Genomic DNA, 113,266 nt, shown 5'->3' on the forward strand with positions numbered 1-113,266 from the left:
CGCTGACCCAGCAGGCCCTGGACCGTACCCTGTGGCCGGTACTGAACGGCGGCTGTCACCTGTCCCGGGAGCCGGTCGCCGCGCTGCGCGAGGCCGGCTTCCGGCTCGGCCCGCTCCGGCGGGTGTCGCTGCCGGAGAAGGGCCCGGCGCTGCCGACCTCGTACTGCGCGCTGGGTGTCGCCTGGCGGCCGGACGAGCCGGACGCGCGCTGATCGGTTGCTCCGGAGGCGCGGCTCCCGCGCGATGCCGTCGAGGCTCGCCGCGCCGTCCCCGACCGGCCGGGCGAGGTCGCGGCCCTCCTCGGGTGCGGTGACGACTTTCCCGGTGTCCAGGTGGAGGAGCAGCCGGGGCGGGGACGCCGCGCGGGCGTGCGGGCTGTCGCAGGCGGGCATGCCGGACCTCTCCGCCGGGTGCCGGGCGACGGCGGCGAACGGCGCGCCCGGTCGGTGACCCGGGGGTCCCGGGCGTCCCGTCGACCTCGCCTGGCTGCTCAGCTCGCCGAACAGCGAAGTCCGCGGCCGCCTCGACGGACGTCCGCCCGGCCCCCGGTGTCCTGTCTGACCAGCTCTTCGACGGAGCGGTCGACGCAAATCCCGCGGCCGGGGCGCGTTCGCGGGCGCGCCGGCACCGGCGAGGGCGCGGGGCGGGTTCCCTCGCACTCCGGCCGTGTCCTCGGCCCCTTCGGGGATTCTGGCTGTGGGACGGGTCACACTAGGCTCAGCCCGTACCAAGGAGTCGGGGACATCGAGGCGACCGGGAGGCGGTCTTGTCCACACCTGCTACGGAGCACGCCCCGGGTCGCGCGCCGGACGGCGGGGTCGCCGCCCGCGCCCGCGCGCTGACCAAGGCGTACGGCTCCGGCGAGACGGCCGTGATCGCCCTGGACTCGGTGGACGTGGACATCGCGCGCGGCCGCTTCACCGCCGTGATGGGCCCCTCGGGGTCCGGGAAGTCCACGCTCATGCACTGCCTGGCGGGTCTCGACACCGTGTCGGCCGGTCAGGTGTGGCTGGGAGACACCGAGATCACGGGGCTGAAGGAACGGGAGCTGACCCGGCTCAGGCGGGACCGGATCGGGTTCATGTTCCAGTCGTTCAACCTCATCCCCACCCTGACCGCCGCCGAGAACATCACCCTGCCGATGGACATCGCGGGCCGGGAACCCGACGAGAAGTGGCTGGACCAGGTCATCGACGCCCTCGGCCTGCGCGGGCGCCTGACGCACCGGCCGGCGCAGCTCTCCGGCGGTCAGCAGCAGCGCGTCGCGTGCGCGCGGGCGCTGGCCTCCCGGCCCGAGCTGATCTTCGCCGACGAGCCGACCGGCAATCTGGACTCGAGGGCGGGACTCGAGGTGCTGGGCTTTCTGCGCAGCGCCGTTGACGATCTCGGCCAGACCGTCGTCATGGTCACCCACGACCCGGGTGCCGCCGCCCACTCCGACCTGGTGCTGTTCCTCGCCGACGGGCAGATCGTGGACGACATGGAGCGGCCTACGGCGGAGGCCGTCCTGGAGCGCATGCGGATTTTCCCTGGGGGAAACCCCCAGTCCCCCGGTTTCGACGGGGTCCGCGACCGGCTCGGCGACGACGTCACCGTCCGGGAGGAGTGACCGGTGCTCAAGGCGACCCTGCGGAGTTTCCTCGCCCACAAGGGGCGGCTGGCCCTGTCCGGGCTGGCCGTACTGCTGTCCGTGGCGTTCGTCTCGGGCAGTCTGATCTTCTCCGACACCGTCACCCGTACCTTCGACCGGCTCTTCGCCTCGACCGCCGCCGACGTGACCGTGGGGCCGAAGGAGGACCTGCGGTCGGCCCGGCCGACCGGTGCGGTGCAGACCGTGCCCGCCGCGCTGCGGGACCGCGTGGCGAAGGTCGCCGGTGTCGCGGCGGCCCACGCCGACGTGTCGGTGCAGAACGTCGTGGTGGTCGACGGCCGCGACAGGTCCGTCGGCCCGACCACCGGCGCCCCCACCATCGCCGGTTCCTGGTACGTCACCCGCCACAGTCCGGTGAAGCTGACCTCCGGTCACGCGCCGCACGGGGCGGGCGAAGCGCTGCTGGACGCCGACACGGCCGACAGGAAGGACGTACGGATCGGCGACACGCTGACCGTGCAGGCGCAGCCGGGCACCTTCAAGGTCCGGGTCGTCGGCATCGCCGCCTTCACCACGACCAATCCGGGCGCGGCCCGGGTGTTCCTGGACCCGGCGGTCGCCGGCCGGGCACTGCTCGGTTCCGCCGCGAAGGCGACCAGCGTCTCCGTGGACGCGGCGAAGGGCGTGACCGACGCGGAACTCAAGCGGCGCGTCGGTGCGGCGATCGGCAGCGGCACCTATGACCTGAAGACCGCGGACGAGCAGGCCAAGTCGGCTGCGGCCAACCTCGGCACCTTCCTCGACGTGGTCAAGTACGTGATGCTGGGCTTCGCCGGTGTCGCGTTGCTCGTCGGCGTGTTCCTCATCGTCAACACCTTCTCCATGCTCATCGCCCAGCGCACCCGGGAACTCGGCCTGCTGCGGGCGCTCGGCGCCGACCGGCGGCAGGTGCGGCGGTCGGTGCTCACGGAAGCGCTGCTGCTGGGTCTTGTCGGCTCCACGCTCGGACTCGGGTCCGGGATCGGGCTGGCCCTCGGGCTGATCCGGCTGATGAGCGCGTTCGGGATGAATCTGAGGACCACGGAGATGGTCATCGGCTGGGGGACGCCCGCCGCGGCGTACGTCGTCGGTCTCGGCGTCACCTTCGTGGCCGCCTATCTGCCCGCGCGGCGCGCGGCGGCCGTCTCCCCGATGGCCGCGCTCGCGGACGCCGAAGTGGCCGGGGTGGGCAGGCCGTTGACGGTGCGGGCGATCGCGGGAGCGGTGGTCGGGGTGGCCGGTGCTGCCGCGCTGGCCGGGTGTGCGGTGGCCACGAGGACCGCTCAGGCGGCCTCACTGCTGGGGCTCGGCGTGGTCCTGACGCTCATCGCGACCGTGGTCGCCGGACCCTTGCTGGTGCGGCCGGTGATCCGGGTGCTGGGCGCGGCCTTTCCCGCGCTGTTCGGCCCGGTGGGACGGATGAGTCAGCGCAACGCCCTGCGCAATCCGCGCCGTACCGGCGCCACGGCCGCCGCGCTGATGGTCGGCCTCGCCCTCGTCGGCGGGATGTCGGTGGCGAGCGCCTCCCTTTCCGCATCGTTCGACCGGCAGATCGACAAGACGCTGGGCGCCGACTTCATCGTCCAGAACGCCAACTTCATGCCCTACACCAAGGAGGTCACGGAGATCGTGGGCGCGACGCGCGGCGTCGGGCTCGTCGTACGGCAGCGGCTCAGCCCCGTCGCCGTGCGGCTGCCGGACGGCGACCGGGTGAAGACGAACGCCGCCGGATACGGCCCCCGGCTCGACGACGTCGTGCACATCGCCTACGCGCGTGGCGGTTCGGCGGCCGCGCTGGCGGACGGGCACCTCGCCATGGACATCGGCTTCGCGAAGGACCACGGCGTGCGGGTCGGCAGCGTGCTCCCGGTCGAGTTCCCGGGCGGACGCCGGGCGCAGCTGACGGTCGGGGCGCTCACCGACCAGGGCTCGGCCGAGGGCTTCGGCACCCAGGGCGGCGTCTTCTTCGGTCTCGGGACGCTCGAGACGTACGTGCCTCGCGGGCAGGACTCCGTGCTGTACGTCAACGCGGCCCCCGGGACCAAGGCGGAGGACCTGCGGCCCCGTCTGGAGCGGGCGCTGAAGCCGTTCCCGCAGGTCCAGGTGCGCAACCAGACCGACTACAAGAAGCTGGTCCACGACCAGATCGCCGTGCTGCTCTACCTGGTGTACGCGCTGCTCGGGCTGGCGATCGTCATCGCCGTGCTCGGCGTGGTCAACACCCTCGCGCTGTCGGTGGTGGAGCGCACCCGGGAGATCGGGCTGCTGCGCGCGATCGGCCTGGGGCGGCGGCAGTTGCGCCGGATGATCCGGCTGGAGTCGGTGGTGATCGCGGTGTTCGGCGCGGTCCTGGGGCTGGCGCTGGGGCTCGTGTGGGGTGTCTGTATGCAGCGGGTGCTGGCGCTGCGCGGACTGACGGCGCTCGCGATCCCCTGGGGCACGATCGTCGCGGTCGTGATCGGCTCGGCGCTGGTTGGCGTCGTGGCGGCCCTGCTGCCGGCGCTGCGGGCGTCGCGGATGAACGTGCTGGCGGCGATCGCGCACGAGTGACCGGAAACCCTTTCCTGAGCGTGCCGCGGGCGTGATGGAATCGGGGCGCCAGAGCCAAGTCACACTCTCACGGGGAGAGTTCATGCCGCGTCCGTTCCGCTTCGGGGTCAACCTGCTCACGCCCGCGCCCGCCGCCGAGTGGCGCGCCAAGTGCCGTAGGGCCGAGGAGCTGGGGTATGACGTGATCCTCGTTCCCGACCACCTGGGAATGGTCGCGCCGTTCCCGGCGCTGGTCGCCGCGGCCGGGGCGACCGAACGGCCCCGGCTCGGCACGTTCGTGCTCAACGCGGGCTTCTGGAATCCGGCGCTGCTGGCGCGCGAGGTGGCGACCACGGACGCGCTGACCGGCGGTCGCCTCGAACTCGGTCTTGGCACCGGGTACGTGCAGGCGGAGCATGAGGCGGCCGGGCTGCCCTACGGTTCGCCGCGCGAGCGGGTGGACCATCTCCGGCGCACGGTCGAGGAGCTGGACCGGCTGCTCGGCTCGGACGAGCACCAGCCGCGGCCCGCCCAGTCCCGGGTACCGCTGCTGATCGGGGCCAACGGCGACCGGATGCTGCGCCTGACCGCCGAGCACGCGGACATCGCGGCGTTCACCGGGGCCCGGCCGGGGAGCACTCCGGGTTCGCTGGAGCCCCTCACCGCCGAGGAACTGGACGAGCGGGTGGCCCGTTACCGCCGGCTGGCGGTGGACCGTGTGGCACCCGCCGAGCTGAACCTGCTGCTCCAGCTGGTGGACGTCACCGACGACCCCGAGCCCGTCGTGAAGCCGCTGCTGGAACGCCAGTCGCAGCTGACCGTGGACCAGGCGCTGGCGCTGCCCATCGTGCTGGCGGGTCCCCTCGAGGACGTCGTCGCGAAGGTGCGGGCGCAGCGCGAGCGGTTCGGTTTCTCGTACCTGACCGTCCTGGAACCGTCCATGGAGGCGTTCGCGCCGGTGATGGAACGGCTGCGGGAGGAGTCCGCATGATGGAATTCCCGACGTCGGGCAGCCGGTCGGTGATCCGGTGATGACATGACCGCCCTGCATATACGCCCTGCCGTCCCCGACGACCTCGACCCCGTCCTCGCCTTCTGGAGGACGGCCGCCGAGGGTACGAGCATCAGCGACGACCGCGCCGGGGTGGAGCGGCTGGTCGCCCGCGACCCGGAGGCGCTGATCCTCGCCGAGTCGGCGGGCGAGCTGGTCGGCACGGTGATCGCCGGCTTCGACGGCTGGCGGTGCCATCTGTACCGGCTCGCGGTGCATCCGCAGCGGCGGCGGCAGGGCGTCGGTTCGGCGCTGCTGGCCGCCGCCGAGGAGCGCTTCGCACGGCTCGGCGGCCGGCGCGCGGACGCGATGGTGCTGGTCCGCAACGAGACCGCGCACCGCGCCTGGCGGGCCGCCGGTTACGGGCCGGAGGAGCGGTGGCGGCGCTGGGTGAAGCCGCTCGCCGACTGAGTCAAGGGACTTCTTTGCTCATCCTTTACCCTAGAGGGAGCACTCGGCCCTCTATGAAAGGTTGTGAGCGTCCGCCCATGGGCGAGCCTCCCAGGCCGCGACACCGCGCGTTCTCCCCTGCCCCGTCCGACCATGGGACAGGGGTGACCCGATGACCGAAGTGCTGCTCCTTCTGGTGGCGATCCTGCTGTCGCTCGCCTGCGGCGCCTTCGTGGCGGCGGAGTTCTCGCTGACCACGGTCGAGCGCGGCGAGCTGGAACGGGCCGCCGAACGCGGCGAGCGCGGCGCGGCGGGTGCCCTGAAGGCCGTACGGAACCTGACCTTCCAGCTCTCCGGCGCCCAGCTCGGCATCACCGTCACCAACCTGGTGGTCGGCATGCTCGCCGAGCCGTCGATCGCCAAGCTGCTCGCCGGGCCGTTCAAGGCGATGGGCCTGTCGCAGACGACGGCGGCGTCGGTCGCGCTGGTGCTGGGCACGGCCCTGTCAACGGTCTTCCTGATGGTCGTCGGCGAGCTGGTGCCCAAGAACTGGGCGATCTCCTCGCCCCTGGCCGTGGCGAAGCGGGTGGGCAGCGCACAGCGCTGGTTCAGTGCGGCCTTCCGGCCCTTCATCACGCACCTGAACCACACGGCCAACCGTTTCGTGCGCCGGCTCGGCATCGAACCGGCCGAGGAGCTGGCCTCCGCGCGCGGTCCGCAGGAGCTGGCCGCCCTCGCCCGGCACTCCGCGAAGGCGGGCTCCCTGGAGCCGGACACCGCCGAGCTGTTCGTCCGGACGCTGAACCTGGCCGATCTGACGGCGGAGAACGTCATGACTCCGCGCGTCCAGGTCATCGCCCTCGACACCCAGGCCACCTGCGCGGACGTGGCCAACGCGACCCGGGCCACCGGCCTGTCCCGGTTCCCCGTCTACCGGGGCGTCCTGGACTCGGTGGTCGGCATCGCCCACATCAAGGACGTACTGGCCGTGCCCGCCGAGCAGCGGCGCCACCGCCGCGTCTCCCAGGTGATGCGCGAGCCGCTGCTGGTGCCCGAGTCCCTGACCGTGGACCGGCTGCTGGACCGGCTCGCCGGCAGACGCACCATGGCCGTCGTCATCGACGAATACGGCGGCACGGCCGGCGTGGCGACGCTGGAGGACATCGTCGAGGAGGTCGTCGGCGAGGTGCGGGACGAGCACGATCCGCACGAGACGCCCGACCTCGCCCCCGCCGGCGCGGACGCCGAGGGCCGGGCCCTGTACTCGGCCGACGGCGCCGCCCGCACCGACCAGCTCGCGCGCGTGGGCCTGCGCGTACCCGAGGGGCCGTACGAGACCCTCGCCGGCCTGGTCGCCAGGGAGCTGGGCCGGATACCCGAGAACGGTGACAGCGTCGAGGTCGCCGGCTGGCGGCTGGACGTGGTGGACGACTCGGGCCGCCGGGCGGCCCGAGTGCTGCTGCACGCACCGCTGGACGACGAGGCCGACGAGACGCCGGAGGGGGCGCGGTGACCGCCGTACAGCTGCTGATCGGTCTGGCGACCCTCGTCGTCAACGCCTTCTTCGTGGGCGCCGAGTTCGCGTTGATCTCCGTACGCCGCTCGCAGGTCGAGCCGCTCGCCCAGGAGGGTGACCGGCGTGCGAAGAGCGTGCTGTGGGGCCTGGAACACGTGTCGGCGCTGCTGGCCGCCGCCCAGCTCGGCATCACGCTGTGCACCCTGGTCCTCGGTGTGGTCGCCGAACCGGCGATCGCGCACCTGCTGGAGCCGGTGTTCCACGCGGTGGGCGTGCCCGTCAGCGCGGGCCACGCCGTGTCCTTCGTGATCGCGCTGACCCTGGCGACGTACCTGCACATGCTGCTGGGCGAGATGGTCCCCAAGAACATCGCCCTCGCGGAACCGGTGCGCAGCGCGCTGCTGCTCGGTCCGCCGCTGGTCGCGCTGTCCCGGGCGCTGCGCCCGGTGATCTTCACGATCAACGCCTTCGCGAACGGGCTGCTGAAGCTGTTGCGCGTCGAGGCGAAGGGCGAGGTGGCGGCGACCTTCACGGACACCGAACTCGCCGAGATCGTCAAGGACGCCAGCGAGGCGGGCCTGATCGACGACCGGGCGCAGGAACGGCTGCACGACGCCCTGGAGCTGGGCAGCCGGCCCGTGCGGGACGTGGTGGTACCGCTGCAACGCGTGGTGTACGCGCGCGTGGGCGTCACCCCGGAGCAGCTGGAGCGGCTGTCGGCCGAGTCGGGTTTCTCCCGCTTCCCTGTGGTCGACGCGGGACGGCGGATCGTGGGCTACCTGCACGTCAAGGACGCGCTGGACGCCTCGCCGCGGGACGTGCCGTTCCGGCTGCGGGACATGCGGGCCATCCCGCGGGTGCGCGAGCGGACCCCGCTGGACGACGTGCTCACCGCGATGCGGCGCAGTCGGACGCATCTGGCGGCCGTGCTCGGCGAGGACGGCCGGCTGGCGGGACTGGTGACCATGGAGGACGTGCTGCGGGAGCTGTTCGGGCAGCCTGCGTAAGGCCCCGTGGTCCTGGCGCGGGCGGGTCTGCCGAGGAGTCGAGGGCGACCGACCGGTGGGTATGGAGCCGGGATACCATCGCTGTCGCCATGCAGACGAATCCCACAGCTCCCACGCACACCAGCCTGGTCGCGGTCGGCGACTCCTTCACCGAGGGCATGTCGGACCTGCTGCCCGACGGCACCTACCGGGGCTGGGCCGACCTGCTCGCCGCGCGGATGGCGGCTCGTGCGCCCGGCTTCCGGTACGCCAACCTCGCCGTGCGCGGGAAGCTGATCGGGCAGATCGTCGACGAGCAGGTGGAGGTGGCGGCGGCCATGAACGCCGACGTCATCACCCTGGTCGGCGGTCTCAACGACACCCTGCGGCCCAAGTGCGACATGGGCCGTGTGAAGGGTCTGCTGACCGAGGCCGTGGAGCGGCTGGCCCCGTCCTGCGGGCAGCTGGTGCTGATGCGCAGCCCCGGCCGTCAGGGCCCGGTGCTGGAGCGGTTCCGGCCGCGCATGGAGGAGCTGTTCGTCTGCGTGGACGAACTGGCCGAGAAACATGGCGCCGTGGTGGCCGACCTGTACGGGGCGCCCTCGCTGGCCGATCCGCGGCTGTGGGACGTGGACCGGCTGCATCTGACGGCCGAGGGTCATCGCCGGGTCGCCGAGGCGGTGTGGCAGACGCTCGGGTACGAGCCGGAGGACACCGAGTGGCACGTGCCGATCGCGGCCACGCTCCCGCCGGGCTGGATGGCCCGGCGGGTGGCTGACGTGCGCTTCGCCCGGCAGCACCTGCTGCCGTGGATAGGCCGACGGCTGACCGGCCGTTCCTCGGGCGACGGCCGCCCGGCGAAGCGGCCGGAGCTGCTGCCGTACGAGGGCCCGGCGTAGCCTCTCGGTCATGACCACCCGCGTGATCAGTGTCCGGGGCCGGATGCACGAGTTCGGTCCCCGGCCGGAGCACGCGCCCGCCGAGGTGGTCCACGTCGGCCGCCGCTGGCCCCTGAGCGGCTGGGATCTGCCCCGGCACCCCCTGTACAAGCCGTTCGCCTACGACACCCCGAAGAAGAGGCGGGACGGCACCCGGGCCGAGGTGCCGGCCATGTACCGGGCGCACCTGCTGGAACGGCCCGGAGCTGCCGGACCTGGTCGCGGAGCTGCGCGGGAAGACGCTGGCCTGCCGGTGCGCGCCGGAGCCCTGTCACGCGGATGTCCTGGCCCAGTCGGCCGACACGGACGAGGTGACCGGCGTCTCGTAGTATCCGCCGAACAACCCCATGGCGCTGGCCTGCACAAACCGCCAGTAGAATCTGGACACGTGACTTCTGCGCCCGCCAAGCCCCGCATCCCCAACGTCCTCGCCGGACGTTACGCCTCCGCCGAGCTCGCCACGCTCTGGTCCCCCGAGCAGAAGGTGAAGCTGGAGCGGCAGCTCTGGCTCGCCGTGCTGCGGGCCCAGAAGGACCTCGGCATCGAGGTGCCGGACGAGGCGATCGCCGACTACGAGCGTGTCCTCGACACCGTCGACCTGGCCTCGATCGCCGAGCGCGAGAAGGTCACCCGGCACGATGTGAAGGCGCGGATCGAGGAGTTCAACGACCTCGCCGGGCACGAGCACGTGCACAAGGGCATGACCTCCCGCGACCTCACCGAGAACGTCGAGCAGCTGCAGATCCGGCTCTCGCTGGAGCTGATGCGCGACCGGACCGTGGCCGTGCTGGCGCGCCTCGGCAAGCTCGCCGGCGAGTACGCCGAACTGGTCATGGCCGGCCGCTCCCACAATGTCGCCGCGCAGGCCACCACCCTCGGCAAGCGTTTCGCGACCGCCGCCGACGAGCTGCTCGTCGCCCACGGCCGCGTCGAGGAGCTGCTGAACCGCTACCCGCTGCGCGGCATCAAGGGCCCGGTCGGCACCGCGCAGGACATGCTCGACCTGCTCGGCGGCGACGCCTCGAAGCTCGCCGAGCTGGAGAACCGGATCGCGCGGCACCTCGGCTTCTCGCAGGCGTTCACCTCGGTCGGCCAGGTCTACCCGCGCTCGCTGGACTACGAGGTCGTCACCGCGCTGGTGCAGCTGGCGGCAGCCCCGTCCTCGCTGGCCAAGACGATCCGGCTGATGGCCGGGCACGAGCTGGTCACCGAGGGCTTCAAGCCGGGTCAGGTCGGTTCCTCGGCGATGCCGCACAAGATGAACACCCGCTCCTGCGAGCGCGTCAACGGTCTCATGGTCATCCTGCGCGGCTATGCCTCGATGACCGGTGAGCTGGCCGGGGACCAGTGGAACGAGGGCGACGTGTCCTGCTCGGTGGTGCGCCGGGTCGCGCTGCCGGACGCGTTCTTCGCGCTGGACGGTCTGCTGGAGACGTTCCTGACGGTTCTGGACGAGTTCGGTGCGTTCCCGGCCGTCGTCGCCCGGGAGCTGGACCGCTACCTGCCGTTCCTGGCCACCACCAAGGTGCTGATGGGCGCCGTGCGGGCCGGGGTCGGCCGCGAGGTCGCGCACGAGGCGATCAAGGAGAACGCCGTGGCCACCGCGCTCGCCATGCGTGAGCAGGGCGCCGAGCGCAACGACCTGCTCGACAAGCTCGCCGCCGACGAGCGGCTGCCGCTCGGCCGTGAGCAGCTGGCGGCGCTGATGGCCGACAAGCTGTCCTTCACCGGTGCCGCGGCCGACCAGGTCGGCGTGGTCGTCGGCCGGATCGAGGAGATCGTCAAGCAGCACCCGGCGGCCGCCGGATACACCCCTGGAGCGATCCTCTGACCCGTTCTCCCCGCTTCACGAAGGCGGACCTGGAGGCCGCCCGCGACCGTCTCGTCCCGGACGTCGTCGCGGACGGCCTCCGTGTGCTGTTCTGCGGCATCAACCCCGGGCTGATGACGGCGGCGACGGGCCACCACTTCGCCCGTCCCGGCAACCGGTTCTGGCCGGTGCTGCACCTGTCCGGCTTCACGCCGAGGCTGCTGAAGCCGGCCGAGCAACGGGAGCTGCTGTCGTACGGGCTGGGCATCACGAACGTGGTGGCGCGGGCGACCGCGCGTGCGGACGAGCTGACCGCCGAGGAGTACCTGGAGGGCGGGCGGCTGCTGACCGCCAAGGTGACGCGGCTCGGGCCGAGGTGGCTGGCCGTGGTCGGGGTGACCGCGTACCGAGCCGCCTTCGGCGACCGCAACGCCCGGGTCGGACCTCAGGAGCGGACCATCGGGGACACCCGGGTGTGGGTGCTGCCCAATCCCAGCGGTCTGAACGCGCACTGGACGGCGGCGACGATGGCGGAGGAGTTCGCCCGGCTGCGCACGGCGGCGGAGGGCTGAACACCGTTCCGGCCGCTCGAGTGGCACTCCGGCCGGTGCGGGAGTCCGAGGCGGCCCCGCCTGTGCCGGGCCTGCCGTTCCGGCCCGCCGTTCCCGACCTGCCGTTCCGATCCGCCTGGCCCCCGACATGGCGGTCCCCGCTCGGAACCGTGTCCCGGGCCTCGTGACCGTCGCGTCCGACAGGCCCGGTCTCCCGGTGCGGTCGACCGGCGGCCCGTGAGCCCGCGAGGCTGCGGTCCGGTCACTCAGGGAGGGTCCGTGTCCGTGATCACCGCCAGCAGCTGGAACGGCAGTTCGTCCCCCCACCGCGACACCCCGAGGGCGACCCAGCGGCCCGCCTCCGGCACCCGCCACAGGTGGACGTCGGGAACATGACCGCTCAGCCCGGCCCACGGCTCCGTCCCGTCCTCGCCCTCGATCGTCCGCTCCAGGACGCTGTACAGGCTGAAGTGCTGCGGCGGCCCCCAGCGTTCGGTGAGCCGCTCCGCCAGCGCGTCCCGGTCGGCCTCGTACTGCGCCTCGGTCTCCTCCCGTTCGGTGCCGTCGTCCTCCGAGAAGTCGCCGCTGCTCCGTAACTCGGCTATCAGGTACCCCGGTCCGCCCGTGCCGACGTCCGTCCCACCGCGCTCTGCCGGGAAGTCCCGGGCACACAGCCGGTCGATCACAGCAAGGTGGTTCGCGATGTCCATGCGATCCAGTAAAGCGGGCACCACTGACAATTGGCGGGCTGTCAGGCGTCCCTCCCGACGAGGGCCCGTGCACCGGCGAGCAGGGCCGCCGCCGTCCACAGCGCGGTGACCGCGAGCCCGCTCCACGGGCCGAGGGAACCCTCCCGGGGCCTGTGCAGGGCCACTTGGCCGGGCAGGTCGCCGACGACGAAGGACACGATCAGCAGGAACGGGATCAGGAGGGAGAGGGTGGCCACTCCGCTGCACGGGACGGCCGCGATTCCGGCGGCGAACAGGGCCGTCGGCGTCAGGCACAGCCCGCAGCCGACGGCACCGCGCGGCCCCTCGGCCCAGGCCGGCCCGGAGTCCGCGAGGACCGTCCTGCCGACCAGCAGCGTCACCAGACCGGTGAGCGGACCGACCGCCGGCACGGGCAGGGCGATCGCCGCCGCCTTCGCGGCGAGGCAGCGCCGGCGGTCGGGCACCGCCGCCGGCGTCAGCCCCAGCGCGCCGCCCCAAAACTCGGACGCAACGGCCGTCGTCCCGATGGCGATCGCGGCGACCCGCCCCAAGGCGATACCCGCGTCCGGCTGGTGTCGTAGCGCTGCTCCATGGCGGCCCACGCGCCGGGTTTGTCGTACCGCGCTGCTCCACGGCCCGCGACCGCGTCTGTCGCACTGCCGCTGATCCGACGGCGGCCCCTCGCGGACTGGCGGAACCCGGCGCTCGCCGGGGTGCGCCGGGTTGAGTACGATCCGGCCAACACGGCCGCGAGCTGGAAGGACGGACGGTGGGGCAGCTGACCGGCGGCGATCCCTCGCTGCTGCGAAGGATCAATTCCGCGGTGGTGCTGCACGCGCTGCGTGCCACGGACTGCGCGACGCTCACCGAGGTCACCCGGGTCACCGGACTGTCCCGGCCGACCGTCGAGGGCGTCGTCGAAGGGCTCATCGAGGCCGGACTCGTCGTGGAGACGGCGGCGGACGAGAACACCACGCGCCGTCAGGGGCGGCCCGCCCGCCGGTTCCGGTTCCGGGCCGAGGCGGGGCATCTGCTGGGCCTGGAGATCGGGCCGCACCGGGTCGCCGCGCTCCTGTCCGACCTGGACGGGCGGGTGCTGGGCGCGCAGGCCAAGGAGGTGGACGTAGCCGCCCCGGCGGACGAGCGGCTCGACCGGCTGCGCGGCGCGGTCGCTGAGTTGCTGCGCCGGGCCGGGGTCGCACGCGGCTCGCTGAGGGCGGTAGGTGTGGGCACCCCGGGCATCGTGGAGGCCGACGGCACGGTACGGCTGAGCACGGCCCTGCCGCAGTGGACGGGTCTGAAGCTCGGTGACCGGCTCAGCCGCTCCTTCAAGTGCCCGGTGCTGGTGGAGAACGACGCCAACGCGGCGGCCGTCGCCGAGCACTGGAAGGGCGCGGCGACCGAGACCGACGACGTGGTGTTCGTGCTGGCCGGGTTGAGCCCCGGGGCGGGTTCGCTGATCGGCGGGCGGCTGCACCGCGGTTACGGCGGGGCCGCCGGGGAGATCGGGGCGCTGCATCTACTGGGCCGGGAGGCGACGCCGGAGACGCTGCTGTCCACCACCGACGAGCCGCTGCACCCGCTGGACGAGCAGGCGGTCGCCGAGGTGTTCGCGCTGGCACGCGCGGGCGACCAGCGGGCGCGTGCGGCCGTGGACCGGTTCATCCAGAGGCTCGTGCACGACGTGGCCGCGCTGGTGCTGGCGCTCGATCCGGAACTGGTCGTGATCGGCGGCTGGGCGGCCGGTCTCGACGGCGTCCTGGAACCGCTGCGCCGCGAACTGGCCCGCTACTGCCTGCGGCCGCCCCAGGTGACGCCGTCCCTGCTGGGCGAGGCGGCCGTGGCCACGGGCGCGCTGCGGCTCGCCTTGGACCACGTCGAGGAGCAGTTGTTCGCGGTCGAGGGCACGGTGACGGCACGGCGCTGACCCGGCCGGGGGCACGGGTGAGACCGGGCTACGGCATCGGTGCCAGCCGGCTCCGGGGCACCGGTGAGACCGGGCTGCGGGCATCGGTGCCAGCCGGCTCCGGGCCCAGGCGGCAGTCGGGGGGACACCCGGCGGACGGGCTGCTGAGGCCGTGCGCCGGATGCCGGACGACGGCCGGGCGCGCCCCGCGCCGTCGCGCTCCCAGCAGGCTCAAGGTGGCCGGCAACGATCGGGCGCTGCAACACAGCCGAGGCGAGCGGACAGGCTCAGCACGCCCACCGCACACCCGCCGAAGCGCTCGGCTCACGCCGGGCGGCGGTCCGCACACGGCTCAGGATGCCTGCCGCTCGGGGTCGTGGTGTATCTCCACGCCGGCCGAGTCGCCGAAGGTCAGCCGGCAGGTGTCGGCGCGGTAGGTCGCCACGGACAGGGCCGCGGTACGGCCCTGGGCGAAGAAGCGGGTGGTGACGACGAGGACGGGCGCGCCGGGAAGCCGGTCGAGTTCCTTGGCGTCCTCCGCGCGCACCGAGCCAAGCTCGACGGCACGGTCCTGCCCCTCCAGTTCAAGGTGCTGCAACTCGCGCAGTACCGCACGCGCGCGTGCCGCGCCGGACGGGGCGTCGATGGCGGTGAGGTCGGGCACCGAGGCCGCGGGGACGTAGAGCATTTCGGTGGCGACGCGCTGGCCGTGGGACATGCGGGAGCGGCGGACGGTGTGGACGGGTTCGTCCGAGCCGGCCTCCAGAGCCGCGGCGACGGCCGCCGGCGGGGTCGCCAGGGCACTGTCGACGGGCTGCCAGGCATCTGACGGGGCCCCCGGCCAGGCGTGCTGCTCGGTGGCGACGGCCACGCCCACGCGCGGGGGCGCGACCGTGGTGCCGACGCCGCGCCGGCGCTGCAGCCGGCCCTCCAGCTCCAGCTGTTCGAGGGCCTGGCGGAGCGTGGCACGGGCCACGCCGAAGCGGGCGGCGAGATCGCGCTCGTTGGGCAGGATCTCACCGACCGAGAACTCGGAGTCGAGTGCCTCAGTGAGCACGGTCTTGAGATGCCAGTACTTCGGTTCCGGTACCGATTCCAGCTGCGTGGTCCCCACCCTGTCCTCCGCAAGAGCCGTGGTCCGGCGGTTTTTAGCGCCCTTGTTTATTAAAGGTTGTTTCACTTGTCTGCGACCATAGGGCTGCCGTCACCCTTGGTCAAGACCAATCCTCGGCCCCTTGGGCAACGCACAGCAGGCCTGCCGCGGAGCGTTCACGAGGCGTTCGTACGGGACCGGGATGTGTGACATTGCGGCAAAGCCCCCGTACGACGGGGACTCGCGGGGCACGGCCTCAGCGGTCGGCGAGGTGCCGAAGCTTGTCGGGGTTGCGCACGATGTACACGGTCGTGACGCGGCCGTCGGCGACGTCCACCTGGAACAGGCTGTCGGGCTTGTCGCCGGACAGCGCCAGCACGGCGGGGCCGCCGTTGACCTCGAGGAAGCGGAGGGACAGCGCCTGGGCGGTGCGCGCGACGCCGACGAGGAAGCGGCCGACCTTGTCGGCGGTGTGCAGGGTCCGCACCGGCGCCTTTGCCTTGCCGCCGCTGTCGCCGACCAGGCGGACGTCCGGAGCGAGCAGGGACATGAGCCCCTCCAGGTCGCCGTCGCCCGCGGCGGCGAGGAAACGTTCGGTCAGGTCCCGGCGCTGGGCCGGGTCGACCTCGTAGCGAGGGCGCCGCTCGGCCACGTGCCGGCGGGCCCGCCCGGCGAGTTGCCGTACCGCCGCCTCGCCGCGGTCGAGCAGGGTGGCGATCTCGGCGTAGGGATAGCCGAAGGCCTCCCGGAGCACGAAAACGGCCCGCTCCAGCGGCGACAGGGATTCGAGGACGACCAGGACGGCGAGGGAGACCGTGTCGGCGAGCACGGCGCGGTCCGCGGTGTCGGGGGCGGTGTCGCCGAACTCGGTGAGGTACGGCTCGGGCAGCCAGGGCCCGGGGTACGCCTCGCCGCGCGCCTGCGCCTGGCGGAGCCGGTCGATGGCCAGGCGGGTGATGATCCGCACGAGGTAGGCGCGCGGTTCGCGGACCCCCGCGCGGTCGGCGCCGGACCAGCGCAGCCAGGCGTCCTGGACCGCGTCCTCGGCGTCGGCGACCCGGCCCAGCATGCGGTAGGCGACCCCCATGAGCAGGGGCCGGTGCTCTTCGAAGACGTCGGTCGTGAGGTCGGCGGTCACTCCCTCATCCCATCCGACACGCCCGGCGGGTGTCCACCCGGAATGGGCCTCTCCGGGGGCGGCCCGGATCACAATGAGCGCGGACCGCCGGTGGCCGGCGGCCGGCGACCTGGAGGACCGATGCGCTACGCGGTGCTGGGCACGGGCGAGGTGGGCCGCACTCTGGGCGGCAGGCTGGTGGAGCTGGGGCACGAGGTGACCCTCGGTTCGCGCTCCAAGGACAACCCGCTGGCGCAGGAGTGGGCCACGGCCGCGGCGGCCCGGGCCCGCGCGGGGACCTTCGCGGAGGCCGCCGCGGCGGCGGAGGTGGTCATCAACGCGGTGGGCGGCCGGGTGGCGCTCGACGCCCTCGGGGCCGCGGGCGCGGAGCACCTCGGCGGCAAGATCCTGGTGGACGTCTCCAACCCTCTGGCGTTCGAGGACGGGGAGCTGCGACTGGATCCGGTGGAGTCGGACAGCGTGGGCGAGCGGATCCAGCGGGCCTTCCCGCACGCGCGCGTGGTGAAGACGCTGAACACCGTCAACGTCCAGGTGATGGTGGATCCGGCGCGGGTGCCGGGCGAGCACCACGTCTTCGTGTGCGGCGAGGACGCCGGAGCCAAGGAGCAGGTGACGGCGCTGCTCGCGGAGTTCGGGTGGCCGGCGAAGCGCGTGCTGGATCTGGGCGGTATCCGATCGGCGCGCGCGGTGGAGATGTATCTGCCGCTGTGGCTCACCCTGTTCCGCGGGTTCGGGAAGGCCGACTTCAACATCGAGGTGCGGCGAGCGGGTTGAGGGTGCGGTGCCGGTGCGGCGCCCTCCGGGGGCTACCCGTCGGTAGCAATTGCTGACAAGCTGTCTACGGCGTCCGTCAGCACCCAGACGAGGAGCACCCCATGTCCGCCACCGTCTCCTTCAAGGTCCCCACCCCGCACGGCCCGAGGGACGTGACCGTGTCCTACGCGCGCGTGGGACAGGGCGAACCGCTGGTCCTGCTGCACGGCATCGGCCATCACCGGCAGGCCTGGGACCCGGTCGTGGACATCCTCGCCACCGAGCGCGAGGTGATCGCCGTAGATCTCCCGGGCTTCGGTGCCTCCCCCGCCCTGCCGGGCGACCTCGCCTACGACCTGCCCACGACCAACTCCGTGCTCGGTGGCCTGTTCGAGGCACTGGACCTGGACCGCCCGCACATCGCCGGCAACTCGCTGGGCGGCCTGCTCGCCCTGGAACTGGGCCGGGAGAAGCTCGTACGGTCCGTCACGGCCCTTTCCCCGGCCGGGTTCTGGACGGAGGCCGAGCGCCGGTACGCCTTCGGGGTGCTGCTCGCGATGCGGGGTATCGCCCAGCGGCTGCCGCTGCCACTGGTGGAACAGCTGAGCCGCACCGCGGCCGGCCGTACCGCCCTGACGAGCACCATCTACGGCCGCCCGGCGCGCCGTGCGCCGGAGGCCGTGGTCGCCGAGACGCTCGCCCTCGCGGGAGCCACCGGCTTCGACGCGACCCTGCGGGCGGGCGCCACCGTCCGGTTCACCGATGGGCTGCCGGGCCTGCCGGTCACGGTGGCCTGGGGCACCCGGGACCGGCTCCTCGTCCGCCGTCAGGGCGTCCGCGCCAAGCGGCTCATCCCGCACGCCCGGCTGGTGCGGCTGCCCGGCTGCGGTCACTGCCCGATGAACGACGATCCGGCGCTGGTCGCCCGGGTCGTCCTGGACGGCAGCCGCTGAGCGGCCGTCGGACACGCCGGGGCCGCGCGCCCGGCCGCCGGTTTCCACGGCGGCCGGCCCTGCCTGTGTCGCCGTGGTGACACGCGTGCGTACCGGCGGTTTCGCCGAGCGTCCGCCCGTGTCGGCGGAGCGGTGACCGGCGTTCGACGCGCGGTGGGACTTTCGCCGCCACGACGAGTCCGAATGCCGCGAGGGGGGGGACCACCGCTCCCCGGAGGCACCCTGAGGCGTCCGTCCGACGAACCCCCGGCCACCTCCCTGCCCGGAACCCCGGCCCACGGCAGCGGGACGGCACGGTGCTGTTCACACGGACGCTGCAGCCGGGCCGGGTAGGCCTGGACACCGCGAGGCGCCCGGTCCCGTACCCTTCGCACCGTGCCGCGCACCGGCGTCATCCCCCGGAGCGCGGCACGCCAACTCCCGCGCAGCGCGGAGGTTTTCGCAGGCCAGGACGATTGTCAGTGGTCGCCTCTACGGTCTTTCCATGACGCGATCACTGCAGGCCGTGGCCTATCGCCGACCCTCCGCGCTGGAGTCCGCCGCGGACGGGCGCAGGCTCGGGCTGGAAACGTCCCGGGGAGCGACACCCACGGGTGTCGAGGACCATCCGCGTTTCTTCGCGGGCTTCCTGACCTCGCCTCAGGTGGCCGCCGCCGGCCTGCTGGCGGTGGCCGACGTGGCGGCCGCGCGACACTACCAGCCGCAGTTGCGCGCCTCGCTCGACCCGGTGGTGACGGGCAACGGCGACCGGCTGCGCTTCGAGTCCTTCTCCGGCTGCGGCGGGGTGTACGCGCGCCTTGACGTGCTCGCCCCGGGGCTGGACGGCGGCGAGGTGGGACACGGCACCACCAACGTCGACGTGAACAACCCGCTGCGTGAGGCGCTGTCCCGCCTCGGCGGCGACGATCCGCTGCATCTGCGCGTCGGTCCGGAGGAGCTGGCGGTCACCACACCGGACGGCCCGGTGGTGGAGAAGAAGGTCCCGCTGCCCGACCGCTGGCTGCGCGGCTTCGCCGAGGCCCAGGTGAGCGCGGCCGGCTTCGACCTGCGGGCCGAACTGCCGGCGGACGAGGCAGTGCGGTTCCTGCGCGGGCTGCCCGGGCCGGGCGGAGCGCGGCGCGCCCCGGGCGGTCCACGCTGGATGGTGCCGGTGGGCCGCGGACTGCGTCCGACCACGCGTGCGGTGCCGGGCGCGGTCTGCCTGCCGGGCCCGGAGCGGCTGGCCGCGCTCCAGCGGGTGCTGCGGCACGCGACGGCCCTGCGCGTGTACGGTCCCGCGGTCACCGGTGCGGCCCCGGCGGCCGCCGCCTGGGAGGCCGTCCTGCCCGGCATGCGGCTCACCCTGACCCTGTCGCCGGACGCCTCGCGCGGCTTCTCCGGCGAGGGCGGCGTCCTGGACGCACTGTCCACCGAAGAGGCCCTTGAGGACACCGAGTCGGTTTCCGTGCTGCTGGCCTGGGAACCCCGCATCGACGTGGCGGACCTAGCAGCCGCCTCCGGTCTCACCGCTGAGCGGGTGCGTGCCGCCCTGGTCCGCCTCGGCACGTCGGGCCAGGTCGGGTACGACACGGCGGAGACGGCCTACTTCCACCGCGAGCTGCCGTACGACGCCGGGCGTGCCGAGCGCCACAATCCGCGGCTCCGCTCGGCGCGGGTGCTGGTGGCGACGGGGGCGGTGGCCCTGGACGGCACCCTCACCACGGTGACGGCGGAGGACGGCCATGTGCACCGGGTGCGGGACGAGGCGGGGGTGCTCACCTGCAGCTGCCTGTGGTGGGCGAGGTACCGGGGCGGGCGCGGGCCGTGCAAGCACGCGCTGGCGGTGCGGATGGTGCGACGGGGCGCCGTGACCGGTATGGCGGGCGCGGCTGGACGGAATCTGGCGGGAATCGACGGGGGTGTGCGATGAGTGAACTGATGGAAGCGGTACGGGCGGGACGCACGGCGGAGACGCTGCGGGTGCTGACAGGCCTGCCGGACGCCGAACGGCGGGCGCTGCTGCCGGAGTTGAAGAAGCTGCGCAAGGAGCTGCGGGGCGTCCCGCCGTGGAAGCCCCGGTCCGTGCGGATCCTGCCGGCGCTGCACCTGGCCGGGGCCGCCTGCCACACGGGCGCGGCGGCGGCCGCCGACTGGCTCGCCGCGACCGACCTGCGCTGGAGTCAGGCACCCACCGAGTGTCTCCTGCGGGTGCTGGAGCACCGGGACACCGGCTGGTTGGCGGATGTCGCGCACCGGTTGGCACGGCGGCCGGTGTCCGCGCGCGTGCCATACCCGCTCATGGCCGGGCTGGTGCACCGCGCGGGCTGTGACGTGCCGGTGACGGACGCCTACGTCGTCGGCTGGATCCGGCACATCTGCGGCGGCCGGGACGCGTCCGGTGTGCTCGACGGGCTGCGCAGCGAGCCGCATCTGGTCCCGCTGCTCTCCGGGGTGTTCACCCTCACGGACCTTCGCGAGGTCCGGTGGCTGCTCGCCGACGGACCCCGTTCCTGGCAGAGCGCCCTGGCGGGTCTGGCCCGGGAGGGCTCCCTGGACCGCGCGTTCCTCATCGACGCGTGCGTGGCCCGGCTGCTGCGCGGCGGCGGCCCCACGGACCACCGGGTCTTCCTGCCGCTGCTGACCGGGCTCGGTCTGACCCGGGAGGAGGAGCGGTCGCGGATCACCGACTGGACCGCACTGGCCCGGGACGCGGTCTGCCCCGTCGCCGCTCACGCCCAGGCGGTGCTCACGGCCCTGGCCCTGGACGGCGCCCTGACCTCGCGGCAGCTGGCCGAGGCCTCCGAGGGGCTGCTGTTCCGCGCCGAGAAGAAACTGGTCAGGGCGCAGCTCGTGCTGCTCGGCAAGGTGCTCGTCCGTGATCCGGGCGCCGCGGCGGAGCTGCTGCCGGTGGTGGTCAAGGCGTTCGGGCATGAGGACACCCAGGTGCAGGAGCGCGCGCTCAAGCTGGTCGAACGACATGCCGCACACCTGGACTCCGTAACGGATCTCGACGGTGCGGCGGAGCAGTTGACGCCGGCGCTGCGCACCCGCGCATCCGCGCTGCCGGGCGTCACCGTGGCCTCCCTGGAGGTGTACGAGGAGGTACTGCCGCCCGCCCCCGAGCCGGAGCGGCTCCCGCCGGCGCCAGAGACAGCGGTGGAACTCGCCGAGGAGGTGGGGGCGTTGCTGGCGTCCGCCGCTGACGACGTCGCCGCGTTCGAGCGGGCGCTGGACGGCCTGGTGCGCCACGCCTACCGGGACCCGGACGCGCTGCGTGAGGCGCTCGCACCGGTCGTCGCCAACCGCTGGTGGGCAGCCGCGGAGGACTCCCGCTGGCCACACCTCGACGACCTCTTCGGCAGTACCCGCCACGGCACGCTCGGCGCCCGCGAGGGCCTCGACGTGCTCCTCGCGACCCTGCACGACAAGGTGCGCACGGCCACACTCCTCCACGCCGTGCGGCACGGGCCCAGCGAGCACGAGTGCACGCACGCTGGTCTGAGCCGCGTGTTCGACGCCCGGCTCCGCGAGGTGGCGTACCGCATCCGCACGGAACCACTGCCGCTGCTGCTCGCCACGCCCACCTGGAGCACCGGCCTGCTGGAGCCGGAGGACCTGGTGGCCCGCCTCGCGGAGTACCGGCGCCTGGACGCCCGGATCTGCGCGACCGACTTCGCCCAGGCCCTGCTGCGGGTGCGCACGGAAGACCGTACGGCGGCCGAGGAGGCGGCACGGCGGGCCCGTGCGCTCGGCACCCGGGAGGGCACCCGGCTCGCCCGCCGGCTGACCGCGGCGACCCCGGGCCGGCCGCCGACGCGGCGCCGCACCAAGGGCGTGCGCATTCTCCTCGAGCAGGGTGAACTGCCCGAGCTGCTGGAGGGTTTCCCGCAGGAGTTCCACCGGCTCGGCATGCCGGTGTCCGCCTTCACCGACCGCTGGCGCTGCGACCACTGGGACGACGCGATACGCCCGCACTGGCTCGCCGTCCTCCCGGAGCGGCGGGAACCGGTCGCGGTCCGGATGCTGCCCGATCTCGCCGCCACGGCCGTGGACGACGACCGCGGCGCCGGCGTCCTGCCCCTGCTCGCCGAGTCCGGCGGGGAGGCGGGTGAGGCCGTGCACCTGTGCGTGGCGTACGGGCTCGGCGCACGGCACGCGGAGGACCGGATGGCCGCCGTCGACGCCCTGCTGGTCCTCGCAGCACGGGGTCAGCTGGATACGGCCCGGCTGGGCGCGGACCTGGGCCGGTTGGTGCGGCGCGGGGCCGTGAAACCGCAGCGGCTGGCCGACTCCGCGCGGACGGCGGCGGCCACCGGTGCCGCCGCGACGATCTGGAGCACACTCCGGCACACCCTTCCCGTGGTGCTCGCAGGCCTCTCGACCGCCCGGCCGGACGCGAGCCCCGTACCGGCCCGGGGACTCGGGGATCTGCTGGCCGTCGCGGCGGACTGCGCCGAGCGGTGCGGTGCGCAGGGGGAACTGCCACACCTCGCACACATCGCCGCACGCAAGGGCGGCTCCCGCCTGGCCACCGAGGCCCGGCGGCTGCGGGCCGCGCTGGTCTCCGAGGCGATGGCCGCCTGAGCCGCTCCCCCACCGCGTTCCCCCCGGCCCCACGGGCTCCCGCCCCACCAGCAGTGGAAAATAAAACAAATAGGGCGGAGCATGCTTTACCCATCAGTCACAAACAGTTCGTGATCACGCAACACCCTTCCTCCACAGTGGCTGCATGACTCCAGAGATGGCTGACGTGACCCGGACGAAGCACGGACGGCCCGTGCACCACTGGCGGCGAGACGTCGTCGAGCTCGCCGCGCTCTTCACGGCCGTGGCCGTGGCGGACGGCGTGGCGAACCTGATCGGCCACGGACCCGACGGCCCGGCACTGCTGGTGATCTCGGCGATCGTGCTGGCGGCGACGGCGGGCTTCCACGTGTGGTGGGCAAGGCGCCACGGACACGCACCGCCGGTCAGCGATACCGGTGCCCGGCCGGCCGCCGAGACGCGGCCGGCCGGGCCCGCCGCGCAACCCACCGACGAACGGCCCACCACCGAGCGGCCCGGCGCCACCGCGGACGGCGTCACCGGCACAGACACGCTGTGGCGGATGCGGACGACGGTGAAGGACGAGCCGGGTTCGCTGGCCGCGCTGTGCACGGCGCTGGCCGAGCGACGGGTCGACATCCTCAGCCTGCAGACGCACCCGCTCGCCGACGGCACGGTGGACGAGTTCCTGCTGCGAGGGCCGGGCGCGCTGCCGTCGGCGGAGATCACCCGGGCGGTCGCGCTGGCCGGGGGCACGTCCACCTGGATGGAGCGGGCCGACGCCCACGACCTGGTCGACGCCCCTACCCGGGTGCTCGGACTGGCGGCCCGCACCGCGCTGGACGCCGCCGAACTTCCGTTGGCCCTGCGCCAGTTGCTGGGCCGGTGCACGATCCGTTCGCTGCCGGGGCGGCCGGTCGGCGGGGGACGCGGTCCCGAGCCGGTGCCGGTCGAGGGCGTGCTCGAGGACACGGTCATGCGGCTGCGGGCACCGGAGGGCGGGGTGCTCACCGTGGAGCGGCCGTACCTGCCGTTCACGCCGACCGAGTTCGCGCGGGCCAGGGCGCTGGTGGAGCTGGACAGCCGGCTCGGACCGCGGATTCCGCGCGGTCACGACGTGCTGACGCTGCCCGAGGGCGACGACATCACCGTCCGCCGGGTCGACACCGGGGATCAGGCGGCGGCGAAGGCGATGCACGAGCGGTGCTCGACGCGCACCCTCGGCATGCGCTACCACGGCCCGGTCGGCGACACGGACCGCTATCTGAACCACCTGCTCAGCCCCCGCTTCGGGCGGACGCTGGCCGCGCAGACCACCTCGGGCCGCATCGTCGGCCTCGGGCATCTGCTGTGGGACGGTGACGAGACGGAGGTCGCGCTGCTGGTCGAGGACGACTGGCAGCGGCGCGGCATCGGGACCGAACTGCTCGGCCGGCTGGTGGCGATGGCGGTGGAGGCCGGCTGCGAGAGCGTGTACGCCGTGACGCAGGCCTCCAACACGGGCATGGTCGCCGCTATGCGCGGCCTGGGGCTGCCCCTGGACTACCAGGTCGAGGAGGGCACCCTGGTCATCACGGCCCGGCTGGACGCCGCGCCGGTCGCGTCGCGCTCGCCGTACGGCCCGAGCCGGGAACGGCTCGGCGCCCCGGGCCGACGCGACTGACCGACCTCACCACGGACGCACAGCGGCCCGGCGCCTCTTCGCCGGGCCCTCTGTATCGTGCGTCCGCCTCGGTGTCGTTCCGCCGCGATGGCGCTCAGCCACCCCGGTGGTGTTCGGCGGCGCCCGACCCCGCGCAAGCCACTGCCGGCCGCTCCGGCGGCACGCCCAGCGCATTGTCCAGGTCCGCCCACAGATCCTCGACGTCCTCCAGGCCCACGGAGAGCCGCAGCAGGCGATCGCTCACGCCGGCACCGCGCCGGTCGTCGGCGTCGACGATGCGGTGGCTGATGGACGCGGGGTGCTGGATGAGGGTGTCGACGCTGCCCAGGCTCACCGCCGGGGTGACGAGCCGGACCCGGGAGATGACCTCATGCGGGTCGCCGTACACCTCGAAGGCGATCATCGCGCCGCCGAGCCGCGGATAGCGGACGCGGGCCACGCGCGGGTCGGCGCCGAGCCGACGGGCCAGTTCGGCGGCGTTCGCCGAGGCGGCCCGGACCCGTACCGGCAGGGTGGACAGCCCGCGCAACAGCAGATAGCCCGCCAGCGGATGCAGGACCCCACCGGTGGCGAACCGTATCTGCCGCAGCCGGCCCGCGAACTCCTCGTCACACGCGACGACTCCGGCCAGCACGTCACCATGACCGCCGAGGTACTTGGTGGCGCTGTGCAGCACCAGCCGGGCACCCTGCTCGGCCGGGCGTTGCAGCACGGGCGTGGCGAAGGTGTTGTCGGCGAGCAGCGGAACGGAGCCGCAGGCGTGCGCGACGGCCCGCAGGTCGAGTTCGGAGAGGGTCGGGTTGGCCGGGGATTCGACCATCACCAGCCCGGTGTCCGGACGCAGCGCGTCGGTGATGCCGGCCGGATCGGTCCAGGTGACCTCCGTGCCGAGGAGCCCGGCGGTCAGCAGGTGGTCGCTGCAGCCGTACAGGGGCCGTACGGCGACGACATGACGCAGGCCCATGGCGGTGGGGAGGGCGAGGAGGACCGCGCTGAGCGCGGCCATGCCGCTGGCGAAGGCGACTGCGGACTCGGTGCCCTCCAGGCGGGCCAGCGCGGTCTCGAAGCGGGCGACGGTCGGGTTGCCGAGCCGGCCGTAGACGGGCGGTCCGACCGGGTCGGCGCCGTCGGTGGCGAAGGCGTCGATGCGGGCGGCCTCGGCGCGGCTGTCGTAGGAGGGGTAGGTGGTGGACAGGTCGATCGGCGGGGCGTGCAGCCCCTGGCGGGCGAGATCGTCGCGGCCGGCATGCACGGCCTCGGTGGCCAGCGCTCTCGATGCGGTGCGTACGTCGTCGTAGGCACGGGTGCTCACTGCGTCCATGAGCGGAAGGGTGAACATCGAACGGTTCACTGGCGTCGAACACCGTGCTACGTTCGGGCCATGGCCGAATCTGTCGTACTGGATCCGGTGGACCTTCATCTGCTGCGGCTGCTGCAGAACGACGCCCGGACCACCTACCGCGACCTCGCCGCTCAGGTGGGCGTGGCGCCGTCGACCTGTCTGGACCGGGTGACCCGGCTGCGCCGCTCGGGCGTGATCCTCGGACACCGCCTGCGGCTCGATCCGGCCAAACTCGGGCGCGGGCTCCAGGCGCTGCTGTCGGTGCAGGTACGGCCGCACCGGCGGGAGCTGGTGGGGCCGTTCGTGGAACGGATCCGGGTGATGCCGGAGGCACGGACGGTGTTCCATCTGACCGGACCGGACGACTACCTGGTGCATGTGGCCGTCGCGGACATGGCCGATCTGCAGCGGCTGGTACTCGACGAGTTCACGGCGCGGCGGGAGGTGGCCCGGGTGGAGACCCGGTTGATCTTCCAGCAGTGGGAGTGCGGACCACTGCTGCCTCCCGGCCACGCCGAGAGCTGAATCCCCCATCCGTGGGTGACGCGATGATCCTCCTCGTACCAGGATGGACCGCATGTCTGAGACCAAGAGCCCGCTGCCCCGTCAGGTCGCCGACGCGTACGTGGACGACCTCATCGCCCTCGACCCGGTCACCGGCACCTATCTCGGCGTGAAGGAGAGTTCGAGCAGGCTGCCCGACTACTCGCCCGCCGGGCAGGAGGCCCTCGCGGAGCTGGCCCGGGCCACCCTCGTGAAGCTGGACGAGGCGGAGCGGCAGCCCGGTGCGGACAGGGATGTGGAGCGGCGCTGCGCACGGCTGCTGCGGGAGCGGCTGACCGCCGAACTCGCCGTCCACGAGGCGGACGAGCACCTGCGCGCGGTCGGCAACATGCACACGCCCGGTCATTCGGTGCGCGACATCTTCACGGTCACCCCCTCGCAGACGGACGAGGACTGGGCGGCGATCGCCGAGCGGCTGCGGGCGGTCCCGGGTGCGCTCGCGGGGTACCGCGCGTCACTGCAACTCGGCCTCGACCGCGCGCTGTTCGCGGCCCCCCGGCCGACCGCGACCTTCATCGGACAGCTCACCGAGTGGGCGGACACGGACGGCTCGGGCCGCGGCTGGTTCGAGGACTTCGCCGCCGCCGGGCCGGAGGCGCTGCGTACCGAGCTGGACGAGGCGGCCCGTGCGGCGACCGGCGCCCTGGTGGAGTTGCGGGACTGGCTGCGGGACGTGTACGCGCCGGCCATCGAGGGCGCCCCGAACACGGTGGGCCGCGAGCGGTACGCGCGCTGGTCCCGTTATTTCAACGGCACCGACCTGGACCTGGACGAGGCGTACGCGTACGGCTGGTCGGAGTTCCACCGGATCCTCGGCGAGATGAGGCAGGAGGCGGAGAGGATCCTGCCCGGCGCCGAGACTCCGTGGGCGGCCCTCGCGCACCTGGACGAGCACGGCCGGCACATCGAGGGCGTGGAAGAGGTCCGCGAGTGGCTGCAGGGCCTGATGGACAAGGCCATCGAGGACCTGGACGGGACGCACTTCGAACTCGCCGAGCGGGTGCGGAAGGTGGAGTCGCGCATCGCCCCGCCCGGTGGTGCGGCCGCCCCCTACTACACGGCGCCGTCGGAGGACTTCTCCCGGCCCGGCCGCACCTGGCTGCCGACGATGGGGCAGACCCGGTTCCCGGTCTACGACCTGGTGTCGACCTGGTACCACGAGGGCGTGCCCGGCCATCATCTGCAGCTCGCCCAGTGGGCGCACGTGGCCGAGGACCTCTCCCGCTACCAGGCGACGGTCGGCGGGGTCAGCGCCAACGCGGAGGGGTGGGCACTGTACGCGGAGCGGTTGATGGACGAGCTGGGCTACCTGGCGGACCCGGAGGAGCGGCTCGGTTACCTGGACGCGCAGATGATGCGGGCGGCCCGGGTGATCGTGGACATCGGCATGCACCTGGAGCTGGAGATCCCGGCGGACTCGCCGTTCCACCCCGGGGAGCGCTGGACGCCGGAGCTGGCGCAGGAGTTCTTCGGCGCACACAGCAGCCGGTCGGCGGACTTCGTGGAGAGCGAGCTGACCCGGTATCTGACGATTCCGGGCCAGGCGATCGGCTACAAGCTCGGTGAGCGGGCGTGGCTGCTGGGCCGGGAGAAGGCCCGCGAGCGGCACGGCGCCGCGTTCGACCTGAAGGCCTGGCACATGGCGGCGCTGTCGCAGGGCTCGCTGGGCCTGGACGACCTGGTGGACGAACTGTCCCGGCTCTGAGGGGCTCGACGTCCCGGGGCTCTCCGGGAGTCGATGCGCCGGCCCAACGCCTGAAACCTCCCTCGGAGTCGATGACCTCCCCGGTGACCCGGCCCGCCTCGTCGGTGGCCGGCCAAGCGATGAGGCGGGCCGGGTCGTCGGGAACACCCCACGTCCGGCGGGAAACCGCGCGGCGGCGGCCGCGTGGTCGTCACGTTGAGACGTACGCCGAAGCGGGGCGGACACGAACCGGTGCCCGGCGGGACGGGCCGCGCACCCCTGACTCGGAGGCGGGCACGAGGCTGGGGGACGAACCCCAGCACCGGCCGTACACGGAAACCGAGCACCGGGAGCCGGCGGACCGGCGAACACCGGCCCCAGAGCCACCGGCCGCGCACGGAGACCAGGCTCTGGGGCCGTATGCCGTTCCACTGTGCCCCGTCGGTCCCCCGCAATCCGCACTCCCCGCTCGGCCGTACGGACGCTCCCGGTGGCGTGTGCGGTGGGGAGGCCGCTAGCTGGTGCGGAAGGCCGATGTGGTGGAGAGGCGGGCCGGGTATGCAGGAGAAGGGGCAGGGGCGGCAGGCGCTGGAGACGCCGCGGGCCGCCGGGCTGGCCGGCGTGGTCTTCGCGCTGCTGCTGGCGGCGGCGATCGTCCTGGTCCGTCTGGGGATCCCCGAGGGGGCCGACGCGGTCTCCGCTCGGGGGTTCACGGACTCCGGACGGCGCGCCGCGCTGCGGACGGCCCTCGCGCTGGTGCCGTTCGCCGGCATCTTCTTCCTCTGGTTCGTCGGCGCGGTACGCGCGCACGTCGGCGACGCCGAGGACAGGTTCCTCGCCACCGTCTTCCTCGGCAGCGGGCTGGTCTTCACCGCCACGATGTTCGGCGCCGCGGCGGCGGCGGGTGCCGTGCTCGTGGTCGGGCACCCCGCCGGCGCGGTGCCCGGGCTCTCCGCCTGGGACTTCGGCCGCCATTTCGCGTACACGCTGATGACGGAATACGCCATGCGGATGGCGGCCGTCTTCGTGTGCTCCATGTCGGTGATCGGCCACCGCGTCGGCGTCCTGCCGCGCTGGCTCTCGGTCCTGGGGTTCCTCACCGCCTTGACGCTGCTCTTCGTCTCCCCGGGCGTTTCCTGGGCGGAGTTGGTCTTCCCCGCCTGGTCGATGGTGCTCAGCGTCCACATCCTCGCGGCGAGCCGCCGCGCAAGGGCCCGTACCGCCCCGTCCGCGTGATGTGACAGGGCGGTGCCGCCGCTCACCCGAACGGCTCGCCCGGCGCGCGGGTTCCCGGCCCGGCTCGCATGCTGGCGTGCGGGACATGACCGCCGTCCGGAGATGACCGCACGCCACCGGTGGTGTGCCCCGGACCTGGCCACCGGAAGGGCGGAGCGTCGATGCGACTCGTCGTCGATCTCAACAAGTGTCAGGGTTACGCCCAGTGCGCGTTCCTCGCGCCCGACGTCTTCGCCATGCACGGCGAGGAGTCGCTGGTGTACAACCCGCGCGCGGAGGAGGAGCAGCGGGAGCGGGTGGCGCGCGCCGTCGCCGCCTGCCCGGTGCAGGCGATCGCAGCCGACGGTCTGGACGGTGCGGACGGGTCTGCGGCCGGATCCGCGCGGGAGGCGTCCCGTGGCCGCTGACTACGTGGACTGGCTCAGGCGCGAGGGCCGGATCGTGATCGTCGGCGCCTCACTGGCCGGGCTGCGGGCCGCCGAGACGCTGCGCGCCGAGGGCTTCACCGGTTCGCTCACCATGATCGGTGACGAGCCGTACGAGCCGTACGACCGGCCACCGCTGTCGAAGGCGGTCCTGCTGGGCAAGGCGTCCCCGCTCCACACCGAGCTGCCGCACCGCAGGGAGATCGACGCCAAGTGGCGGCTGGGTGTCGCGGCGACCGGTCTCGACCTGGCGGCCAAGCGGGTGCTGCTGGCCGACGGCGACGAGGTGGAGTACGACCGGCTGCTCATCGCGACCGGTGTCCGCGCCCGGCCCTGGCCGAAGGAGGAGGAGGCCCGGCTGGACGGCGTCTGCCTGCTGCGCACCCGTGACGACGCGGCCGGGCTCTACCAGCGGCTGAAGGCGGGGCCGCGCAGGGTGTTCGTCATCGGCGCCGGGTTCGCCGGCTCGGAGGTCGCCTCGGCCTGCCGGGTGATGGACATCCCCGTCACCGTGGCGGAGCGCGCCGGCGCACCGCTGGTGGGCGCGCTGGGTGGGGTGGTCGGCGCGGTCGCCGCCGACCTGCAGATCGAGAACGGCGTGGATCTGCGCACCCGGGTCACGGTGACCTCGCTGGAGGGCGACTCGGCGGGCAGGGTGCGGGCCGTCCATCTGTCCGACGAGAGCACCGTCGAGGCGGACGTCGTGGTCGTCTCGCTGGGGTCGGTGCGCAACACCGAGTGGCTGACCGGGTCCGGGCTCGGCTCGGGGCCCCGGGGCATCGCCTGCGACGCGGGCTGCCGGGCCTTCGACTTCCGGGGCATCGTCACCGACGACGTCTTCGTCGCGGGTGACGTCGCACGGTCCCCGCACGCCCTGTTCGGTTACCAGTTCCTCTCGCTGGAGCACTGGGGCAACGCCGTCGCGCAGGCGGAGACCGCCGCGCACAACATGATCTGCTCGGGTGCCGACCGGCGCCCGCACCTGTGGATGCCCGCCTTCTGGTCCTCGCAGTTCGGGGTGAACATCAAGTCGGTCGGCGTGCCGCCCATGGGCGAGCAGCTCATGATCACGCAGGGCTCGCCGGCCGAGCGCCGGTTCGTCGGCGTCTACGGCTACCAGGGCCGCATGGTGGCCGCCGTGACCTTTGACAACACCCGGTGGCTGGAGTTCTACCAGCGGCAGATCGAGCGGGGCGCGCGGTTCCCGGTGGAGTTCCCGACGGTGGACCGGCGCCCCGAGGGCCGGCAGCCGGTGGACGCCGACTTCCCGGACCCGTCCCTGCCGACCCACGGTCCCATGGTGACCCTCAGCGGTTACTCACCGGCCGACCAGCAACTGGTCTTCCATCCCGCCCGCCACTGACCGCCGCCCGGCCCGACGCTCAAGGACCTGCCATGCCGCAAGCCTCGCTTCTGCGTCAGATCACCGACTTCGCCAACCGTGCCAACCCGTATCCGGTGTACGAGGAACTCCGCAGGACACCGGTTCTGCACGAGGAGGAGGGCGGCCCCTACATCATCAGCTCGTACTACGACATCGAGGCCCTGCTCCATGACCCGCGGATCAGCTCCGACGCGGCGAACCTGGCCGCCGCGGGAGACGACGAGTTGTCCCAGGCGGAGAACACGGGGCTGCCACCGTCCTTCCTCCGGCTCGACCCGCCGGAGCACGACCGGCTGCGGCGCATCGCCAACAGCGCCTTCGGGCCGCCGCACCGGCCGCGCCGGATCGAGAACATGCGGGGAGAGCTGGGCGGCATCGTCACCGAACTGATCGACGGTTTCGGGGACGCGCGGCAGATCGACCTGGTCGACCAGTTCGCCTACCCCTTCCCGGTGACGGTGATCTGCCGGCTGCTCGGCGTGCCCCGTGAGGACGAACCGCGCTTCCGGGCCTGGGTCGACCCGCTGGTTGCCAGTCTCGACCCCGGGACGCGCCAGAACGCGGACGCCGACTTCCAGAAGAGCGCACGGGAGGCGCGGATGCAGCTCGGCATGTACCTGGCCGGGCTGGTCGAGCAGCGCACCAAGGAACCGCGGGACGACCTGCTGTCCGACCTGGCCAGCAGCCGGGGCCCGGACGGTGCCATGACCATGATGGAGGTGCTGAGCACGGCGGTGCTGCTGCTGATCGCCGGTCACGAGACGACGGTCAACCTGATCACCAACGGCATGCTGACCCTGCTGCGCCACCCGGACATCCTGCGGCGCCTGCGGGAGGACCCGGGCCTGTCGGTCAAGATCGTGGAGGAGTTGCTGCGGTACGAACCGCCGGTGCAGCTCGTGCCGCAGCGCACCTGCATCGCCGACATCGAGGTGCGCGGCGTCACCATCCCCAAGGGCGCGCGCATCTGGCTCGTCCTGGCGGCCGGCAACCGTGATCCCGAGCGGTTCAAGGACCCCGAACGCTTCGACCCCGAGCGGGGGGACATCCAGCACCTCGGCTTCGGCAGCGGCATCCACAGCTGCTTCGGGGCTCCGCTGGCCCGGCTGGAGACCCAGGTCGCGCTGTCCGAACTGGCCCGGCGGCTGGAGAATCCCCGCCTGGTCGAGGACCCGCCGCCCTACCGGCAGAACGCCGTGTTGCGCGGCCCGCGGCACCTGAACATCTCGTTCGACGGAGTGCGCTGAGCGCTTGACGGGGGCGCGCGTTTCATTGCGCGAGCCGCCTGAGCCGTACCAGGCCGGTGCAGGTCCCGGGTCGTGGCGCGGCCCAGGCGGTGCGCACCGCGTAGGGACCCGGGCGCGAGCGCACCCGGAGGTGTCGACGAGGGTGGTGTCGCCACCCTGCCGGGCGGAGGCGAACAGGACGACCGGGCCGGGGACGGTCCGGCGGATCTCGTCCTGCCATGCGGCCTCGCCGAGCGCGGCGGGGACGGCGGCGAGCAGTTCGTCCTCGCGGTCCGCGGCGGACCAGCGTACGGAGGTGCCGTGTTCGGGCAGGCAGGGCATGGGGGCCGGTTCGTCACCGGACGAGGGCCGCCCTGTCGCCGAACGGCAGCAGACCCCGTAGCCGGCGACCTCGCACGCCCGGTCGTGGTGCGTGTCGAGTTCCGAGGTGCCGGCGCCCGCCCGGAACGGCAGGACCTCCTCCGGAACGGCCGTCCGCGGGCCGCCGCCCGACTCCACCCACTCCAGCACGCCTGGGTCCGCGTATCGAGCCATGGGCAGGGAACCTGCGCGGGCGGGTGTCAGCAGCCGCACTCGCCTTCCATGGGTGCCGTCAGCGGGTCGGCGTCCCGGCGTGCCGCGCCCTGCCACGTCTCGTAGGCGAAACCCTCCCGGGCCCAGTACTCGAACCCGCCGAGCATCTCCTTGACCTGGTAACCGAGTTCGGCGAGGGCGAGGGCGGCGCGGGTGGCGCCGTTGCAGCCGGGCCCCCAGCAGTAGGTCACCACGGGTACGGACTTGTCGAGGAGCTGTTCGGCCTGCTCGGGGATGAGCGCGGTCGGCAGGTGGAGCGCGCCGGGGATGTGGCCCTGGTCCCAGGACTCGGTGGAACGGGTGTCGATGACGGCGAAGCCAGGGTCACCGCCGGCCGCGAGGGCGGCGGCCACGTCGGAGACGTCGGCGTGGAAGGTCAGGCTCGCCCGGAAGTAGGCGGCGGCCTCGGCGGGAGCGGCGGGGGCGACCCGCAGCACGGGGTTCTCGGAAGTCGTGGTGATCATGACTGGAAATCTATGGTCCGCGGTCTGCTCGCAGAAGTGCGGATCCACGGGCTTGCCCTTGCCCGGCCGGGGATTTCCCTGCTATCCATCCGAGATGACCGTGTATTCCCCGGACGCCACCGACTGGCGCATCCTCGAGGTCCTCCAGCGCGCGGGACGGGCGAGCTACGCCGAGCTGGCCCGCGAGGTATCCATGTCGCCGAGCGCCGTCACCGAACGGGTCCGCCGGCTGGAGGAGGCGGGCGTGATCCGGGGGTACACGGCGGTCGTCGACCCGGAGCGGCTCGGCCTGCCGATCCTGGCGTTCGTACGCCTCAGGTATCCGAACGGAAACTACAAACCGTTCCACGACCTGGTCGCGGCGACCCCCGAGATCCTGGAGGCGCACCATGTCACGGGCGATGACTGCTTCGTCATCAAGGTCGCCGCGCGTTCCATGTCCCATCTGGAGGAGGTCTCGGGGAAGATCGGCGCGCTGGGCTCGGTGACCACCAGCGTGGTCTACTCGTCGCCCCTGCCCCGGCGGCCGCTGGGCCGCTAGGCGGTTCTCCTCGGTTCAGGCGGGCGGAACGGAGGGCCTGGCTCAGCCGGTGGGTCGGCGGCAGGCCGCCGACCCACCGGGTCGTCACTTGTGCCGGTCCGGCTTCGTGAGCCTGTAGCGGGCCGCGTCTTCCTCTGTGGCCCATCGGTGGAAGCCGGCCTTCTCCAGCACGCGGGCGGAGGCCGGGTTCGTCGATTCCACGTCGGCGACCACGGTATGGACACCGGGCGCGGTGAGGGCGAACGCGGCGAGCGCCCGGGTGGCCTCGGTGGCGTAGCCGCGGCCGCGCCGGGAGGCCACGATGCCGTATCCGATTTCGAGGACTTCCTCGCTGGGTGGCCAGAACAGGCCGATCGAGCCCACCACGAGGCCGCTGTCACGCTCGATGATCAGACGGTGGCCGTGTTCGCCGAGCCAGGCGGGGTGCTGCTCGAAGAGGCCCGCGACGACGCGGTCGCCTTCGGCGGGGAAGTCGTCGGCCCAGTGGGCCGACCGGGTGTCGTCGAGGACCGCCGTGGCCTCGGCCATGGTCCAGGGCCGGAGGACGAGACGGTCGGTGGTCAGCTCAGCGTGGGCTGCTGAGGTGGAGGCTTTCACGTGTGACTCCTGGTCGTTGCAACGACCCGGACCGCGCTCTACGACGCGCGGACCGGACAAGGGCATGCCGAAGAGGGCTGCTGGCAGCCATATTCATCAACCTCCCTGCCTCGTGATCACACGCTTCCTGCGCCGCATGACGGTACCAACCCATCTCCCCCCGGAGCAAAGGGTTTTCCACGGGGGCGACACGCTGCCGGGTGCCGGCCGGCCGGCACCCTGGGGTGTCCCGTCGGCGGGCCGGATCAGAGCCCCGGTGTACTCGCCCGTGCACGGCATCCGTGAACGGACGGGCCGGGATCGCTCTGCCACCCCCTCGCCTTCGGTCCTATGCCACTCCCCGCTGCCGCAGTGACGAGCCCGATCTGCCCTTGGTGACCTCCAGTTGGGCATGGATGCGGCGGCGCAGGTCGGCGACGTGGCTGACGATGCCGACGCTGCGGTCCCGTTCGCGCAGCGAGTCGAGGACGTCCAGGACCTCGTCCAGGGTCTGGTCGTCGAGGCTGCCGAAGCCCTCGTCGATGAAGAGGGTGTCCAGACGGACGCCGCCCGCCTCGTCGGTGACGACGTCGGCGAGGCCGAGGGCGAGGGCGAGGGAGGCGAAGAAGGTCTCGCCGCCGGACAGGGTGGCGGTGTCCCGTTCCCGGCCCGTCCAGGCGTCGACCACGTGCAGGCCGAGCCCGCTGCGGCCGCGTCCGCTGCGGTCGTCTGAGTGGACGAGGGTGTAGCGGCCGGAGGACATGCGCTGCAGGCGGACGGTCGCCGCGGCGGCCACCTGCTCCAGGCGGGCCGCGAGCACGTACGACTCCAGGCGCATCTTGCGTGCGTTGTCGGCGGAGGTGCCGGCGGCGAGGGCGGCGAGCCGGGCGGCCCGTTCGTACTCGTCGCGGAGCGGCGCGAGGCGTCGTACGGCCTCGGCGGCCAGCGCGGAGAGGCGGTCCAGCTCGGCGCAGCAGCGGGCGGCTGCGTCCCGCGCGGAGGCGGCCTCCCGCAGCCGGCGTTCCGCCGTGGCCGCCGTCCGCTCGGCCGTGGCCGGGTCGGCGGGCGGCTGCTGGGCGGCCGCGGCGGTGCCGACCTCGGCCAGCAGGGCGCGTACGGCGGCCTCTTCCGCCTGCCAGGCGTCCAGGCGGTGCTGCAGCTCGCGGTGGGCGGCGGCGTCCAGGAGGGCGTCGGCCGCGGCCTGGGGGGTGTCGAAGCCGGACCGATAGGCGGCGTCGGCGAGGCGGGCGTCGGCGTCCTTCAGGCGCTGGGCGGTGTCCTCGGCGGCGCGCACGGCGTCGGCGGCCCGGGTGAGCAGCGTCGCCTGCCGCTCCAGTTGCGCGGCCCGCGCGGCCACACTGTCGGCCGTGCCGCGTGCCTGTGTCAACTCCTCTTGCAGCAAGGCCTGTTCGTGCTCCAGGCTCTCGCGCCGGGTGAGCCGGGAGGCGGCGCGCACGGCGGCCTGCTGGCGGTCGGCGAGGCGCTGCTCGCGCTCGTGCTCGGCGCGCCGCAGCTCCTCGTGGGCGGCGTGCAGGGCGGAGGCGTCGCGGCGGGCGCGGGCGTACTGCTGCTCGAGTTCATCGGCCTCGGTGGCGAGCCGGGAGGTGGGCGTGTCGCCGGCCTCGGCGGTGGCGGCGGCCAGGGCCTCGCGGACGGCGCCGAGGCGCCGCTCGTCCTCGGTGTGCCGCTCCTCGGCGCGCTGGTAGGCGGTGAGGGCGCGGTCCTCGGTCTCGCGGTCGACGTGTCCGGCGACCTTGCGGGCCGGTGCGGGGTGTTGGGTGGCTCCGCAGACTGCGCAGGGTTCGCCGTCGGTGAGGTGGGCTGCCAGTTCGGCGGCGATGCCGTTCAGGCGCTGCTCCTTGAGGTCGAGCCAGTGGGCGCGCGCGTCGAGGGCGCGCTGCTCGGAGGCGAGGGCCCGGCGCTGGGCCTCCTCGAGGTCCGCGGCGAGTCCGTCCCGGGTGCGGGCCGCGGTGAGACGCCTCCGCATCGGTTCCCGCTGGACGGCGAGCTGTTCGGCGCGGGTGGCGGCCTCCTGGGCGGAGTCGATGCGGGCCTGCAGCGCCGCGCGCGTGGTGTCCCAGTCGGCGAGCCAGGCGTCGGCCTCGCGCAGGACGTCCTCGTCGGCGCGCTCCTGCCGGTCGAGTCCGGCCCGCTCCTCGGCCAGGTCGGCGAGCCGCTGCTCGGCACGCCGGGCGGCGTCCAGCCCGCCCAGCTCCTCGGCGGCGCGGCGGGCGGCGGCGGCGAGCCCATCCGCACCGGCGTCGGCGAAGGAGCCGGGCAGCATCACACGCGCGTGGGACTCCGTCTGGACGGCCCTGCGGTGCTCCGCCTCGGCCGCCTCCCGCAGCTCCAGCGCGGGCGCGACAGCCTCCGCCTTCCGGCCCCGCTCCATGCGTTCCTGCGCCTCGCGGTGGGCACCGGCCCGCTCCTGGAGGCGCTCGGCGCGCTGCCGCGCCTCGGCGAACCGGCTCTGCAGCCGGGCGACTTCCCGTACCTCCGCCAGGGCGTTCCGCGCTGCGGCTTGGGCGGATTCGGCGGCTTCGAGGCGGCAGCGGGCGACGGTGAGGCGTTCCCGGGCGGTGCAGCGGGCGACGGCGGCGGCGCCGAGGACGGCCTCGGCCAGACCTGGGTCGCCGGGGGCCAGCTCGGGCAGTTCCATGGCGTCCCCTGCCTCCTGCTGCATGCGGTGGGCACCGGCGAGCAGGGCCGCGTCCCCTTCCCGCACGCGTGCCTCGGTGGCGCGCCGGCGTTCGGCGAGGCGCTTCTCGACGTCGGCGAACCGCTGGGTGTCGAAGAGGCGGCCGAGCAGGCGGCCGCGGGCCTCGGCGTCGGCGCGCAGGAAGCGGGCGAAGTCGCCCTGGGGCAACAGGACGACCTGGCAGAACTGCTCGCGGCTCATGCCGAGCAGCTGGGTGATCTCCTCGCCGATCTCCTGATGCGAGCGACTGCGGTCCTTCCAGACGCCGGCCGCGCTGTCGTACTCCCGCAGCCAGGTCTGGGCCTTGTCGACGGTCGTGCCCTTGCCGCGCAGCTTGGGCCGCTCCCAGGGCGGCTGCCGGGTGAGTTCCAGCCGGCGTCCGGCGACGGTCAGTTCGAGGCGGACCTCGGTGCGGGTGCGCGTCTCGGCGTGGTCGCTGCGCAGGTTCATGCCCTGGCCGCTCTGCCGGGCACCGGGGACGGCGCCGTAGAGGGCGTAGCAGACGGCGTCCAGGACGGAGGTCTTGCCCGCGCCGGTCGGGCCGTGCAGCAGGAAGAGTCCGGCGGCGGACAGCGCGTCGAAGTCGACGCTCTGGGAGCCGCCGAAGGGCCCGAAGGCGGTGACGTCCAGCCGGTGCAGCCTCACCGGGCGACCTCCCGTACGGCGTCGTCGGCGCGCACCGCGTCGAAGGCGTCCCGCAGCACGGCCGCCTCCCGCTCGTCCGGTGCGGCACCGCGTACGTGGGCCACGAAGTCCTGGGCGATCTGCTGGTCGCTGCGGCCCGCGAGCCGGCGGGCGTACGACACCTGGGGGTCGTCCGGGGCCCGCTCGGGGGCGAAGACCAGGCTGAGGGTGTGCGGGAAGCGCTCGGTGAGCCGGGCCATCGGGTCGGCCGGGCGGACCGGGTCGGTGAGGGTGGCCTCGACCCAGGCGTCCTCGTGCCGGACCAGCTCCGGGTCGGCGAGGAGGTCGTCCAGCGTGCCGCGGATGCGGGCGAGCGGGCGCGGCACCGGGCAGTCGACGCGCTCGCCGGTGACCGAGCCGTCGGCGGCCAGGTCGATCAGCCACATGCTCTTGCGGTGGTCGGCCTCGGAGAAGGAGTAGGCGAGCGGGGAGCCGGAGTAGCGCACCCGCTCGGATATCGTCTGGCAGCCGTGCAGATGCCCGAGCGCCGCGTAGTCGACGCCGTCGAAGACACCGGCCGGAACGGCGGCCACTCCCCCGACGGTGATGTCCCGCTCGCTGTCACTGACCTGCCCGCCGGTGACGAAGGCGTGGGCGAGGACGACGGAACGAGTGCCCGGCGCGCGCGTGGCGAGGTCGGCGCGGACGCGGTCCATGGCGGCGCCGAGCACCGCCTCGTGATTTGCCCGGTCCACCGCGAACTCGTCCTTCACCAGGGCTGGTTCGAGATACGGCAGGCCGTAGAAGACGACGTCGCCGTGGGCGTCCGTCAGGACGACGGGCGTGCCGACGGCGGAGGGCTCGGTGCGCAGGTGGATGCCCGCGCGGTCGATGAGTCCGGCGCCGACGCCGAGGCGGCGGGCCGAGTCGTGGTTGCCGGAGATCATCACCGTGGGCACGCCGAGGTCCGCGAGGCGGTGCAGGGCGTCGTCGAACAGCTCGACCGCGGCGAGCGGCGGCACCGCGCGGTCGTACACGTCCCCGGACACGACCACCGCGTCGACCTCGCGCTCGCGCACGGTGGTGACGAGGTGACCGATGAACCCGGCCTGGGCCCCGAGCAGGTTCACCCGGTGGAAGGCCCGCCCGAGATGCCAGTCGGACGTGTGCAGGAGTCTCATGACCCCCGAGACTAACGGCCGGGTCTGACATCACGGGCGGTTACTCCCTTATCAGCCCGTCATGATCCGCCCCTCTTAGGACTGTTATGCCCGATTCGCCGCAATCGTTAGGCGTCTCCGTAGGCTTCGCCACCCAGTTCGAACCCCGCCGTGCCCGCCGTCACATCGGCGAGCCATGCGCGGAAGGCGTCCACGTCGGCGTCCGGGAGGCCGATCTCGATGGTGACGGCCTCACCGTAGTGGACGTTCCGCACCTCGCGTCCGGTCGACCGCAGGTCGTTCTCGACCTTGCCCGCGCGCTGGTGGTCGACGGTCACCGTGGCCAGCCGGAAACGGCGCCGGGTGATCGTGCCGAGCGCGTCCAGGGCCTCGCCGACGGCTCCGCCGTAGGCGCGGATGAGGCCACCGGCGCCGAGCTTGACGCCGCCGTAGTAGCGGGTGACGACGGCGACCACGTACCGCATGTCGCGACGCAGCAGCATCTGCAGCATGGGGACGCCGGCGGTGCCGCCCGGTTCGCCGTCGTCGCCGGCCTTCTGCACGGAGGCGTCGGCGCCGATGACGTACGCCCAGCAGTTGTGGGTGGCGTCGGCGTGCTCCTTGCGGACGGAGGCGAGGAAGTCCTGCGCCTCCTGCTCGGTGGCGGCCGGGGCGAGGGCGCACAGGAAGCGCGAGCGGTTGATCTCGGTCTCGTGCACGCCCGCGTGGGCGACTGTGCGGTACTCGTCCTGCATCCGGTCAGCCTATGCCGAGGGTGCACACCGGGTGAGCCGGGCTACTCCTTGCCCTTCTTGCCGTCGCCCTTCTTGCCGTCGCCCTTCTTGCCGTCGCCCTTCTTGCCGCGCGGCACCGTGAACGACGTCAGCAGGGCCGTGCCCGGGGCGAGGGCCGGCCAGCCCGTGCCGCGCCAGGCCAGGACGGCGATCGCGGACGTCGGGAACTTCACCCGCACCCGCTCCAGCGTGTCGTCCAGACCGTCCCCGGCCAGCTCAAGGACCAGGTCCTCGAGCCCCGGGTTGTGCCCGACCAGCAGCAGCGTCTCCACCTCGCGCGGCACCTCCGCCACGACCTCCAGCAGGTCCGGTACGCCGGCCGCGTACAGCCGCCGGTCGTAGCGGACCGGAGGCGGGGTGCCCCACTGGGCGGAGGCCAGCTCCCAGGTGCGGCGGGCGCGCAGGGCGGTGGAGCACAGGGCGAGGTCGGGCAGGCCACCGGCCCCGGCGAGGAAGCGGCCGGCGGCCGGGGCGTCCCTGAGGCCGCGCGGGGCGAGCGGCCTGCGGTGGTCCTCGACGCCCTCCGGCCACCCGGACTTGGCATGCCGCAGCACCACCAGGCGGCGCAGCGGGCCGGCACCCGCCCGCTCGATCACGCGAGGGTCCCGACGTCGCGGGGCAGGTCCAGGGCGAGCAGCCGGTCGGCGTAGACGTACGTCTCGAAGCGGGCGCCGTCGGGCAGGTCCGGGGCGTTCTCCACGTCCCGCAGCACCTCCAGGACCCGGGGCAGGTCGAGATCGTCCTCCCAGGCGGCCCGCAGCCGCGCCCGCACCTCGTCGGGCACCGGCCGCGAGGGCTGCCGCGCCCATCCGGCCACGGCCCGGCGCCAGTGGGCGAGCCCTTGTGCGGCATGGTCCAGCAGTGCGGTGTCCAGCCGGGCGGGTTCGGTGCGGGGGACGGAGACCAGGGCGAGGCGCAGCGCCGTGGGGTTGGCGAGGAGGGTCGGGAGCGAGGGGTCAGCACCCACCCACCTCACCGGCGCCACGGCCGCCACCGGTCCCTCGCCGGGCACGGTGTCCGGCCCCGCTTCCCGCACATGGATCACCTGCTCCTCCCCCAGCCCCGACGCGAGGTCGCGGCCGTCCTCGAAGGGGCGGATGGCCAGGGCGGTGGCTGCGGTGCGCAGCTCGGCCTGCCGGTGGGGCGCGGTGAGGATCGTCCAGACAGGGGTACCGCCCAGTTCCAGGGCGCGGACGAGCAGGTCGGCGGTGAGCAGCACCCGCAGGGCCGTCGGATCGAGGCCGGAGGCGTGGGCCTCGATGCGGGTCAGGCCGCGGCGGGCGGGCGCGGCGGCGACGGGCTCACCGGTTCGGTCGTCGAGGATGCGCAGCACGGGGCCGAGCGTAGGCGGGCGGGCGGCGGTACGCAGGCACCTTGCGCCGATTCCGGACACCGTGGCGGGGTACGGGGCGGGAATCAGCGTTCCGGGGGCGCTGTTGCCCGAACCGACGACCATCCGACATCCCCCGCAGCCCGAGGAGACGGCCGTGTACGGCGACGAAGCGACGATCCGCAGGATTCTGACCGAGCTGGGTGACACCTGGGCCGTGGTCGGCCTGTCCACCAACCGCAACCGGGCCGCCTACGGGGTGGCACAGGTGCTGCAGCGTTTCGGCAAGCGGGTCGTGCCGGTGCATCCCAAGGCCGAGACGGTGCACGGCGAGCCGGGCTACGCCTCCCTCGCGGACATCCCCTTCGACGTGGACGTGGTGGACGTCTTCGTCAACAGCGAGCTGGCCGGCGCGGTGGCCGACGAGGCCGCGGCGAAGGGCGCGCGGGCCGTGTGGTTCCAGCTGGGTGTCGTCGACGAGGCCGCCTACGAGCGGAGCCGGGCGGCCGGTCTGGAGATGGTCATGGACCGCTGCCCGGCGATCGAAATTCCCCGCCTCCGCTAGCCTGTCTCACTTTCTTCTCACAATTCTGCGCTGAATATTGACATTCCGAGTTGGTGTCTGACCTGCGCGAAGGCTGCACCCAAGACAGGCAAGATCTTGGGTCAAGATTTGGAAAACAGTCTTTTGTCGGCACGGAAAGCCTTCCTAGCCTGTGGCGTCCCTTGCTCGTTGATTCTGCGTTCATGAACTGAGAGGCCACTTGACATGGCGAAACTCGACGCCTTGCCACAGGCCAAGACGGAGTCCGGCGGTCTGCGCCGAGATGTCGGACTGATCGGTCTGATGTGGGCCTCCGTGGGCTCCATCATCGGCTCCGGCTGGCTGTACGGCGCCGAGAAGGCGGTCGTCGTGGCCGGCCCCGCGGCGATCATCTCGTGGGTGATCGGCGCGGTCGCGATCGTGCTGCTGGCGCTCGTGCACGCCGAGCTCGGCGGCATGTTCCCGGTGGCGGGCGGCACCGCCCGCTACCCGCACTACGCGTTCGGCGGCCTGGCCGGCATGTCCTTCGGCTGGTTCGCCTGGCTGCAGGCGGCCACCGTGGCCCCCATCGAGGTCGAGGCCATGATCGGCTACGCCGGTCACTGGCAGTGGGCCCAGGGTCTGCAACACGCGGACGGAACGCTGACGACCAGCGGTTTCGTCACCGCCGTCTTCCTGATGGCGGTCTTCGTCGGCGTCAACTTCTTCGGCGTCCGGGCCCTGGCGCACACCAACAGTGCCGCCACCTGGTGGAAGATCGCCGTGCCGCTCGGGGCGATCTTCATCATCGCGGCGACCAACTTCCACGCGAGCAACTTCACCTCGGAGGGCTTCGCGCCGTTCGGCGCCAAGGGCATCCTCGGCGCCATCAGCTCCAGCGGCATCATCTTCGCGCTGCTCGGCTTCGAGCAGGCGATCCAGCTGGCGGGCGAGAGCCGCAACCCGAAGCGTGACCTGCCGCGGGCGACCCTCGGCTCGGTGGCGATCGGCGCCGTGATCTACATCCTCCTGCAGGTCGTGTTCATCGCCGCGCTGCCGCACACCTCGTTCGCGCACGGCTGGGCCAAGCTGGACTTCCCCGGCATCAGCGGCCCGTGGGCGGGTCTGGCGACCCTGGTGGGCCTGGGCTGGCTGGGCTGGGTGCTCTACGTCGACGCGATCATCTCCCCCGGCGGCACCGGCCTGATCTACACCACCGCCACCTCGCGCGTCTCCTTCGGCCTGGCCAAGAACGGCTACGCGCCGAAGGCGTTCGCCAAGACCGACAAGCGCGGCGTGCCGTGGTTCGGCCTGCTCATGTCGTTCGTCACCGGTGTGATCTGCTTCCTGCCGTTCCCGAGCTGGCAGGAGCTGGTCGGCTTCATCACCTCGGCGAGCGTGCTGATGTACGCGGGCGCGCCGCTGGCCTACGGCGTCTTCGCCGACCGCCTGCCGCACCACGAGCGCCCCTACCGGCTGCCCGGCGGCAAGATCATCTCGCCGCTGTCGTTCGTGGTCGCCAACCTCATCATCTACTGGGCCGGCTGGGACACCCTGTGGAGGCTGGGCTTCGCGATCCTGCTCGGCTATGTGCTGCTGGGCTCCTACGCCTGGTACGCCACCAGCAAGCGGCGGTCCGACGCGCCCCGGCTGGACTTCAAGGCCGCGCAGTGGCTGCCCGGCTACCTGATCGGCCTGGGCCTGATCTCCTGGCTGAGCGGCTTCGGCGGCCGCGGCATCATCCCGCTGTGGTGGGACATCCTGGTCGTGGCGGCCTTCTCCCTGGCCATCTACTACTGGGCCAAGGCCACCGCCTCCGAACCCGAGGCGATCGAGCGCAGCATCGAGGAGGTCACGGTCACGGACGCGCCCGCGCACTGACCCCCTCCCGCGTCACGTACGGCGTCCCGTCGGCTCGGCTGACGGGACACCGCCATAATGCTCGCGTGACGTCTCCTTCCCCCCACTCCGACTCCCCTGCCCCACGCCGCTTTCCGGTCGTCGTCGTGGGCGCCGGACCGGCCGGACTGACCGTCGGCAACATCCTGCGGGCCGCCGGCGTCGACTGCCTGGTCCTGGAGGCCGGAAGCAGAGAGTTCATCGAACGGCGGCCGCGCGCCGGGGTGATCGAGGAGTGGGCCGTACGCGGCCTCGAACAGCGTGGCCTGGCCGGCCCCCTGCTGGAGCGTGCGGAGCGGCACTCCGAGTGCGAGTTCCGCTTCGACGGCCGGGGATACCGCTTCCCCTATCGGGAATTGACGGGACGTCACCACTGGGTCTACCCGCAGCCCCTGCTCGTGACCGATCTCGTCCGCGAGTACGCCGACGTGCGCGGAGGCGAGATCCGCTTCGGCGTGCGGGACGTGCGCCTGCACGACCTGGACTCGGACCGGCCCGCCGTCTCGTACACCGACCCGGACAGCGGCGAACGGCTGCTGGTGCGCTGCGACTTCGTCGCGGGCTGCGACGGGGCCCGCGGGGCGAGCCGGGCCTCGCTGCCCGAGCGGGCGCGGATATCCCGGCACGACTACGGCATCGGCTGGCTGGCACTGCTCGCCGAGGCACCGCCGTCCTCCGACCGCGTGCTGTTCGGCATGCACCCCAACGGGTTCGCCGGACACATGCCCCGCAGCGCCGAGATGACCCGCTACTACCTCCAGTGCCCGCCCGGCGACGACCCGGACAACTGGTCGCACGAGCGCGTCTGGGACGAGCTCCAGCAGCGCCTGCGGGCGGCGGACCGCCCGCCGCTGACGGAGGGACGGCTGCTCGAGAAGCGTGTGCTGGACATGCACAACTACGTCGTCGAACCGATGGTGTTCGGCCGTCTCCTCCTGGCCGGCGACGCCGCACACCTCGTCGCGCCGATCGCCGCCAAGGGCATGAACCTGGCCCTGAACGACGCGTTCCTGCTCGGCGACGCCCTCGTCGCGTATCTGGCCAAGGGCGACCACACGGGCCTGGACGGCTACTCGGGGGCCTGCCTGCGGCGCGTATGGGACTACGAGGAGTTCTCCGAGTGGCTCTCCGAGATCTACCACGGCACCTCCCACGGTGACCCCTACCGGGCCGGGACCGCACTGGCCCGGCTCCGCCGGCTGTTCACCTCACCGGTCGCTGCGGCGGCCTTCGCCGAGCAGTACCTCGGAACGGCCACCGCGTTCTGAACCCACGGCGGCCGTCGCGGACGGCGGCCGCCACCGCGACCTGTGACGAGCGGCTCAGCGCGTCGCCTCGGCGACCCGCTCTCCGGCTCCTTCGGCGAGGCGGTGGTCCGCCGTCCTCAGCGCCTCCTCGACCAGGCGGCGCAGGTGTCCGTGCCGGAGTGAGTAGATCACCCGGCGCCCCTCCTTGCGGGTGTCCACCAGGCCGGCGAGCCGTAGCCGGGCCAGGTGCTGGCTGACGGCCGGCCGGGCGGCGCCGCACGCCTCGGTGAGCGTGGTGACGTCGGCCTCCCCTGCCGTCAGGGCGTGCAGCAGAGCCAGGCGGGTGCGGTCACCCAGCAGGGACAGGAGTTCGGCGGCGAGCGCGAACTGCTCCTCGCCCGGGCGACGCGGATGCGCATGATGTGCAGGTGATAGGTGCATGCGTGCGCTCATACGCACATAATGGCTCTCTGGACGCCGAGCGTCCACTCCCGCACACCGGAAGGGGTTCGACGTGAGCGACCGGCACCCTCAACAGCACGGGACAGGCGGACGTCCGCACGGCGAGGGCGGGCATCGGCACCCGCACGGTGACAGCGGGCACGAGCACGGCGGCCACCGGCACCCGTGCGATCACCGTGCGCACGGGACGAACCACGGACACCCGCACGCTCCCTCCCCAGGCCTGCGTCGTCGTCTCGCCCACCTGCTCAGCCCCCACTCCCATGAGACCGCCGACAAGCTGGACCCGGCGCTGGAGTCGTCGGCGCGCGGGACGCGGGCGCTGTGGGTGTCGCTGGCGGTGCTCGGCGTGACCGCGCTGGCGCAGGCGGTCGTGGTGGCCGTGTCCGGGTCGGTGGCGCTGCTCGGGGACACGGTGCACAACGGGGCCGACGCGCTGACCGCCGTCCCCCTCGGCATCGCCTTCGTGCTGGGGCGGCGGGCCGCGACCCGCCGGTTCACCTACGGCTATGGGCGTGCCGAGGATCTCGCGGGGCTCGTCATCGTGCTGACCATCGCCGCCTCGGCGGCCTTCGCCGCGTGGGCGGCCGTGGGACGGCTGCTCGACCCGCGTCCGGTCGGGCACGTGCCGGCGGTCGCGGTGGCCGCGGTGGTGGGCTTCGCCGGGAACGAGTGGGTGGCCAGGTACCGGATCCGGGTGGGCCGGGAGATCGGTTCGGCCGCGCTGGTCGCCGACGGGTTGCACGCCCGTACCGACGGATTCACCTCGCTGGCCGTGCTGGTGGGCGCCGCGGGCTCGGCCCTCGGCTGGCAGGCGGCGGATCCGGTCGTGGGGCTGGTGATCACGGCCGCGATCATGCTGGTGCTGCGGGACGCGGCGCGGGAGGTGTTCCGGCGGGTACTGGACGCCGTCGACCCGGCGCTGGTGGACCGGGCCGAGCGGACGGTGCGGGACGTGCCGGGCGTTCGGGAGGTGGGCGAGTTGCGACTGCGCTGGATCGGGCACCGGCTGCGGGCCGAACTCGCGGTGGTGGTGGACGGCGAGGCGACGGTACGGCAGGCGCACGCGATCGCCGTCGAGGCCGAACACGCCCTCCTGCATGCCGTACCGGGGCTGACCGCCGCTCTGGTGCACGCCGACCCGGCGCCGGCTCCGGGCGAGACGGACCCGCATCTGGCGCTGGCCCACCATGTGACGGCCTGACGCCTGAGAATGGCCGGTTGCCGGTGTGCAGGGCGGAGAACACGGCGGTGTACGGGCCGACGAGCCGGCCCGCAGACCGGCCGGCGGAGCGTCGGACCGATGGACGAGCCGGCCGGCCGCAGGGTCAGGCGACGCCGAGACCCTCCAGCACCACCGCGCCCGGCAGTTCCGCGAGTGCCTTGCCCGGTACCAGCAGCTTGCCGCGTCGGCGGCCGCTGCCGACCAGGACATAGGGCAGGTCGACGACGGCCGGGTCCACCAACACCGGCCAGCCGGTGGGCAGTCCGAGGGGGGTGATGCCGCCGTACTCCATGGCGGTCTCCCCGGTCGCCGTCTCCATCGAGGCGAACGAGGCCTTGCGGGCACCGAGTTGGCGGCGGACGACACCGTTGACGTCGACCCGGGTGGTGGAGAGCACCACACACGCGGCAAGGGTGGTCTCGCCACCCCGCCTGCCCGCGACCACCACGCAGTTCGCCGACTGCTCCAGCAGCTCGCGGCCGTAGTGCTCGACGAAGACGGCGGTGTCGGCCCAGGACGGGTCGGTGTCGACGTAGACGATCCGGTCGGCGGGGACGCCGCCCTGCCAGTGGCGTACGGCGTCGGCGACCGGGGCGGTCAGCTCGTCCAGGCAGTCCGGGGCGGGGGCGGCGGTGTCGAAGTCTCCGATGGGTGCGCGCATGGCCGCACGCTAACAGTCCGCTCCGGCGCGGCTCAGTGCACGGGTGGCACCGAGACGGCCATCACCATCTCCATCGGTTCGTGGCCGTCGTTGCCGTAGGTGTGCGACGTACTGGCCTCGAACGTGGCGCTCGCGCCGGCCGGGACGAGGTGCTGGACGCCGTCCACGGTGAGCGTCAGTTCACCGGCGGTGACATGGACCAGCTCGACCGTACCCGCCGGGTGCGGGTCGGAGGGGCTCCGCTCGCCCGGCATCAGCCGCCAGTCCCACATCTCCAGCGGGCCGGGAGCCTCCGTGCCGGCGAGGAGCCGGTTGTAGCTGCCCGCCTCGGTGTGCCACAGCCGTACGGCCTGTTCGGCGGGGACGACACGGACCTGGGGGCCCCGCTCGTAGTCGAGGAGCGTGGTGACGCTGACGCCGAGCGCGTCGCCGATCTTGACGACCGTTCCGATGCTCGGGTTGGTGCGCGCCTGCTCGATCTGGATGAGCATTCCGCGACTGACGCCGGCCCGGGCGGCGAGCACGTCGAGGGTGAAACCCCGCACCGAGCGCCAGTGCTTCACGTTGCGCGCCAGGGACTGGGTCAGGAGTTCGAGTTCCGACACATTCCGTCCAAACATCCAAGATGGTTCATTGTTGTGAATAACGTAGTCCAACTGACTGAACTACGGTGAGGCGCACCCGCTCGTGCAACGAACTGTACTGCGAGGCATCGTGACAGCATTCTTCGCCCTGACCACCAGTCTCCTGTGGGGGCTGGCCGACGCCGGCGGCGGGCCGCTGACACGGCGTACCCCCGCGCTGACGGTCGTGGTCGTCTCGCTCCAGTTCGCGGGCATCGCCGTCCCCGTCACCGGCGTCGTCCTCGCGGGCGGTCCGCAAGGCGGGGCGCGGCCGTCCAGCGGCAGGCGATTCCGCTCACGCTGGTCGCGGCGCTGGGCTTCGGCACGCGATCGCCGCCCAGCACGGCCCGGTCACCGTGGCGGCCGTCCTCGCCTCGCTGTACCCGGTGGTGACCGCGCTGGCCACGCGGGGCTTCCTCAGCGAGCGGTCGCGTGCGGTGCAGGCGGCGGGTGCGGGCCTGGGGCTGCTGGGCACGGTGCTGCCGGCGACCGGCTGAGCCCGGGTTTCGGTCCGGTCGCGTCAGCTCTCGGGTTCCAGTTCGGCAAGCCGCGCCACCCCGTCCTCGTCCAGTTCCGCCAGCGCCCGCAACTGGTCCGGCGTCATCCCTTCCGGGATCGGCACCGGGGCCGGGGTCCTGAGCGGCGGCTGCCAGCCGTCGTCGGGCGTCCAGCGGCGTACCACGCGGGCCGGTGCCCCGGCCACGACGGCATGGTCGGGCACCGTGCCGCGTACGACCGCACCGGCCGCCACGACCACGTTCCGGCCGATCCGCGCGCCCGGCAGGATCACCGCGCCGGTGCCGATCCAGCAGCCCGGGCCGATCTCGACCGGCTCCATCCGCGGCCACTGCTTGCCGATGGGCTCGTGCGGGTCGTCGTAGGAGTGGTTGGTGGAGGTGACGTAGACGTAGGGACCGAAGTAGCAGTCGCTGCCGATGGTGACCGCCGTGTCGGCGATGACGTGGCTGCCGCGGCCGAGGACCACTCCGTCGCCGATGCGCAGGATCGGGTCCGGGCCGAGATCGAGGTCCGGCATCAGGCCGGCGGTGAGGGTGACCTGTTCGCCGACGATGCAGTGGGAGCCGAGGTGGATCCAGGGTTCGCCGAAGACCGTGCCGAGCGGGAAGGCCAGCCTGGTACCTGTTCCCATCGCGCCGAAGCGGAAGCCTGCCGGGTGCTCGGATGTGATGGAGCCCGCCCGCTGCGCCCAGGCCCAGGTCGCGTGGACGGCACGCTGGGTGAGGCGGCGGCGCCAGGATGAGAACGTGTTCTTGCGCTTCGGCACGCGCCTTACGGTACTCAGAGGGGGGCGCCGACGGAGTCCGGTCCGCTGTGATCTTCGCCCTACGGGGTGGCGTACGGTGCGGGTGCAGGCCGGACGTGAGGAGAACGGTGATGACGCACAAGGCACTGGTCGTGGGCATCGGCGGCAAGGAGCCCCAGGTCGACCCGGAGGCGTTCGTCGCGCCTACGGCCTCGGTGATCGGTGACGTGACCCTGCGTGCGGGGGCGAGTGTCTGGTACGGGGCTGTCGTGCGCGGCGATGTCGAGAGGATCACCGTGGGGGCCAGCGCGAATGTACAGGACAACGTCACCCTGCATGCCGATCCGGGGTTTCCGGTCAGTGTCGGGGAGCGGGTGTCCATCGGGCACAACGCCGTGGTGCACGGCGCGACCGTCGAGGACGACTGTCTGATCGGGATGGGGGCGACCGTGCTCAACGGGGCCGTGATCGGCGCCGGATCTCTCGTTGCCGCTCAGGCGCTGGTGCCCCAGGGGATGGTCGTGCCACCGGGGTCGCTGGTGGCAGGGGTACCGGCGAAGGTGAAGAGGGCGTTGACCGCGGAGGAACGGGAGGGGATCACCCTCAACGGCACGATGTACCAGGAGCTGGCGAAGGCGCATCGCGGGGTGCACGAGTAGCCGCGACGGCGGGTGCGATGCCTGGGGAACGTCTCCTGCGAGGCGGATTGGCGTACCCCAGGCCTCAGGTCAGCGGCGGTGCCTGGAGCGGCCGGTCCCCGGCATCCACCAAGCAATGCACCATGGTCCCGGTCGAGCGCGGTGGTCCCGAAGGCGAGTACCAGCAGACAGAGCCCTGCCAGTCGCCGGACGGGCGTGGATGGCTGGCGCCCCACACCACGCGGGATCCAGAAGACGCGCGTGATGCGCTGGACGACCGCGTACTTCTGCATGACTCGCGTCCAGCTCGCCCGGGCTCGTCGCGCCCACGCGACGAAGCCGCACGTCGATACAGCCCCGCGCCCCCGGGAGGGGGACTCACTCCCCGGCGCTCACCGGCTCCGCCTCCGGCTGTGTCGCCTGGGCCTTCTTCGCCTTGCGCTTCACGATGAGCATGGACGCGAGGCCGATCACCAGAGCCGCCACGAGGCCCAGGTAGGAGAACCTCTTCAGCCAGTCCTCGGCGACGATGCCGACGTAGTAGATGACGGCCGTCGTGCCACCCGCCCAGCAGATACCGCCGAGGACGTTGGCGATCAGGAACTTCCAGTACGGCATGTGCAGGACGCCCGCGAGCGGGCCGGCGAAGATGCGCAGGAGGGCGACGAAGCGGCCGAAGAAGACGGCCCACATGCCCCACTTCTCGAAGGACCGCTCGGCGGTGGCCACATGGCCCTCGCTGAAGTGCCTCGGGAACTTCCTGCCGAGCCAGGCCAGCAGCGGGCGGCCGCCCTTGCGGCCGATCGCGTAGCCGATGGAGTCACCGATCACGGCACCGGCGGTGGCGCACACGCCGAGCACGACCGGATTGACGCCCGAATGCTGCGAGGACATCAGCGCCGCCGAGATCAGGATGATCTCCCCCGGCAGCGGGATGCCCAGACTCTCCAGGCCGATCACCAGAGCCACCAAGGCATAGACGGCGGCCGCGGGCACCGAGTCGAGCCATTCCTGGACGTGCACCGCCGGTTCCTCCCCTGTCACTGTCCTTCGCTTCGGGGCCGCGCATGCGAAGCGTGCCCCACGGGAAGGCTACCTGGTCGGTTGTGAACGGCGGCTCGCGCGCACCCGCCCGGCCGCACCGCACCGCCGCGCCCTCGCTCCTTCGGTCTTCGGACAGGCCGTTGTCACGCGGGAGGGGAAGGCTCCCCGCGATTTCGCCCGGCCCGCCTCCCCAGGGCCCCGCCGCGGGGCCCGTTGCGGAAGGACGACATCCCCGTGTCCTCACTGTCCCCGCTTCCCCCGCTTCCCCCGCTTCCCCCGCCTCCCCCGTTTCCTCCGCCCTCCCCACTTCTCCCGTCTCCCCCGCTCACCCCCGTCTCCTCCGCTGCGTTGACCGGGCAGGAACCCGCTCCCGGGCCCGGGGTCGCCTGCGCCGGTCCCGGCACCCCGGCCCGGTCGGTCTCCCTCCTGTCGGCCCGGCCCGTGCGGCTGGTTCTGTGCCTGGCCCCGGTGCTGCTCGCCGGGGGCTGGGCCGTCACCAACCGGCCCGTCCTGGACGAGGGGATCCGGCGGCTGGTCTCCGCCGACCCGCGGTGGCTGTCGGCCGGGGTCGGCTTCACCTGCCTCAGCTGGGTGGCGGCCTCGTGTGTCCGGCAGGGCGCCCTGCCCGGCCGGCTGCCACCGGGCCTGCTGCTGGCCTCGCAGTTCGCCGCCGGTGCCGCCAATCACGTGCTGCCCGGCGGGCTCGGCGCCCATGCCGTCACCCTGCGCTTTCTGCGGGCGCGGGGGGTGCCGCTGGACCGGGCCACCGCGTCGATCGGCCTGTACTCGCTGGCGAAGTCCTCCGCGAGGACACTGGTGCTGCTCGTGTTCCTGGCCGTCTCGCCGGCCTGGCGGCGCCTGGGTGAGCTGGTCCCGGACGGGCGGCTGCTCATGCCCGCCGCCGTGGCGGGCGGGGTCCTCGCGGTCGCGGGGCTGCTGCTGATGGTCGTACGGCCGCTGCGGCGGCCGGTGGCCGGGCTGGCGCGGTCGGCTCTCGCCGACGCGCGTGCGGTGCACTCGCGGCCCTGCCGGGTGTTCGCGCTGTGGGGCGGAGCGGTCGCGATGCCGCTGGTGCAGGCGGGCACCCTCGCCTGTGTCGGGGCCTCGCTCGGGCTGGGGCTGCCGTGGGAGCAGGTGACGCTCGCCTCCCTCGTGGCGGGCTCGACGGCCGGGGCGGTACCGGCGCCGGGCGGGCTCGCGGTGGACGCGGCGCTGGTGTGGACGCTGGTCGCGTTCGGCTCCCTGCCGGCGGTGGCCACGGCGACCGTGATCGGCTACCGCGTGCTGACCGACTGGCTGCCGCTACTGCCCGCCGCCCTGGTGTTGTCGGCGCTGATCCGCGCAAAGGCGCTGTGAGCGCGGGTCACTCAGGGTGGGCCGCCGAGGCCACCGATCACACCCGGCAGACCACCGGGACCACCCGTAGACCACCTGTCACGCCCGGCCGGCCACCAAGGTCACGGCTCATGCACGGCGGGCCACCAGGCGGTAGGCGTTGGACAGGCCGAGGGGGTGGGACAGGGGGCGCAGGGCGAAGCGGTCGAGGAGTGTCGCCGTGACGAGGGCGGGTACGCCCGCGAGGAGCAGCGCGGTGCGCAGGCCGCGCCGCAGCACGCCGGGCGGCTCGGGCAGCCAGGGCGCGTCCTCGCGCGGGGCGGTGTGGTCGAGGGCCAGCCAGACGGCGGCGAGCAGGTCGACCGGGTCGTGCGGCTCGGCGTGCTGCTCCGCGACCACCGTGAAGCCCAGTTCGGTCAGCCGCCGCCGCAGATTGGCGACCGGTATGAAGTGCAGGTGCTGCGGCTGGAGCCAGGGCAGCCACCAGCGGCCGAGGATGCGGGCGTAGCGGCTCTCCGGGTCCGGGACCTCGATCAGGAGGTGACCGCCGGGACGTACGGCCTCGTGGGCGGCGCGCAGTTCACGGTCGGGGTCGGTGCAGTGTTCCAGGTAGTGGAACATGCTCACCACGTCGTAGCGGGCGGCCAGTTCGGGGGCGAGGGCGGGGAAGGCGCCGCGGTAGGCGTGATGCACGCGGCCTTCGCGGGCGGCGAGTTCCACGCCGTCGGTGAAGTCGAGTCCGTCGAAGGCGGTGCCGGGCAGGACGGTGCGGGCGGCCTCGCAGAAGTGGCCGTGGCCGGTGCCGACGTCCAGCCACGTCTTCGGGCCGGGGTCGTGCGGCAGCATCGCCTCCGCCCGGCTCCGGTACATCGCGCCTCGGCCGCCGAAGGTGCCGCTCATCCGCTGCTCGCCCAGGCCGTCGTAGAAGTCCCGGTAGTAGAACTCCAGCCCCTCCTGCGTGAGTTGAGGGTTCTGGAAGATGTGGCCGCAGTCGGCGCAGCCGTCGAGGACGAAGCGGCCGGGCTTGTGCTGGAGCAGGTCGGTGGTCCTCAGGCGGGCGGTGAGCCGACCGGAGGAGCACCAGGGGCAGGTGGTGCGCCGGGGGGCGAGGAAGCGGTCGGTGCCGGTGGCCAGGTCGGTCCGGTAGGCGGGGCGCAGGGCGGCGATACGGGCCGTCTTGTCGTCGCTGTGGTCGCTCATGGGCTCTCCGCTGCGAGTCGTTCGAGGTGGGCCGCCGCGGCCCGGGCACCGCCCGCCGCGCGGAACGCGGTGCGGACCCGGACGGCGGCGGCCCGGGGGGCGGGGTCGTGCAGGACGGTGTCCAGGGCCTCCCCCAGCCGGGCCGCGGTGACGCGGCCGAACCGGACCCGGACGCCCGCACCGCAGTCCACGACCTGCCCGGCCACCACTGGCTGGTCGTCCCGGATGGGTGCGACGACGAGCGGGACGCCGTGCCACAGGGCCTCGCTCACGGTGTTGTGTCCCGCGTGACAGACGACGGCGTCCATCCGTGCCAGGAGCGGGAGTTGCGGCACGGACGGCAGGATCAGGACGTCCTTGTCGCCCACCGTGCCGAGCAGCGTGCCGCCCGGGTCGGCGAGCACGGCTTGCACCCGGTCGGCGCGCTCCCGCAGCGCGGCGAGGCACTCGGTGAGGAAGCGGCCGCCGGTGTCGGCGTTGGCCGTGCCCAGGGTCACCAGCACCTTGGCCCGGCCGTGGTCCAGCCATTCCCAGGGGAAGCCGGGGGTGGCCGGGCGGCCGGCGAGCGAGGGGCCGACGTAATGGATGTGCGGTGCCGACGGGGCCGACGGCCCGATGAGTTCGGGTGTGCTGAACACCAGCAGGAGGTGCGGCGAGAAGCGCGGATCGGCGCTGCCGGTCGGGTCGCCGATGCGGGCGCGCAGCTCGGTCAGGCGCAGGCGCAGCCACCGAGCGACCTTGGGCAGGCCGTCGTAGGCGCCGGTGAACTCGGCCGAGGTGGTCGCGGAGGTGGCCCACGGCAGCCCGAGGTGCTCGGCCACCAGGGCGCCTGCGAAGGCCTGCTGGTCGGCGACCACCACGTCCGGGCGGAACTGCGCGACGGCTGCGCGGACCCCTGGCGCCATCGCGTCGGCCAGCGGGATCAGGTACCACTCCCAGAGGAACTTCAGCGCCTCCGCGCCCCGCATCTCCGGCGGTCGTACGGCGCCCGCGGCACCCGGCACGGGACCCGCGCAGCCGAACACCTCGGGGTCCGCGCCCGCGAGCCGCCGCACCAGCGCCGGGTCGGCGCACGCGAAGGCCACCCGGTGTCCGTGTGCGGTGAGGCGGGCGGCGACGCCGACGGCGGGGTTGATGTGCCCGGTCAGCGGCGGGACGGTGAAGAGGAAGGCGCTCACCGGACGCCCGCCCCGGCCCGGATCAGGTCCAGGATGTGACCGCCGACGCTGCCGGGCGCCTCGACCAGCACCGAGTGCTCGTGCCCGGGCAGCACGACCGCACGGAAGCCGGACAGCAGTCCCTGCTTCAGCGGCACCAGGTCCACCAGGTCCGAGTCGCCGCCGTACACACCGAGGACCGGACAGCGTACGGCCCTGATCTCGGCCTCGGTCAGCACCCGGCTGGCCGGGATGTCCCGGCCGAGGGTGGTCTCGCGGGCGAGCCGGGCCGCGCCCTTGGCGAGGCGGGCGGTGTTGTGGCCGCGGTGGGCGGTGATCCAGGCGATCGCGTCGGGCTCGTTGTGGGCGAGTTCCGCTGTCACCCGGCGCAGGATGCGCCCCAGTTTGGCCGCCCAGGCCGCGGTCGCGGGCTCGGACTCGATCAGCGTCAGGCTGGCCGTGCGGTCGGGGTGGCGGGCCGCATAGCCGAAGGCGACGGTGCCGCCGTAGGAGTTGCCCACGAGGTGCAGGGGCCCGGTGACCCCCAGGCGGTCGAGGAGTGCCGTGAGATCGTCGATGCTGTGGTCCAGGGTGTAGCCCCGGGGCGGCCGCTCGCTGCGGCCGTGCCCGCGCAGGTCGTACATGACGACGTCGAGTCCGGCGGTCGCGAAGGCGGGGGCGACGGTGAAGTAGTAGCTGGCCAGGCTGTCGGTGAGCAGTCCGTGCACCAGGACCACCGTGGCGAGCGGGGCGCGGCCGCTGGCGGGGCCCATGCGCTGGACGTGCAGCCGGATGCCGCCGGCGTCGACCATGGCCATGGCTCAGCCCGCCTGCGTGGACTTCAGGCTCCACACCACGTACTCCACGAGCCGGCCCACGGTCAGCTCGATGATCTCGTCGAACTCCATGCCGGCCAGGAACTCGGCGAGGTTGACCCGTTGCCCGTACCGCTCCTCCAGCAGACCGGCCAGGGTGACGAGGTCGATGCTCTCCAGTTCCAGGTCGCGGTTGAAGGTGGTGGACATGCCGATCACCACGTCGTCGTCGCCGTAATCCGCCAGCACCGTGCGGAGCATGCCGGTGACGTCGGCGAGCACGGTGTCGGCGGTGGGCTGCGCCGGGGCCGGCGGGGTGGGGTTCATCGGGTGTACTCCTCGGCTGCTGGGTCGTGTTGTCCGTCGTCGGCTCCGGGCCCGGTCGTCCAGGCCACCACATAGGCGCGCTCCGGCAGGGTGGGCGGGTTGGCCACCGGCGCGCAGTGCACCGTGTAGGCGCGTTCCAGGCGGCCGGAGACCAGCAGCCGGCTGCCGTCCGGGGCGGCCTCCAGCACGGCGAAGTCCCTCGGGCGTCCGCCGAATCCGACACCCTCGGCCTTGGCGACCGCCTCCTTGGCGGCCCAGAAACGGGTGAACCACAGGGCCTGCGGGCCGGTGCCGTCCGCCGACCGGGCGCGCAGGAGCCGCAGTTCGGCGGGGCCGAGCGCGGTGGCCGGGGTCGCCGGGTCGCGCACGGTGACCTCCTCGATGTCGATACCGGGGCCGGGCCGCGGGGTGTGCGGCCGTACGATCGCGACGCCCGCCTCGCCCCGGTGGGCGAGCGAGACGTCCAGCGCCGGCAGGGCGCGGCCGTGCACGCCGGTGACGTACGGGCGGCCCGCTTCGTCGTTGCGGACCCGGATCTCGGCCGGGAAGACCGGCCCTTCGCCGTGCTGCCAGAGCCACTGGCGCACGGCGTCCTTGACCGCGATCCGGCCGAGCAGCCACTGCCGGCGGCCGCGCGGTGGGCGGCGTGCGTACTCGGCACGCTCGGCGCCGCCCAGCGAGTTGCGCATGATCAGCTCGCGTGAGGCGAGGTCCGGCCACCGCTCGTGGACCAGCGCCCAGCCGCCGGGCCGGGCCACGGAGAGGGTGTGGCGATCGGGAAAGCGTTCGACGGGCCGGGTCGTCGGGTCGTTGTCGAAGCGGCGGTCCTGCCAGCCGCTCAGCACGGCCCACACCCGGCCGCCGGCGGTCAGCTCCGCGTCCGCCTCCAGGACGGTGTCCGTGAGCGAGGTGATCCGCACCAGGCAGCGGACCTCGGTGCCGGGGGCCGGGTGCGGTCCGTGGAAGCGCATCTGCCTCATCTGCACGGGGAAGACGACGGTCCGCTCGGTGCGGGTCGCCATGATCCAGTAGCCGAGCAGCTGGCCCACGTTGTCCAGCAGGGCGCCGGGTGCGGCCGGTGCGGCGATCACGCCGCGGATGTGCCGTTCGCCGATCGCGACCAGTTCGGTGAGTCCCTGGAACCCCGGGCCGTGGAACATCCAGCGGTCGCGGTACAGCTGGGCCGCGGTGTGCTCGGGGATGCGTTCGGGGGTGTCCGGGGCGGGGCTGGGCGGGGGTGGCGCCGGATGGTGCGGGGCGAGTTCGACCACGGCCCGGGCTGTGGGACCGAAGCCGACGGTGACACGGTCCGGCTGACCGGGGCTCGGAGTGACGGTGACCGGTACGTCGACGGGGGGTGTGGCGGTGAGCCACCGGTCGAACCGGGCCCCGTGCACGGCGACCGCCCGCAGGCCGGGGGCCGCCGCCTCCGCCGCGTCCATCATGTACCGGACGATCGTGGTGGCGGGCACCACCGGCCAGCGGTCCTCCAGGTCCGGCCAGCCGGGGCGCTGCGGGAAGAAGCAGTGATCCAGGAGGTGGGGCATGGTCTGCGGGGAGACGCGCAGGGTCGTCGTGACGGTCGCCGACGGCGGGGCGAGCGGGGGGAGGTACGGGTTCGCGCCGGCCCTCGAAGGACCGGTGGGCGGAGGCACGTTCGGGTCCGCGTGGGCCGTCGGGGGCCCGGCGAGCGTGGGAGGGGCGGTGGGCGCGGATCGGCGGTGGGCTGCCGTGATCAGCTCCGCCGCCGTGTCCGCGGTGTCCCGGAGCAGGGCGGAGAGTTCGGCGGCGGCCGGGAGGCGCGGGGCGAGGCCCTCCAGCGGGCTCGGAGCTTCCTGGGTGCGCGTGCCCGGCCGCAGCTCCGCGCGCAGCGCGTCGAGGACCGGCCCGTCCAGCGACACCAGGGCACCGCCGAGGTCGAGGCGGACCGGCGGGCGCTCGGTGCCGGTCCGGACTGCCGCCGCGCGCGCTGGTACGGCCGGTGCCACGGCCGCCCCCGCCGTCCACAAGGCCGTGGTCGCGCGCCGCAGTTGGGCCATGCCACCGTGATGGGGCGAGTTGGCGGCGACGGCCAGGTGGTCGCGGTCGCCGAGGGTGTCACCGATCAGGGAGGTCAGCCGACCCGGGCCGGTCTGGACGAAGACGCGGTGCCCGTCCGCGTACAGGGCCTCGGTGAGCTCGCGGAAACGGACGGGTTCCAGCAGATGCCGTACGAACAGCTCGCGCACCGCCGACTCCGTCTGCGGGAAGGGCGCCGCGGTCGTCCCGGACCAGACCGGCACGGTCGGCGGGTGGATGCGGAAGCGGTCGGCGGCCTCCTTGATGGGGGCGAGATACGGTTCGAGCATCGGCGTGTGGAAGCCGGAACGGAAGGGCAGCACCTGGCAGAGCACGCCTTGGGCACGGAGGGACCGTACGAACTCCTCGACCGCCGCGTCCGGCCCGCAGACCATGGCCTGGCGGGGCGCGTTGTCGTGGGAGAGGACGATCCCGGAGTCCGCCCAGGTCTCGGCGAGCGCGGCACGGACGTGTGCGGCGCGGGTGCCGACGGAGGCGAAGACGAGTCCGGGGACGGTCACCGCGTCCGGGTCGAACTCGGCCATGAAGGCGTCCACTTGGGTGGCCGAGTACAGTCCGGCGGCCACCATCGCCGTCCACTCGCCGACGCTGTGCCCGGCGACCGCGTCCGGTACGACGCCGATGCGGCGCAGCGCCCGGTCCAGCAGCCGGCCCACGCCGACGACACCGAAGCCGTGCCGCCCGACATCACCGACGTGGACGTCCGTGCCAAGGACCGGGGGCAGGCCGAAGTGGGCGGCGATGTCGTCGGTGCGGGGTGTGAAGTCGCCCTCCAGACCGGGGAAGACGAACGCCAGTCTGCCGCCGGCACGGCCGAGCAGGGGGCCCGGCCGGAACCACACGTCGTTGCGCCCCTGCCAGGCCCGGCCCTTGGCGACCGCGCGGCGGGCCAGGGCGAGCCGCTTGGCGGTCGGGTCCACGACCCCGAGCCGGACGGGGCCGGCGTCCGGATGGGGCCGGCTGGGGTCGAGACCGGCGGCGAGTACGGCGGTGTCGTCGGCGTCGAGGAGGACGGCGAGGTCGTCCGGGCCGGCGGCGGAGAGCAGCAGGATGCGCTCAGGCTCTGTGACGTGCGCGGCGGCGACCGCCGGCAAGGGAGCAGAGGCCGGCGCCGAAGGGGGCGCGGAAACGGACGGCGGCGAGGGTGTGGAGGCCGGCGCGGGCAAGGACGCGGAAACGGACGCCGGCGGGCGTGCGGAGGCGGGCGCGGGACGGGGGTGCGATATGTCCTCCGGCGCTGGCCGGCCGTCGGTCCCGCCGAACCCGCCGAAAGACGGCGTGGAACGGCCGTGCGAGGCCACCCCCGGTGCCATCCGGCCGTCGCTCCCGCCGAACCCGGCGGGAGCAGGTGCGGAGTGCCGCCGCGGGGCCTCCTCCAGCACCACATGGGCGTTGATGCCTCCGAAGCCGAAGGCGTTGACGGCGGCCCGCCGGACCGGCAGCCGCGCGCCATTCCGCCAGGGCCGGGCCCGCTCGAGGATGCGGAAGCGGGTGCCGGCGAGTGCGGGGTGGGGGTCGTCGCAGTGGAGGGTGGGCAGAAGGGTGCCGTGGTGCAGGGCGAGGGCGGCCTTGACCAGTCCCGCCACCCCGGCGGCCGGCATGGTGTGCCCGATCATCGACTTCACGGAGCCGAGGACGGGGCGATCCTCGCTGCCGTATGCCGTCCCCGGCCCGAACACCTCGGCGAGGGTGGCGAGTTCGGCGGCGTCACCGGCAGGCGTGGCCGTGCCGTGAGCCTCCAGCAGACCGATCGAGTCCGGTGCGGCGGGGTCGAGTCCGGCGGCGTGCCAGGCCTGGCGTACGGCCCGGGCCTGGCCGCCCGGGTCGGGGGTGACGAGTCCGGCCGTACGGCCGTCACCGGCCACGCCCGTTCCGCGGATCACCGCGTAGACGCGGTCTCCGTCGCGTTCGGCGTCGGCGAGGCGTTTGAGGACGACGACGCCGGTGCCCTCGCCGATGAGGATGCCGTCGGCGTCGCGGTGGAAGGGGCGGATGCGCTGACTCGGGGACAGGGCGCGCAGTTGGGAGAAGACGCTCCAGAGGGTGATGTCGTGGCAGTGGTGCACTCCCCCGGCCAGCATCACGTCACAACGCCCGGTGGCCAGTGCGGTGACCGCCTGGTCGACGGCGACCAGGGAGGAGGCGCAGGCCGCGTCCACGGTGTAGGCGGGGCCGCGCAGGTCGAGCCGGTTGGCGATGCGGGAGGCGGCGAGGTTGGGGACCAGGCCGATCGCGGAGTCGGGGCTGTCCGGACCGAGTCGCCCGGCGAACGCCGCCCGTACCCGGTCCAGTTGGGCGGCGGACAGCTCGGGCAGCAGCTCGCCCAGGGTGCGCACCAGCTGTCCGGCCGTCCGCACCCGCTGGTCGAGCCGGGCCAGGCCGGGGCTGAGATAGCCGCCGCGGCCCAGGGCCACGCCGACCCGGTGCCGTTCGGGCAGCCGTTCCTCGCCGCCTGCGTCGGCGAGCGCGGCGGCGGCCACGTCGAGGGCGATCAGCTGGTCGGGCTCGGTGCCGGGAACGGAGGCGGGCATGATGCCGTAGCGGGTGACCTCCACCTCGGCCAGGCCGTCCACGAATCCGCCGCGCCGGCAGTAGACCCGGTCGGGGACGGCGGGACCGGCGGCCGAGCCGGGGTGGTAGTAGTCGGCGTCCCAGCGGTCCGCGGGGACGTCGCGGATCGCGTCGACGCCGTCCCGCAGGTTGCGCCAATAGGCGCCGAGGCCGGGGGCGCCGGGCAGCAGCACCGCCATCCCGACGATGGCGACGGGTGTCTGACGGTATGTCATGTCACCAGCCCGAGGCGGTGTAGACGACGGCACGGGCCGACGGATCGCCCCAGGCGAGTTCCCGGAGCAGGGCCGCGGTGCCCTCGTCGGGGTCGATCAGCCTCACCCCGCGGCGGGCGTACTCGCGGCCGAGTTCCGCGCCGACCATGCCGGTGTGGGTGCCGGACGGCGCCCAGGGACCCCAGTGGACGGTGAGCGCGCGGTGGCCCGTGCGGGCGGCCCAGTCAGCGCCGAGCGCTTCCATGGCGTCGTTCGCGGCGGCGTAGTCGGCCTGTCCACGGTTGCCGAGGACGGCGGCGATGCTGCCGAACAGGACCGTGAACGCGGGTGCCTCGGGCAGGTCGTCCAGGGCGGCGAACAGCGCCGCGGCCCCGGCCGTCTTCGTGCCGTACACCCGCTGGAAGGATTCGGGGCTCTTCTCGGCGATCAGCCGGTCCTCGATCACCCCGGCGGCGAAGACGACCCCGTCGAGCCGGCCGTGCTCGGCATGGATCTCCTTGACCGCCCGCAGGACGGCGTCCCGCTCGCGGAAGTCCACCGAGCGGTAGCGGGCCGCGCTGCCGAGAGAAGTGAGTTCGGCCAGGGTCGTGGCGATCTCGCGCTGGGCGAGGATCAGTTCGGCGTCCCGGTTGATCTCGGCGGGACGAGCAGCGCCGGACCCGGCGGCGAGCGCTGCCCGCAGGTCGGCGAGGGTGCGGGCGGCGGCGGTCCCCGGGGCCTCGGGGCCGGTGGGTGCGGGTGTGCGGCCGAGTAGTTCGACGCGGCACCGGGCGGCGCCGGCGAGCGTGGCCGCGAACCTGGCGGTGATGCCCCGGGCGCCGCCGGCCAGCAGCACCACGGAGTCCCGGTCGAGACCGAGCGCGGCGGCCTCCGCGGCACCCTCTCCGGCGGGTCCGGCGCCGGTGGTGCCCAGCAGGCCGAGCGGCGCGGGCACCAGTTCGAGTCCCTGTCGGCTTCCGGCCGCCGTGCGCAGGACCACGGGGGCCGGCTCCGGGGCGAGCAGCTCGGCGAGCACGGCGTCGGCGACGGCCGCCGGGGAGATGTCCCCCACGGCCACGACCCGGGCAAGGAGGTCGGGGTACTCCCGGACGACGGTGCGGAACAGGCCGTCCAGCCCTGCCGAGCGCAGCGTCCCGGCCCGGTCGGCGGCCCGGACGGCCAGCAGCCGGCGCGGCCCGCACGCCAGCGCCGCCCGGAGCACCGGGAAGGCGACCGGCAGCACCGGGAGGTCCGGGCCGGCCAGCGCGCCCAGATACACCACACCGTCGACCGTTCCGTCGGCGGCACCGAGGAGATGGCTCCCGCCGAGGAGGACGACATCGGCACCGTGCCCGGCGAGCCGCGCCGCGACCTCGGCCGCCACCCGCCCGGCCTCCATGCCGCCGTCGGCCCCGGTGCCGCGCCTCGTGTCACGCCCGGTGCCGCTCCCGCTGCCACCCTCGCCGTCGCCGTCGCCGAGGACGGCGAACCGCCGGCCGGACAGCGCGGAGCCGGGATCGGCGGTGGGGTCGGGCTGCGGAAGAGGGACGGGCCGCACCTCGCAGCGCTGCGGAGCCGCGGTGTGCACCGCCTCGGCCGGTTCCCCGGCCGGTTCCCGGGCCGGTCCGCCACCGTCGGCGCTGTTCGCCCCGATCCGTGCCGTGAGCCAGCTCGTCACCGCCGCGGCCGTGCGGGCCTTGGCCAGTTCCTCCAGCTCCGCGTCGTCCAGCAACTCGGCGCCGCCCGCGATGCCGAGGCGTTTGGCGAGTTCGCCCGCTATCTCGGCCCGCTTGATCGAGTCGATGCTCAGGTCCGCCTCCAGATCGAGGCCGGGCTCGATCATGTCGACGGGGTACCCGGTGCGTTCGCTGATGACCTCCAGCACGGCCCGCTCCACGTCGTCCACCGGCCCTTCACTGCCGGCAGCGGGCGACTGCGGCTCCGGGGACGGCACTCGGCCGGATTCCGTGGGCTGCTGAAGCGGTACGGGCGCCGCGGTGGGTGCCGGTGTCGTGGCACCGAAGTAGGTGAGCAGCACATCACGCTGGGCGGCGATCATCTCCCGACTGGTGCGCAGGTATTCGGAGATCAGGGCGTCCCGGTCGGCCGGGGCGCCGTACGGCTGGTCGGTCGTCACAGTCGTCTCCAGGACTCGTCGGGCCGGTGCGAGGGCACCGGGGAGGGGGGCTCCGTCGGCGGTGCGGACGAGGTGTCCGTCAACCGTCCAGCCGGGCCGCTCGGGTGCCGGGGTGCGCAGCGCGTCCACGGCGTCGCGACCGTGGAACAGCCACGCGGTGCGCACCGGGAGTCCCGCGACGGCGAGCTCGGCGAGCGCGTCGAGCCAGCCGGGCAGGCCGCTGTCGGCGTGGGGCTCGCAGGCGACCGTGCGGTGCGGGCGGTCGCCGAGGATCTGCCCGACGAGCCGGGTGAGGACGGTACCCGGGCCCGCCTCGACGAAGATCCGCGCGCCCGCCTCGTACATCGCCTCGATCTGCGCGGCGAAGGCGACCGGGGCACCGATCTGCGCGGCGAGTTCGGCCCGCACCGCGCCGGGGTCCGGCGGGTACGGGGCGGCGGTCCGGTTGGCCCATACGGGGAACTCCGGGGCTCGTACGGTCTTGGTCGCGAGGATCTTCGCGAACCGCTCCCCCGCCGCGGCCACCACCGGGCTGTGGAAGGCGCAGGCCACGGGGATGCGCCGCGCACCGAGACCGGCCGCGCGCAGCAGGCGTAAGGCGGTGTCGAGATCTGCGGTGGGGCCCGAGATCACCGTCTGCTCGGGCGAGTTGATGTTGGCGACGACCACCGACCCGGGTGCCCCGGCCGTGCGCAGGGCGCGGCCGACCTCCTCGGCGGGGGCTCCGACGGCGGCCATGGTGCCGGGTTCGTCGCCCGCCGCAGCCAGGATGGCGCCGGCCCGCTCGGCGCTCAGCTCCAGCAGCGTCTGCGGATCGAGGGCGCCGGCCGCGGCGAGCGCGGCCAGCTCGCCGTAGCTGTGCCCGGCGGCCAGATCGGGGTGGACGCCCGCGGAGGTGAGGAAGGCGTGGGCGACGAGACCCGTGACGCCGAGCGCGGGCTGTGCGGTCCGGGTGTCGGTGAGCGCGGCCCGGCGCCGCTCGCGGGCGGTGTCGTCGAAGGCGGCCGGCGGGTGGAGCAGGCCGGCGTGGGCGCGGGCGAGGTGCAGGTGGTGGCGCAGCTCTGGGAGGGTGACCAGGAGGTCCGCGAGCATGCCGGTCCGCTGGCTGCCCTGGCCGGGAAAAAGGAAGGCCACCTTGCCGGCCACCGGGTCCGCGAGCCGCGTTCCGGCGGCGGCCTTCCTGCCGTCCGGCGGATCCGCCGGACGGACCCCGGTGTGAGCCATGCCGCCGTCCGGCGGATCCGCCAGATACACCCCGGCCGCCGGATCGTGTCCCCCGGTGAGGACCCGTCGCAGCTGCCCGGTCAGCTTGTCCGCGTCCCGGGCCACGATCGCGGCCCGTACCGGTTCGTCGGAGGTGTCCGCGCGGCGGGCCGCGGCCAGGGCGAGGTCGCGCAGGCGCCAGGGGCGGCCGTCGGCTTCTGCGGCCCGGAGCAGCTCCGCGACCTCGCGGTGGGCCGCCGCCGTGTCCCGCCCCCGGAACAGGAGCAGCTCGGCGGGCCAGGCGTCCAGGGTCTGCCGGGGCGGTACGGCGGTCTCGTGCGCGGCCAGCACGGCGTGGAAGTTGGTGCCGCCGAAGCCGAACGCGCTGACGCCGGCGAGGCGTTCCGCGGCCGGGGCCGGCCAGGGCCGGGCCCGGGTGTGGAAGACGAACGGGCTGTCGTCCTCCGTCCAGGCCGGGTTGGGCCGCTCCAGGTGCAGGGTGGGCGGCTTGACGCCGGTGTAGAGGGCGAGGGTCGTCTTGATCAGGCCGGCGAGTCCGGCGGCGCACTTGGTGTGCCCGATCTGCGACTTGACCGAGCCGAGCGCACAATCCCCGTTCGTGGCGCCCGCCTCGGTGAACACCGCGCTGAGAACGGCGAGTTCGGTACGGTCACCGACGACGGTTCCGGTGCCGTGTGCCTCGACCAGGCCGACGTCGGCGGGCGAGACACCGGCGTTGCGGTACGCGCGCTCCAGCGCGGCCCGCTGGCCTTCGGGGCGGGGCGCGGTCAGACCGAGGGAGCGGCCGTCGCTGGCGGAGCCCAGGCCCTTGACCACGCCGTAGACGCGGTCGCCGTCGCGTTCGGCGTCCGCGAGCCGTTTGAGGACCACGCAGGCCACGCCCTCACCGAGGGCGATGCCGTCGGCGGAGGCGTCGAAGGCGCGGGACCGGCCGGTCGGGGAGAGCGCGTGAACGGAGGAGAAGAGCACGTAGTCGTTGATGCCGTTGTGCAGGTCGGCGCCACCGCACAGCACGACGTCACTGGTGCCGGTGACGAGTTCCTTGCAGGCCACGTCGAGGGCGGCGAGGGAGGAGGCGCAGGCGGCGTCGACGGTGTAGTTGGCACCGCCGAGGTCCAGGCGGTTGGCGATCCGGCCGGAGATGACGTTGGCGAGCATGCCGGGGAAGGAGTCCTCGGTCAGCCGGGGCAGCTGATCGTCCAGCCCCTCGGGGACCTTGCCGTAGTACGACGGGAGGACGGCGCGCAGAGTGACGGCGTTGGACAGGTCGCTGCCCGCTTCGGCGCCGAAGACGACCGAGGTGCGCGAGTGGTCGAACTCCCGCCCCCGCTCGCCGTATCCGGCGTCCTCCAGTGCTCTGCGGGCCGCTTCCAGGGACAGCAGCTGGACGGGTTCGATGCTGCCGAGGGAGGCGGGCGGGATGCCGTAGCGCAGCGGGTCGAAGGGGATGCGGGGCAGGAAGCCGCCCCATTTCGACGCCGTGCTGCCGGCGGCGTGGTGCACGGCGGGGTCCCAGCGGTCGGGCGGGACCTCGGTGACGGCGTCGTGTCCGGAGACGACGTTCGCCCAGAAGGCGGCGAGGTCGGGGGCCTGCGGGAACATGCAGGCCATGCCGACGATCGCGACGTCGAGTGGTGCGGGAGGTGCGGGTTCGGCCGTGGTGCGGCGGCTCGGCCGTGAAGCGCGGGCGGCTTGCGCGGCCCGCGCGGTCAGGAAGTCGGCGGCCCCGTCGGTCACCGAACGGTGCAGGTCCGCCACGGTGGTGGTCGCCGCGCACAGGACGGCGACCTCGCCCGCCATGAACAACCCGTCGGTGAGCTGTCTTTCCTCCCCGACCGCCTGCAACTCGCCGTCGGCGGCGCGCTCCAGGCCCTTGCTGGCGATACGCAGCCGGCCCACGTTGAGGCGTTCCAGTGCTTCCCAGACTCCCCGGCCGGATACGCCCTCCGTCCGTAACGCGGCCTCCTGAACACGGTAGTTGTGGGTGAAGGGGCTGGGTACACAGCGGGTCGCGTGTCCGGGTGCGGTCTCCAGCAGGGCGGTCTCGGTGGCGGCGACGACCTGACGCTGGAAGAGGGGCCGGATGGCGTGGTGCGTGACGGCTTCCTCGGTGAACAGGTAGGCGGTCCCCATGAGTACGCCGACGGCGGCGCCCCGGGCGGTGAGCGGCGCGGCCAGGGCGGCGACCATCGCCGCCGACCGCTCGTCGTGGATGCCTCCCGCGAAGAACACCTCCAGCCGCCGGGCCGTCTCGTCACCGGTGCCCGCCTCGGCTGTGGCACCGGTGTCCGCCAGGAAGTCCTCGAGCACGGCGAGTTGGGCCTCCCACAGCGGGAAGGAGGTCCGGGGCCCGACATGCCCACCGCACTCGGCCCCCTCGAAGACGAACCTGCGCGCCCCGGCGTCCAGGAACTGCCGTAGCAGCCCCGGCGAGGGCACGTGCAGGAAGGTGTGGATCCCGGCCCGTTCCAGCGCCTCGGCCTGGGCGGGCCGGCCGCCCGCGATGATCGCGTGCGTGGGCCGCAACTCCCGTACGGCTTCGAGCTGGGCCTTTCTGATGTCCTCGGGTGCGAAGCCGAGCACGCCCACGCCCCAGGGCCGCCCGTCGAGTACGGCGTGTGCCTCGGTCAGCATCGCCCGGGTGCGTGCCCCGTCGGCGAGGGCCAGCGCCAGGAAGGGCAACGCCCCGTCCTCGGCGACGGCCGCGGCGAACCCCGCCTGATCGCTGACGCGGGTCATCGGTCCCTGGGCCACCGGGAGCCGGGTACCGAGCGCCCGGCTCATGACGGACCCTGCCCGCAGAGCCCTGACGGCCACGGCGACGTCCGCCTCCGCAGCGTCGCCCGGCCCCTCCCCACCGATCGGGACTTCACCGCCGGCCGGACCCGCGCCTCCACCCTGCCCTACACCGCCGACCGGACCCCGGCCTCCGGCCGGCTCGACGGCACCGCGCGGCTCCGCAGCCGTCGTCCCGGCCGGCGCCGCCGGAGCGGTCACCCCCCGAATCGCCTCGGACAGCGCACGCACCGTTCCCCGCACATCCCCCCACCGCTCGGCGAAGCGGGCGGCGAGGGAACCGTCCTGACCCACGGGGAGCAGGTGGCGGCGGAGGTCGCGGGCGCCCAGCAGGGACGCGACGGTGTCGGGATCGTCGGCGGGTGGTTGCGGGGCGTCCGGCCCCCGTCGGCGCAGTACTCGGTGCCCGCCCAGCACCACGGTCTCCGAACCGTCGAGGGACCGCAGCGCGGCCCGGATCGCCTCGGGCAGCCGGGACTCGGCCAGCAGGGCCAGTTGACTGTCGAGGACGACCCCGGCCGCTCCGCCCGCGACCGCGGCGGCCGCCGTACGCGGCCCGATGCCTCCGCGGGCCCAGATGGGCAGGCCCTGCAACTCCTCGTCGGCCAGCAGCTGTTGCAGCAGGACGAAGGTGCTCAGCTCACCGACGCGGCCGCCGCCCTCGGCCCCCCGGGCGATCAGCCCGTGGGCACCGGCACGGCGGGCCTCACGCGCCTGTCCGAGGTCGGCCACTTCCGCCAACACCCGGTGCGTCTCGATGAGGTGGTCCACACGCCAGGGGGCGTCGGAGGCGAGGACCACGGTGTCGGGGACACCGTCCAGGTCGACGGGGGCCAGGGCGCAGCGCCCGGTCACCCGTACGCCGAAGGGTCCCGGAGCGGCCCGGCTCAGCCGGGACAGCTCCTCGCGGGAACGCCGGTCGCCGGTGTCCAGGTCGAGGACACCGAACCCGCCGGCGGCGGAGGCCGCAGCGGCGAGGTCCGCGTCGGGTTCACCGAAGGGGGTGATGCAAAGGATCAGGTCATGGGCGCGCACAGGGGAGGTCATGATGCTCCGGCACAATCGGCGAGACAGCACGGTGGGGGGTTTGTGCGGCGGGACTCTCTGGTGCGAGGGCATCGGAAACTAGCGAGGGCTTACTCACGGGTCAATAACGCTGGACCCTTTTCGCGTGCGGGGGCATCGATTCGGCCAGTCCGCAGAATTCCCCGCAAGGGCCTGGAAATCCGAGCAATTGCCTGCGCCGGTCAGGACGCAGGAGCGCCGCGGCCCGCATGCCACACCGCCACCAAGCCCGCCAAAGCGTGCGACCTGAATTCCGCGTGGCCTTCACGCAGTGACGAGAACACAACCTGCCGCGCTCGCCTCCCCCTGAGGGGCATCCGACGGGGCATCGGAGCGGGGTACCGCTCACCTCCGCGCCCACGCACAAGGGCAGGTCAGGCGACGTACACCGGGATCGTAGGGGGGAAGGGGGGCCACCCTGCGCGGAGGCACGGGTGACCCCTTCTCGTCGTGGTTGTCCTCCTCGGGCGTCAGCCGAGCAGCGCTCTCACGGCCGCCGGCACGGAGGCGACCGTGGCGGGCACCGGTGCGGCCTCGGTGACCGGTGAGGTGAGCGGGTCGGTGATCGGCTTGACGAGGCGACCCACCGCGTCCACCGCGTCGCCGGGTGCGGCGGGGCCGCCCTGCCGCCGCTGCCCCTCGGCGCGCACCTGGGCGATGCGGGGGCTCGCGTTGTCCTCCCCGGGGCTCTCGCCCTCCCCCCGGAGCGCCCCGCGCGAGGTGTCGTCCGGTCTTCTCCCCTCGGGTGCCCGCCCGGCGGCGCCTCCCTTCGAGGGCGCCGGCTCCCGGTCGTCCGGCGCGTCCTGCGAGCCCGGTCCCGCGCCGGAATGCGGCAGCCCGCCCGGGCCCGGCTCCAGCACCCACCGCTGCTTCGACGAACCGTCCCGGGCCGCGACCCCCACACGGGTGGTCGAGCGACCGGAACCCGGGGTCAGGGCAAGGCCCTTGTGCCAGCGGAGGAGGATCTCGCCCCGCACTGTGAAGTCGTACGACACCTCTCCCGCGTGCACCACGCAGCCGTCCACCACGACACTCTTCGCCCCGGGGTCGGCGGCGAGGCAGAGAGAGGGGTCGGCGGCGCTGCGCAGCAGTCCGTCGTCCCGGTACGACCATTGCTGCGATGCGGCCGACGAGCAGCCCGCGAGCCGGACGCCCGCGCCCGGCACGACCCTGTCCCCGCGGATATCCAGGCAGAGCCCGGAGGTGAGGCCGCGCAGTCGGCCATGGGCGACCTCGACGGGCCCGCCGGCCGAGGCCGCGGAGGGCGAGGTGGTGGGCCGTGCGCCGGTGCCGCTCGGGCGGGTGGCGTGTCCGGCGGGGGCGCCCCAGGTCGCACCGGGCCCGGGGACACCGTTGTCATCGGACCGGTTTACGGCCACGAGGACGGTGGCGAGCAGCGCGAGCGAGGTCAGTCCGACGCCGACGGCCATCGCCGTGCGGTGACGGCCCTCCGCTCCGGTGCGGTGCCGGTCGCCGGCCGCCGGGGGTGCCGTCTCCGCCGCCGTGGGGGGCGGCCACTGTTCGACGGTGCCGCGGCCGGGGCGGGAGTCGAGATAGCGGCGGGCGCCCCAGCCGAGCACGGTCTCGGCGAGCAGGACGTCCAGGCCGTCGTCGCACTGGGCAAGCTGTTCGGCGGCGTGCCGGCAGTACCGACAGGCCGTCAGGTGCTCGCGCACGTCCGGCAGCAGGGCGCCGCCACGGCGCAGGGGGAAGTAGAGGAGGCGGTTGTAGAAGCGGCATTCCCGGGACGGCGCGAGTTCCCGGTGGGCGCGTGCGCAACCGGCGCGGAATTGTTCCCGCGCCTGCTCCAGGGCGGCCGTCGCGGTGGCCACGTCGATCCCCAGCAGACCGGCGGGTATGTTTATGGGTTCCGCTTCGACCTCGGTGTGCCAGAGAAGGCATTGCGAGGCGCCGGGAAGGGCCCGAAATGCGCGTTCGGCGAGCTGCCGCCTTTCCGGTGTCCCAGGCTTTGTCGCGCTGAGTCCGCGACCGCCGGTGGTTTTGCGCAATTCCGGCAGAGTGGCGCAGGTCCGCTCGTCCGTCGCCCAGGCGCGGACGGTGTCGCGGACGGCCACCAGCAGCTGCGGACGCAGGGCGCCGCCGGCCGTTCCGCCGGCCGTTCCGCCGGCCATGCGACCGAGGACCTGGTGGAAGGCGGCGGTGGCCACCAGTTGGGCCGCGGGCTCGGCGGAGGTCAGGCAGACGACCGCGTAGTCGCGGGCGGCGCGCCAGTGCCGGGCCAGCAGCAGGGCGACGGCGTGATGGTGGGCGACGTGCGGGCCGCCGAGCCGGGCGACGAGATTGCGGTCGGACTCACCGGTCGAACCGGGCAGCGGCGGGTACGGCGGGCGTGGGGGGTAAGGGGACTGCACGGAACCATTTCCTTTCCAGCCGCAGGACGGCATGCGAAACCGCGTCCTGTCGGAAAGCAGTGCCTGATTGGTGCGTACCTAAAGGGCCGGCCTTGGCGTTCTGCGCCCGGCTTTGCCCTCCCGCGGGGAGGCTCACCTTCGCACATGCGCGTCGCCGGAAACAAGAAGTTCGAATGACTGGGCCTCAAAGCCGGTCAATTCCATAGAGGTTACCGACGGTATGCCCTGGCGGCCCCTACACAGCCGGTTCCCGTGGTTCTCCGGGCGCGCTCTCATCCGCGCACCCCGGCATGGGCCGCATCATCGCCCCGTACTCCACAGCAACTTGTACCGGCCGCCGGTCATCCTCTATGGCTGCGCGGCGGTGGAGCCGGCGGGCAGGAGGGCGTCGTCCGCATGACCGGCCTGGTGGCGAAGCCCGCGCCCGGGACCGCACCGAGCCGGTACGCGGTCATCGGCCGCCACCTCCTCGACCCGGCCGTCTTCGGCGTCCTGGAACGCACCCCGCCGGGCCGCGGCGGTGAGATCCGGCCGACCGACGCCCTGCAGGACCCAGCGGCGGCCGGCACCGTCCACGGGGCGGCCCTCAAGGGCCTGCGCTACGACACCGGCGACACGGCAGCCTACCTGCGCACGGTGGTCCGCCCGGCGTGCGGCCGCCCGGGCCAGGGGCCCGAGTTCATCGGCCGGCTCGAGGAGGTCGCAACCGGGCTGGAGGACGGCGGCACCGGCGACCGGGAGCCGTACCGGGCCGCCTGACGCGGCACGAAACGACGGCACAAAAAAGAGAGGCCCTCACGGGCCCCTCCTCGACACCGGGTCAGTCCTGGTTGTTGGGACGCAGCGTCCAGACCACCGTCATCTCACCGGTCACCGCTCCGTCCGCGCGCCGGATCTCGATCGCCACGGGGAACTCGGGGCGCCGGCCCGCGTCCAGCTCGGCGACGACCTCGGCGGCCGGACGGCCGAGGGTCGCCGTCGCGGTGACGGCACCCATCGCCAGCTTCTTGTAGGCGATCTCGGCACCCACGGCGAGCGGCACCGCGCGCGAGAGCTGGTCACCGAAGGCGGCCAGCACGATGGCGCCGCTGGCCGACTCCCCGAGCGTGAACATCGCACCGGCGTGCGGCCCGCCCACGTGGTTGTGGTACGCGCTCTGGTCCGGCAGGGAGACCACGGCCCGATCCGGTGTGGTCTCAAGAAACTCGAGGTTCAGCGTCCGGGCCATGGGCACGGTGGCGGCGAGCATCTCGCCGATGGACATCTGGTCTGCGCTCATGCCCGACATGTTACTCACGAGTAGCCGAGCCTTGCCAGGTCGTGTGCCGACGGTCACCTCACACTTCGCTACGCGCCGACGAAGACCGGTTACCGACCCGTGCCCGCCCTCGCACTAGGGTTACTGGCCATGTGGCCAGATCAGCAGCCGCCAGGGGGCGCGCAGAACCCGCAGCACAATCCGTACCAGCAGCCGGGTCACCAGCAGCAGAATCCGTACCAGCAGCCGGATCACCAGCAGCAGAATCCGTACCAGCAGCCCGGACCGCAGCAGTACCCGCAGGCGGGCCAGTTCGGGCAGCAGCCGCCGGCCGGCCCGTACGGGCAGCAGCCGCAGTGGGGACAGCAGCCCACCATGCCCACGCCCGGGCCCCCGCAGGGCCGCGGCCGTACGAAGCTGATCGCGGTCATCGCGGCCGCGGCGGTCGTCGCCACCGCCGTCGTCACCGGCTTCCTGGTCCTCGGCGGTTCGAAGGACGACGAGGCGGAGGACGGCAAGGGCGTGAAGCACACCGGCCGGCCGCCCACGGCCGAGCCGACGCCCGCCCCGGCCTCCTCGGCCGCGGAAGACGACCCGCGCGGCGACGGGACACAGAAGCCGACCATCGCGGGCTGGAAGGTGGTGGTGAACCCCAAGTGGGGCGTCGCCTTCGACGTGCCCGCGGACTGGCAGGTCAACCCGCCGGGCCGAGCGATCGGCTTCGAGTTCGAGGGCGAGAAGGAGAAAGGGATCACCATGTCGGGCGCCGCGGAGTACAAGCCCGAGTGGTGCACCTCCGACGACGACAAGGACGGCCGTCCCGAGGACACCGCACTGGCCGTGGTGGGCACCAAGGGCGCCGCCGGAGCCAGGAACACGGACGAGATCGCGGTCAACACCCCGGCCTGGTGGGTCTACGGCGGCTACACCAAGCCCGACAAGAAGAGCATCTCGTACGACAAGAAGGCCACCCCGTTCACCACCACGTCGGGCATCAAGGGCAGCATCGCGTGGGCCCAGTCGACCCAGACCCCGCGCAAGGGCAAGTGCGCGACCGACGGCAAGGCGCTCACCTTCGGCTTCAAGAACAGCGCCCACAACTTCGTGTCGTTCAACTTCTACGGAGCCAAGGGCACGAAGGGCGAGGTCCCGAAGGCGACCGTCCTGAAGGTCCTCAGCACGGTCCGGCTGCACGGGACGCCGACGAGCGAGTGACTCAGTTCATAGGCGTTCCGGCCCACCGCGTCGCGGTGGGCCGGAACCGCATGGAGCCTCAGCCCCTCAGATAGTTACGGGCGACCCAACGACCGTTGAGCGTCTCCTCGGGGTCGTGACACTGGCCGATGCACTCCCAGGTGCCGGTGCTGTTGTCGCACTGGAACTGGGCGCGCACCTGGTTGTTCTTGTACACGTAGTCGATCACCCTGCCGCGCGGGGACGGCGTGGCGTGAACGGGAACCTTCTCCCCGTTGACGATGTAGGTGTGGCTGACGGGGTGACAGGTGAAGGCGGCGGCCGACGCGGGCGCCGCGGCCACGGCGGGGAGGGCCGCGCCGATGAGCGCGGCGGTGCCGATGACGGCCGCAACATGCTTTCGCATGACGGTCCTTTCCTTGGGAACCAAGAGGTCCTGGGGGCGACAAATCGTCATGAACATGACTGGAACACCTTAAAAGGTGGCGCCGTTGTCGTCAAAGAAGCGGTCAAGAAGGGCCACTTCGGAATGTCGCGCGGCCAACGACCGGGTTGAGTCGGGAGCTTGGGCGGGCGATAGTCGGCCGGTGAACACAGCCGTCACCCCGCGCCGCCCCCGCAGGCCCTCCTGGGCCGGCCGCAACTACTCCCTGCTGACCGCGGCCGCCATCGTGACCGGCCTCGGCGCCAACGGCTCGCTCGTCGCGGCCGCGTTCGCCGTGCTGGAGACGGGCGGCGACGGCGGCGACGTCGGACTGGTGGCAGCCTCGCGCACCCTTCCGCTGGTGGTGTTCCTGCTCATCGGCGGCGCGGTCGCGGACCGGCTGCCCCGGCACCGGGTGATGGTCGCCGCGAACGCGCTCAACTGCCTCTCCCAGGCGGCCTTCGCCGCGCTCGTGCTGGCCGGTGAACCCCGGCTGTGGCAGATGATGCTGCTCACCGCCCTCGGCGGCACCGGCCAGGCGTTCTTCGGCCCGGCGGCCGAGGGCATGCTGATGTCGTCCGTCGACGGCGAGCAGGCGGGCCGGGCCTTCGCCGTCTTCCGCATGGCCACCCAGGGCGCGGCCCTCGGCGGCGCGGCGCTCGGCGGCGCCCTGGTCGCGGCGATCGGCCCCGGCTGGGTGCTCGCGGTCGACGCGGCGGCCTTCGCCCTCGCCGGGTCCCTGCGCTCCTTCCTCGACGTCAGCCACATACCGCCGCGCACACCGGGCGAGGGCATGCTGGCCGATCTCCGCGAGGGCTGGCGGGAGTTCATCGGCCGGCCCTGGCTGTGGGGCATCGTCGTGCAGTTCTCGATCGCCAACGCGGTGGTCGGCGCCGCCGACGCGGTCTACGGCCCGCTGGTCGCCCGCGACAGCCTGGGCGGCGCGGGGCCCTGGGGCCTGGCGCTGGCCGCGTTCGGTGCGGGCACGGTGGCAGGCGCCCTGCTGATGACCCGCTGGAAACCCCGCCGGCTGCTGCTCGCGGGCACACTGTGCGTGTTCCCGCTGGCGCTGCCCTCCGCCGCGCTGGCCGTCCCGGTACCGGTGGGCGTGCTGTATGGGGTGATGTTCGCCGCCGGTACGACGGTGGAGGTGTTCGGCGTCTCCTGGATGACCGCGCTGCACCAGGAGATCCCCGAGGACAAGCTGTCCCGTGTCTCGGCCTACGACTGGTTCGGCTCGGTCTCCCTCATGCCCCTCGCCACGGCCCTGGCCGGCCCCGCCGAGGCCGCCTTCGGCCGCACGGCAGCGCTGTGGGGCTGCGCCGCCCTCGTCGTCCTGGTCACCGCTCTGGTGCTGCTGGTCCCGGACGTCCGCGATCTGACCCGCCGCACCCGGCCGGTCGCCGTCTCCCCGTCGGCGTCAGCCGATGCCGAACGCCCCGTCGGGGGGCTCGGGTGACGGTACGGCGTCGGCGTCCTCGACCGGCCGGACCGATCCGATGAACTCCCGCACGCCCGCGCCGTGTTCCACCCGCGCCGGAAAGGCGTCCGCCGCGGCCCGGCGGGCCAGCACGGCGATGTCCAGGGGCCGGTGCGCGGCGACGAGCACCGCGTTGCCGAACCGCCGGCCGCGCAGCACCCCCGGCTCGGCGATCAGCGCGAGTTCCTCGAAGACCGCCGCGAAGGTGGCCAGTTGGGACCGGAGAAAGCCGAACGGGGCAGCGTCCGCGAGGTTGGCCAGATAGACCCCGCCCGGCCGCAGGACCCGCTCGGCCTCCCGTGCGTAGGCGAGCGTGGTCAGGTGCGCCGGCACCCGGGACCCGCCGAACACATCGGCGATCAGGACGTCGGCATGGTCGTCCGCTGCCGCCTCCAGCCAGGCCCGGGCATCGCCGGCGTGCAGCGCGACACCCGAGCCCTCCGGCAGCGGCAGGTGCTCGGCGACCAGTTCCAGCAGTCCCCGGTCGGCTTCGACGACTTCCTGTCGCGAACCGGGCCGGGTGGCCGCCACATACCGGGGCAGCGTCAGCGCACCACCGCCGAGGTGCACCACGTCCACCGCCCGCCCTGCCTCGGCCACGACGTCCAGAACGTGCCCGAGCCGCCGCGCGTACTCGAACTCCAGATGCGCGGGATCGTCCAGGTCGACGTACGACTGCGGCGCCCCGTCGACCGTGAGCAACCAGGCCCGCTCCCGATCCACATCGGGCATCAGCTTGGCGGTGCCGTGGTCGACGGGCCTGGTGACCGGTATCGCTTCGTTCACTCGTCCATTGTGCGGTGCCTGCGCCTGACCGGGGGCGCGGGGCACTGCGCGACCAGCCACGACGGTCCCGCAGCCCCCACACACCTCACCCCCTACGAACCCACGGAGACGACCGTTCCCGCACCCACGGTCCTGCCACCCTCACGGATGGCGAACCCGAGTCCGGGCTCCAGCGGCACCTCCCGTCCCAGCTCGACGGTCATCTCCACCGTCTCCCCGGGCCGCGCGACCGCCGATTCTCCGAGGTCGATGTCCCCGACCACATCCGCCGTACGGATGTAGAACTGCGGCCGGTAGCCCGTGGACAGAGGGGTTGTGCGACCGCCCTCGCGCCCCGACAGCACATACACCCGCGCCGAGAACCGCCGGGCGGGCACCACGCTTCCGGGCGTCGCCACGACATGGCCGCGCCGTACCGCGTCCCGCGGCACCCCGCGCAGCAGCACGGCCACGTTGTCCCCGGCCTGCGCCTCCTCCATCGGCTTGCCGAACGTCTCCAGCCCGGTGACGACGGTCTCCACTTCGGCACCGAGCACCGACACCCGGTCCCCCAGGCGAAGCGTCCCCCGCTCCACGGCACCCGTGACGACCGTGCCCCTCCCGGTGATGGTGAGCACGTTCTCCACCGGCAGCAGGAACGGCGCGTCCAGATACCGCTCCGGCATCGGCACATACGTGTCCACCGCGTCGAGCAGCGCCTCGACGGACGCCGTCCAGCGCGGGTCGCCCTCCAGCGCCTTCAGCCCGGAGACGCGGACGACGGGCACCGCGTCGCCCGGGTATCCCTGCGCGGTGAGCAGGTCGCGGACCTCCAGCTCGACCAGGTCGACGAGTTCCTCGTCCCCCGTGCCGTCGGCCTTGTTCAGCGCGACGACGATGTGGTCGACGCCCACCTGCCGGGCGAGCAGCACGTGCTCGGCGGTCTGCGGCATGATCCCGTCGAGCGCGGAGACGACGAGGATCGCCCCGTCGAGCTGCGCGGCACCGGTGACCATGTTCTTGACGTAGTCGGCGTGACCCGGCATGTCGACGTGGGCGTAGTGCCGGGTGTCGGTCTCGTACTCGACGTGCGCGATGTCGATGGTGATGCCGCGGGCGGCCTCCTCGGGGGCGCGGTCGATGCGGTCGAAGGGCACGAACGCGCCGGTGCCGCGCTCGGCGAGCACTTTGGTGATGGCGGCGGTCAGGGTGGTCTTGCCATGGTCGACGTGACCCATGGTGCCGATGTTCAGGTGCGGCTTGGTGCGCACGTAGGCCGTTTTGGACATGGCTGTACCTCGGAGCCTCTCCGGTCGTACGGGAGCGCGGGACCCCAGGGACTGGCCGACCCTCCCCCTGCGGGGTCCGCCGGACGATCCGGAGAGGGTCAGCTTCGGGCGCCGTCGACAGCGGCCGCGGGAATCGGGACGGCAGCCTTCGGGGCATCCGCGACGGCGGATGCTGCGAGGAGGAAGGCGTACCGGAACATGGCGTCGATCATCGCCGACGGTTTGTCCGGCGTCGAATGGTTTTCCCCGGTGAACGGGTTCAGGCACCGATGTTCTTCAGCGCCTCCCGGACGGTCAGCGGGGCGAACCGGCCCCGCTCCCGCGCCAGGAAGGCTCGTACGGCCTCGGGGTCGGTCTTGGCGTACTCGCGCAGGGCCCAGCCGATCGCCTTGCGGATGAAGAAGCCGGGGTGCCCGGACTGCGCCAGGCAGTAGGCGAACAGCCGGCCGGTGTCGGTGCGTTCCTTGTAGGTCAGCTGGTGGAGCAGGGCCGTGCGCACCACCCACAGGTCGCCGTCGGTGATCCAGGCGTCCATGTCGGCGGTGAGCTTGGGGTCGGCGGCGACCAGGCTCCCGACGACGTGCGCGGCGAGCAGGTCGACGGTGTCCCACCAGGGGACGGTGGTGATGAGGTGGCGGGCCACCGGGAGGAAGCCCGAGGAGCAGCGGCCCGCGTGCCGGCGCAGATGGTCGACGGCGAAGTAGTGGTACTCGCGCTCGGGCAGCTCCCAGCAGCGCAGGGCGATCGCGGTGCAATCGGCCTCGTCGGGACGCGGGGTGCCGGCCAGCACGGTGCGCGACAGGGCGCGGCGGGCCGGGGTGGGGATGCCGAGGAAGGGCGCGATGTCCTTCATGTAGGCCCGCATCGGGGCGGCCCGGGCGGGATCGGCGGCGGCCCCGTACGCGGCCGTCAGCCGTCGCAGCACGGTGTCGGCGAGAACGCTGCGCGGCACGTCCGGCGGGGCCGCACCTGTGACGGTCATGAGACGAACCATACGGCGATCACACACATTCGTCGGTTAGTGTCACCGGATGCTCGATGCCAACCGCTCTGGCACCGCCACGGTCTCTCCCCGGGCCGTCGCCGCGCAACTCGTCGTTCCCGTATCGTCCCTGCGCCGCACGGGCTTGGCCGCCCGCTGCACGCGCGCGTTGCTGTCCCCGTACGCCCGGCTGTCGCTGCTGTTCGCCCTGCTCGCGGGCGGCGCCGCGGGGGTGCTGCTGTTCGAACCGCAGCGGCTGCTGACGCAGGGGTGGTCGCCGCAGCTCGGCGGGGCCGCGGCGGCCGCCGTGTTCGGGGTGCTGTACGGCGTGTGCACCGTGGCGTTCGTCCCGCGCCCCTTGCTGAACCTGGCGGCGGGCGCGTTGTTCGGCTCGCAGCTGGGGCTGGCGGCGGCGCTGGCGGGCACGGTGCTCGGGGCCGGTGTGGCCTTCGGGCTGGGCCGCGTCCTCGGGCAGGACGCGCTGCGCCCGCTGCTGCGGGGCCGCTGGCTGCAGGCGGCCGACGGGCAGCTCAGCCGGCACGGGTTCCGGTCCATGCTGGCGGCCCGGCTCTTCCCGGGTGTGCCGTTCTGGGCGGCGAACTACTGCGCGGCCGTCTCCCGCATGGGCTGGCTGCCGTTTCTGCTGGCCACGGCCCTCGGCTCGATCCCGAACACGGCCGCGTACGCGGTCGCGGGCGCCCGCGCCTCCTCCCCGACGTCCCCGGCCTTCCTGATCGCGATGGCCTGCATCGCCGCGCCGGCGCTCGTGGCCGCGGTGGTGGCCTGGCGTAAGCGCCACCACCTGCGCGGACGCTGAGCCACCGGCCCTCCGCCGGCCCCGGCAGCGCCCCACACCCGGCCACCGCGCCCTGCCCCGGCCGCCTACGCCCCCGCTGGCCGGCCGGGGCCGTGCGCCCTCAGCCGGCTTCCCCGTGCACGGTCGGTCCCCTTCCCCGCGCACGGTCGGCCCTTCCCGGTGAACGGTCAGACTCCTTCCAGGATCATCGCGTTGGCCAGCCCGCCCGCCTCGCACATGGTCTGCAGGGCGTAGCGGGCGCCGCGCTCGCGCATCGCGTGGACCAGGGTGGTGGTCAGCCGGGTGCCGCTGGCGCCGAGCGGGTGGCCGAGGGCGATGGCGCCGCCGTGCACGTTGACCTTGGCGAGGTCGGCGCCGGTCTCCTGCTGCCAGGCGAGGACGACGCTGGAGAAGGCCTCGTTGATCTCGACCAGGTCGATGTCGTCGAGCGTCAGCCCGGCCCGGCGCAGCACCTTCTCCGTGGCCGGGATGACGCCGGTGAGCATCAGCAGCGGATCGGAGCCCGTGACGGCGAAGCTGTGCAGGCGGGCCAGCGGGCGCAGGCCGAGGCGGGCCGCGGTCTCGCTGGAGGTGATCAGGACGGCGGAGGCGCCGTCGTTGATGGGGCTGGCGTTGCCGGCGGTGACGTTCCACTCGATCTGCGGGAAGCGCTCGGCGAAGCCGGGGTCGTGGTAGGCGGGCCTGAGGCCGGCGAGGATCTCCGGGGTGCTGCCGGGCCGTACGCACTCGTCGCGGGCGACGCCGTCCAGCGGCGCGACCTCGGCGTCGAACAGGCCGGCCTCCCATGCGGCGGCGGCCTTGTGGTGCGAGGACACCGCGAACTCGTCCATCCGCGCGCGCGTGAGGGACCACTTGGCGGCGATCAGCTCGGCGCTGATGCCCTGCGGGAGGAGGCCCTCCGGGTACCGTTCGGCCACTCCGGGCCCGAACGGGTCCTTGCCCTCGGGCACGTTGGACCACATGGGCACCCGGCTCATGGACTCCACACCGCACGCGACGACCAGGTCGTACGCGCCCGAGATGACGCCCTGGGCGGCGAAGTGCACGGCCTGTTGAGAGGAACCGCACTGGCGGTCCACGGTGGTCGCCGGGACCGTCTCGGGGAAGCCGGCGGCGAGGACGGCGTACCGGGTGGTGTTCATGGCCTGCTCGCCGACCTGGTCGACCGTGCCGCCGATGACGTCGTCGATCAGCGCGGGGTCGACGCCGGAGCGCTCGACCAGGGTGCGCAGGGTGTGCGCGAGGAGCTGGACGGGGTGGACGTGGGCGAGGGAGCCGTTCGGCTTGCCCTTGCCGATGGGGGTGCGTACGGCTTCGACGATGACTGCGTCTCGCATGGTGCGGGCCTCCTTGGCCGCCCGGCTGCCCGCACCGGGAAGGAGCGCGGGAGCTACCAGTGAGTAGGAACTCCAAACTCACAATAGCTCGATGGGTTGGAAAATCCAACCCTCCTTTAGACTGGCCGCATGGCCGCCACGAAAGACCCGCGCCCCTGCTCGATCGCCGACGCCCTCGCGCTGGTCGGCGAGAAGTACTCCCTGCTCGTCCTGCGCGAGGTGTGCCTGGGCAACGGACGCTTCGACCAGCTGGTGCGCAACATCGGCGCCCCGCGTGACGTCCTGGCCACCCGGCTGCGCCGGCTCGTGGACGCCGGGATTCTGGCCAAGCGGGTCTACAGCGAGCGCCCCCAGCGCTTCGAGTACCGGCCCACCCAGGCGGGCCTGGAGCTGGAGCCGGTCCTGATGACCCTCAAGGAGTGGGGCGACCGCCACCTCCGTAAGGGCGCCGACCTCCCCATGGTCGTCGAGCATGTCTGCGGCAACGAACTGGTGCCGGTGGTCACCTGCCGGGCCTGCGGCGACCCGGTGCGCCACGAGGACCTGACGGCCCACCCCCAGGCTCCCGGCTGGACGGTCTCGGGACCAGCGGCAGCCTGACGACGCGCGCGGCGGCACCTGACGAGGCGCCCCTCCCCCCTGGCCGGTACCCGTCGAGCCGCCCGCACATCCCGAACCGGCCCTCCTCGTAGGGCCGCTCGGCCCGTACGACGGCCTCGGCGAGGTGGGCCGCGCCGCCCGCCGCGAGCCGGTCCAGCTGCCGTCCGGTGGCCTCGGCCGCCGCGAGCGGCTCACACCGCCAGCGGTCCCGCCCCTCGGCGATCCGGGGCCGGACCCGCGCGGCGGCGGCCCGGTGGAAGGCGGCCGGCGCCCGGGAACGGAGGCCGCGCGCGGCTTCCGGTAGCCCTCCAGGGCGAGATCGCGGCGGGCACGCGCGATCCGCTGCCACTCCGCTTCCGGCGCGTCGGCCGGAACAGTGGTCGCGGCGGCGTACGCCTCCGGGCCGGCCCGGCACTCCGGTGAGAGGGTGAGCACCGCGTCCCCGGCCTCGGGCAGTCCGCCGTTCCGCATGACGACGGTGATGCGCCGGTCGTCCTCGTTGACCAGCCGGTGGATCGTGCCCGGCGTGAACCAGGCGACCGTGCCGGGCGCGAGCGGGGTGACCGCGCCTCCGGGCGCGGTGAGCGTCTGAACCGCGCCCCGGCCGCCCGTGACGACGTACGCCTTCGCACAGACCAGGTGCGTACGGGGAGTTCCGCCGCGGACCCCGTCGGCGGCGGGCCAGTCGTACACGCACAGCCGCGAGACGGTGACCCCACCCGGCAGGCCCGCGCCTCCCGGCGCTCACCACGGATGCGCCTCCAGGTACGCGACGACGTCTCACGCCGCCAGGTCCCGTCCACCACGACGACACGGTCGCGGCGGCGGAGCGTGTCACCCGGAGCGGGTTCCGGCTCCTCGACCGGCCGCAGGCCGAACCAGAGTTCAGCAAGCGCTTTCCCCTGCGCTGCGACTGAGCGGCGGCGGCCGGACCGGTCAACACCGTGAACCCGGTGGGCCGCCCAACCCCTGTTTCCCCGCTGTCACCGGGGCCCGCTACGCTGCCTTCGTCACATGATCACCATTTCTCCCCTCAGCACTTGGACGCCGTACCGCCATGTCTTGGTTTGAATCCCTCGTCCTCGGACTCGTCCAGGGGCTGACCGAGTTCCTGCCCGTCTCCTCCAGCGCGCACCTGCGGCTGACCGCGGCGTTCTCGGGCTGGAAGGACCCCGGGGCGGCCTTCACGGCGATCACTCAGATCGGTACGGAGACCGCCGTCCTGATCTACTTCCGCAAGGACATCGGCCGGATCGTCTCCGCCTGGTTCCGCTCACTTCTCGACAAGGCGATGCGGCAGGACCACGACGCGCAGATGGGCTGGCTGGTGATCGTCGGCTCGATCCCCATCGGCGTGCTGGGCGTGACGCTCAAGGACCAGATCGAGGGGCCGTTCCGCGATCTGCGGATCACCGCCACCATGCTCATCGTCGTCGGCGTGGTCATCGGCATCGCCGACCGGCTGGCGGCACGTGACGAGACGGGCGGCCGGCACCGGGCGCCCAAGCAGCGCAAGACCCTGGAGAACCTGGGCATCAAGGACGGCCTGGTCTTCGGCCTGTGCCAGGCCTGCGCCCTCGTCCCCGGCGTCTCCCGCTCCGGCGCGACGATCAGCGGCGGCCTGTTCATGGGTTACAAGCGCGAGGCCGCGGCCCGTTACTCCTTCCTGCTGGCCATCCCGGCGGTGCTCGCCTCGGGGGCCTTCGAGGTGAAGGACTCCGTGAGCGAGGGGCATGTGGCCTGGGGCCCGACCCTGTTCGCGACGGTGATCGCGTTCGCCTCGGGATATGCGGTGATCGCCTGGTTCATGAAGTGGATCTCCAACAAAAGCTTCATGCCGTTCGTCTGGTACCGCGTCGCCCTCGGCATCGTCATCATCGCGCTGGTGTCGGCGGGCGTCCTGAGCCCGCACGCGGCGGAATCGGCGAGCTGAATCCCGTCGCGACCGGGGCGGCGATCCCGCCGCGGCCCCACTGCCCCCGGGCGCCCGCAGCCGTTTCGGACATCTCCCGCGCCCTGGACGAGTCCGGTCTGGAGGCGCCCTCGCGCGTCTGGCCGCAGACCCCTCGTAGCCGCTGCGGCCTGCGGGTTCCGTGGCTCGACCGGTGACGTCCGTGCCCCGCCGATCCGGTGCTTCACCCGCACGACCGCCTTCTTCCGCCCCGCGGCCCGGGACGGCATATGCCTTCTGGTCTGGGTGGACTCCCGTACTCCCCCGAGCGGTGCCGGGCCCGGCGGTGACCAACCCCATACCTTCTGTGTAGCCATCCGGTAGCGCAGTGTCAGTGCTTGCCCCTAGGCTTGTCCGCATGTCCCCCGATTCCATGCCCTCTGGTTCCGTGCGGTCTGCTGCCGAGGTGAACGAGCAGATCAGGGCGCTGTGGCTGCGTGCGGGCGGCACCTTGTCGGCCGAGGAGCGCGCGGAGTACGAGCTGTTGGTGGTCGAGTGGGCCGAGGCGATCCGCGGGGAGGTCTTCGAGGCGGCCTGAGGCCGAAGTCCTCCTGACGCCGGCACATCGGGTTCGTGAGGCCTACGCCCGCAGATGCGCGAGTACCTCATCGGCCACCGGATACGGCCGCTCCTCGGGCAACAGCCCACTTGCCCGCCGCAGTTCACCCGCGCGCACCAGAGCGTGGATCTCCGTGGCCAGCGGGGTGACGTCCTCGATACCGACGATCCACTCGTCGGCGTACCGGGCCGCCGCCTCCCCGGCGAGGCCGAGTTGCAACGACCGGTGGGGCAGCGGGTTGTGATGCAGGTCGCGCTCGGGGTCCCACTGGACGCGGGCCGGTGACTGCCGCAACTGCCGCTTCCAGGCCGCCTGGTCGGCGTGCAGGTCCGGTACGTAGTGCGACAGGCAGGCGTTCCGCAGGGCCCACTCGAAACCGGCGCGGTCGATCTCGACGGCCAGGACGGTCTCCTGGCCCTCCTTGGTGCCCCAGCCACAGCGGTACATCATCCACAGGAAGGACGGTTTGATCCAGGTCATCCGCTCCCGCTTCCAGGCGGACGGAAAGTGTCCGGTACGGGCCGCCGGACGGCCGATCTGCGGGCGGTACGCCTGGTAGACGATGACGGTGGAGTCCGTGTGCCGTGCCCGGATCCTGAACGTGGGTTCGGTTTCGATGGATTGTTCGTTCACGGGGACAGATTCGGGCCTCGGACACGCCACGCACCAGCGAATATCGGGCGCGCCTCTTGGCTCCACGCCCCGCGTGCCCAACACTGTGCCGATGACGCAGCGTGCGGAGCTCGCGACCGTGATGGACCGACTGGCCGTGGACGAACTGATCACCGAGTACGCCGTGGCGGTGGACGACGGGGACTGGACGGCATATCGGGGGCTGTTCACGGCGGACGGCCGGGCCGACTACCGTTCGGCCGGCGGCATCGAGGGCGACGCGGAACAGGTCGCGCGATGGCTCGCCGAGAACCTGGCACTGTTCGCCATGCGACAGCATCTGATCGTCAACCGCCGGGTGCGCTTCGGCTTTCTGGACCACGACACCGGTGACACCGCCCGGGTGCGGGCCGACTACCTCAACCCGATGCGGTCCACGGGCGACGGCGGCCCCACCGCCCCGGACCTGGTGTGCGGCGGCCGTTACGACTTCGCGCTGCTGCGCGCACCGGAGGGCTGGCGGCTCCGCGAGGTCGTCGTCCACGAGAAGTGGCGCCGGCTGCCGCCCGAGGTGGCACCGGCCCCCTAGGGGCGCGAGGCTGGTATCGACACGCGGCTCCGCCGCGTGGGCGCGCCCAGCCCCACCCGGCCCGCAGACGCCCACGATCGCCCGGGCCCGAGCACTGCGCCGCGTCGGCCTCCCCACCCACTGTCGGAGATCGCTTCCAGCGCGCACACTTGAGCCAGCGCTGGGTAGGGAGGGTCCGTATGAGGACGATCGACCGCTGGCTCACCTCCCCCTGGCGGCGCTCCGCCGCCGCCACCCTCGCGGGCGCCCTGCCCGTGCTCGCGTTCCCGGCGCCATCCCTGTGGTGGTTCGCGTACGCAGCCCTGGTGCCGTGGATCCTGCTGGCCCGCTCGGCGCCGACCGGGCGGCGGGCGGCGTACGACGGCTGGTGCGGTGGCTTCGGCTTCCTGGTGGCCGTACACCACTGGCTGCTGCCGAGCCTGCACGTGTTCATCTTTCTGATAGCCACCCTGCTGGGCGCGCTCTGGGCGCCCTGGGGCTGGCTGGTGCGCCGGTTCCTCGGCGGGGTGCCGGCGTTGGGCCGGGGTGCCGCCGCGCTGGTGGTGCTTCCGTCGGCCTGGCTGGCGGTGGAGCTGGTGCGCTCCTGGCAGGGACTCGGCGGGCCATGGGGCATGCTGGGCGCCAGCCAGTGGCAGGTGAGTCCGGCACTGCGGCTGGCCTCGGTCGGCGGGGTGTGGCTGCTCAGCTTCCTGGTGGTGGCCGTCAACGTGGCCGTGGCCGTCCTGATATCCGTCCGCGAGTCGCGCGTACCGGCCGTGGCCTCCTTGGTCGCCACGGCGGCCGCGGCCTCGGCCGCGTGGGCGTGGGCCCCGCGCCCGGACGTCGACGGGCGGGTGCGGATCGCGGTGGTCCAGCCCGGGATCGTGGACGGCCAGGACAGTGCCGAGAAGCGTTTCGAGCGTGAGGAGCAGCTGACCCGACAGCTCGCCGGACAGGACGTCGACCTGGTCGTGTGGGGCGAGTCCAGCGTCGGCTTCGACCTGGACGACCGGCCCGACCTGGCGCGGCGGACCGCCGCGCTGTCCCGCGCGACCGGCGCGGACGTGCTGGTGAACGTGGACGCCCGCCGCTACGACCGGCCCGGCATCTACAAGAGTTCGGTTCTGGTCGGCCCGAACGGCCCGACCGGCGGCCGGTACGACAAGATGCGGCTGGTCCCGTTCGGCGAGTACATCCCGGCCCGCTCCCTGCTGGGCTGGGCCACCTCGGTCGGCAAGGCGGCCGGCGAGGACCGCAGGCGCGGTGGCGAGCAGGTCGTGATGAACGTCGGGCACGGGCTGCGGATCGGACCGCTGGTGTGCTTCGAGACCGCGTTCCCGGACATGAGCCGGCATCTCACCGAGGACGGCGCGGACGTCCTCCTCGGCCAGTCCTCCACCTCTTCTTTCCAGAGCAGCTGGGCCCCGGAGCAGCACGCCTCGCTGGCCGCGCTGCGCGCAGCCGAGACCGGCCGCCCGATGGTGCACGCGACCCTCACCGGCGTCTCGGCCGTGTACGGGCCGGGCGGCGAGCGCCTGGGCCCCTGGCTCGGCACCGACGCGAGCACCGCCCGGCTGTACGACGTACCGCTCGCGCACGGCGTCACGCCGTACGTCCGCTACGGCGACTGGCCGGCGCACGGTGCGCTGCTGGTGCTGGTCGCGCTGTGCGCGACGGAGGGGGCACGGGCGCTCAGGCTGCGGCGGAGCGGTCCTGAATCGCTCGTACCACCCGCTCGCACAGTTCATGAGTCGCCAGCGCGTCCCGGGCGCTGAGCACCTCGCCCGCGCGGACGGCGTCGAGGAACGCGAGGACCACCTGCTCGATCCCACGCTGCCGGGCCACCGGCACCCAGTCGCCGCGCCGGCGCACGGTCGGCTGCCCCTTGTGGTCGATCACCTCGGCGAGGTTGAGGACCTGGCGCTTGGTGTCCTGTCCGGACACCTCCAGGATCTCCTCCGTCGAGCCGCTGAGCCGGTTCATCACGCCGAGCGCGGTGAAGCCGTCCCCGCCGAGCTGGAGCACGACGTGGTGGAGCAGACCGTCCTCGACGCGGGCGCGCACGGTGACGTCGCCGACCGGGCCGGGCACCAGGAACCGCAGGGTGTCCACGACATGGACGAAGTCGTCCAGGATCATCGAACGCGGCTCCTCGGGCAGCCCGACCCGGTTCTTCTGCATGAGGATCAGCTCGCGCGGGTGCTCGAGGCACTGCGCGTACCCGGGGGCGTACCGCCGGTTGAAGCCGACGAAGAGGGAGACGCCGCGCTGTTCGGCGAGGTCCACCAGCCGCTGGGAGTCGGCGAGTTCGTAGGCGAGGGGCTTGTCCACGTACGTCGGTACGCCCGCCTCCAGCAGCCGGGTGACGATCTGGGGGTGGACGGCGGTGGGGGCGTGCACGAAGGCCGCGTCGAGGCCGGTGGCGAGCAGGGAGTCCAGGCTCGTGTGCCGCCGCCCCTCGGACAGGTGCAGGGTGTCGGCGACCCGGTGGAGGGTCGCGGGCGTGCGGGTCTGCAGGTGCAGGTCGATCCCCGGCTGCGTGCCCAGCACCGGCAGGTATGCCTTCCGCGCGATGTCCCCGAGTCCGATGCAGCCGACCTTCACGTGCTCTCCCTCTCCCGATTGCCTGCGTGTTCCTCGCCGGAAGCATACGGGGGCCGCCAGTGCGCGATGCCGTCGAAGCCACGCAGGAAGAGCGCCGGTCCGGCCTTCGACAGGGTGGCGATCGCGGTGTCGCGTGCGGCGACGACGGCGCGGTTGCCGGCCATGTTGAGGCGGGCGACCCGGACCGCCTGGCGGGCGATCGCGGTCGTGCGCGGCAGCCGGGCGGCGGTGTAGGCGGCCAGGTCGTCGCAGTGGTGGGCGAGGACGATCGCGTCCTCGACGGCCTGGTTGCCGCCCTGGCCGAGGGTCGGCGGCATGGCGTGGGCGGCGTCGCCGAGGAGGGCGACCCGGCCGCGGTGGTAGGCGGGCAGAGGCTCGGCGATGTGGTGGACGTCGTGCCGGAGGACGTCCTCGGGGCGGGCGGCGGCGAGCACGGCGGGGATCGGGTCGTGCCAGTCGCCGTACCGGCGCAGCAGTTCGGCCTGCTCGTCGTCCGGCGCCCGCTCCCCGGCCGGGGTGGTGGCCGCCGCGTAGGCGTAGACGCGGCCGTCCTTGAGGGGGTGGGTGCCCCAGATGTGGCCGCGGCCCCAGGTCTCGTGCGAGGCGAACTCCGCACCGGGCACCGGGATCAGCACCCGCCAGGTGGTGAAGCCCGCGTACACCGGCCCGGGGTGGGCGGGGAACAGGGCCTCGCGCACACCGGAGTTGATGCCGTCCGCACCCACCACCAGCTCGGCCTCCAGCTCCGCCTCGCCGATGCTCACCCGGGCGGGCCGGACATGGTCGCCGGGATCGGCGAGGGTCGCGGCGGCCGCGGTGCGGACGGTGCCCGTCGGGAGCAGGGCGGCGAGCCGGTCGACCAGGGTGGCCCGCGGCAGCAGCACGAGCGGGCCGCCGAAACGGGCGGCGGCGGCCTCGGCGCTGGAACGGGACAGCCAGCGTCCGCCCGGGGTGCGCAGTCCACCGTCACCCTGCCAGGCGGCGAGGTCGCGGATCTCGTCGCCGATGCCCAGGACGTCCAGGGCGCGCAGGGCGTTCGGGGCGAGCGAGATGGCCGCGCCTACCGGTTCCAGGGTGGGGGCCCGTTCGAGCACGGTGACGCCCCAGCCGCGCCCGTAGAGGGCCGCGGCCGCGGCCAGACCTCCGATCCCGCCGCCGATGACGATCGCGCGCGCCGACTGTGCCATGCCGCCCTCCTCGGAACTACATCCGTAGTACACAGGAATCCTACTACAGCCGTAGTGAGGATGGGTAAGGTCGCCCCATCTCGGCACTACGGCCGTAGTGAGGCGGGTAGGCTCGTCCCATGTCCGTACGCACCTCCAGTGCCTCCCGCGCCGATCTCGTCGCCGACGCCGCCCTCGCCCTCCTCGCCGAGCGCGGCATGCGCGGGCTGACCCACCGGGCGGTGGACGAGGCGGCCGGGCTGCCGCTGGGGTCGACGTCCAATGTGGCCCGCACCCGACAGGCGCTTCTGGAACTCGCGGTGCGACGGCACGCCGAGCGGGAGGCGCGCGTGCTGGCGCTGGAGGAGATGCCGGAGCCGAGCGGTGGACTCGACGCACTGACCGAGAGACTGGCCCTCGCGGTGCACCGCTCCCTGACCCGCAACCCCGCGCTGCTGATCGCCCGCTACGAACTGGCCCTGGAGGCCACCCGCCGCCCGGAGCTGCGGGCCTTCTACGACCGGACCGGCTCGGTCTTCAAGGAACAGCTGGCCGCGATACTGACCGCCGTGGGCTCATCCGACCCGGCCCGGCATGTGCTGTCCCTGGTGGCCTGGACGGACGGGCTGATGTTCTCGTGCGCGGCCGGTTCCTTCAGCGCGGAGGTGCCCGCTGCGGAGGAGATCCGTGCCGGGCTGCGCGAGTTGCTGGCGGGAATGCTGGGCCGCTGAAAACCGCTGGTGGTGTCGCGCGCGCCGGGCGAGGATGCGGGGATGAGCGATGAACGCCGCATGCCCGCGATCGACGCCGATGAACGCACCATGCTGGAGGGCTGGCTGGAGTTCCACCGCCAGACCCTCGCCTGGAAGTGCGAGGGTCTGACCGACACCCAGCTCAGGACCGCCTCCGTGGAGCCGTCCCCGCTCTCCCTGATGGGGCTGGTGCGGCACATGGCGGAGGTGGAGCGGTCCTGGTTCCGCAGGGTCCTCGCGAGTGAGGACATCGGGCCGATCTACTTCAGCGAGGCGGACCCGGACGGTGAGTTCCACCTCACCGAGGCGGACAGCTGGAAGGAGGCGTACGCCACCTGGCAGGCCGAGATCGAGGCGGCCCGGCGGCACGCCGGCGGCTTCGCTCTGGACGACCTCTCCCAGGGCAGGAACCGTCACACGGGCGAGCCGCACAGCCTGCGCTGGATCTACACGCACATGATCGAGGAGTACGCCCGGCACAACGGCCACGCCGACCTCATCCGCGAGCGGATCGACGGCTCCACCGGCGACTGACGTCACCTTCGGCCCCCCGAAACCCCCCGTACGAGCCACAAGATCACCCGTGCGGGGCCGCAACATCCCTGCTCTGCTGCCAATCCGGGGACCGACCCGGCAGAGTTGGGCGGGTGCATCGATCGACCACCACCGCAGCGCTCCTGGTCACCCTGGCCGTCTCGGCCCTCTCCGGCTGCACGACGGTCGAGCGCGCGGCGACCCCCGGGACCTCGCCCGGCACGGTGCCCTCCCGGCCGGCGGCGCCCCGGTCGGACGGCGGCGCGCAGCCCCGGGTGGCGCAGGCACCGGCCCGCGAGGCCCTGGAGATGGTCGGACCGTCCCGGCGCACTTCGCACTCCGCACCGGCGGCCCCACGCCGGCCCCCGGCGGCACCCCCGGTCACCCGCCGGCCCCCGGCGGCACCCCCGGTCACCCACCAGCCGCCGCCCGCGCCCGCGCGTCCCCGGCCGCACCCGGACCACCCCCGGCGGCCGCACGTGCACATCCCGGGCCGGTCGCAGCCGGTCCCGAAGGCCCCCGACATGTGTGCCCTCGGCAAGAAGTACGGCGGCTGGCGCGGGGGCAGCCCCGAGGCGGTGATCTGCGAGCAGGTGTACGGGCACTGATCGCCCCCGGCGGACCCGGCGCGCGCCCTCGTGTGCCGGCGCTGACGCGGCGGACGGCCGGCACCGAGCTCCCCCGTCGGTTCACCGGCCGTCCCCCGCGCCGAGCGTCCCGCGTGCCCTCGCCTAGCCCGGCCGCTGCCGGGGCGGGCCCCAGCTGTCGCCGCCCGGTGAGCCGTCCTCGCCCAGCCGCAGCTCCAGGCGGCTGATCGCCGCCCGTACCCCGTCGCCGTAGCCGTCGTCCGCCAGGTCACCCGCGGCGCTGCGGGCCGCCCGCAGGTGGCTGCGGGCGGCCTCGGCGCGGCCCAGCTTGACGTAGTCGGCGGCCAGATTGAGGTGCAGGGAGGGGAAGAAGCCGCGGACACTCGGCGGGTCCCCGCCGCGGCCGTCGCACAGTTCCTCCGCCGCCGACAACGCCCTGAGGTCCCAGGCGAGTTCGTCCGCCGGGTCGTCCTGGGTGTCGGCGAGGTAGTGGGCCAGGGTGCAGCGGTGCAGCGGGTTGCCGTCCTGACCGATCTCCGCCCACAGGTCCAGGAAACGGCTGCGGGCCTCCTCGCGGTCGCCGCCGTGGTGCAGCATGACGACCTGACCGATCCGCGTCAGCACGGCGTCCGGCGCCGCCTGTTCCTGTCGCTCCGCCACCGCGTCCTCCGGGCCGTCGTCAGCTGTCTGCCTTCGACGCTAACCGGCGCCGTCGGGATTCCCGGTCAGGCGGCCCCGCACGGCACGGCGCCGCGACCGCCGGGGACGCGAGCCGCCGCTGCCGGGCGGGCGCGGCCCGGGTTACTCCGGACCGCGTCCCCACTGAAGGGCGGCCCGAGCCCGCGATACGTCCCCCGGCGGAGGCCGGCCCACGGATCGGCGTGCGCCCCCGGCGGGGGCCGGCCCGCGCTCGGCGTGCCCCCCGGCGGAGGCCGGCCCGCGCTCGGCGTGCCCCCCGGCCAGAGACAACCAAGACGCACGACACGCCCCGGCGACGGGTCAGCCCACGGATCGGCGTGCGCCCGGCGGAGGCCAGTCCACGGTTCGGCATGCGCCCCGGCCAGAGACAACCCAGACCCACGACACGCCCCGGCGACGGGTCAGCCCACGAATCGCCAGACGCCCCCGGCGAAGACCGGCACAGCCCGGGATCCTGCCCAGGGCGGCCGCTTGCCCGAGTCCGCGATACGCCACCGGCGGAGGCCGACCCATGGCTCGGCGTACGCCCCGGCGGAGGCCGGCCCGCGTTCGGCGTGCCCCCGGCCAGGGTCAGCCGAGACCCGCGACACGCTCCCGGCAGGTCAGCCCACGTTCACGACATGCCTCCCGGCGGAGGCCGGCCCGAGCCCGGGATACGCCCCCCGATGGCGGCCGGCCGGCGTTCAGGCGTGCGCCCCGGCAGGTCAGCCCAGGTCCGGGATGCGCCAGTCGATGGGCTCGTGGCCCTGACGGGCGATCGCCTCGTTGATCTGGGTGAAGGGGCGGGAGCCGAAGAACTTCTTCGCGGACAGCGGCGAGGGATGCGCGCCCTTGACCACCACGTGCCGGGTCTCGTCGATCAGCGGGAGTTTCTTCTGCGCGTAGTTGCCCCAGAGGACGAAGACCGCCGGGTCGGGCCGGGAGGCCACCGCGCGGATCACCGCGTCCGTGAACTTCTCCCAGCCCTTGCCCTTGTGCGAGTTGGCCTCGCCGGCCCGCACGGTGAGCACCGCGTTGAGCAGCAGCACGCCCTGCTCGGCCCACGGCATCAGATAGCCGTTGTCCGGGACGGGCAGGCCCAGCTCCTCCTGCATCTCCTTGTAGATGTTCCGCAGGGAGGGCGGGGTCTTCACTCCCGGGCGGACGGAGAAGCACAGACCGTGGCCCTGGCCCTCGCCGTGGTACGGGTCCTGGCCGAGGACGAGGACCTTGACCTGCTCGTACGGCGTCGCGTCCAGCGCGGCGAAGACCTCCTCGCGCGGCGGGTAGACAGGACCCTTCGCCCGCTCCTCCTCGACGAACTCGGTCAGCTCCTTGAAGTAGGGCTGCTGCAGTTCGTCACCCAGAACCCCGCGCCAGGACTCGGGCAGCATGGCGATGTCGGTCACGTCAACGTCCTCACGATGTGCGGTCACTTCCAGGCCTCAGAACCTACAGGCGACCACTGACAGCGTGTGCCACGAGGGCGGTTCACCAACTGGTCTTGCGGTGCAGCATCCACATCATCATGATCGTCGACGGGTCGAGGGCCTGCTCGCCGCCGGAGATTTCGTCGCTGGCGGCCACGAACTGCCGCCCCTGCCAGAGCGGGATCAGCCGGGCGTCGTTCACCATGATCCGCTGAGCCTGCTCCACGTCCTTGACCGTCTGGGCGCGGTCGCTCTCCGCACGCGAGTGGGGCAGCAGCGTTTCGGTGATCTCCTTGGACGGATAGGGCGTACGGAGCGCGTTGTGCTCGCCGACGAACGGGGCGATGAAGTTGTCCGCGTCCGGGAAGTCCGGGAACCAGCCGCGTCCGAACACCGGGTACTCGCCCTTCTGGTAGCCGACCACGTAGGTCTTCCAGGGACGGCTCTTGAGGGTGATGGTGAACAGGCCCGAGTCCTCCAGCTGCCGCTTCAGCTCCTGGAACATCAGCGCCGTCTCGGAGCCGTAGCGGTCGGTGGTGTACCAGAGGGTGAGCGGCACCGGCTGGGTGATGCCGGCGTCGGAGAGGATCTTGCGGGCCTTGGAGACGCTGGGGTTGCCGTAGTCGTCGAAGAAGCCGGTCGCGTGGCCGGTCAGGCCCTTGGGGACCATCGAGTACAGCGGGTCGACAGTGTCCTTGTAGACCTTGTGCGCGATCGCGCCCCGGTCGACGATCTGGGCCACGGCCTTGCGCACGGCGGGCTGCTTGGCCCAGGGGTCCTTGGGGTTGAACACCAGGTAGCTGATGTCGGTGCCGGCGCCGTCGACCAGTTGCAGGTCGGAGGTGCCGTGCTGCTGCAGGGCGAGGATGTCGTCGGCGCCGAGACCGCGGTAGGTGACGTCGATCTCCTTGGCCCGCAGTGCCTTGACCATGCTGGCCGAGTCCTGGAAGTAGCGGATGGTCACCGCGTCGTTCTGCCGCTTGCCGAAGCCCTTGTAGTTTCCGTTGCTGACGAGGACGGCCCGCTTCCCCTCCTCGTACGACTCGAGCTTGTACGGTCCGGAGCCGAAGACCTTGTCGTCCTTGCGCAGGGAGTTGGCCGGGTAGTCGTCCGGGTCGACGATCGACATGGCGGGGGTGGCCAGCACGAACGGGAAGGTGGCGTCGGCCTTGTTGAGGTGGAAGACCACCTCGCGGTCGCCGGACGTCTCGACGCGGTCCAGGCTGCCGAGCAGCCCGGCGGGTCCGCCGAGGGCGTCGATGGTGCGGATGCGGTCGATGGAGTGCTGGACGGCCTCGGCGTTCAGCGGGTCGCCGTCGGCGAACTTCATGCCCGCGCGCAGCTTGCAGCGGTAGGTGCGGCTCGTGGAGTCGCTGAAGGAGCAGCTCTCGGCGGCGTCGGGCTGAGGCGTGGTGGCGCCGTTCGGGTAGGCGAGGAGCGTCTGGAAGATGTTCCGGTACAGCTCCCAGGAACCGTCCCAGGCACCGGCCGGGTCCAGCGTGCTGGGTGCACTGGTGGTCCCCACGACGATCGGCCCCTCGCTGTCGGCGTCGCCGTCGGACAGCAGACTGCAGCCGGTCATCAGGGATAGGGACGCGATCGCCGCGACTCTCCGCAGGAATCGGTTCCGGTTGAACACGCGCACGCTCCTCGATCTGCCATACCAAGGGTCGGCAGACCATACCGCAGCGTCGGGGCCGCTGGGCCTCCCGTGGTGCCGGCCTTCTTGATCGATTGACTATGACGACGTTGTCATGCGCCAGTGTGCAGCCCGTATACCGTTTCGGGCGCCGTTCCGCGGGGAAACGGCGCCCGAGATCACGATCGGCGGGAGAGGTCAGCCCACGCCGGCGTTGAGGAAGATGCCGCCGTCCACGACGAGCGTCTGACCGGTGACCCAGTCGGACTGCTCCGAGGTGAGGAACGCGGCGGCCCCGCCGATGTCGGAGGGCACACCGAGCCGGCCCAGCGGGTAGGAGGCGGCCGCCTCCTCCTCCCGACCCTCGTACAGGGCCTGCGCGAACTTGGTCTTGATCACGGCCGGGGCGATCGCGTTGACCCGGACCTTCGGCGCGAACTCGTGCGCCAGCTGCTGGGTCAGGTTGATCATCGCGGCCTTGCTGACGCCGTAGGCGCCGATGAACGGCGAGGGCGCGAGGCCCGCGACCGAGGCGATGTTGACGATCGCGCCGCCGTTGTCCTTCTGCCAGGCGTGCCAGGTCTTCTGGGCGAAGCCCAGCGCGGAGATCACATTGGTCTCGAAGACCTTGCGGGCGACGTTGAGGTCGAGGTCCGCGAGGGGGCCGAACACCGGGTTGGTGCCCGCGTTGTTGATCAGGAAGTCGAGGCGGCCGAAGGCCTCCATGGTGCGCTCGACGGCCTCGGTCTGATGGTCGAGGTCGTGCGCCTTGCCGGCGACGCCGATGACGCGCTCGGCGCCGAGCTTCTCGACGGCCTCCTTGAGGGCGTCCTCGCCCCGGCCGGTGATGCACACGCGGTCGCCGCGGGCCACCAGCGCCTCGGCGACGCCGTAGCCGATGCCGCGGCTGGCGCCCGTGACCAGGGCGACCCTGCCGGAAAGCTCCGGGAGTTCAGTCATGTCCGTGATTCCCCAAGGTCCTTAGTTGAGCGGTCCGCCGGCGACGTACAGCACCTGACCGGAGACGAAGCCGGCCGCCTCACCGGTGAAGAAGGCGATGGCGTTGGCGATGTCCTCGGGCTCGCCGACGCGCTGCACCGGGATCTGGGTGGCGGCGGCCTTCTTGAAGTCGTCGAAGCCCATGCCGACGCGGTCGGCGGTGGCCTTGGTCATCTCGGTGGCGATGAAGCCGGGGGCGACGGCGTTGGCGGTGATGCCGAACTTGCCGAGCTCGATGGCGAGGGTCTTGGTGAAGCCCTGCAGACCGGCCTTGGCGGCCGAGTAGTTGGCCTGGCCGCGGTTGCCGAGCGCCGAGGAGGAGGACAGGTTGACGACCCGGCCGAAGCCGGCGTCCACCATGTGCTTCTGGACGGCCTTGGTCATCAGGAAGGAGCCGCGCAGGTGCACGTTCAGGACGGTGTCCCAGTCGGAGACACTCATCTTGAACAGCAGGTTGTCACGCAGCACGCCCGCGTTGTTGACCAGGATCGTCGGGGCTCCCAGCTCCTCGACGATCCGGGCGACGGCCGCCTCGACCTGCGCCTCGTCGGAGACGTCCGCGCCGACCGCGATCGCCTTGCCGCCGGCCGCGGTGATCTTCTCGACGGTGTCCTTGCAGGCGGCCTCGTCGAGGTCGATCACGGCGACCGCGCGACCCTCGGCGGCCAGCCGTACGGCGGTGGCGGCGCCGATGCCGCGCGCCGCGCCGGTGACTACCGCGACCCGCTGTTCAGTGGTGGACATTGCTGCTTCTCCTCGCCCTTGAGAGAACCTGTCGGGGACCTCGGAGAGGACCCCTCGTGCGGTGAGCGACCGCTTAGTACCTTCAGCACCCGTGACGCTAGAAGCCCTGGCACCCGGTGTCAACGGCACATCCGGCCGGTGTGATCCATTACCTCACCAGGAGGTCCAGCAATCGCTCCGTCTCGGCGGCCGGGTCGGTGGTCAGGCCGGTGTGCACGGCACCGGGCTGGACCACGGTGGAGCGGGGCGCGATCAGCCAGCGGAAACGCCGCCCGGCGTCGTCGCGGGCCGCCTGTCCGGCGCCGTCGCCGCCCGCGCACACCTTCTCCACTGCCCCGAGCGCGGCCCGGATGCCGGTCACGTCGGCCCGCGGGTCCAGCGCGAGCAGCCGGGCCTCGTCCAGATGGGTGCGGGCGCCGACGTAACCCCGGGCGCGGGAGTAGACGATCACGCCCGCGTTCATGCACTCCCCGCGCTCCACGCGCGGTACGACCCGCAGCAGCGCGTACTCGAACACGTCCCGGTCGCCGCCCTGGCCCGCCCGGGTGATGTGCCGCTCGGTGACATGGCCGGCCATGTGGATGTGGCGCTCGCTCACTTGCCCTCCTCGATGCCGGTGACGCGCTCGGCGATGACGGCCGCCCGGGCGAGCAGCGGCCGAGCGTAGGCCCGGCGCAGGTCGTCCGGGGTGTCGAAGCCTGGCTCGTCGGCGAGCCAGGCGTCGGGGATCTCGGCGGTGACCTCGCCGAGGAGATCCTCGGTGACCCGGGGTGCCAGCGCGGCCGCGGCGGCCGTGACATCCGGGGCGAACCGGGCGAGAGCGTGGTCGGAGGCGTCGTAGGGACGGGACGCGGAAGCCTCGGCGGAGGGCCAGTTGTGGTGCCAGATCATCGTGGCACCGTGGTCGATGAGCCACAGCTCGCCCCGGTGCACGAGGAGGTTGGGGTTGCGCCAGGACCGGTCGACGTTGTTGATCAGCGCGTCGAACCAGACGATCCGGCCGGCCTCCTCGGGGCTCACCGGGAAGGCGAGCGGGTCGTAGCCGAGGGCACCGGAGAGGAAGTCCATGCCGAGGTTGGTGCCGCCGCTGGACCGGAGCAGGTCCTGCACCTGCTGCTCGGGCTCGCCGAGCCCGAGGACCGGGTCCAGCTGGACGGTGACCAGCCGGGGCATCCGGAATCCGAGCCGGCGGGCGAGTTCACCGCACACCACCTCGGCGACCAGTGTCTTGCGGCCCTGTCCGGCGCCGGTGAACTTCATGACGTACGTCCCGAAGTCGTCGGCCTCGACGAGCCCCGGCAGCGAGCCCCCCTCACGCAGGGGCGTGATGTAGCGGGTCGCGGTGACTTCCTTGAGCATCGCCCCAGGTTACTGGGGTGCGGGCGAGATCCGGCCGGCATCTGGTCGACGGCCGTGGCCTACCGCCCCGGCACGCCCGCGCCGCAGGGATCTGGTGCCCGTCTGAACAGGTGGTGCCCGAGGACCGTACCCCTGGACGGATCACGAACAGCTCCGCGGAAGGGAACCGCCACATGACCAGCGCATCGCTCCAGCCCTCCCCCAAGCTCCCGGCTGCGCTCGAGCAGGGCGGTACCCCTTCGGGACCGGCCCGCCGTACCGTCATGGCGGCGGCCGGAGCGGCGGGGCTCGCCGTGGCGCTGACGGCCTGCGGTTCGGGGGACGACTCGTCCGACACCGTGAACACCGGGTCCGGTTCCTCCGGCACCGCCGGCTCCTCTCAGGACGGCGGTGCCGCCGCCGGCGGCGCCGTGCTCGCCAGGACCTCGGACATCCCCGAGGGCGGCGGCAAGATCTTCAAGGACCAGGGGGTCGTGGTCACCCAGCCGACGGCGGGCACGTACAAGGCGTTCTCGTCCAAGTGCACCCACCAAGGGTGTGCGGTGGGCAGTGTGGCGAAGGGTGTGATCGTCTGCCCGTGCCACAACAGCCACTTCTCCGCCGAGGACGGCAGTGTGAAGCAGGGGCCCGCGACCAAGGCGCTGCCCTCGGCGAAGATCACCGTTTCCGGCGAGGAGATCAAGCTCGCCTGATCCGCCTCAGGCCCGCCTACGCGGCCGTTTCAGACAGCCGAGCACCTCGTCGGTGGTCGTGACGGCGGCGATCAGCGCGAGGGTGTTGCGGATCACCGCGGGGGTGTAGTCGGCGGGCACCCCCGCGATGGCGTCGGCCGGGACGACGGCGGTGTAGCCGAGGTTGACCGCGTCGAACACCGCGTTGGGTATGGCGACATTGGCCGAGACCCCGGTGACGATCAGGGTGCGGCAGCCGAGGTTGCGCAGCAGGGCGTCGACGTCGGTGCCGTGGATCGGGGACAGTCCGTGCAACCGCCGTACGACGAAGTCCTCCTCGGCGACCTCGATCGGGGGCGCGATCCGGACCGCGGTGCTGCCGCTCAGCTGTTGCACGGGGAGCCGTTCGGCGGCCCGGAACAGGCGGGCGTTGCGGCTTGCGCCCCGGCCGTCCGGGCGGCGCTCGGCGATCGCGTGGATCACCTGCACGCCGGTCTCGTGGGCGGCGGCTACCAGCCGGGCGACATGGCGCAGCGCGCCGGAGGAGCGGGCCTCGCGGGCGAGTTCGGGCAGGGCGCTGTCCGGGCCGACGACCCCCTGCTGACACTCGACGGTGAGCAGGACGGTGCTCGCTGGTTCGAGGAGGTCGCCGAGCTGCTCGTACGACGGCATCACGCAGCCTTTCGCCGAGGGCCGGGGCGGTGAGAGTAACCACATCCGGGCGTGATCGGAAGAGGAGCCATTCCCTTTTCTGACGTAATGTCAGAGGATCGACGGCAGACGGAAGTTCTCTGGCACGACGTGGGAGAAGAGGGGGCCGCATGACCGTCACTCAGCAGCGCCGGGGCCGGAAGATCATGATGACACCCGGTGAGCTGGACGAGTTCCTCACCGCCCAGCGCACCTGCCGGGTCGCGACCGTCTCGGCGGACGGCGCACCGCATGTGAGCGCGCTGTGGTTCGCCTGGGACGGCACTTCGCTGTGGCTGTACTCGGTGGTGCGCAGTAGGCGCTGGGCCCAGTTGCGCCGCGATCCGCGCGTTGCGGTCGTGGTCGACTCGGGTGAGGAATACGACCAGTTGCGCGGGGTCGAGCTGTCCGGCCGGGTGGAGTTCGTGGGCGAGGTGCCGCGCACCGGGGAGTTGTGCGCCGAACTCGACACGGCCGAAACGCTGTTCGCGCGCAAGAACTTCGGTCTGGACGAGATGCCGCACGACGGCCGGCACGCCTGGGCGCGGCTGACCCCGGACAAGATCGTCTCCTGGGACTTCCGGAAGCTGGGCGGAGCGTAGGGCCCGGCAGGGCTTCGGGGCGCGGGGGCGGGCCTCGCGAGACAAGGCCGCACCAGGCTGGGCTCAGCCGAACTCGTGTGCCGCCGCGCGCAGGGCCTCGACCGCGGCCCGGATCGAGGGGCGGCGGTCGGCGTCCGCCCGCCAGACGACGTACACATGGCGGCGGACGCGCTGCTTCAGCGGGACCAGGACCACCCCCTCGGGCACCGGGTGACGGCCCAGCAGTGGTGCGATGCACACCCCCAACCCGGCAGCGACGAGACCGAGTTGGGTGTGGGTCTCGCACGCGCGGTGGCCGACGATCGGCTCGACGCCCTTGGACCGCAGCGTGAACATCAACCACTCGTGGCAGAACTCGCCCTCGCCCCAGGTGATCCACTCGTCTTCGGCGAACTCGGTGAGGTCCACCTCGTCGCGGCCGGCGAGCCGGTGCCCGACGGGCATGGCGACATCGGCCGGGTCGTCCAGCAGGGGTGCCTTGACCAGGCCGTCGGGCACGGGCATCGGCTTGTTGTACCAGTCCAGGACCACCGCGAGGTCGAGATCGCCCCGGACGACACCGGCGATGCCCTGCTCCGGCTCGAGTTCGCTGGAGCGCACGCGCAGGCCCGGATGCTCGGCGCGCAGCGTGCCGAGCGCGGCCGGGAAGAGCCCCCGGGCTGCGGTCGGGAAGGCCGACAGCCGCAGTTCGCCGACGACCTGGCCGCGGTGCGCCTCGAGGTCGGATTCGGCGAGTTCGACCTGCGACAGGATGCGCGCCGCATGCTCGGACAGCAGCCGGCCCGCGTCCGTGAGCCGGACGCCCCGGCCGTTCTTGGCGAGGAGCCGCTGGCCGATCTCGCGCTCCAGCTTGCCCAGCTGCTGGGAGACCGCGGACGTGGTGACGTGCAGCGCGTCGGCGGCGGCACTGACCGAGCCGTGCCGGGCGAGGGCGTCCAGGGTGCGCAGGCGCTCGAGGTTCAACATGTAAGTGATTCTAAGAGGTATCGCGTGAGAAATTTCGATTGTGCTACGAGGTTGTCTCCAGCATCGTTGAGATCATGCGCACGGTCACCGCACCCGGAACCCAGTCCCCCGCCCCCGCCCGTCCCCGCGCCCGCGCCCGCCTCGACTGGCGGCTCCGCTTCGGCGCCCTCTCCCTGATCTGGGGCTTCAGCTTCCTGCTGATCAAGGTGGGCACGGGAGGGTACGCCCCCTTCCAGGTCACTCTCGGACGACTCGTGTTCGGTACGGCGGTACTGGCGGCGGCGATGGCCGTGAAGCGGGAACGGCTGCCGCGCGGGACCCGCCTGTGGGGTCACCTGGCGGTCGCCGCGTTCCTGTTGAACGCCCTGCCGTTCTCCCTCTTCGCCTACTCGGAGCTGACGATCCCGTCCACGCTGGCCGGCATCTGCAACGCCACGTCGCCCCTCTGGGGGATGGCCCTGTCGCTGGTCGCCCTCTCCGAGGACAGGCCGACCCGGGTCCGTGTGGCCGGGCTCGGTCTCGGCTTCCTCGGGGTACTGACGGTGCTGGGTGCGTGGCAGGGCTTCCACGGGCTGGACGCCACGGGGACGGCGATGGCCCTGCTTGCCTCACTGAGCTATCCGGTGGGGTGGATCTACGTCCGCCGGAAGCTGGCGGGAACCGGCGACTCCCACCTGTCGATGACGGGGGCGCAGCTGCTGCTGGCGACGGTTCAGCTGGCCGTCGTGACGCCACTGTCCGCCGGTTTCCCCACGCATGTCTCCCTGGTGCCGCTGCTGGCGATCACCGCGCTGGGGGCGTTGGGTACAGGGCTCGCGGTGCTGATCCAGTACGGGTTGGTCGCCGAGGTCGGCCCGACGACCGCACAGATGGTCACCTACTTCATTCCGGTCATCGCCACGGCAGCGGGGGTGGCGATACTCGGGGAGTCGCTCCGGTGGACGACGCCGGTGGGTGCGGTGATCGTTCTCGCCGGGGCCGCGCTCACACAGGTACGACGGAAGGGCGCCTAGCGGGGAGGGGCGTACGGTAGGTGCGCGACTGCGGGCCGCATGTGGCTCGCCGCGCTCCCCGTGCCTCTCCTAGCCCGCCCTCAGCCGTAGACGCGGGCCGGTGACGGCCGTACCGCCGCTGCCACCGCGTCCGCCAGAGGAGCGATGTCCTCCGCCGTGAGCGTCGAGACCGTGATGCGGATGCCCGGCGGGGACGCGAGGCGGAAGCGGGCGCCCGGAGCGACCGCCCACCCCGCCTGCAGGAGGCGGGCCACCGCGCCGGTCTCGTCGGGGACCGGCACCCACACGTTCATTCCGCTGCGGCCGTGGGCGACGACCCCGTGCTCCGCCAACGCGTCGACCAGCGCGTTCCTGCGGACCCCGTACGACTCCGCCACCGCCGCCCGGTCCACCGCGCCGTCCGTCCACAGCCGGACGACGGTCCGCTGGAGCAGCAGGCTCACCCAGCCCGGGCCCAGGCGCTGACGGCCGCACACCCGGTCGACGGTGACGGTGTCCCCGGCGAGGACGGCGAGGCGCAGGTCGGGGCCGTCGGCTTTGGCGGCGGAGCGGACGAAGGCCCAGTGGCGGGTGACGCCCGCGAGGGGGTGCAGCGGCAGGTCGACGATGCCGTGGCCGTGGTCGTCCTCGATGAGCAGGGTCTGCGGGTGGTCCCGCAGTACCGCGCGCAGGGCACGCGCGCGCGTGGCGGTGACCGAGGCGCCGGTCGGGTTCTGCGCGCGGTCGGTGACGAGCACGGCGCGGGCCCCGGACTCCAGGGCGCGGCGCAGGTCGTCGGGGAGCGGCCCGTCGTCGTCCACGCCGACGGGGGCCGTGCGCAGCCCCAGGGCGGGGACGAGGTCGAGCGCGCTGCCCCAGCCGGGGTCCTCCATGGCGACCGCGTCGCCGGGCCTGAGGTGCGCTGCGAGGACGCGTTCGATGGCGTCCAGAGAGCCGGAGGTCACGGTCAGCGGACCCTCGGGGACGCCGTCGGCGTCGAGTTCGGCGCGGGCGATACGGACGAGGCCCGCGTCGACGGGGTCGTCGCCGTAGAGGACGGGCCGCCGGTCCGCCTGCTCGGCCGCCGCGGCGAGGGCCGGGGCCAGGCGGGGCAGCAGGGCCGGGTCGGGGTTGCCGGTGGACAGGTCGCGGCCCCCCGGGGGGACCTCCACGCGCAGTTCCTCGCGGCCGGTGGTGGCCGGCTTGGGACGGATGCGGCTGCCCCGGCGGCCGGCCGTCTCGATCACCCCGCGTTCACGCAGGATGCGATAGGCGGCCGCGACCGTGTTCGGGTTCACCCCCAGTTGGGCCGCCAACTCCCGCATCGGAGGCAGGTGTTGCCCCGGCTCCAGCTCACCCGCACCGACCGCGCGCTCGACGCCGGCCGCGATCCCGGCTGCGCCACGCCCTTCAATCCGATACTCTCCTAGCACAAAACAAATTATGCACTAGTGCAACATGGATCGCCAGGGAGGGACCCTCATGCAGGGTACGACCGAGGAATCGCGGGCCGCCGCCTACACGCCGACCGACCGCACCGTACCCACGCGCTCCGCGGACCGGGCGTCGTACGACAGGGAACTGGTGCACGCGATACTCGACGAGGGGTACGTCTGCCACCTCGGCTTCGTCCGCGACGGCGCCCCGGTCGTGCTGCCGACCCTCTACGGCCGGGTCGGCGAGCGGCTCTACATCCATGGGTCCACCGGTTCGCGCCCGCTGCGGATGACCGGCCAGGCCGAGCCCGGCCTGCCGGTGTGCCTGACGGTCACCCATGTCGACGGGCTGGTGCTGGCCCGCTCGGCCTTCCACCACTCGATCAACTACCGCTCGGTCGTGGTGCACGGCGTCGCCCGCGAGGTGACCGACCCCGAGGAGCGGCGGCTGGCCCTGGACGCGCTGGTGGACCACGTCGTGCCGGGCCGGGCCGCCGACTCCCGGCCAGCGAACAAGAGGGAGCTTGCCGCCACCGCGGTGATCCGCCTGGACCTGGACGAGGTCTCGGCCAAGGTCCGCGCGGGCGGCGTCAACGACGAGCCCGAGGACCTGTCGCTGCCGCACTGGGCCGGGGTCCTCCCGCTCCGCAAGGGTTACGACACCCCCGTCGCCGACGCCGATCTGGCGGCCGGCGTCGAACTGCCGGACTACCTGGCGGTGCTGTAGGGCGGAGCGGTCACCCCAGGACCGGCCCGCCCGGCAGCGGGCTGGGCGGTCATACCGGGACCGGCTCCCGCCGGCCGGCCCCGCGGGCCTCGCTCACGGCGAGGCCCGCGACCGCGCCGAGCATCAGCAGGGTGCCGGCCGTGGTGGTCGCGGTGAGCCGCTCGCCGAGCAGGACGACGGCGAGCACGGCCGCGGTCACCGGCTCCAGCAGCATGATCACGGAGACGGTGGCGGACCGTACGACGGCCGCTCCCGCGAAGTAGAGCGCGTACGCGAGGGCCGTGGGCACGGCGGCGATGTACAGCAGGAGCCACAGCAGCCGCGCCGGGTGGGCGGTGTGCGGGAGCAGGCCCTCATGCACCGCGAACGGCAGCAGGCACAGCCCGGCCACGGCGAACGCCCACACGGTAGTGTCCGAGGCGTCGGTGCCGCCGTCCCGGCCCCACCACCGCGTGAGCAGGGTCATGGCGCCGTAGCCCGCCGCCGAGGCCAGCGCCAGGAGCACGCCGGCCGGCCGGACGGTCGCGGCCGATCCGCCGAAGGTCAGCACGCCCAGCCCGGCGAGCGCACCGGCGACCGCCAGGACACCGCCGGCGCCGAGCCGCTCCCCGAGCAGCAGCCAGGCCCCGAGTGCGATGAGGACGGGACCCGAGCCCAGGGTGACGACGGTGGCCACGGCGAGCCCGGTCGACTCCACGGCCGCGAAGTACGTGGTCTGGAAAACGGCGAGGCCGAGGCCGGTGGCCACCGCCCGGGTGATCCTGCGGCGCAGGGGTTCCGCCACGGTCGGGCGTACGCGCGGGCGCAGCCCACGGCCGGCCAGGAGCAGCAGAAGACCCAGCGCGCAGCGCCAGAAGGACAGCCCGAAGGCGCCCAGGTCACTGGTCCGGTAGATCAGCGAGGCACCGGCACCGGCGGTGCCCCAGGCCGCACCGGTGATGATCAGATAGAGCAGGCCACGCCCGATGGGCAGGCCAGAAGCAGCGTTCGACAAGGCATTATCTCCGCAGAGGCGCACACAGGAGTGCGAAAGTTCGAGGGCGACCCACTTCGGCGGGGCGCGCGGACTTCATCTGCGGGCAGCACCGTCCAGCCCGGCGCAGGTGCGCCGGGCGAATGACCCGGGGCCCGCCTCAGGCGGCCGGGGGCGGAAGGACGAGCGCGTTCGACGGCATGAACCGGAACCCTATGCGGCGGTGCCGCGGGCGGACAACTCCCTTTCCGCGCCGCCCGGGGCGACCGGCGCCGGGGAACCCTTGGCGGGGGTCGAGGACTGGGCGATGAACGCGCCGACCAGGACGACCGCGCCACCGGCGACCTGCGGCGCCGACAGGTGCTCGCCGAGCAGCACCCAGGCCAGCACGGTCGCGATCACCGCCTCCAGGCAGGCGACCACCCCGGCGACCTGGGGGGACAGCCGCCGCACGGACAGCACGCCGGTGATGTACGCGATCACCGTCGCGATCAGCACGATCCAGGCCAGCAGGGCGACGGCCGGTACGGCGGTGCCGTTCAGGTGCGCGGAACCCGCAAGCACCGACCAGTCCATGCTCCAGGGGCGGGCGACGACCGTCAGCACGACGGCACCGACGAGCAGTCCGTAGGCGATGACGCCGAGCGGGTCCGGGGCTTCGTCGCCCGCGTCGCTGCCCTGGTCGGACAGGACGAAGTAGCCGACCTGGCAGCAGGCGGCGCCGAGCGCGCACAGCAGGCCCAGCGCGTCGAAGCTCAGCCCCGACCAGACCTCCACCACGCAGGCCAGGCCGCCCGCCGCGAGGACCACGCCGAGCGCGGCGGCGCGTGTCACGGGCCGCCGCTGCACGAGCCGCACCCAGCCCAGTACCAGGGCGGGAGCCAGGTACTCGACGAGCAGTGCCACGCCCACCGGGATGCGGGAGAGCGCGGCGAAGTAGCAGGCCTGCACACCGGCGACGGCGAGCAGCCCGAATCCGGCGAGCAGTGCGGGACGGCGGCGGGGCAGGGCGCGGTGCCGCACGGCGACCGGCAGCATGACCAGCGCGGCTCCGGCCACCCTCAGCCACACCACGTGCACCGGGTCGAGACCCGCCTCGATCAACGGCTTGGCGGCCACTCCGGACCCGCCGAAGGCCAGCGCCGAGGCGAGCGCGAGACCGAGCCCCGTGCCCTTGCCGTGGCTGCCCTGACTGCTCTCTGACGTACGCACCGGCACATGATGCCAGGCAACGACAGGAGCGTCACTCTCTTTGACACCTGTCTCAGCTGCTGGACGGCCGGTGCGTCAGCAGGTCGCACCGCCGCCGCCGACGTATTCCCCGCCGCCGGCCTCGGTCCGGGCGGGCAGCTCGCGGGCGGGGATGCCGGCGCGTTCCAGGACCTCGACGGCGCGGGACTGCGGGTCCGTGAGGAGCGCGGCGAACAGATCGGTGCCGGTGACGCGGCCCTCGCCACGCCGCCGGGCGCGCCCGCGCGCCTCCGCCAGCGCGGCGGCCGCGACAGGGGACCAGCTGCCGCCGTCTCGCGCTTCGCCGCCGCGAGGGCTGGGGAGGGCTGGAGTGGTGAGGGGGGCTGGAGCGGGGACGACGGCGATCGCCCCGGAGTCCTCCACACCGCCCTGCCAGCGCAGGCCGTAGCCGATGCTGCGCTGCACGAGATAGCCGAGCAGTCGGGCGAGCCGCGCGGGCCCGCCGACGGCAGCGCGGACCTCGGGGTCGTGCTCCAGGAGGGAGTGGAGCAGATGGGCGGTGTCGATCTGCCGGTCCCCGTCCCGGACGGCCCTGCGGCGGGCAGCGGCGACCACCGCTGCCAGCTCGGCGCCGAGCCCGGCATCGTCGTCCATGTGCGCAGTCGCCTCGTCAGGGGTGGTGCGGCGGGCTGTACGGGGTTGCACATCCCCACCTCATCAGCCGCAAAGGGCCGAGTCATCCACAGGGGGAACCATCTGCGCGTCCCACACAGAGTGGACATCGCCGTCCGCGATCTCATCCTTACGGAGGAGATCCGGCCGATCTGCCGCCACGGCGCGCGCCGCCTTGCCATGCGCCCCTGCCTGCACCCACCCCGCGCCGCCGTACGTCCGACACGGGCGGAAAGAGCCGGCGCGAGTGCCGTCTTGTGGCGCTGCCGGCCGCGGACGGCAAGCAGTACGTGCACCGGGTCCACGCGCCCGGACGCGCTGCTCGCCGACCTGTCCCGGGAGGCCTGGCACTGCCACGACGAGAGCGCCCGTCCGCGCGCGTGGGACCCGTTCGACGCGGCGGTCATACGGCGGCTGGGGGGCTGACCACGCCGATCGCTCAGCGTTTCTGACCGTTCATCAGTATTGAATGTTCACGCCCCTGCCGTTACGTTCCGCGACACCGTAGCCCGCTTGCCCGATCCGAAGGGGTGGCCGCATGGCCGAAGTCAGCGCGGAGGCACGCATCCAGGCGCCCGCCGAGAGGGTGTGGGCCCGGCTCACCGACTGGCCGTCGTACGGGGAGTGGAACGCGACCCACACCAGCTTTCCCCACGGCGGCCCGGAGACCCTGGCCGTGGGCGGGACCTTCCAGGAGAACATGAAGCTCATGGGCTTCCCGGCGGAGGTCGACTGGACCATCGAGGAACTGGAGCCGGCCCGGGTTTTCGCCGTGCGCGGCAAGGGCCCGATGGCGGTGACCGTCGCAACGCGCTACACGCTCACACCCGACGGGGACGCCACCACCGTCCGGATCGACGGCGAGTTCACCGGTGCCGCCGTGTCACTCATGGCGGGCAGGCTCAAGGACTCGGCGACGGCCGCCCTGAACGAGTCGCTGCGCAAGCTGGGCGACATGGTGGCCTGAACCGGGACACACGAAGGCGCCCCGCGCGGATACCGCGCGGGGCGCCCTGGTCGCCGTACCAGCCTCAGTGCTCGTCGGCGAGGATGAGGTACAGCTTCTTGCGGGCGTCGTTGATGACGGTGAGCGCCTTCTCCCGCTGCTCCTTGCTGCCGGTCTTCCAGACCTGGCCGAAGGCCTCCATCAGACCGAAGCCGGCCTGCCGGATCTCCGTAAGGGCCTCCCAGTCCACCCCGCGCGAGGCCTCTTCCCAGGGGGCGTCCGGACCCCCCTCGGCGGCGCTGCGGCCGCTGTCGGTGAGAGAGAAGAGCTTCTTGCCGCCCTCGTTCACGTTGGTGATCAGGCCCTCGTCCTCCAGCAGCTGGAGCGTCGGGTAGACCGAGCCGGGGCTGGGTTTCCACGCGCCGCCGCTGCGTTCGGCGATCTCCTGGATCATCTCGTAGCCGTGCATGGGCCGGTCCCGGAGCAGGGCCAGGATCGAGGCACGCACGTCACCGCGCCGCGCCCGCCCCCTGGGGCCTCCACGCCCCCGCGGCCCCCAGGGCCCGGGACCGAAACCGGGCCCGCCCGGGCCGAAGCCCGGACCTCCCGGCCCGAAGGGACCGAAGGCGGCCCGTCGGCCGTCGAATCCACCCATGCCCCGCCGACCGGGGCCCTCGTGCCGATGTCCACGCTCGAATCCGTGGGTACGCATCGCGATCACTCCATCCCATCGATGATCTGTCACTATGCATCGCGTACCGTTCGCGATGTTTCAACGATATATCGGAAACCCATCGCATGGCAAGCACCCCTCCTCGAGATCACCGTCGCCGGCCGCGTGTGTGCCTCCGGTGCAGCGTCTGCATGGGAACGCGCCCCTCAGGAAGCGATCAGGAACCGGGAGCCGGGACCGGACGGCGCCGGTGCCGGCCTCACCGACCTCGGCGACTGCTGGAGGAGCGCACGCTGGAACGTGCCCTGGAGGGGGTCAGGAGCGTGGTGCGGCCGGGGAAGCAGGCTGTCGCGGCGGTGGCCGAGGCCTCGGCGCACTGGTCCTTCCCGAACACGACCGTGCGCAGTCGGCTGCTGGAGACCGGCGGGTCCTCGATCACTGCGCAGCTGGCAGCCCGACGAATACCGGCGGGTCGTACGACCGCTGCCGCCGCACGGTCTCCTCGACGGCACGCCTGTTCTCCCTGTGGCGGGCGTACGCGCTGGCGTGCGGCGGGCCGCGGGTGCCGCGGGCGTTCCACGTCGTGGATGTGTCGTTCGGTGGCGCCCAGCCCGCCCCATGGCTGCCGACGCGCGCGACCGCCGGGCGGGAAACAGTCCGGTGGTCGTGAATTGGCCTTGGTCCGGGGGCCGGCGCAACCACTAGCGTCAGCGCCATGCGCATGCGAATCGTGGACGCCTTCACCGACCGCCCCTTCACCGGCAACCCCGCCGGAGTCCTGCTCCTGGACGACGCCTTCCCGGACGACGACTGGCTCCAGAACGTCGCCATGGAGGTCAACCACGCCGAGACAGCGTTCGCGCACCGGCTACCCGGGGGGGGAGAGGCGGACTGGGCGCTGCGCTGGTTCACGCCCGTCGCCGAGGTCGCGATGTGCGGTCACGCCACGCTCGCCACGGCCCACGTCCTGTACACCACCGGCGGCCACGAGGGTCCGGTGCGGTTCGCCACGCGCAGCGGAGTGCTCATCGCCACGCCCGCCGAGGACGGTTCGGTCACGCTCGACTTCCCGACCGCCCCGCTCACCCCGGTCGAGGTCCCGGCCGGGGTCGCCGAGGCACTGGGCGCGGAACCGGCCGCCGCCTTCGACACCGGCCCGAACGTCGGCGACCTGCTGGTGGAGCTGGCCGACGAGAAGACCGTCCTCGGCCTCTCCCCCGACCACAGGGCCCTCGGCGCCTACTCCCCGCGCGGCATCATCGCCACCGCCCGCGCCGAGGACCCGTCCCGCGGGTACGACTTCGTCTCCCGCTGCTTCTTCCCGAACGTCGGCATCGACGAGGACCCGGTCACCGGCAGCGCCCACACCGCCCTCGCCCCGCACTGGGCCGCCCGCCTGGGCCGCGACGACCTCACGGGACTCCAGGCGTCCCGCCGCACCGGGCTGGTCCGCACGGGGCTGCGGGGCGAGCGCACCCTGCTCACCGGCCGCGCGGTCACGGTCATCGAAGGCGAACTGCGCGCCTGAACGGCCTCGTCGGCGGTCCTCAGGCCGTCGGCAACCAGCCCACCTTGCCCGCGAGCAGGGCGTAGCCGACGAAGGCGCCGATGTCGAGCAGGGAGTGCGCGACGACCAGCGGGCCGACCCGGCCCCAGCGACGGTACAGCCAGACGAACACCACGCCCATCACCATGTTGCCGAGGAAGCCGCCGACACCCTGGTAGAGGTGGTACGAGCCGCGCAGGACCGCACTGGCCACCAGTGCGGTCCCCGGCGTCCAGCCCAGCCGGTCCAGCCTGCGCAGCAGATAGCCGACGACGATGACCTCTTCGAGGATCGCGTTCTGCAGGGCGGAGAGGATCAGCACCGGGTACTTCCACCACACGTCGGGCAGCGCCTCGGGCACGACGGTGAGATTGAAACCGAGGCCGCGTGCGGCCAGGTAGAAGGCGATGCCGGTGCTGCCGATCACAGCGGCGATCCCGGCCCCCCGGGCCAGGTCGGGCCGGGGGCGGGTGCGGTCGAAGCCCAGCGTCCGCAGACTCTGGCCCTCGCGCAGCAGCAGGTGGGCGACGAGGGCCACGGGGACCAGCGCGGTGGCGATGCCGAAGAGCTGCCAGGCGAGGTCGAGCCACGGGCGGCCGGGCGCGGCGGAGGCGTTGAGGGTGGCCGCCTGGTCCTTGAGGCCGCCCGGCTTGGTGACCGAGCCGACGAAACTGATCAGCGCGGAGACTCCGCTCGCCCCCAGTGAGAGCCCGAGGACGAGCAGCGTCTCGTCCCGCAGGATCCGCCGCGGGTCACGCTCCCGCGCCACGGAGTCGCTCACCGAGTCAGCCTCCACCTGCACCCCTGCCTCCAGCCGGCTCATGGACCCACGGCCCCTTTCGCCTGGCAAGGATCGCAGAAGCGGAGGTGGCCGCCGCGCACCGGGCTGCTGCCAGGGCGGCACACCTGTCACGCACGGTCAGCTCCTGGCCGCCGCGCTCTTGCCCGCCGTGACGGCGCTCAGCCCCCGCGGCATGGACCGGCGGCCTCCACGGCGCTCAACCCGCGGCGCGGACCGGTGGTCGGCACCCGCCTCGGCCTCGGTGAGCCCCGCGACCGCTCCGGCCCGCGCCCCGCACCGTCGGTTCTCATCCCAGCGGCACCGGCTCCGGCAGGCCCACCGGCCAGGTGTGCACCGGCTCACCGACGTGCATCAGCTCGGCATAGCGCCGCGTCGTCGCCGCCAGGGCCGCATCGCGGGTGAGGCCCTGCTCGAGCGCCCGGTGGAAGGTGGCCGCCTGCCAGGACGCGCCGTTGACCCGTCGCCGGCAGCGTTCCTCGATGACGCCCAGGTAGAGGTCCCGGTCGGCGGCCTCGACGCCCCATGCGTCCAGTCCGGCGGAGGCCAGTGGCAACAGTTCGTCGCGGACCAGGGTGACGGCGTCGACCTCGCCCGTGCCGCCGTAGCGTCCCCGCCGGGGCCACACGAAACGCGCGTCGATCCCGTACCGGCACGCCGCGTCGAAGTTGGCCTCGGCCACGGCGAAGGGCAGCCGGGTCCACACCGGCCGCGAGTCCTCGGCTAGGGCACGCACCAGGCCGTAGTAGAAGGCCGCGTTGGCGATCACGTCGGTGATGGTCGGTCCGGCCGGCAGCACCCGGTTCTCCACCCTGAGGTGCGGGACACCGTCCGCGATGCCGTACACCGGCCGGTTCCAGCGGTAGATCGTGCCGTTGTGCAGGGCGAGTTCGGCGAGCTTGGGTACGCCGCCCGCGTCCAGCACCTCCAGCGGCTCCTCGTCGTCGCACAGCGGCAGCAGGGCCGGGAAGTAGCGCAGGTTCTCCTCGAACAGGTCGTAGGCGGAGGAGATCCACCGCTCCCCGAACCAGGTGCGCGGTCGTACCCCCTGTGCCTGCAGCTCGGGCGGCCGGGTGTCGGTGGACTGCAGAAACAGTGGCGGCCGGGACTCGCACCACAGCTCGTGACCGAAGAGGAACGGCGAGTTGGCGCCGACGGCTATCTGCGCGGCGGACGCCACCTGCGCCGCGTTCCACACGTCGGCGAACCGGCCCGGTGTCACCTGGAGGTGCAGCTGGACGGAGGTGCAAGCGGCCTCGGGGACGATCGACTTGGAGGTGCAGACGAGGTGCTCCACGCCGTCGATGTCGAGCCGGAAGTCCTCCCCGCGCGCGGCCACGATCTGGTCGTTCAGCAGGGTGTAGCGGTCGACCTCGGAGAGGTTGGAGGAGACCAGGTCGTCCCGGTCCAGCGTGGGCAGGATGCCGATCATGACGATTCCCGCGTCCACCTCACCGGCCTTCCGGTCGGCGTACGCGAGAGAGGTACGGAGTTCCTCGGCGAGCCGGTCGAATACCCTGCCGCCCAATCGGTGTGGCGCAATGTTCACTTCCAGGTTGAACATGGCGAGTTCTGTTTGGAAGTCACGGCTCGCGATGCGCTCGAGTACCTGTCCGTTCAACATTTTCGGCATGCCGTCGGAGCCCGCGAGATTCAATTCGATCTCCACCCCCATGAGGTTCTTGGGGCGGTCGAATCGCTTCTCGACCAGCAGTCGCTCCAGTCCCGTCAGGCACTTTTGGAGCTTTTCGCGGTAGCGCTGGCGATCGGACAGGTCGAACTGCCCTGCCACGACCTTCTCCCCCATCGAAGTGTCCTTCCTCGGATGGGCGGGCCGATGATCCGGCCGCCGGGCTCCCGGGTCAGGTGGGATGATGCCCAGCGGAAGCGATCGATAACGTCCCGCGCGGGCCCGACGCCCGCTACTCTGTCGAATGTTCCCCGCGGCACATTCACGGGGCATGCCGCAACGTGCACCTTCGAGTGCCCCGAACGCCTCGTGAAAAACGCCGACGACATTCGGCCGACCGCTACCGGCGCGTATCGCCAGGTCAGCATCGAGGAGCGCGTGCGAGAATCGGGATGAGTCCCGCAAATCGACGGCCCGATAGCGCCTTGCGCTACTTACCGAAATCGGATAGCCGAAACTACGGCCGAACATGCGTCGTATAAACTTCGCCCACAAGGCAGAAGGTTGGCGCCCTCGGTCCTGGTTCCTGCCGTGTTCCTGCCGTCACCACGACGGGCGGCGGGCCGAGCCGCACCTCGTTCACCGACCCGGGCCCCCACCCCTCCGGCCTTTCCGTGAGCAGACAGCGCCGTCCGCCCCACCCTCCTCGCGCCGCCGCGCCTGTCGACTGAGAGGCGACCCACATGCCGCTGCACGTGCCCCCTGCCCCCGCGCCCGCCCTGCGCTCCGTCCTCACCGCCCTCGGCTCTCCGACCGCGGTCCGTGAGGCCCGTACTCCTTCCCTGCGCGCCGCGCAGGGCCCGGCGACACCCGAACTCCCACTGCCCGTCCATGTGCTGGACCGGATCACCGCCCAAGGCCTGTCCGCGACACGACTGGCCGGCTGGCGCTTCCTGATCCGCTGCGGCGACCGGGCGGTGGCCGCGGCGGAGACCATGCTCACCCCCGACGGCTGGACCTTCTCGCACTTCTTCGAGGGCCCGTACGTCGCCTCCACCGAGCGCGCCCTGCAGCAGGCGGAGACGCTGCAACAGCCGTACCAGGCACGCTTGCTGTCCGTGCCCGGTCTGTACATGCTCACCCTGTGGCTGCACGGCGACTGCGCCGCCGACGGCTCGGAGGGCCACCCGGCCGCCACCGATCTGCTCGTCCCGCTGGCCCCGGCACCGCCCGGCATATCGGCGCACCGGCCCTTCCGGGTCGCCGAGTTGCTTCCGGTGCTGACCCATCGGGCGACTCCCCTCCCCTTGCTCGGCTCACCTGCCTGAACGACACCCGCGTACCCCGCTGCCCGGAAGGGAAGCGGGGTACGACTGTTTTCGCCGGGCGGCGCCGTGCGGACTAGCCCGTTCCGACCACGGCGAACCACCCAAAGGGACAGTGCAGTTGGACTGAACCGTCCGTGTGGGTGACGCGTCCTCAACTGAGAGAAGCGGTGCTGCGAAATCCCTGCGGAATGACGCCCAGAGGGCAACACTGGGTTCCGACCGACTTATCACCACGGGGGACGGACATGACCACGACACAGCGAAAGATCCCACCCATGTGCCAGCACCAGCCACCGTGCCCGCCAGCCGAGTCCGCCGACCGGGAGTCCGCCCGCCTCGTGGCGCACCACCCGGAGCAGGGATGGAGTCTGCTGTGCAACGGCGTCCTCCTCTTCGAGGACACCGGTGAGCTGCTGCCCGACGGCCGGATCATCGCTCCGCACCGCCCGCTCGGTGCGGAGCGGGTGATGACCGCCGCCTGAGCACGGCGCGAGCGACCTGAGGGGCCGGCCCGCACACATCCGGTGCGCACCGGCCCCGACGTGTGTCCGGGGTCGGCTACCGACCGTACTCGGACATCACCGCAGCGCCGCGACGCACGGCCGGGCGGGCCTGGATGAGGTCCGGTAACGGCTCGCCCGCTGGGCCGGACTTCTCCTCGGTCGCGGGCAGCCGCACCCGCCTTCGAGTCCGAGACGTGCCCGCGGCATGGTGCCAGTCCTTGTCTGTGGAAGTTCACCCCTTGGTGGCGCCGGCGGTGAGACCCTACCGCCCCGGCTGGTCGAATCACCCGTGCGGGAGTGGGATGGAAGGAGGAGCGAGGGCCTCGCCGGCGGGCACGCCCGCGGGAGCCACCCGGTGACGCCCCTGCGCAACGAACGGTGGAGTCATGTCCGGTTACGACACCTCGGCGACCCCCGCCCGTGTGGTGGTCGGTGTGAGCGGTTCTCTGGGCAGCGTCACGGCCCTGCGGCGGGCCACCGCGCTGGCCCGCCGACTGGGAGCCGACCTATGGCCGGTGCTGGCCTGGGAACCACCGGGCGGTGATCCCGCCGCACGACGCTCCCCCGCCGCCGGTCTGCCGGTCGAGGAGTGGCAACGGCTGGCCAAGCAGCGGCTGGCCTCGGTACTGGACGAGATCTTCGGGGCGGGCGGCCCCGGTGTGCCGATGCACCCGGTCATCGTCCGCGGCACCCCGGGCCGGGCGCTGGTGGCGACCGCGGACCGGGAGAACGACGTGCTGGTGGTGGGTGCGGGGCGGCGCGGCCTCCAGCGCGCCTTCTCCGGCCGGGTCTCCCGGCACTGCCTGGCCCACGCCGTCTGCCCGGTCCTGGCGGTGCCCCCCTCCCCCCTGGAGACCGAGCTGCTGTCCGTCCACCGGCGCAACACCTGGCATCGGCGCATGGATACGCGGGGGTTGTGAGAGCGGCCCGGCGCCGGATGACCGAAGAGGCC

98 protein-coding genes and 5 pseudogenes (1 of these 103 only partly in view) are annotated in these 113,266 nt (G+C 73.1%); 52 read left to right on the forward strand and 51 right to left on the reverse strand.

The features are described from left to right. From ABZ079_RS17340 to mug, 11 genes and pseudogenes are all read left to right on the forward strand, one after another. On the forward strand, positions 1 to 212 hold the final stretch of the coding sequence (locus ABZ079_RS17340; RefSeq protein ID WP_356940283.1) for a class I SAM-dependent methyltransferase. It extends 481 nt beyond the left edge of the window; 212 of the gene's 693 nt are visible here — the last part of the coding sequence; its start codon lies beyond the left edge, outside the window; its stop codon occupies positions 210 to 212. A 554-nt stretch (positions 213 to 766) separates the two neighbouring features. Beyond that, complete coding sequence (locus tag ABZ079_RS17345; RefSeq protein ID WP_356940284.1) at positions 767 to 1,609, forward strand: ABC transporter ATP-binding protein; 843 nt, start codon at positions 767 to 769, stop codon at positions 1,607 to 1,609. Positions 1,610 to 1,612: 3 nt separating this feature from the next. After that, positions 1,613 to 4,180, forward strand: a complete 2,568-nt coding sequence (locus ABZ079_RS17350) for an ABC transporter permease (protein ID WP_356940285.1) — start codon at positions 1,613 to 1,615, stop codon at positions 4,178 to 4,180. An 82-nt stretch (positions 4,181 to 4,262) separates the two neighbouring features. Beyond that, positions 4,263 to 5,150 carry an LLM class F420-dependent oxidoreductase gene (locus tag ABZ079_RS17355; protein WP_356940286.1) on the forward strand — a complete coding sequence of 296 codons (888 nt, stop codon included), beginning with the start codon at positions 4,263 to 4,265 and terminating at the stop codon, positions 5,148 to 5,150. Between the two features lie 45 nt (positions 5,151 to 5,195). Next, complete coding sequence (locus tag ABZ079_RS17360) at positions 5,196 to 5,621, forward strand: GNAT family N-acetyltransferase (RefSeq protein ID WP_356940287.1); 426 nt, start codon at positions 5,196 to 5,198, stop codon at positions 5,619 to 5,621. A gap of 151 nt (positions 5,622 to 5,772) precedes the next feature. Beyond that, positions 5,773 to 7,113, forward strand: coding sequence for a hemolysin family protein (locus tag ABZ079_RS17365; protein WP_356940288.1), 1,341 nt, complete (start codon positions 5,773 to 5,775; stop codon positions 7,111 to 7,113). Then, positions 7,110 to 8,123: a hemolysin family protein gene (locus ABZ079_RS17370; RefSeq protein WP_356940289.1), complete on the forward strand. Its 1,014-nt coding sequence runs from the start codon at positions 7,110 to 7,112 to the stop codon at positions 8,121 to 8,123. The genes ABZ079_RS17365 and ABZ079_RS17370 overlap by 4 nt, the downstream gene beginning before the upstream one ends. An 89-nt stretch (positions 8,124 to 8,212) precedes the next feature. Further along, a complete protein-coding gene (locus ABZ079_RS17375) occupies positions 8,213 to 9,001 on the forward strand; it encodes an SGNH/GDSL hydrolase family protein (RefSeq protein ID WP_356940290.1) in 789 nt (262 codons plus the stop codon). A 10-nt stretch (positions 9,002 to 9,011) separates the two neighbouring features. After that, positions 9,012 to 9,369: pseudogene (locus ABZ079_RS17380) on the forward strand (DUF4326 domain-containing protein). 59 nt (positions 9,370 to 9,428) lie between these two features. Further along, positions 9,429 to 10,871 (forward strand): adenylosuccinate lyase, encoded by a 1,443-nt coding sequence (purB, locus tag ABZ079_RS17385; protein WP_356940291.1) that lies wholly within the window; start codon positions 9,429 to 9,431, stop codon positions 10,869 to 10,871. Beyond that, on the forward strand, positions 10,868 to 11,422 hold the full coding sequence (mug, locus tag ABZ079_RS17390) for a G/U mismatch-specific DNA glycosylase (RefSeq protein WP_356940394.1): 555 nt from the start codon (positions 10,868 to 10,870) through the stop codon (positions 11,420 to 11,422). The genes purB and mug overlap by 4 nt, the downstream gene beginning before the upstream one ends. A 245-nt stretch (positions 11,423 to 11,667) precedes the next feature. Here the strand turns inward: mug and ABZ079_RS17395 are convergent, their stop codons facing one another. Together ABZ079_RS17395 and ABZ079_RS17400 are read right to left on the reverse strand one after the other, a co-directional pair. Continuing rightward, positions 11,668 to 12,111 (reverse strand): hypothetical protein, encoded by a 444-nt coding sequence (locus ABZ079_RS17395; RefSeq protein ID WP_356940292.1) that lies wholly within the window; start codon positions 12,109 to 12,111, stop codon positions 11,668 to 11,670. A 41-nt stretch (positions 12,112 to 12,152) separates the two neighbouring features. Beyond that, on the reverse strand, positions 12,153 to 12,713 hold the full coding sequence (locus tag ABZ079_RS17400) for an ABC transporter permease (protein WP_356940293.1): 561 nt from the start codon (positions 12,711 to 12,713) through the stop codon (positions 12,153 to 12,155). 167 nt (positions 12,714 to 12,880) lie between these two features. Between ABZ079_RS17400 and ABZ079_RS17405 the strand changes: the two genes are divergently transcribed. Further along, a complete protein-coding gene (locus tag ABZ079_RS17405) occupies positions 12,881 to 14,038 on the forward strand; it encodes an ROK family transcriptional regulator (protein ID WP_356940294.1) in 1,158 nt (385 codons plus the stop codon). Between the two features lie 331 nt (positions 14,039 to 14,369). Here ABZ079_RS17405 and ABZ079_RS17410 read toward each other — a convergent pair whose 3' ends face one another. Next, a complete protein-coding gene (locus ABZ079_RS17410) occupies positions 14,370 to 15,131 on the reverse strand; it encodes a GntR family transcriptional regulator (protein WP_356940295.1) in 762 nt (253 codons plus the stop codon). Positions 15,132 to 15,366: 235 nt separating this feature from the next. Continuing rightward, complete coding sequence (sigJ, locus tag ABZ079_RS17415; protein ID WP_356940296.1) at positions 15,367 to 16,248, reverse strand: RNA polymerase sigma factor SigJ; 882 nt, start codon at positions 16,246 to 16,248, stop codon at positions 15,367 to 15,369. Between the two features lie 120 nt (positions 16,249 to 16,368). Here sigJ and ABZ079_RS17420 point away from each other — a divergent pair, with 120 nt between their 5' ends. From ABZ079_RS17420 to ABZ079_RS17440, 5 genes are all read left to right on the forward strand, one after another. Then, a complete protein-coding gene (locus tag ABZ079_RS17420) occupies positions 16,369 to 17,022 on the forward strand; it encodes an NAD(P)-binding domain-containing protein (RefSeq protein WP_356940297.1) in 654 nt (217 codons plus the stop codon). A 101-nt stretch (positions 17,023 to 17,123) separates the two neighbouring features. After that, the gene (locus ABZ079_RS17425; RefSeq protein WP_356940298.1) at positions 17,124 to 17,954 is read left to right on the forward strand and encodes an alpha/beta hydrolase; all 831 of its coding nucleotides are present in this window, start codon (positions 17,124 to 17,126) and stop codon (positions 17,952 to 17,954) included. A gap of 484 nt (positions 17,955 to 18,438) precedes the next feature. Next, complete coding sequence (locus ABZ079_RS17430) at positions 18,439 to 19,863, forward strand: SWIM zinc finger family protein (RefSeq protein ID WP_356940299.1); 1,425 nt, start codon at positions 18,439 to 18,441, stop codon at positions 19,861 to 19,863. Further along, positions 19,860 to 22,517, forward strand: a complete 2,658-nt coding sequence (locus ABZ079_RS17435) for a DUF6493 family protein (protein ID WP_356940300.1) — start codon at positions 19,860 to 19,862, stop codon at positions 22,515 to 22,517. The genes ABZ079_RS17430 and ABZ079_RS17435 overlap by 4 nt, the downstream gene beginning before the upstream one ends. A gap of 145 nt (positions 22,518 to 22,662) precedes the next feature. Further along, complete coding sequence (locus tag ABZ079_RS17440; RefSeq protein ID WP_356940301.1) at positions 22,663 to 24,141, forward strand: GNAT family N-acetyltransferase; 1,479 nt, start codon at positions 22,663 to 22,665, stop codon at positions 24,139 to 24,141. A 94-nt stretch (positions 24,142 to 24,235) separates the two neighbouring features. Here the strand turns inward: ABZ079_RS17440 and ABZ079_RS17445 are convergent, their stop codons facing one another. After that, positions 24,236 to 25,462, reverse strand: a complete 1,227-nt coding sequence (locus ABZ079_RS17445) for a PLP-dependent transferase (RefSeq protein ID WP_356940302.1) — start codon at positions 25,460 to 25,462, stop codon at positions 24,236 to 24,238. 60 nt (positions 25,463 to 25,522) lie between these two features. Between ABZ079_RS17445 and ABZ079_RS17450 the strand changes: the two genes are divergently transcribed. The 6 genes from ABZ079_RS17450 (at position 25,523) to ABZ079_RS17475 (ending at position 32,023) form a co-directional block, all read left to right on the forward strand. Then, positions 25,523 to 26,008 (forward strand): Lrp/AsnC family transcriptional regulator, encoded by a 486-nt coding sequence (locus ABZ079_RS17450; RefSeq protein WP_356940303.1) that lies wholly within the window; start codon positions 25,523 to 25,525, stop codon positions 26,006 to 26,008. A 52-nt stretch (positions 26,009 to 26,060) separates the two neighbouring features. Then, complete coding sequence (locus ABZ079_RS17455; protein WP_356940304.1) at positions 26,061 to 27,752, forward strand: DUF885 domain-containing protein; 1,692 nt, start codon at positions 26,061 to 26,063, stop codon at positions 27,750 to 27,752. Between the two features lie 537 nt (positions 27,753 to 28,289). Beyond that, the gene (locus ABZ079_RS17460; RefSeq protein ID WP_356940305.1) at positions 28,290 to 28,967 is read left to right on the forward strand and encodes a hypothetical protein; all 678 of its coding nucleotides are present in this window, start codon (positions 28,290 to 28,292) and stop codon (positions 28,965 to 28,967) included. Positions 28,968 to 29,128: 161 nt separating this feature from the next. Then, positions 29,129 to 29,374, forward strand: coding sequence for a ferredoxin (locus tag ABZ079_RS17465; protein ID WP_356940306.1), 246 nt, complete (start codon positions 29,129 to 29,131; stop codon positions 29,372 to 29,374). Beyond that, positions 29,364 to 30,755 carry an FAD-dependent oxidoreductase gene (locus ABZ079_RS17470; protein WP_356940307.1) on the forward strand — a complete coding sequence of 464 codons (1,392 nt, stop codon included), beginning with the start codon at positions 29,364 to 29,366 and terminating at the stop codon, positions 30,753 to 30,755. The genes ABZ079_RS17465 and ABZ079_RS17470 overlap by 11 nt, the downstream gene beginning before the upstream one ends. A 32-nt stretch (positions 30,756 to 30,787) precedes the next feature. Beyond that, positions 30,788 to 32,023: a cytochrome P450 gene (locus tag ABZ079_RS17475; protein WP_356940308.1), complete on the forward strand. Its 1,236-nt coding sequence runs from the start codon at positions 30,788 to 30,790 to the stop codon at positions 32,021 to 32,023. A 201-nt stretch (positions 32,024 to 32,224) separates the two neighbouring features. Here ABZ079_RS17475 and ABZ079_RS17480 read toward each other — a convergent pair. Together ABZ079_RS17480 and ABZ079_RS17485 are read right to left on the reverse strand one after the other, a co-directional pair. After that, positions 32,225 to 32,557, reverse strand: a pseudogene (locus tag ABZ079_RS17480) (Imm21 family immunity protein); the annotation flags it as partial. A gap of 26 nt (positions 32,558 to 32,583) precedes the next feature. Beyond that, positions 32,584 to 33,060, reverse strand: a complete 477-nt coding sequence (locus ABZ079_RS17485; RefSeq protein ID WP_356940309.1) for a rhodanese-like domain-containing protein — start codon at positions 33,058 to 33,060, stop codon at positions 32,584 to 32,586. Positions 33,061 to 33,154: 94 nt separating this feature from the next. On the opposite strand from ABZ079_RS17485, the gene ABZ079_RS17490 reads away from it, so the two are divergent. Further along, positions 33,155 to 33,601, forward strand: coding sequence for an Lrp/AsnC family transcriptional regulator (locus tag ABZ079_RS17490; protein WP_356940310.1), 447 nt, complete (start codon positions 33,155 to 33,157; stop codon positions 33,599 to 33,601). 84 nt (positions 33,602 to 33,685) lie between these two features. On the opposite strand, the gene ABZ079_RS17495 is transcribed toward ABZ079_RS17490, so the two are convergent. From ABZ079_RS17495 to ABZ079_RS17520, 6 genes are all read right to left on the reverse strand, one after another. Further along, entirely contained in the window at positions 33,686 to 34,198 is a 513-nt protein-coding gene (locus ABZ079_RS17495) for a GNAT family N-acetyltransferase (RefSeq protein ID WP_356940311.1), read from the reverse strand. A 328-nt stretch (positions 34,199 to 34,526) separates the two neighbouring features. Continuing rightward, positions 34,527 to 37,520 (reverse strand): SMC family ATPase, encoded by a 2,994-nt coding sequence (locus ABZ079_RS17500; RefSeq protein WP_356940312.1) that lies wholly within the window; start codon positions 37,518 to 37,520, stop codon positions 34,527 to 34,529. After that, positions 37,517 to 38,680: an exonuclease SbcCD subunit D gene (locus ABZ079_RS17505; protein ID WP_356940313.1), complete on the reverse strand. Its 1,164-nt coding sequence runs from the start codon at positions 38,678 to 38,680 to the stop codon at positions 37,517 to 37,519. Before ABZ079_RS17505 ends, ABZ079_RS17500 begins: the two co-directional genes overlap by 4 nt. A 107-nt stretch (positions 38,681 to 38,787) precedes the next feature. After that, positions 38,788 to 39,414 (reverse strand): YigZ family protein, encoded by a 627-nt coding sequence (locus ABZ079_RS17510; RefSeq protein WP_356940314.1) that lies wholly within the window; start codon positions 39,412 to 39,414, stop codon positions 38,788 to 38,790. A 41-nt stretch (positions 39,415 to 39,455) separates the two neighbouring features. Beyond that, on the reverse strand, positions 39,456 to 40,049 hold the full coding sequence (locus tag ABZ079_RS17515; protein WP_356940315.1) for a histidine phosphatase family protein: 594 nt from the start codon (positions 40,047 to 40,049) through the stop codon (positions 39,456 to 39,458). Next, positions 40,046 to 40,786, reverse strand: a complete 741-nt coding sequence (locus ABZ079_RS17520; RefSeq protein ID WP_356940316.1) for a hypothetical protein — start codon at positions 40,784 to 40,786, stop codon at positions 40,046 to 40,048. Before ABZ079_RS17520 ends, ABZ079_RS17515 begins: the two co-directional genes overlap by 4 nt. Before the next feature lie 154 nt (positions 40,787 to 40,940). Between ABZ079_RS17520 and ABZ079_RS17525 the strand changes: the two genes are divergently transcribed. From ABZ079_RS17525 to ABZ079_RS17535, 3 genes are all read left to right on the forward strand, one after another. Next, the gene (locus ABZ079_RS17525; protein WP_356940317.1) at positions 40,941 to 41,348 is read left to right on the forward strand and encodes a CoA-binding protein; all 408 of its coding nucleotides are present in this window, start codon (positions 40,941 to 40,943) and stop codon (positions 41,346 to 41,348) included. A 204-nt stretch (positions 41,349 to 41,552) separates the two neighbouring features. Beyond that, positions 41,553 to 43,187 carry an APC family permease gene (locus ABZ079_RS17530; protein WP_356940318.1) on the forward strand — a complete coding sequence of 545 codons (1,635 nt, stop codon included), beginning with the start codon at positions 41,553 to 41,555 and terminating at the stop codon, positions 43,185 to 43,187. A 65-nt stretch (positions 43,188 to 43,252) separates the two neighbouring features. Next, entirely contained in the window at positions 43,253 to 44,473 is a 1,221-nt protein-coding gene (locus ABZ079_RS17535) for a 4-hydroxybenzoate 3-monooxygenase (RefSeq protein WP_356940319.1), read from the forward strand. 54 nt (positions 44,474 to 44,527) lie between these two features. Here the strand turns inward: ABZ079_RS17535 and ABZ079_RS17540 are convergent, their stop codons facing one another. Beyond that, positions 44,528 to 44,905: a metalloregulator ArsR/SmtB family transcription factor gene (locus ABZ079_RS17540; RefSeq protein ID WP_356940320.1), complete on the reverse strand. Its 378-nt coding sequence runs from the start codon at positions 44,903 to 44,905 to the stop codon at positions 44,528 to 44,530. 61 nt (positions 44,906 to 44,966) lie between these two features. Here ABZ079_RS17540 and ABZ079_RS17545 point away from each other — a divergent pair, with 61 nt between their 5' ends. Further along, a complete protein-coding gene (locus ABZ079_RS17545; RefSeq protein ID WP_356940321.1) occupies positions 44,967 to 46,118 on the forward strand; it encodes a cation diffusion facilitator family transporter in 1,152 nt (383 codons plus the stop codon). Between the two features lie 124 nt (positions 46,119 to 46,242). Here ABZ079_RS17545 and ABZ079_RS17550 read toward each other — a convergent pair whose 3' ends face one another. Both ABZ079_RS17550 and ABZ079_RS17555 read right to left on the reverse strand, forming a co-directional pair. Beyond that, a complete protein-coding gene (locus ABZ079_RS17550; RefSeq protein WP_356940322.1) occupies positions 46,243 to 46,800 on the reverse strand; it encodes a YbaK/EbsC family protein in 558 nt (185 codons plus the stop codon). A 32-nt stretch (positions 46,801 to 46,832) separates the two neighbouring features. After that, positions 46,833 to 47,405 carry an XRE family transcriptional regulator gene (locus ABZ079_RS17555; RefSeq protein ID WP_356940323.1) on the reverse strand — a complete coding sequence of 191 codons (573 nt, stop codon included), beginning with the start codon at positions 47,403 to 47,405 and terminating at the stop codon, positions 46,833 to 46,835. Positions 47,406 to 47,514: 109 nt separating this feature from the next. Here ABZ079_RS17555 and ABZ079_RS17560 point away from each other — a divergent pair. Then, positions 47,515 to 47,920 (forward strand): annotated as a pseudogene (locus tag ABZ079_RS17560) (EamA family transporter). Positions 47,921 to 47,943: 23 nt separating this feature from the next. On the opposite strand, the gene ABZ079_RS17565 reads toward ABZ079_RS17560, so the two are convergent. Beyond that, positions 47,944 to 48,708 (reverse strand): acyltransferase, encoded by a 765-nt coding sequence (locus tag ABZ079_RS17565; protein WP_356940324.1) that lies wholly within the window; start codon positions 48,706 to 48,708, stop codon positions 47,944 to 47,946. 110 nt (positions 48,709 to 48,818) lie between these two features. On the opposite strand from ABZ079_RS17565, the gene ABZ079_RS17570 reads away from it, so the two are divergent. Continuing rightward, the gene (locus ABZ079_RS17570) at positions 48,819 to 49,346 is read left to right on the forward strand and encodes a gamma carbonic anhydrase family protein (RefSeq protein WP_356940325.1); all 528 of its coding nucleotides are present in this window, start codon (positions 48,819 to 48,821) and stop codon (positions 49,344 to 49,346) included. Between the two features lie 357 nt (positions 49,347 to 49,703). Here ABZ079_RS17570 and ABZ079_RS17575 read toward each other — a convergent pair whose 3' ends face one another. After that, positions 49,704 to 50,348, reverse strand: a complete 645-nt coding sequence (locus ABZ079_RS17575) for a DedA family protein (RefSeq protein ID WP_356940326.1) — start codon at positions 50,346 to 50,348, stop codon at positions 49,704 to 49,706. A 369-nt stretch (positions 50,349 to 50,717) separates the two neighbouring features. On the opposite strand from ABZ079_RS17575, the gene ABZ079_RS17580 reads away from it, so the two are divergent. Then, positions 50,718 to 51,725 carry a lysylphosphatidylglycerol synthase transmembrane domain-containing protein gene (locus ABZ079_RS17580; protein WP_356940327.1) on the forward strand — a complete coding sequence of 336 codons (1,008 nt, stop codon included), beginning with the start codon at positions 50,718 to 50,720 and terminating at the stop codon, positions 51,723 to 51,725. A 108-nt stretch (positions 51,726 to 51,833) separates the two neighbouring features. Here the strand turns inward: ABZ079_RS17580 and ABZ079_RS17585 are convergent, their stop codons facing one another. The 7 genes from ABZ079_RS17585 to ABZ079_RS17615 form a co-directional block, all read right to left on the reverse strand. After that, entirely contained in the window at positions 51,834 to 52,904 is a 1,071-nt protein-coding gene (locus ABZ079_RS17585) for a class I SAM-dependent methyltransferase (protein WP_356940328.1), read from the reverse strand. Then, positions 52,901 to 54,082, reverse strand: coding sequence for a glycosyltransferase (locus tag ABZ079_RS17590; protein ID WP_356940329.1), 1,182 nt, complete (start codon positions 54,080 to 54,082; stop codon positions 52,901 to 52,903). The genes ABZ079_RS17585 and ABZ079_RS17590 overlap by 4 nt, the downstream gene beginning before the upstream one ends. Next, positions 54,079 to 54,879: an alpha/beta hydrolase gene (locus ABZ079_RS17595; RefSeq protein WP_356940330.1), complete on the reverse strand. Its 801-nt coding sequence runs from the start codon at positions 54,877 to 54,879 to the stop codon at positions 54,079 to 54,081. The genes ABZ079_RS17590 and ABZ079_RS17595 overlap by 4 nt, the downstream gene beginning before the upstream one ends. 3 nt (positions 54,880 to 54,882) lie before the next feature. Beyond that, positions 54,883 to 55,203 carry an acyl carrier protein gene (locus ABZ079_RS17600; RefSeq protein WP_356940331.1) on the reverse strand — a complete coding sequence of 107 codons (321 nt, stop codon included), beginning with the start codon at positions 55,201 to 55,203 and terminating at the stop codon, positions 54,883 to 54,885. Next, positions 55,200 to 60,068, reverse strand: coding sequence for a beta-ketoacyl synthase N-terminal-like domain-containing protein (locus tag ABZ079_RS17605; protein WP_356940332.1), 4,869 nt, complete (start codon positions 60,066 to 60,068; stop codon positions 55,200 to 55,202). Before ABZ079_RS17605 ends, ABZ079_RS17600 begins: the two co-directional genes overlap by 4 nt. 1 nt (position 60,069) lies before the next feature. Then, positions 60,070 to 67,251 carry an SDR family NAD(P)-dependent oxidoreductase gene (locus tag ABZ079_RS17610; RefSeq protein WP_356940333.1) on the reverse strand — a complete coding sequence of 2,394 codons (7,182 nt, stop codon included), beginning with the start codon at positions 67,249 to 67,251 and terminating at the stop codon, positions 60,070 to 60,072. A 488-nt stretch (positions 67,252 to 67,739) separates the two neighbouring features. Continuing rightward, positions 67,740 to 69,641 carry a ricin-type beta-trefoil lectin domain protein gene (locus ABZ079_RS17615; RefSeq protein WP_356940334.1) on the reverse strand — a complete coding sequence of 634 codons (1,902 nt, stop codon included), beginning with the start codon at positions 69,639 to 69,641 and terminating at the stop codon, positions 67,740 to 67,742. Positions 69,642 to 69,987: 346 nt separating this feature from the next. On the opposite strand from ABZ079_RS17615, the pseudogene ABZ079_RS17620 reads away from it, so the two are divergent. Beyond that, positions 69,988 to 70,400, forward strand: a pseudogene (locus tag ABZ079_RS17620) (UTP--glucose-1-phosphate uridylyltransferase); the annotation flags it as partial. 61 nt (positions 70,401 to 70,461) lie between these two features. Here the strand turns inward: ABZ079_RS17620 and ABZ079_RS17625 are convergent. After that, positions 70,462 to 70,920 carry a DUF4442 domain-containing protein gene (locus ABZ079_RS17625; protein WP_356940335.1) on the reverse strand — a complete coding sequence of 153 codons (459 nt, stop codon included), beginning with the start codon at positions 70,918 to 70,920 and terminating at the stop codon, positions 70,462 to 70,464. Positions 70,921 to 71,049: 129 nt separating this feature from the next. Between ABZ079_RS17625 and ABZ079_RS17630 the strand changes: the two genes are divergently transcribed. Beyond that, on the forward strand, positions 71,050 to 72,114 hold the full coding sequence (locus ABZ079_RS17630) for a hypothetical protein (protein WP_356940336.1): 1,065 nt from the start codon (positions 71,050 to 71,052) through the stop codon (positions 72,112 to 72,114). Positions 72,115 to 72,172: 58 nt separating this feature from the next. Here ABZ079_RS17630 and ABZ079_RS17635 read toward each other — a convergent pair whose 3' ends face one another. Further along, positions 72,173 to 72,499, reverse strand: a complete 327-nt coding sequence (locus ABZ079_RS17635) for a hypothetical protein (RefSeq protein WP_356940337.1) — start codon at positions 72,497 to 72,499, stop codon at positions 72,173 to 72,175. Positions 72,500 to 72,680: 181 nt separating this feature from the next. Between ABZ079_RS17635 and ABZ079_RS17640 the strand changes: the two genes are divergently transcribed. Next, on the forward strand, positions 72,681 to 73,976 hold the full coding sequence (locus tag ABZ079_RS17640) for an MFS transporter (protein WP_356940338.1): 1,296 nt from the start codon (positions 72,681 to 72,683) through the stop codon (positions 73,974 to 73,976). Here ABZ079_RS17640 and ABZ079_RS17645 read toward each other — a convergent pair. The 3 genes from ABZ079_RS17645 to ABZ079_RS17655 all read right to left on the reverse strand — a co-directional run bounded on the left by ABZ079_RS17645 (position 73,938) and on the right by ABZ079_RS17655 (position 77,033). Further along, positions 73,938 to 74,783, reverse strand: coding sequence for a fused MFS/spermidine synthase (locus ABZ079_RS17645; RefSeq protein ID WP_356940339.1), 846 nt, complete (start codon positions 74,781 to 74,783; stop codon positions 73,938 to 73,940). The two genes, ABZ079_RS17640 and ABZ079_RS17645, sit on opposite strands and share 39 nt — an antisense overlap. A gap of 92 nt (positions 74,784 to 74,875) precedes the next feature. Continuing rightward, positions 74,876 to 76,051, reverse strand: coding sequence for an elongation factor Tu (gene tuf / locus ABZ079_RS17650; protein WP_356940340.1), 1,176 nt, complete (start codon positions 76,049 to 76,051; stop codon positions 74,876 to 74,878). A 259-nt stretch (positions 76,052 to 76,310) separates the two neighbouring features. Then, positions 76,311 to 77,033 carry a DNA alkylation repair protein gene (locus tag ABZ079_RS17655; protein WP_356940341.1) on the reverse strand — a complete coding sequence of 241 codons (723 nt, stop codon included), beginning with the start codon at positions 77,031 to 77,033 and terminating at the stop codon, positions 76,311 to 76,313. A gap of 49 nt (positions 77,034 to 77,082) precedes the next feature. Here ABZ079_RS17655 and ABZ079_RS17660 point away from each other — a divergent pair, with 49 nt between their 5' ends. Further along, complete coding sequence (locus tag ABZ079_RS17660; RefSeq protein ID WP_356940342.1) at positions 77,083 to 77,850, forward strand: TVP38/TMEM64 family protein; 768 nt, start codon at positions 77,083 to 77,085, stop codon at positions 77,848 to 77,850. A 167-nt stretch (positions 77,851 to 78,017) separates the two neighbouring features. Here the strand turns inward: ABZ079_RS17660 and ABZ079_RS17665 are convergent, their stop codons facing one another. Then, positions 78,018 to 79,187 carry a thiolase family protein gene (locus tag ABZ079_RS17665; RefSeq protein ID WP_356940343.1) on the reverse strand — a complete coding sequence of 390 codons (1,170 nt, stop codon included), beginning with the start codon at positions 79,185 to 79,187 and terminating at the stop codon, positions 78,018 to 78,020. 129 nt (positions 79,188 to 79,316) lie between these two features. Between ABZ079_RS17665 and ABZ079_RS17670 the strand changes: the two genes are divergently transcribed. Continuing rightward, positions 79,317 to 79,787, forward strand: coding sequence for a helix-turn-helix domain-containing protein (locus ABZ079_RS17670; protein ID WP_356940344.1), 471 nt, complete (start codon positions 79,317 to 79,319; stop codon positions 79,785 to 79,787). 43 nt (positions 79,788 to 79,830) lie between these two features. Here ABZ079_RS17670 and ABZ079_RS17675 read toward each other — a convergent pair. Beyond that, positions 79,831 to 80,486 (reverse strand): annotated as a pseudogene (locus ABZ079_RS17675) (cupin); the annotation flags it as partial. Positions 80,487 to 80,844: 358 nt separating this feature from the next. On the opposite strand from ABZ079_RS17675, the gene ABZ079_RS17680 reads away from it, so the two are divergent. Next, positions 80,845 to 81,720: an undecaprenyl-diphosphate phosphatase gene (locus ABZ079_RS17680; RefSeq protein WP_356940345.1), complete on the forward strand. Its 876-nt coding sequence runs from the start codon at positions 80,845 to 80,847 to the stop codon at positions 81,718 to 81,720. A gap of 376 nt (positions 81,721 to 82,096) precedes the next feature. Continuing rightward, positions 82,097 to 82,276, forward strand: coding sequence for a hypothetical protein (locus ABZ079_RS17685; protein ID WP_356940346.1), 180 nt, complete (start codon positions 82,097 to 82,099; stop codon positions 82,274 to 82,276). Positions 82,277 to 82,318: 42 nt separating this feature from the next. Here ABZ079_RS17685 and ABZ079_RS17690 read toward each other — a convergent pair whose 3' ends face one another. Continuing rightward, a complete protein-coding gene (locus ABZ079_RS17690; protein ID WP_356940347.1) occupies positions 82,319 to 82,930 on the reverse strand; it encodes a DUF4291 domain-containing protein in 612 nt (203 codons plus the stop codon). 91 nt (positions 82,931 to 83,021) lie between these two features. Between ABZ079_RS17690 and ABZ079_RS17695 the strand changes: the two genes are divergently transcribed. Together ABZ079_RS17695 and lnt are read left to right on the forward strand one after the other, a co-directional pair. Continuing rightward, positions 83,022 to 83,498 carry a nuclear transport factor 2 family protein gene (locus ABZ079_RS17695; RefSeq protein ID WP_356940348.1) on the forward strand — a complete coding sequence of 159 codons (477 nt, stop codon included), beginning with the start codon at positions 83,022 to 83,024 and terminating at the stop codon, positions 83,496 to 83,498. A gap of 179 nt (positions 83,499 to 83,677) precedes the next feature. Further along, entirely contained in the window at positions 83,678 to 85,252 is a 1,575-nt protein-coding gene (gene lnt, locus ABZ079_RS17700) for an apolipoprotein N-acyltransferase (protein WP_356940349.1), read from the forward strand. On the opposite strand, the gene ABZ079_RS17705 is transcribed toward lnt, so the two are convergent. Both ABZ079_RS17705 and ABZ079_RS17710 read right to left on the reverse strand, forming a co-directional pair. After that, positions 85,170 to 86,081: a Gfo/Idh/MocA family oxidoreductase gene (locus tag ABZ079_RS17705; protein WP_356940350.1), complete on the reverse strand. Its 912-nt coding sequence runs from the start codon at positions 86,079 to 86,081 to the stop codon at positions 85,170 to 85,172. The genes lnt and ABZ079_RS17705 overlap by 83 nt on opposite strands. After that, the gene (locus ABZ079_RS17710; RefSeq protein WP_356940351.1) at positions 86,078 to 87,268 is read right to left on the reverse strand and encodes an FAD-dependent monooxygenase; all 1,191 of its coding nucleotides are present in this window, start codon (positions 87,266 to 87,268) and stop codon (positions 86,078 to 86,080) included. Before ABZ079_RS17710 ends, ABZ079_RS17705 begins: the two co-directional genes overlap by 4 nt. A gap of 119 nt (positions 87,269 to 87,387) precedes the next feature. On the opposite strand from ABZ079_RS17710, the gene ABZ079_RS17715 reads away from it, so the two are divergent. The 3 genes from ABZ079_RS17715 (at position 87,388) to ABZ079_RS17725 (ending at position 89,141) form a co-directional block, all read left to right on the forward strand. Next, complete coding sequence (locus ABZ079_RS17715; RefSeq protein WP_356940352.1) at positions 87,388 to 87,978, forward strand: TetR/AcrR family transcriptional regulator; 591 nt, start codon at positions 87,388 to 87,390, stop codon at positions 87,976 to 87,978. 42 nt (positions 87,979 to 88,020) lie between these two features. Further along, positions 88,021 to 88,533, forward strand: coding sequence for a DinB family protein (locus ABZ079_RS17720; RefSeq protein ID WP_356940353.1), 513 nt, complete (start codon positions 88,021 to 88,023; stop codon positions 88,531 to 88,533). 113 nt (positions 88,534 to 88,646) lie between these two features. Next, positions 88,647 to 89,141 (forward strand): hypothetical protein, encoded by a 495-nt coding sequence (locus ABZ079_RS17725; RefSeq protein WP_356940354.1) that lies wholly within the window; start codon positions 88,647 to 88,649, stop codon positions 89,139 to 89,141. Positions 89,142 to 89,264: 123 nt separating this feature from the next. Here ABZ079_RS17725 and ABZ079_RS17730 read toward each other — a convergent pair whose 3' ends face one another. From ABZ079_RS17730 to ABZ079_RS17760, 7 genes are all read right to left on the reverse strand, one after another. Further along, entirely contained in the window at positions 89,265 to 89,780 is a 516-nt protein-coding gene (locus ABZ079_RS17730; RefSeq protein WP_356940355.1) for a hypothetical protein, read from the reverse strand. Between the two features lie 743 nt (positions 89,781 to 90,523). Continuing rightward, complete coding sequence (ung, locus tag ABZ079_RS17735; protein ID WP_356940356.1) at positions 90,524 to 91,207, reverse strand: uracil-DNA glycosylase; 684 nt, start codon at positions 91,205 to 91,207, stop codon at positions 90,524 to 90,526. An 82-nt stretch (positions 91,208 to 91,289) separates the two neighbouring features. Next, positions 91,290 to 92,867, reverse strand: coding sequence for an ABC transporter substrate-binding protein (locus tag ABZ079_RS17740; RefSeq protein ID WP_356940357.1), 1,578 nt, complete (start codon positions 92,865 to 92,867; stop codon positions 91,290 to 91,292). 198 nt (positions 92,868 to 93,065) lie between these two features. After that, positions 93,066 to 93,827 carry an SDR family oxidoreductase gene (locus tag ABZ079_RS17745; protein ID WP_356940358.1) on the reverse strand — a complete coding sequence of 254 codons (762 nt, stop codon included), beginning with the start codon at positions 93,825 to 93,827 and terminating at the stop codon, positions 93,066 to 93,068. A 21-nt stretch (positions 93,828 to 93,848) separates the two neighbouring features. Beyond that, positions 93,849 to 94,610: a 3-oxoacyl-ACP reductase FabG gene (fabG, locus tag ABZ079_RS17750; protein WP_356940359.1), complete on the reverse strand. Its 762-nt coding sequence runs from the start codon at positions 94,608 to 94,610 to the stop codon at positions 93,849 to 93,851. Between the two features lie 148 nt (positions 94,611 to 94,758). After that, complete coding sequence (locus ABZ079_RS17755; RefSeq protein ID WP_356940360.1) at positions 94,759 to 95,208, reverse strand: DUF3037 domain-containing protein; 450 nt, start codon at positions 95,206 to 95,208, stop codon at positions 94,759 to 94,761. Continuing rightward, complete coding sequence (locus tag ABZ079_RS17760) at positions 95,205 to 95,969, reverse strand: HipA family kinase (RefSeq protein WP_356940361.1); 765 nt, start codon at positions 95,967 to 95,969, stop codon at positions 95,205 to 95,207. The genes ABZ079_RS17755 and ABZ079_RS17760 overlap by 4 nt, the downstream gene beginning before the upstream one ends. 263 nt (positions 95,970 to 96,232) lie before the next feature. Between ABZ079_RS17760 and ABZ079_RS17765 the strand changes: the two genes are divergently transcribed. Further along, complete coding sequence (locus ABZ079_RS17765; RefSeq protein ID WP_356940395.1) at positions 96,233 to 96,661, forward strand: Rieske (2Fe-2S) protein; 429 nt, start codon at positions 96,233 to 96,235, stop codon at positions 96,659 to 96,661. Positions 96,662 to 96,667: 6 nt separating this feature from the next. On the opposite strand, the gene ABZ079_RS17770 is transcribed toward ABZ079_RS17765, so the two are convergent. Continuing rightward, positions 96,668 to 97,312, reverse strand: coding sequence for a cysteine hydrolase (locus tag ABZ079_RS17770; protein WP_356940362.1), 645 nt, complete (start codon positions 97,310 to 97,312; stop codon positions 96,668 to 96,670). 149 nt (positions 97,313 to 97,461) lie between these two features. On the opposite strand from ABZ079_RS17770, the gene ABZ079_RS17775 reads away from it, so the two are divergent. After that, positions 97,462 to 97,932, forward strand: coding sequence for a pyridoxamine 5'-phosphate oxidase family protein (locus tag ABZ079_RS17775; protein WP_356940363.1), 471 nt, complete (start codon positions 97,462 to 97,464; stop codon positions 97,930 to 97,932). Between the two features lie 63 nt (positions 97,933 to 97,995). On the opposite strand, the gene ABZ079_RS17780 is transcribed toward ABZ079_RS17775, so the two are convergent. Continuing rightward, a complete protein-coding gene (locus tag ABZ079_RS17780; RefSeq protein WP_356940364.1) occupies positions 97,996 to 98,898 on the reverse strand; it encodes a LysR family transcriptional regulator in 903 nt (300 codons plus the stop codon). Positions 98,899 to 98,972: 74 nt separating this feature from the next. Here ABZ079_RS17780 and ABZ079_RS17785 point away from each other — a divergent pair, with 74 nt between their 5' ends. Beyond that, the gene (locus ABZ079_RS17785) at positions 98,973 to 99,911 is read left to right on the forward strand and encodes a DMT family transporter (RefSeq protein WP_356940365.1); all 939 of its coding nucleotides are present in this window, start codon (positions 98,973 to 98,975) and stop codon (positions 99,909 to 99,911) included. Positions 99,912 to 99,991: 80 nt separating this feature from the next. Here ABZ079_RS17785 and ABZ079_RS17790 read toward each other — a convergent pair whose 3' ends face one another. Further along, complete coding sequence (locus ABZ079_RS17790; RefSeq protein ID WP_356940366.1) at positions 99,992 to 101,323, reverse strand: aminotransferase class I/II-fold pyridoxal phosphate-dependent enzyme; 1,332 nt, start codon at positions 101,321 to 101,323, stop codon at positions 99,992 to 99,994. A gap of 49 nt (positions 101,324 to 101,372) precedes the next feature. Here ABZ079_RS17790 and ABZ079_RS17795 point away from each other — a divergent pair, with 49 nt between their 5' ends. After that, positions 101,373 to 102,053 (forward strand): pyridoxamine 5'-phosphate oxidase family protein, encoded by a 681-nt coding sequence (locus ABZ079_RS17795; RefSeq protein WP_356940367.1) that lies wholly within the window; start codon positions 101,373 to 101,375, stop codon positions 102,051 to 102,053. 49 nt (positions 102,054 to 102,102) lie between these two features. On the opposite strand, the gene ABZ079_RS17800 is transcribed toward ABZ079_RS17795, so the two are convergent. From ABZ079_RS17800 to ABZ079_RS17810, 3 genes are all read right to left on the reverse strand, one after another. Then, positions 102,103 to 103,047 (reverse strand): EamA family transporter, encoded by a 945-nt coding sequence (locus ABZ079_RS17800; RefSeq protein WP_356940368.1) that lies wholly within the window; start codon positions 103,045 to 103,047, stop codon positions 102,103 to 102,105. 192 nt (positions 103,048 to 103,239) lie between these two features. Further along, positions 103,240 to 104,244: an EamA family transporter gene (locus ABZ079_RS17805; RefSeq protein WP_356940369.1), complete on the reverse strand. Its 1,005-nt coding sequence runs from the start codon at positions 104,242 to 104,244 to the stop codon at positions 103,240 to 103,242. A gap of 69 nt (positions 104,245 to 104,313) precedes the next feature. Continuing rightward, a complete protein-coding gene (locus tag ABZ079_RS17810) occupies positions 104,314 to 104,871 on the reverse strand; it encodes a Clp protease N-terminal domain-containing protein (protein WP_356940370.1) in 558 nt (185 codons plus the stop codon). Between the two features lie 556 nt (positions 104,872 to 105,427). Here ABZ079_RS17810 and ABZ079_RS17815 point away from each other — a divergent pair. Next, positions 105,428 to 105,856, forward strand: coding sequence for an SRPBCC family protein (locus tag ABZ079_RS17815; protein ID WP_356940371.1), 429 nt, complete (start codon positions 105,428 to 105,430; stop codon positions 105,854 to 105,856). A 64-nt stretch (positions 105,857 to 105,920) separates the two neighbouring features. Here the strand turns inward: ABZ079_RS17815 and ABZ079_RS17820 are convergent, their stop codons facing one another. Next, on the reverse strand, positions 105,921 to 106,547 hold the full coding sequence (locus ABZ079_RS17820) for a PadR family transcriptional regulator (RefSeq protein ID WP_356940372.1): 627 nt from the start codon (positions 106,545 to 106,547) through the stop codon (positions 105,921 to 105,923). Between the two features lie 676 nt (positions 106,548 to 107,223). Between ABZ079_RS17820 and ABZ079_RS17825 the strand changes: the two genes are divergently transcribed. After that, positions 107,224 to 108,036: a PhzF family phenazine biosynthesis protein gene (locus ABZ079_RS17825; RefSeq protein ID WP_356940373.1), complete on the forward strand. Its 813-nt coding sequence runs from the start codon at positions 107,224 to 107,226 to the stop codon at positions 108,034 to 108,036. A 19-nt stretch (positions 108,037 to 108,055) separates the two neighbouring features. Here the strand turns inward: ABZ079_RS17825 and ABZ079_RS17830 are convergent, their stop codons facing one another. Beyond that, complete coding sequence (locus ABZ079_RS17830) at positions 108,056 to 108,856, reverse strand: type II CAAX endopeptidase family protein (RefSeq protein ID WP_356940396.1); 801 nt, start codon at positions 108,854 to 108,856, stop codon at positions 108,056 to 108,058. A 286-nt stretch (positions 108,857 to 109,142) separates the two neighbouring features. After that, the gene (locus ABZ079_RS17835; RefSeq protein WP_356940374.1) at positions 109,143 to 110,660 is read right to left on the reverse strand and encodes a glutamate--cysteine ligase; all 1,518 of its coding nucleotides are present in this window, start codon (positions 110,658 to 110,660) and stop codon (positions 109,143 to 109,145) included. Positions 110,661 to 111,226: 566 nt separating this feature from the next. Here ABZ079_RS17835 and ABZ079_RS17840 point away from each other — a divergent pair. The 3 genes from ABZ079_RS17840 (at position 111,227) to ABZ079_RS17850 (ending at position 113,234) form a co-directional block, all read left to right on the forward strand. Beyond that, the gene (locus ABZ079_RS17840) at positions 111,227 to 111,811 is read left to right on the forward strand and encodes a hypothetical protein (protein ID WP_356940375.1); all 585 of its coding nucleotides are present in this window, start codon (positions 111,227 to 111,229) and stop codon (positions 111,809 to 111,811) included. Between the two features lie 275 nt (positions 111,812 to 112,086). Further along, on the forward strand, positions 112,087 to 112,293 hold the full coding sequence (locus ABZ079_RS17845; protein ID WP_073895228.1) for a DUF5999 family protein: 207 nt from the start codon (positions 112,087 to 112,089) through the stop codon (positions 112,291 to 112,293). A gap of 407 nt (positions 112,294 to 112,700) precedes the next feature. Beyond that, positions 112,701 to 113,234: a universal stress protein gene (locus ABZ079_RS17850; protein ID WP_356940376.1), complete on the forward strand. Its 534-nt coding sequence runs from the start codon at positions 112,701 to 112,703 to the stop codon at positions 113,232 to 113,234. Positions 113,235 to 113,266: the final 32 nt, after the last annotated feature.

The organism is Streptomyces sp. NPDC006314, from assembly GCF_040613075.1.
Taxonomy (GTDB): Bacteria; Actinomycetota; Actinomycetes; order Streptomycetales; family Streptomycetaceae; genus Streptomyces.

What these genes read in the sequence shown, in the direction of transcription:
- ABZ079_RS17355 (WP_356940286.1), top strand. Translation starts at nt 4,263, where the DNA reads ATGCCGCGTCCGTTCCGCTTCGGGGTCAACCTGCTCACGCCCGCGCCC.
- ABZ079_RS17360 (WP_356940287.1), top strand. Translation starts at nt 5,196, where the DNA reads ATGACCGCCCTGCATATACGCCCTGCCGTCCCCGACGACCTCGACCCC.
- ABZ079_RS17365 (WP_356940288.1), top strand. Translation starts at nt 5,773, where the DNA reads ATGACCGAAGTGCTGCTCCTTCTGGTGGCGATCCTGCTGTCGCTCGCC.
- ABZ079_RS17375 (WP_356940290.1), top strand. Translation starts at nt 8,213, where the DNA reads ATGCAGACGAATCCCACAGCTCCCACGCACACCAGCCTGGTCGCGGTC.
- ABZ079_RS17395 (WP_356940292.1), bottom strand. Translation starts at nt 12,111, where the DNA reads ATGGACATCGCGAACCACCTTGCTGTGATCGACCGGCTGTGTGCCCGG.
- ABZ079_RS17420 (WP_356940297.1), top strand. Translation starts at nt 16,369, where the DNA reads ATGCGCTACGCGGTGCTGGGCACGGGCGAGGTGGGCCGCACTCTGGGC.
- ABZ079_RS17425 (WP_356940298.1), top strand. Translation starts at nt 17,124, where the DNA reads ATGTCCGCCACCGTCTCCTTCAAGGTCCCCACCCCGCACGGCCCGAGG.
- ABZ079_RS17430 (WP_356940299.1), top strand. Translation starts at nt 18,439, where the DNA reads ATGACGCGATCACTGCAGGCCGTGGCCTATCGCCGACCCTCCGCGCTG.
- ABZ079_RS17435 (WP_356940300.1), top strand. Translation starts at nt 19,860, where the DNA reads ATGAGTGAACTGATGGAAGCGGTACGGGCGGGACGCACGGCGGAGACG.
- ABZ079_RS17440 (WP_356940301.1), top strand. Translation starts at nt 22,663, where the DNA reads ATGACTCCAGAGATGGCTGACGTGACCCGGACGAAGCACGGACGGCCC.
- ABZ079_RS17445 (WP_356940302.1), bottom strand. Translation starts at nt 25,462, where the DNA reads ATGGACGCAGTGAGCACCCGTGCCTACGACGACGTACGCACCGCATCG.
- ABZ079_RS17450 (WP_356940303.1), top strand. Translation starts at nt 25,523, where the DNA reads ATGGCCGAATCTGTCGTACTGGATCCGGTGGACCTTCATCTGCTGCGG.
- ABZ079_RS17455 (WP_356940304.1), top strand. Translation starts at nt 26,061, where the DNA reads ATGTCTGAGACCAAGAGCCCGCTGCCCCGTCAGGTCGCCGACGCGTAC.
- ABZ079_RS17460 (WP_356940305.1), top strand. Translation starts at nt 28,290, where the DNA reads ATGCAGGAGAAGGGGCAGGGGCGGCAGGCGCTGGAGACGCCGCGGGCC.
- ABZ079_RS17465 (WP_356940306.1), top strand. Translation starts at nt 29,129, where the DNA reads ATGCGACTCGTCGTCGATCTCAACAAGTGTCAGGGTTACGCCCAGTGC.
- ABZ079_RS17475 (WP_356940308.1), top strand. Translation starts at nt 30,788, where the DNA reads ATGCCGCAAGCCTCGCTTCTGCGTCAGATCACCGACTTCGCCAACCGT.
- ABZ079_RS17485 (WP_356940309.1), bottom strand. Translation starts at nt 33,060, where the DNA reads ATGATCACCACGACTTCCGAGAACCCCGTGCTGCGGGTCGCCCCCGCC.
- ABZ079_RS17490 (WP_356940310.1), top strand. Translation starts at nt 33,155, where the DNA reads ATGACCGTGTATTCCCCGGACGCCACCGACTGGCGCATCCTCGAGGTC.
- ABZ079_RS17505 (WP_356940313.1), bottom strand. Translation starts at nt 38,680, where the DNA reads ATGAGACTCCTGCACACGTCCGACTGGCATCTCGGGCGGGCCTTCCAC.
- ABZ079_RS17510 (WP_356940314.1), bottom strand. Translation starts at nt 39,414, where the DNA reads ATGCAGGACGAGTACCGCACAGTCGCCCACGCGGGCGTGCACGAGACC.
- ABZ079_RS17530 (WP_356940318.1), top strand. Translation starts at nt 41,553, where the DNA reads ATGGCGAAACTCGACGCCTTGCCACAGGCCAAGACGGAGTCCGGCGGT.
- ABZ079_RS17540 (WP_356940320.1), bottom strand. Translation starts at nt 44,905, where the DNA reads ATGAGCGCACGCATGCACCTATCACCTGCACATCATGCGCATCCGCGT.
- ABZ079_RS17550 (WP_356940322.1), bottom strand. Translation starts at nt 46,800, where the DNA reads ATGCGCGCACCCATCGGAGACTTCGACACCGCCGCCCCCGCCCCGGAC.
- ABZ079_RS17570 (WP_356940325.1), top strand. Translation starts at nt 48,819, where the DNA reads ATGACGCACAAGGCACTGGTCGTGGGCATCGGCGGCAAGGAGCCCCAG.
- ABZ079_RS17585 (WP_356940328.1), bottom strand. Translation starts at nt 52,904, where the DNA reads ATGAGCGACCACAGCGACGACAAGACGGCCCGTATCGCCGCCCTGCGC.
- ABZ079_RS17595 (WP_356940330.1), bottom strand. Translation starts at nt 54,879, where the DNA reads ATGGCCATGGTCGACGCCGGCGGCATCCGGCTGCACGTCCAGCGCATG.
- ABZ079_RS17600 (WP_356940331.1), bottom strand. Translation starts at nt 55,203, where the DNA reads ATGAACCCCACCCCGCCGGCCCCGGCGCAGCCCACCGCCGACACCGTG.
- ABZ079_RS17605 (WP_356940332.1), bottom strand. Translation starts at nt 60,068, where the DNA reads ATGACATACCGTCAGACACCCGTCGCCATCGTCGGGATGGCGGTGCTG.
- ABZ079_RS17610 (WP_356940333.1), bottom strand. Translation starts at nt 67,251, where the DNA reads ATGACCTCCCCTGTGCGCGCCCATGACCTGATCCTTTGCATCACCCCC.
- ABZ079_RS17625 (WP_356940335.1), bottom strand. Translation starts at nt 70,920, where the DNA reads ATGAGCGCAGACCAGATGTCCATCGGCGAGATGCTCGCCGCCACCGTG.
- ABZ079_RS17630 (WP_356940336.1), top strand. Translation starts at nt 71,050, where the DNA reads ATGTGGCCAGATCAGCAGCCGCCAGGGGGCGCGCAGAACCCGCAGCAC.
- ABZ079_RS17635 (WP_356940337.1), bottom strand. Translation starts at nt 72,499, where the DNA reads ATGCGAAAGCATGTTGCGGCCGTCATCGGCACCGCCGCGCTCATCGGC.
- tuf (WP_356940340.1), bottom strand. Translation starts at nt 76,051, where the DNA reads ATGTCCAAAACGGCCTACGTGCGCACCAAGCCGCACCTGAACATCGGC.
- ABZ079_RS17655 (WP_356940341.1), bottom strand. Translation starts at nt 77,033, where the DNA reads ATGACCGTCACAGGTGCGGCCCCGCCGGACGTGCCGCGCAGCGTTCTC.
- ABZ079_RS17660 (WP_356940342.1), top strand. Translation starts at nt 77,083, where the DNA reads ATGCTCGATGCCAACCGCTCTGGCACCGCCACGGTCTCTCCCCGGGCC.
- ABZ079_RS17665 (WP_356940343.1), bottom strand. Translation starts at nt 79,187, where the DNA reads ATGCGAGACGCAGTCATCGTCGAAGCCGTACGCACCCCCATCGGCAAG.
- ABZ079_RS17670 (WP_356940344.1), top strand. Translation starts at nt 79,317, where the DNA reads ATGGCCGCCACGAAAGACCCGCGCCCCTGCTCGATCGCCGACGCCCTC.
- ABZ079_RS17680 (WP_356940345.1), top strand. Translation starts at nt 80,845, where the DNA reads ATGTCTTGGTTTGAATCCCTCGTCCTCGGACTCGTCCAGGGGCTGACC.
- ABZ079_RS17685 (WP_356940346.1), top strand. Translation starts at nt 82,097, where the DNA reads ATGTCCCCCGATTCCATGCCCTCTGGTTCCGTGCGGTCTGCTGCCGAG.
- ABZ079_RS17695 (WP_356940348.1), top strand. Translation starts at nt 83,022, where the DNA reads ATGACGCAGCGTGCGGAGCTCGCGACCGTGATGGACCGACTGGCCGTG.
- lnt (WP_356940349.1), top strand. Translation starts at nt 83,678, where the DNA reads ATGAGGACGATCGACCGCTGGCTCACCTCCCCCTGGCGGCGCTCCGCC.
- ABZ079_RS17710 (WP_356940351.1), bottom strand. Translation starts at nt 87,268, where the DNA reads ATGGCACAGTCGGCGCGCGCGATCGTCATCGGCGGCGGGATCGGAGGT.
- ABZ079_RS17715 (WP_356940352.1), top strand. Translation starts at nt 87,388, where the DNA reads ATGTCCGTACGCACCTCCAGTGCCTCCCGCGCCGATCTCGTCGCCGAC.
- ABZ079_RS17720 (WP_356940353.1), top strand. Translation starts at nt 88,021, where the DNA reads ATGAGCGATGAACGCCGCATGCCCGCGATCGACGCCGATGAACGCACC.
- ABZ079_RS17745 (WP_356940358.1), bottom strand. Translation starts at nt 93,827, where the DNA reads ATGACTGAACTCCCGGAGCTTTCCGGCAGGGTCGCCCTGGTCACGGGC.
- fabG (WP_356940359.1), bottom strand. Translation starts at nt 94,610, where the DNA reads ATGTCCACCACTGAACAGCGGGTCGCGGTAGTCACCGGCGCGGCGCGC.
- ABZ079_RS17760 (WP_356940361.1), bottom strand. Translation starts at nt 95,969, where the DNA reads ATGCTCAAGGAAGTCACCGCGACCCGCTACATCACGCCCCTGCGTGAG.
- ABZ079_RS17765 (WP_356940395.1), top strand. Translation starts at nt 96,233, where the DNA reads ATGGCGGCGGCCGGAGCGGCGGGGCTCGCCGTGGCGCTGACGGCCTGC.
- ABZ079_RS17770 (WP_356940362.1), bottom strand. Translation starts at nt 97,312, where the DNA reads ATGCCGTCGTACGAGCAGCTCGGCGACCTCCTCGAACCAGCGAGCACC.
- ABZ079_RS17775 (WP_356940363.1), top strand. Translation starts at nt 97,462, where the DNA reads ATGACCGTCACTCAGCAGCGCCGGGGCCGGAAGATCATGATGACACCC.
- ABZ079_RS17780 (WP_356940364.1), bottom strand. Translation starts at nt 98,898, where the DNA reads ATGTTGAACCTCGAGCGCCTGCGCACCCTGGACGCCCTCGCCCGGCAC.
- ABZ079_RS17785 (WP_356940365.1), top strand. Translation starts at nt 98,973, where the DNA reads ATGCGCACGGTCACCGCACCCGGAACCCAGTCCCCCGCCCCCGCCCGT.
- ABZ079_RS17795 (WP_356940367.1), top strand. Translation starts at nt 101,373, where the DNA reads ATGCAGGGTACGACCGAGGAATCGCGGGCCGCCGCCTACACGCCGACC.
- ABZ079_RS17810 (WP_356940370.1), bottom strand. Translation starts at nt 104,871, where the DNA reads ATGGACGACGATGCCGGGCTCGGCGCCGAGCTGGCAGCGGTGGTCGCC.
- ABZ079_RS17815 (WP_356940371.1), top strand. Translation starts at nt 105,428, where the DNA reads ATGGCCGAAGTCAGCGCGGAGGCACGCATCCAGGCGCCCGCCGAGAGG.
- ABZ079_RS17820 (WP_356940372.1), bottom strand. Translation starts at nt 106,547, where the DNA reads ATGCGTACCCACGGATTCGAGCGTGGACATCGGCACGAGGGCCCCGGT.
- ABZ079_RS17825 (WP_356940373.1), top strand. Translation starts at nt 107,224, where the DNA reads ATGCGCATGCGAATCGTGGACGCCTTCACCGACCGCCCCTTCACCGGC.
- ABZ079_RS17835 (WP_356940374.1), bottom strand. Translation starts at nt 110,660, where the DNA reads ATGGGGGAGAAGGTCGTGGCAGGGCAGTTCGACCTGTCCGATCGCCAG.
- ABZ079_RS17840 (WP_356940375.1), top strand. Translation starts at nt 111,227, where the DNA reads ATGCCGCTGCACGTGCCCCCTGCCCCCGCGCCCGCCCTGCGCTCCGTC.
- ABZ079_RS17845 (WP_073895228.1), top strand. Translation starts at nt 112,087, where the DNA reads ATGTGCCAGCACCAGCCACCGTGCCCGCCAGCCGAGTCCGCCGACCGG.
- ABZ079_RS17850 (WP_356940376.1), top strand. Translation starts at nt 112,701, where the DNA reads ATGTCCGGTTACGACACCTCGGCGACCCCCGCCCGTGTGGTGGTCGGT.